Source organism: Rhizobium sp. L9, from assembly GCF_002531885.1.
Classification (GTDB): domain Bacteria; phylum Pseudomonadota; class Alphaproteobacteria; order Rhizobiales; family Rhizobiaceae; genus Rhizobium.
In genome coordinates this window covers 1-112,665 of sequence record NZ_NWSZ01000008.1, presented here as the reverse complement: position 1 = coordinate 112,665, position 112,665 = coordinate 1, and the positions used below count along the sequence as shown (strand labels likewise).

The following is a 112,665-nucleotide window of genomic DNA, read 5'->3' as shown; positions in this document are numbered from 1 at the left end:
TGACGCTGTCGAAAAATCGCAGCGCGCGGATGGGCCCCATCCACGCGCCGAAGTAGCCTGACTTTTGCGCGCCGCGTGGCGGGTTTTGCTCCGCCGTTGGCACGATTGCTGCGGCGATCGGACGACCGCCGCAACGGGTATTGTTACAGGAGAAAATCGCCTGCTCCCAGCTGGACGTGGCCCTGCAGCTGAATCTCGAAGTCATGAACACCGTCGCCGTTCAAATCGGCCTGGATAACGGTATGGTCGTCCTCGTAGTGCCACGCGAGCGCGCCAGCCTTCTTGTCGAACAAGGCATTCTCCTGCGCCTGGAAATGGAAGGCTGCATCGCCCTGCGCAGAGCCATTCGCATCGATCGCCGAGAGGTCGATCTTATCCACGCCGTGCTGGAAGTCGCTGATGACGTCACGGTTCGAGCCGGACCCAGTTTCCGTCGCAGTCTTGAAGACAAATGTATCCGAGCTGGTGCCACCGGTCATGATGTCCTTTCCGGCACCGCCAATGATGACGTCCGCGCCGGCGCCGCCGTCAAGCTTGTCCGCGCCGGCCCCGCCATTGAGAACGTTGCCGCCGTTATTGCCGCCGGCCAGCACGTCGTCATAGCTGGAGCCGGTCACGTTTTCGATGCTGACGAGCTTGTCACCGGTGGCGTGCCCGCCCGATGCGGTCCAAGTCGCCAAGCTGACATGGACCCCCGCGTCGGAACCCGCATAGCTGGCCGTGTCGTTGCCATTACCGCCATCGAGCACGTCCGCGCCGGCACCGCCCTTCAACACGTCATTGCCGGCGAGACCCTTGAAGATTTCGTTGCCGCCGTTGGACTGACCGGTATGTGGCATGATGTCGTTGCCATTGGTGCCGGTATATTCCTTCGTGGTGGTCGGCGAAGTCGGTTGCGTCGGCGAAGTCGGTTGCGTCGGCGAAGTCGGTGAGGTTGGCGACGTCGGCGCGGTCGGCGCGGTCGGCGCGGTCGGCGCTGTCGGCGCTGTCGGCGAAGTTGGCGCTGTTGGCGAAGTCGGCGTGGTTGGCGTTCCCGATGTCGGGCTGGAGCCGGATTCATAGGCACCCATGTCGACAGTTCCAACGACGCGATGGTCGCCGTCCAGATCGACGGAGCTGACGCCGTACTTGCTGGTCCCGTGGTCGATCGCCGTCGAGCTGGAGCTGAGGTGGAAGTTGTCGCTCGATGCCCCTAAGAATTTAGGGTCAACGCCGAGCTGGTTGCCGTTCGCCGTGCTCGGCATCGCGTTGCCGCCGTCCGTCTTGACCGAGGCCTGGCCGGCCGTGCCGTTATAGGTGATGTTGTTGGCCCAGACGACATTGTTGTTGGTGCCGCCGCTTGACGTGTTATCGATCGCAGTGTTGTTCTGGTTCACCGACGGGTCGGCTACGCCAATGTTATTGACCCAGGTGTTGTTGCTCGATGCCGAGTTGCTGAGCTCGCCCCGCCAAGTGCCGGAGTTCAGCGGGTCCTGATTGTTGTGGTATGCGGTGTTGTTCGACACAGTGACGGAGTCGCTCCAGGTAACCTGAATGCCTTTGCCGCCGTTCCCGTAGACGAGGTTGTTGTCGACCAGGGTCTTGAAAGTGTAGTTCGGGTTACCGCTCGCCTGGGTGCTCTGGAAATCGTCGATGATGATGCCGTTGCCGTCGGTGTGCTCACCAGACTTTGTGACGTTGTCGTGCGAAATGTTGTTGCGCACGATGTTCCGGTATCCGTCCGTCGAGGTATCACCGGTGATGTTCCGGTTCTGGTAGATGGAGATGCCCGAGAACCAGCCTGTCGAAGCGTTATTGTAAGTCTCGTTGCCTTCGATGTGGACGAAGTCCGACTGGTTGAACTGGATGCCCGACTCCCCGCTGCCGTGGACCTTGTTGTTGAGGATCTGGACGTGGTGGACGTTGTTCGCTTCGATGCCGTCGCCTTGGGCGCCGCCGATATCAAAGCCGTCGATTACCACGTGGTTGGCGTTGACACTGATCGCGTTCCACGAGCCCGCGGGCGGCCGGATCAGCGCCCCGCCGGGCACTTCCGAGCGGAGCGTGATGTCGCCTGCCGCCGAGCCGTCCTTATCGATGTTGATGCTCTCGTTGTATGTCCCCGGTTTCACCACGACCTCGTCGCCAGGCTTAAGGTCCGAAGCCATCGCCTCACTGATCGTGCGAAAAGGGGAGGTGGCACTGCCGTTACCGCCGCTGCTGCTCGAAGCTACGTAGTATGTTGTCATGGTTTTGTTCCTCAACTTCAGCGTTGTCTAATATTTTGTGGTTAATCATCTGTTGCGGCGGGGGTTATAGGACGACGTTTTGAAGGGCGCAACAGCTTAGAAACAGTAAGTACTTGAGAAACATAGCCATATTGCTGCCACAATATCCAGATCACTCCCAAGTTTCATTTTGAAATATTTGCGGAAATCCGATTCGCCCAAATTGGGACAAACTATATATCTCGCAGACCGCGAATTATTCTTTCTACAACCATGGCGACACCCACCCATTGAAAAGATTAGGAAAACCTGATGGACGTGACTGGAATCCTGCCGCCAAGGCGGGATCAACATTTTTTGTGAATTTTTCAATTTTTGGCAGCTTCGCCTTCACGATTGGGGCTAATTGAGATTGGCCGTGGCAAGGCCAACACCCTCTCCGGGGTGCTCGATTCGATCATGAGTCGCTTTCAAGACTGATTAGAGAATGGGCACACCGCTCCTCCGCCGACACATGCTGGCACGTGAAATTCGCCTTCGAAGCGCAGGCTGTGGCGGAAGCCTATAACTCAGCGCCACGGCATCGAATGCGTATGATCGCGCCGAAAGACACTCCTCAGCTAGTGGCATATCCTGAACAATCCTGAACTCGAACCCCGCCAATTTAGAGAGCGTGGGCAGGGCGATTCCTCCATAGTTCGGGGTCCAATCGCCAGATTATAAGGGAAATTTGTTCGGACCCCTCATCTGGCTTGGAGGCGGCTGATCCCATTTGGGCGCGGTTCCTTCGGCTGCACATCGAGCGCCATGGCGAATGTTCAGACGCTCTCGGCGTCGCAGTTGTTCTATAGGGAGAGAAATATTGCTCTTCTTCGTGGCTGGTCTTTCCGATACCGGAGCCATGACGATTTCGGCTGGCTGACATGTCGTCACGCAGGCGGCAAGCAGTTCCATGGAGATCATCTTTGATACATCGCGGACGCGAATAATATTACCCAAGACTGTCCAGTAATCGTCGCAACAGGTCTATTTCATGTAGTGTGACGCAGCCGAGACAAAGACAGAAATTCTGCGGATGTCGCCGAAAAGTTGAAATGTCGCAGAATTATATATGTTTCAACCTGCGCCAATCTCTTCCTAGCACAATAGGTGGGATGCTGCCGCCGAAAACGGCGTGTACCCTCCCTGCCAATTCTTGGGGGGCGAGTATGAGAACGATTTGTTTGAGCATCGGCGCCGCTGCATTTCTATATGCAATGAATTGCCTACGCCGTTGATCTTCCTGCGGGGGCCAAAAAGGCTACTGGACGAGTTCAAAGCTTTTGCAGACGGCAAGCCGGTGAAAGTAGAAATTCTCGATCTGGAAAAGCCTGTGTCCGCCGAACTCGTTTGGAGTTGGAAGAAGGGCACCATTACCGGTAAAGCCGATGTCGGCGGCAAAACGATCGACGTGAAAACGAAACTCACTTTCAAGGGCGATAAGGCCTGTTCTGCCGGCAAAGGCGAAAAGCCAAGCTGCCACTTTATCTTATATTGACGGCGACAAATTCTACGAAGTTCGAGATGACATGAAACTGCACGCAGTTTCGACGGTCGATTGAGGTTCGCAGTCTATCCCGTAGCTCCCGACCTCCGCACTTGTGGAGCTCGATCGATCCCGCTGCTCCCGTTGCCCTGAAAGCCGCGTTGCAGCTTCCATCATCCCTGTGGTAATTGCCGCACGGCAAGGGCCGGCCATCCGACAGCGGCCAAAGCTGATATGCGGTCGCCGTCGACAAGCCACGCCGATGCAGCCGGCCTGTGTTCCTGACTTTTGAAGTCCTATGGGAGACTAGAACCGTTCGGTTCTTCTCAGCGGTCCAGGAAATGCTCGAAGTAAACTTCTGGAATGGGGTAGGCGTAGACGCCTCGGTCGACGAAGCCGCGTCGATAGAGGCAATTTCTGAGCGCCGCGTTATAATCGAGGCTTCTCTGGTCCGGCGAGCCGCGTCGCCACGAACCTGCTTCCGGCACGCACCGCTGGAGCGCCTTGTCATACCGGGAGAGGAGGACCGGGTCGGTATCGACCCGAATGCCGCTGTAGGATTGATAGTTAGAAGGAGATTCTGCGGCTGATATACAGCCGAAGCTAAGCACAAGACCAACAACTGCCATCAATCGCATTGGATTAAGCGCTCCCCAGATCGATTTTCGAAGTCATCTGCCGGAACGTTATTGATTCCAGCGCCTGTGGGCAAGGGGTTTGGAAGGTGCCGGGATGGCTGCCGCCGCTGAATGGCGGCAGCTTTTGTCAGCAACCGAGATCAATCGAGGAGATCGGCCGGCACCTTGCCGCCATTTTCTGAAAGCCGCTTCATCAGCGCCTTGTGCAGCCACATGTTCATTTTCGCGGAATCGTTTGTATCGCCGGTATAACCGAGTTCGGCGGCGAGTTCCTTGCGCTCAGTCAAACTGGCATCCATCCCGACTGACTTCATCAGGTCGACGATCGAATGGCGCCAATCGAGTTTCTGGCCGCTCTTCTTCACAGCCGCGTCGAGGATCGGAACAATATCGACTGTCGCTGTCGCCGGGGCCGAGGCCGGCTTAGTTTGCGCAGGAGAGGACGCAGGCGTCGGACTGGGGGCTGACGGGGGTGAGACGGGAGCCTGGGCTGGCGCTGTCTTTGCTGCGCCGCTGGCGACAGGTTCGGCTGCTTTTGCTTCTCCAAAGATTGCATGTTTGATCTTGTCGAAAATGCCCATTCTTGAACCTCCGGCTTCGTAAAATAGGAACATGCTGAACATGGAGGCCGGGCCGGGCATATCCAGACGAACGAAGATCTTTTTTGCTCCTGCACTAGAGGAGCGAGAAACCGGAGCAGGCGCTGCGAGGGCGATCGAGTTGGCCGGCCGCCGTGTCGACAGCTGCAACTAAGCAGCCACTTAATTACTGCGTACTCCTTCGGAATTTAGATACAGCGGCTAAATTGGGGAGAAATTCTCGCTCATGCCTGTTTTTGGCACAGTAGCTTTCGTAACGCTTACTCAGTGATAACTACGCGCCGTCATTCTCAGCCGCCGCGCAGGTTCATGACGGGCTGGAATGAAACCTTGGCAAGTCCTTCTCGTTGGTTGGCATGGATGTCGGGGTACTCGGCGTCCAATCGATCGAAGGCACGCGCGTTCCTCGATTTTCGCAGGTCGGACGAACCGTCCGGCATATGAAAACGGAGGAAGATGATGACTCAAATGCACAGTAGACTGCCAATTGCCCTGTTCGCATCCGCCTGCGCCGTTCTTGCCATGCCGGCAGACCATGCACACGCGACTGACATTGGCGTGTCGGTAAATGCAGGCAATGCCACCAGCGCCGACGTCGGAGCTTCGCTTGGCCGCGGAAACGGGGTTGATGCGACGGCCGACGCATCCATTGGCGGCTCGAGCGGCGCTGACGCAAATGCGTCGGCCAGTGCTCGCGGCCGCGGCGGTATCGATGCCAATGTCAATGCCATTGTCGGGGGCAGTGATGGTCTCGCGACTGGCGCTAATGCCAGGCTCGGCGGCGATCGCGGCGTCAACGCCCGGACTGCCGGCTCCCGGGAGGTCGATGACAAGGCCACGGCTTCCATTGGCGGTAGTAGCGGAGCAGGCACAAAGCTTGCCATTGGTGACGCGAACGACAGGGGCGGGATGACAGCTGCTCGTAACGGCACCCTCAGCGCATCGCAGGCTCGCACGATTGCGGCGTTTCGAGAGAGACCCGTGGACGAGCAACGCAAGATGCTTGTTCGTTGCGCCGATATCTCCGCCGCCGGCAGCGGCGATGCCGGGCTTTCCGGTCTCTGCAGTCTGTTGCAGGCGTCGGTCTCCCACTGAACGTGAAAGACCCGCCGGTGCGGAAGGCACGGCGGGTCTTTTCACGAACTAAGCTTCTCGGACTTAGTGCAGGATCTGGCTGAGGAACAGTTTGGTGCGCTCGTGTTGCGGGTTGTCGAAGAACTCGGCCGGTGAGTTCTGCTCGACGATCTGGCCCTGATCCATGAAGATGACGCGGTTGGCGACCTGGCGGGCAAAGCCCATTTCGTGGGTGACGCAGAGCATGGTCATGCCTTCCTCGGCGAGACCCACCATCGTGTCGAGCACTTCCTTGATCATTTCAGGATCGAGTGCCGAAGTCGGCTCGTCGAACAGCATGATCTTCGGGTTCATGCAGAGCGATCGGGCGATCGCCACGCGCTGCTGCTGGCCGCCGGAAAGCTGACCCGGATATTTGTTGGCCTGTTCCGGGATCTTGACCCGCTTCAGGAAGTGCATGGCGATTTCTTCAGCTTGCTTCTTCGGCATCTTGCGCACCCAGATCGGCGCCAGCGTGCAGTTTTCTAGGATCGTCAGATGCGGAAAGAGGTTGAAATGCTGGAATACCATGCCCACCTCGCGGCGCACCTCGTCGATCTTCTTCAGATCGTTGGTGAGCTCGGTGCCGTCGACGATGATCTGGCCCTTCTGGTGCTCTTCAAGACGGTTGATGCAGCGGATCATCGTCGATTTGCCCGAACCGGACGGGCCGGCGATGACGATGCGTTCGCCGCGCATGACCTTCAGATTGATGTCGCGCAGCACGTGGAAATCGCCGTACCACTTGTTCATGTTGACGATTTCGATCGCCACTTCCGTTGCGGAAACGGTGAGCTTCTTAGCTGGAGCTTCAGCCATATTGTTTTCCCTCATTTTTATCGTTTGTGGCCGGTGTCGAGGTGACGTTCGATGAATGCTGAATAGCGCGACATGCCGAAGCAGAAAAGCCAAAAGGCGAAGCCTGCGAATATCAACCCCGTTAGCGGCGTTACTGCGGTCGCCCAGTTCGGATCGACGAAGTTGAGGCGAACGATGCCGAGCAGGTCGAACATGCTGATGATCGACACCAGCGAGGTGTCCTTGAACATGCCGATGAAGGTGTTGACGATGCCAGGGATCACCAGCTTGATTGCCTGCGGCATGATCACCAATCGCATCTTCTGCCAGTACCCGAGGCCGAGAGAATCCGCCCCTTCGAACTGGCCTTTGGGAATAGCCTGAAGGCCGCCACGAATGACTTCCGCCATATAGGCGGAAGCGAAGATCGATACGCCGATGATCGCGCGCAAGAGCTTGTCCACCGTCCAGCCGGCCGGCAGGAAAAGCGGCAGCATGACGCTCGCCATGAACAGGACCGTAATCAGCGGCACGCCGCGGACCACTTCGATGAAAACGACGCTGAACGTACGGATGACCGGCATCCGCGAGCGCCTTCCAAGCGCCAGGATGATGCCGAGCGGGAAGGAGACCGCGATGCCGACAAAAGAGAGCACCAGCGTCACCAGCAGCCCGCCCCAGAGTGGCGTCTCGACGATTTCCAGGCCAAATCCGCCGTAAAGCAGAAAGAAGGAAATGATCGGCAGCACGCCGAACAGCAGCAGGGCGTTGACCCCCTTGCGCGGTGCCGAAGGAATGAGCATCGGCACCAACAGGAGTACGAAAAGAATGCCGACCAGGGTCGGGCGCCAGCGCTCGTCGAGCGGATAACGCCCAAAGATGAACTGGTCGAATTTGGCGTTGACGAAGGCCCAGCATGCACCGCTCCAGCCATCCGGCTGAATGCCGCCTTGCACGGCAGTGGCGCAGAAGGTGCGGTCAGGGCCGCTCCAAACCGCCTGCACGAAGAGCCAGTCGAGCGCGTGCAGGAGGGCCCAAACGACACAGACCAGCGCTAGGATGGTAAGGACGATGTCCTTCGGCGTCGCAAGGAGGTTGCGGCGAATCCAAGCGACAGGGCCCTTCTCTGCTGAGGGCGGCGGCTCCGGCGCCAGTATGGCGGTTCTGACGAAAGCGTTGCTCATCTTACCTCTCCACCAGCGCCATTTTGGCATTGAACCAGTTCATCAACAGCGAGGTCACCACACTGAGGCTGAGGTAAATGACCATCCAGATGAGGATCACCTCGACAGCCTGACCGGTCTGGTTCAGCGTTGTGCTGCCGACGGCGACGAGATCGGCAAAACCGATTGCGATCGCCAGCGATGAGTTCTTGGTGAGATTGAGGTACTGACTGCTCAGCGGCGGAATGATGATGCGGAAGGCCTGCGGAATGACGACCAGCCGGGTGATCGACGAGGGGTGAAGCCCGAGTGCGCCTGCAGCTTCCGTCTGTCCCTTCGGCACACCGCGAATGCCTGCGCGCACGATCTCGGCTATGAAGGCAGCGGTGTAGAAGGAAAGTGCCAGGAAGAGCGACATGAACTCCGGCCCGACAACGGAACCCCCGGTGAGGTTGAACTTGCCTGCGATCGGATAATCGAAGGAAAGTGGCGCGCCTGCGACTAGGAAGGCGATAAGCGGCAGGCCGATCAGCAGGCCGATCGAAGCCCAGATCGTATGGAACTGCTGACCCGTCGCCGCCTGCCGGCGATGCGCCCATCGGGCCGTGGCGATGACGGCGATGATCGCGACGACGAAGGCGACGCCGACGAGCCAGAAAGTCTCGCCGAAAATCGGCTTGGGAAAGGAAAGGCCACGGTTGTTCAGATAGGCGCCGAGCGGCAGATGCAGTGACTCGCGCGCATTCGGCAGAACTGCCAGAACGCCCGAATACCAGAAGAAGATGACAAGCAGCGGCGGGATGTTGCGGAAGACCTCGACATAAACCGTGCACAGCTTGGCTATCAGCCAGTTCCTCGACAGGCGGCCGATGCCGATAATGAAGCCGATGATCGTGGCGGTGATGATGCCCGTAACGGCGATCAGGATCGTATTCAGAAGGCCGACGACCAGCGCGCGGCCATAGGTCGAATCGCTTGAATAGGCGATCAGCGACTGACCGACCTCGAAGCCGGCGCGGCCGTTCAGAAAGCCGAAGCCGGACGCGATGTTGGCGCGCGCCAGATTGACGGCAGTATTGTGCGCAACCCACCAGACGAAGACGACCAGCAGGACGATGGTGAGAACCTGGAAGAAGATACCCCGAACTGTCGGGTCGTAGAGGGCGGACTGAAAACTCCAGCCGCTTCTGGATAGACGTGTTGATTCCAAAGCCTGATGCGTCATGCTTGGCCAATTCCCCATTATGCTCCTTTTCGGAGCTTTTTATTGGAGGGGGAAAGGCGGTCGCCCGCCTTTCCGGCTTCATGCGTGATGCCGCTCAGCGAACCGGCGGAGCGTACTGAATGCCGCCCTTGCTCCACAGCGCGTTAAGGCCGCGCGCGATCTTGAGCGGGCTGCCCTGGCCGATGTTGCGCTCGAAGACTTCGCCGTAATTGCCGACGTTCTTGACGATGTTGTAAGCCCAGTCGTTGGTCAGGCCGAGATCGGTGCCGATCTTGGTATCCGCCTCGACGCCGAGGAAGCGCTTGATATCGGGATTCGGCGAGTTCTTCATCTCGTCGACATTGGCCTGAGTGATGCCGAATTCTTCGGCATTGATCATCGCATAGCCGACCCAGCTGACGATATCGAACCACTGGTCGTCACCCTGACGTACGGCCGGGGCGAGCGGTTCCTTGGAGATGATTTCCGGCAGAATCGTATGTTCGTCCGGATTCTTCAGCGTCAGGCGCAGCGAATAGAGGCCGGACTGGTCGGTGGTGTAGACGTCGCAACGGCCGGCGTCATAGGCCGCATTGACCTCGTCCAGCTTTTCAAAGACCACCGGATTGTACTGGAGATTGTTCGCCTTGAAATAATCGGCGAGATTGAGCTCGGTGGTCGTGCCCGACTGGACGCAGACAGACGCGCCGGAAAGTTCCAGCGCCGACTTCACGTTGAGGCTCTTGCGGACCATGAAGCCCTGGCCGTCATAATAGTTGACGAAACGGAAGTTCAGGCCAAGCGCCGTATCGCGGTTGATCGACCAGGTCGTATTGCGGGCGAGGACATCGATTTCGCCGGACTGAAGCGCCGGGAAGCGGTTGGCGGCGCTGAGGGGGGTGAATTTCACCTTCGTCGGATCGCCGAAGACGGCCGACGCGACGGCCTTGCAGAAGTCGACGTCGAAGCCTGCCCAATTGCCGGAAGCGTCAGGCGCGGCAAAGCCAGCGAGCCCGGTGTTGACGCCGCACTGAATGAAACCCTTTGCCTTTACATCACCGAGAGTCGTGGCCGAAGCAGCCGAGGCGCCAAGAGCGAAAACTGCTGCGCCAATCGCGGCGGACAGAAGCTTGTTCTTCATTTTTTTCCCAACCTTTTCCGTTGTATTATCTTTTCTTGTGGGGCGTTCCGGCGGAAAACTCTGCCACCCCCATCGTCTCGACACCCTCCCGGCGCGAGTACCCTATCACAGTCGCAAATGTCACTATGGTCAAGTGTCGCCATGCATAATTGCGGCAAAATTCAGAATTTTGCCGCATTGCGCTGCATTCGAAGGCGGTTGGCTAGGAAATGAGCGCCCGCTTGCGGAAAAATAACGCTAATTTGAAAAACCGAGACGACAGGGTGTCCCCCTGGTCAAGGGGTTGACCGGATCGGGCGAGGCGTCCAAAAGTCTGGCTTTGCGCCCCTCGCCAAAGGCTATTTCCGACATGAAAGACAAAGACAGCTTGCTGCAGACCGCCGGCATCAATACCCGCCTGACCCATATCGGCAACGACCCCTTCGATTATCACGGCTTCGTCAATCCGCCGGTCGTGCATGCCTCGACGGTGCTGTTTCCGAACGCGGCGACGATGGACACGCGCTCGCAGAAATATACCTATGGTACGCGCGGCACACCGACGACGGATGCGCTCTGCGAGGCGATCGATGCGCTCGAAGGTTCGGCCGGCACGATCCTCGTCCCCTCGGGGCTGGCAGCCGTCACCATTCCGTTCCTCGGGTTCGTCGCCGCCGGCGATCACGCACTTGTCGTCGACTCGGTTTATGGCCCGACGCGCCATTTCTGCGATACGATGCTGAAACGCCTCGGTGTCGAGGTGGAATATTACGATCCGGCGATCGGCGCCGGCATCGAGACGCTGTTCCGGCCGAACACCAGGCTCGTCCATACCGAGGCTCCCGGATCCAACACCTTCGAAATGCAGGATATTCCAGCGATCTCGGCGGTCGCCCATCGCCACGGCGCCGTCGTCATGATGGACAATACCTGGGCGACGCCGCTTTATTTCAGGCCGCTCGATCACGGCGTCGACATCTCCATTCATGCGGCGACGAAATATCCGTCCGGCCATTCCGATATCCTGCTCGGAACGGTATCGGCCAATGCGGAGCACTGGGAGCGGCTGAAGGAGGCCAACGGCGCCCTTGGCATCTGTGGCGCACCCGACGATGCCTATCAGATCCTGCGCGGATTGCGCAGCATGGGCCTGCGCCTCGAGCGGCATTATGAAAGCGCACTCGATATCGCGGAATGGCTGGAGGGGAGGGAGGATGTCGCCCGCGTGCTGCATCCGGCGCTGCCGAGTTTCCCCTCCCACAATATCTGGAAGCGCGATTTTAAGGGCGCCAGCGGCATCTTTTCCTTTGTGCTTGCCGCTGAGAGCCCCGAGAAATTCAAACCGAAGGCGCATGCCTTCCTCGATGCGCTGAGGATTTTCGGTCTCGGATATTCCTGGGGCGGCTTTGAAAGCCTCGCGCTGCACGCCTATCTCAATGACCGCAAGGTCGCCAAGGCGCCGAAGGAGGGTCCTGTCATCCGCCTGCAGATCGGCCTTGAAGACGTGGCCGACCTCAAGGCCGATATTGAACGGGGTTTTGCGGCGGCAAGTGCAGTCTGAGCCGTTGCGGCTAACACATGTCGCGCAAAAGGATGCAGCGGTTTTGTGGCAACGACATGCGTAAAACAAACACCTAAAGCGCAAGGAGCGAATCTGAAAGATCGTGACGCGCTTTAGGTGCTGCGGCCGCTTGCCGAGCCTAACAGCGTGCCCTCAGCCCGGTAGCCGTAGATCCAGTCGAGATCGGCCGCCAGGCTTTGCGGCGGCTTCAGGCCGAGCACCAGATCGCGGCCTACCCGGATCGGGCCCTTCGCATGATAGGCAAATTTGTTGAAGGCGCCGCGCTGGCGAAGCTTTGCAATGCGCGGCGCGCGATGCCTTTCAAAGAGCGTCAGCGCTTCCGCCACGGGACGATTGGCGAGAAACGCGGCAAGTTCGTAGGCGTCTTCGACCGCCATGGCCGCTCCCTGGGCGGCAAAGGGCATCATAGCATGCGCGGCGTCGCCGATCAGAACCGTCCTGCGGCCGTCCTGCCACGCGCCCGGGGTGGTTTCGAAGAGCGGCCAAAACGTCAGCTTCGGCTGTTTTTCCAGCAGCGACGTAATCGCGCTGTTCCAGCCGGAAAGCTGCGCCCGGAGCCGCGCGCGCTGCTCTGCGGTCGGCTCGTTTCGCCAGGCCTGCGGCGAGACATTGCCGGCGGTGATCGCCACCATGTTGATGCTGCCGATCTCTTTCAGCGGATAGCAGACAAGATGGGCCGATCCGCCGAGGAAAGCCGAAACGCTTGTCCGGTCGAGAAAACCTGGCGCCTGGTCTTCGGGAATGGTGAAGCGGTAGGCGATATTGCCGGAAAAACGCGGCGAGGGGCTGCCGGGAACGGATTGCCGGAGCTTCGACCAAACGCCGTCCGCCCCGATGACGACATCGGCAGCGCGCTCGACAGGCGGCGAATTCGATTCCACTCGCACACCAAGATGAAGCCGGCAGAGCGGATCAGCTTCGACCGCCGTGAGAAGCGCATTCTGCAATGTGGCGCGGTGCAGGACCCCGTAGGGTGCGCCCCAGCGCTGTCGCGCGAATTTGCCGGCCGGCACGGCCGCGAGCTGGCGCAGCGAACCGCCTGACATCAGCCGGATCGCTTCCGGTTCGAGCCAGACTTTTGAAAGTCCCTCGACGAAGCTGAGTTCTGCCAGGATGCGGGAGGCGTTCGGCGAAACCTGCAAGCCGGCGCCAACTGCGACGAGTTCATCCGCCTGCTCGAAAATCTCCGAGCTGATGCCCCAACGCGAAAGCGCAAGCGCAGCTGTCAGCCCGGCAATGCCGGCGCCGATGATGGCGGCATGTTCGACCGGCATTGTCAGTCCGATCCGGATTCTGGACGGTTTACGCCGCCTTCACGTGGAAAACGCAGCCGGCCGGATTGGTCTGGCTCGGCTTGAGAGATGCATTATAACGGTAAAGCGTCGAGCAATAGGAGCAGACCTTCTCGTTGTCGTCGCCCATGTCGATGAAGATATGCGGATGGTCGAAAGGAACCGAAGCGCCGGTGCACATGAATTCCTTGACGCCGACTTCGATGACGCGATGACCGCCGTCGTTCTGGAAATGGGGAATGTTGTGGCCGGCCATGTCGCTCTCCGAATGCTTTGAAAGTGCGCGAACCTTATAAGCCTTCGTCTCAAATGTGTAGAGCCAAAGCGCCGCGCCGGGCACAGTTTTTACCCACAATTTTGGCTTCCCGCCGAGAGGCGGCTCGACTATGGTCGCGCCAAAAGGAAGGCCCGATGAACCTGAATACACCCGCATTTTCAAGCTTCACTCATGATGGATTGAAGATCGCCTTTTTCGACGAGGGCGACCCCTCCGGCGTGCCTGTCCTGTTGATCCATGGCTTTGCTTCGACGGCAAGCGTCAACTGGGTGCATCCGGGCTGGCTGAAGACGCTGGGCGATGCGGGCTACCGGGTGATCGCCATCGACAATCGCGGCCATGGCGCAAGCGACAAGCCGCACGATGCCGAAGCCTATCGCCCCTGGGTCATGGCCGGCGATGCAATCGCCTTGCTCGATCATCTCGGCATCCCTGAGGCGAATCTCATGGGCTATTCGATGGGGGCGCGCATTTCTGTATTTGCTGCACTTGCCAATCCGCATCGCGTCCGCTCGCTGGTGCTCGGCGGCCTCGGCATCGGCATGACCGATGGGGTCGGCGACTGGGATCCGATCGCCGATGCGCTGCTGGCTCCGTCGCTGGAGGTCGTGACGCATGACCGCGGCCGCATGTTCCGCGCCTTCGCCGAACAGACGAAAAGCGACCGCACTGCGCTAGCCGCCTGCATCCGCGGCTCGCGCGACCTTGTCGCTCGCTCCGATATGGGCAAGCTCGACATGCCGACCCTGATCGGCGTCGGCACCAAGGACGATATCGCCGGCTCGCCGCAGGAGTTGGCTGCCCTGATGCCCGAGGCCGAAGCGCTCGATATTCCCGGCCGCGATCACATGCTCGCCGTCGGCGATAAGGTTTTCAAGCAGGCGGTGCTGGCCTTCTACGCAAGGGTTGCCGAGGGGTGACATAATCGTGATGCCGAAAAACCATGCTAAAAAACCATGGTGACGGCACCCATTTATGTTATTGGCGTTTTCCACTATATATGGGCATTCCGAAACGGCATTCCGGCTGGCAACGAGGAGAGCGGCGATGGTCGCCAAGACAGATATCCGTGCTTTTGAGACTGGCCATCCGCTGAAGGTGATGGATCCCATCTGGGACAGCCTGCGCGAGGAAGCACGGATCGCGGCCGAAAAGGATCCTGTTCTCGCGGCCTTCCTCTATTCGACGGTGATCAATTATCATTCGCTTGAGGAATGCGTCATCCACCGCATCTGCGAACGTCTCGACCATCCGGATATGCAGGCGAACCTGCTGCGTCAGACCTTCGAGGAAATGCTGCTCGACTGGCCGGAGTGGAGCTCCATTCTTCGCGTCGACATCCAGGCCATCTACGACCGCGATCCCGCCTGCCTGCGCTTCATGGAAGCGGTGCTCTACTTCAAGGGCTTTCATGCGCTGCAGACGCACCGACTCGCGCACTGGCTTTTGAATCGTGGCCGGCGTGATTTCGCGCTCTATCTGCAGAGCCGATCCTCCAGCGTCTTCCAGACCGACATCAATCCGGCTGCGCGTATTGGCAAGGGCATCTTCCTCGATCATGCCACCGGCCTCGTCGTCGGCGAGACGGCCGTCATCGGCGACAATGTCTCGATCCTGCACGGCGTGACGCTCGGCGGCACCGGCAAGGAGGGCGCCGATCGCCACCCGAAGATCGGCAGCGGCGTCATGATCGGCGCCGGTGCGAAGATCCTCGGCAATATCGAGATCGGCTATTGCTCGCGCGTCGCCGCCGGCTCTGTGGTGCTGAAGGCGGTGCCCCCCAAGAAGACGGTTGCAGGCGTGCCGGCCAAGGTTGTGGGCGAGGCCGGTTGTTCCGAGCCGTCGCGCAATATGGATCAGGTAATCGGCGCCGATATCTGAGTGTCGGCGCTGGAAAGACAGAATAAGCGACGGAACCTGAGCGGGGACAGTCATCGCCAAGCGGCGCCCCCGCCTTTACACCGCTCCTTTTCCTGTGCAAGAAGCGGCCAATCAAGGCCGCTTACGGAGATGACAGAGTGAAGCCAGAAGAAATCAAGAAGCTCGACGCCTACTTCAAACGTACGCTCAACCCGCAGATCGTCGTCAAGGCGCGTCCGCGCAAGAATGATTCTGCGGAAGTCTATCTCGGCGAAGAATTTCTGGGCGTCGTCTATGTCGATGACGAGGACGGCGACCGCTCCTACAACTTTTCGATGGCGATCCTCGACGTCGATCTTTGATCGCGCATGAGAGCTTGAAGTGGACCGGGCGGCGACATCCGCCCGGTTTTTTTGTTTTTTTCGCTGCCGAATCAATTTTTTTTTAAAACGTCTGGTTGTGACGATATGACATATATTAGCAAAAACCGTTAAAGAGGTACGTTCACCGGCGCGCTCGCTTTGTCTTATTGCTGTAACGCAACCTTGAGATGTTTTGCGTCGCACAAGACTACTTGACTATTTGTGCGTTGCGGCTACCCTGCCGCCATCCAACAGCCCAACGGAGGATGGCCATGTTCAACTTTGACGAAGCCAACAAAAAGAGCAAGGAAGCCGTCGACACGGCGCTGAGAACCTATTCCGAGACGACCAGGGGCTTTCAGGCGATCGCCGCGGAAGCCGCTGAATATTCGAAAAAGTCCTTTCAGGATGCCGTAACGCATTTTGAAACCTTGGCAGGCGTCAGGAGCTTCGAGGCCGCTTTCGAACTGCAGACCGGCTACGTCAAATCGGCTTATGAGAGCTTCGTCTCCGAAACGACCAAGCTCGGCGAAATGTATGCCGATCTCGCCAAATCCGCCTACAAGCCCTATGAGGCGCCGATCGCTGCTGCTGCCGCTGGCGTAGTCAAGTCGCCGAAATCGCCGCAGCCGGCGACCCCCGCTGCCGCCTGAAGCAACGTCAAAAGCGCAACCTGCGCTACATATTGAAAAATAAAGACTGGCTACGCACCTGTAGCCGGTCTTTTTTGTTTCCACTTTCATTGCTGCGTCGGACCGTCCGGGGACATTTTGGGTCTTTCCCGTGCATGCCGGCATTTCTTGATTGCAGTGTCTGACAGGGGGCTTAAAATCGGCCCATTATGAACTAAGTTAGTGTTTCAGATATTCGGCGGGAAAAGCACCCTCCCATGCTCCGCCGGATTGATCGAGGAATGAATGACAATGATCGCAAAGCCGATCCGGATGCAGAACGACAGCGAAAGGAACGGGGACAACGGAAATCGCGGAACCTCGGTCATCACGCGCACCAAGCCGAAGACCAAGAAGCCCAACCTCTATCGCGTGCTGCTTTTGAATGACGATTATACGCCCATGGAATTCGTCATTCATATTCTGGAGCGTTTTTTTCAGAAGGATCGTGAAAGTGCCACCCGCATCATGCTCCACGTCCACAATCACGGCGTCGGCGAGTGCGGAATATTCACATACGAGGTAGCGGAAACGAAGGTCAGCCAGGTGATGGACTTCGCCCGGCAGCACCAGCATCCGCTGCAATGCGTCATGGAAAAGAAGTGAGGATCTGAACGTGCCAACATTTTCGCCTAGTTTAGAGAAGGCGCTCCATCAGGCACTGACCTTTGCCAACGAGCGGCATCATGAATATGCGACGCTCGAGCATCTGCTGCTCGCCCTGATCGACGATGCCGATGCGGCCGCGGTTATGGGCGCCTGCAATGTCGATCTCGACGCGCTGCGCAAGACGCTCGTCGAATATGTCGATAACGAACTTTCCAATCTGATCACCGGTTACGACGAGGATTCCAAGCCGACCTCCGGCTTCCAGCGCGTCATCCAGCGTGCCGTTATCCACGTGCAGTCATCCGGCCGCGAAGAAGTGACCGGCGCAAACGTGCTCGTCGCGATCTTCGCCGAGCGTGAAAGCCATGCCGCCTATTTCCTGCAGGAGCAGGAGATGACCCGCTACGATGCCGTCAACTACATCTCCCACGGCATCGGCAAGCGGCCGGGCGCGTCGGAGACCCGTACTCCGCGCGGCGCCGAAGAGGAGGCCGAGAGCAAGCCGACGGCGCGCGGCGGGGAGGAAGAGGGCGGCCCCAAGAAGCAGCAGGATGCGCTCAAAGCCTATTGTGTCAATCTCAACGAGAAGGCCAAGGGCGGTAAGATCGACCCGCTGATCGGCCGTCATGCCGAGGTCAGCCGCACCATTCAGATCCTGTGCCGCCGTTCGAAGAATAATCCGCTCTATGTCGGTGATCCCGGCGTCGGCAAGACGGCGATCGCCGAAGGGCTGGCCAAGCGCATCGTCGAAGGCAAGGTGCCCGAGGCGCTCGCCGATGCGACGATCTTCTCGCTCGACATGGGCACGCTGCTTGCCGGCACGCGCTACCGCGGCGACTTCGAGGAACGGCTGAAGCAGGTCGTCAAGGAGCTGGAAGAATATCCGGGCGCCGTCCTCTTCATCGACGAAATCCATACGGTGATCGGTGCCGGCGCCACCTCGGGCGGGGCGATGGATGCATCGAACCTGCTGAAGCCAGCCCTGTCATCGGGCGCGATCCGCTGCATCGGTTCGACCACATATAAGGAATACCGCCAGTTCTTCGAGAAGGACCGGGCGCTGGTCCGTCGTTTCCAGAAGATCGACGTCAGCGAACCGTCGATCAATGATGCGATCGAGATCATGAAGGGGCTGAAGCCCTATTTCGAAGAATATCATCATCTGCGTTATTCGAACGACGCCATCAAGTCGGCCGTCGAGCTGTCGGCCCGCTACATCTCCGACCGCAAGCTGCCGGACAAGGCGATCGACGTGATCGACGAAACGGGTGCGGCCCAGATGCTGCTGCCGCCGTCGAAGCGCCGCAAGCTGATCACCGAGAAGGAGATCGAGGCGACGATCGCCACGATGGCCCGCATTCCGCCGAAGACCGTCTCCAAGGACGACGAGGCCGTGCTTGCCAATCTCGAGCAGGAGCTGCGTTCGGTGGTCTACGGACAGGACATCGCGATCGAAGCGCTTTCGACATCGATCAAGCTGGCGCGTGCCGGCCTTCGCGAGCCGAACAAGCCGATCGGCGCCTATGTCTTCTCCGGTCCGACCGGCGTCGGCAAGACCGAGGTGGCAAAGCAACTGGCAGCGTCGCTCGGCGTCGAACTCCTGCGCTTCGACATGTCGGAATATATGGAGCGGCATACGGTCTCGCGTCTGCTCGGCGCACCTCCCGGCTATGTCGGCTTCGACCAGGGTGGCCTTTTGACCGATGGCGTCGACCAGCATCCGCACTGCGTGGTCCTGCTCGACGAAATCGAGAAGGCGCATCCGGATATCTACAATATCCTGCTGCAGGTCATGGACCATGGCACCCTGACCGACCACAACGGCAAGAAGATCGACTTCCGCAACGTCATCCTGATCATGACGACGAATGCGGGCGCCTCCGAAATGGCCAAGGCGGCCATCGGCTTCGGCTCGTCCAAGCGCACCGGCGAGGACGAGGAGGCGCTGACCCGTCTCTTCACGCCGGAGTTCCGCAACCGTCTCGACGCAATCATCCCGTTCGCGGCGCTGCCGACGGCGGTCATTCACAAGGTCGTTCAGAAGTTCATCATGCAGCTGGAGGCCCAGCTTTCCGAAAGGAACGTCACCTTCGACCTGCATGAGGATGCGATCGCCTGGCTTGCAGAGAAGGGTTACGACGAGAAGATGGGCGCCCGCCCGCTGGCCCGGGTAATCCAGGACACGATCAAGAAGCCGCTCGCCAACGAAATCCTCTTCGGCAAGCTGAAGAAGGGCGGCGTCGTCAACGTCACCGTCGGCCCGAAGGAAGACGGCAAGCCCGGTATCCTGCTGGAAGCCATTCCGGATACGGCGCCGATCAAGCCGAAGCCGGAGGCCGAGGTCGTCCATCCCGAAACCGACGACGAGGATGATGGCGAGCTGAAGACGAAGACGGCCCGCAAGACCCGCGCCAAGACGGTCCCGCAGGCCGAGCCCGAGGTCCGCGACGCCCCCAAGAAGGGAAGCACGGTTCCCAAGGTTCCGCGCAAGAAGTGAGAGCTCGTCACCGAATTGGAAAAGGCCGCGGTATCCGCGGCCTTTTTCTGTTTCCGTCGTTGCCAGGAATTCGCGTTATGCCAGGGCCGCCCGGATCTTTTCGGCATGGGCGGCAAGCACGGCGCCATCTTCCATCTTGCCCGAATGCGGCTTGAGCGCCACACCCTCATGGCGGGGGATGATGTGGAAATGCAGATGGAACACCGTTTGTCCGGCCGCCGGTTCGTTGAACTGGGCGATGAACACGCCATCGGCGTCGAAAACTTGCTGGACCGCCTGGGCGACCTTTTGAACGACGGTAATGGCATGGACGAGGGTGGCGGGATCGGCATCGAGGATATTGCGCGAAGGCGCCTTCGGAACGACGAGCACGTGGCCCGGCGCCTGCGGCATCACATCCATGAAGGCGACCGTATGCTGGTCCTCGTAGATTCGGTGCGAGGGAATTTCGCCGCGCAGGATCTTGGCGAAAATATTGTTGTCGTCATAGGCGCTGGTCATCGCGAAATCTCCTCACGTTCCATTTGATCGGGTAGCGCGCTCGCCGGGGCGGCGTCAATCCTCCTGCTGACGCTCACCCTTGCGGAAGGGGCTGTGCTCGCTCAGCAGCTCACTCATCTGCTCGACATCGGCGCGCTCGCGCGCGAGATAATCACCGATCGCACGGCGCAGTCCGGCATGGGCGACATAATGAGCGGAGTGCGTCGTCACCGGCAGGTAGCCGCGAGCGAGCTTATGTTCGCCCTGCGCTCCGGCCTCGACCCGTTTCAACCCCTTCGCCAAGGCGAAGTCGATCGCCTGGTGATAGCAGACCTCGAAATGCAGGAAGGGGTGGTCCTCGATGCAGCCCCAGTGACGGCCGTAGAGCGTATCGCCGCCGATGAAATTGATTGCGCCGGCAATATAGCGTCCGTCGCGCTTGGCCATGACGAGCAGGATATCGTCGGCCATGCGCTCGCCGATCAGCGAGTAGAATTTGCGGGTGAGATAGGGCCGGCCCCATTTGCGGCCGCCGGTATCCATGTAAAATTTGAAGAACTGGTCCCAGATCCGCTCCGTCAGATCACGGCCGGTCAGCCAGTCGATGCTGATGCCGGTTTCGAGCGCGGCGCGGCGCTCCTTGCGCAATGCCTTGCGTTTGCGCGAAGCGAGCGTTTCAAGGAAGTCGTCGTGATTGGCATAGCCGTCATTGATGAAATGAAACTGCTGGTCGGTGCGGTGTAGATAGCCGTCCATCTCGAAGACGCCGATCTCCTCGTCCGGTACGAAGGTAATATGCGCCGAGGAGATGTCGAGCCGGCGCACGACCTCCTTCAGGCTTTCGGCGATCGCGCTCTGGATCGGCAGACGCTGCAACCCTTCGGCGACGAGAAGACGCGGCCCGGTCGCGGGTGTAAATGGAATCGAGCACTGCAGCTTGGGATAATAACGCCCGCCGGCCCGCTCGAAAGCGTCGGCCCAGCCGTGGTCGAAGACATATTCGCCCTGGCTGTGGTTTTTGAGGTAGCCGGGCAGGGCGCCGATCAACTCGCCGCGATCGGTTTCGAGTAACAGGTGGTGGCCGAGCCAACCGGTTTCGGCTGTGGCCGAGCCGGACTCTTCCAGCGACGACAAAAAGGCGTGCGAAACGAAAGGATTGTAGGCAAGCGTGTTGCCACCCTTCGACGCCCCGGAAAGCCTGGACCAGCTCTCCGGGGAAATCGCGGTGAAGGAGCGTTCTACGCGAATGGACAGTTCATCGGTCATGCGGCGGATGCGAAGCCTGTGGGAGGAGGGTCTCGGCTCTGTTTCAGTCTGCGCATGATCTTGGCCAAAAAGCGAGCGTCAAACCGCACGCGGGTCGAAACCTTCGAAGGTCATCTGGTCTGCATTGGCGAAAGTGCGCCGGCGCGCCTCTTCGTCTCGCACCGTCCAGGTAATCACCGGAATGCCCTTTTCGCGTTCGCCCGTGATGAAGGCATTCGGCAGGTCGTCATAATAATAGGAGATGAAATCGAGACCGATCTGCATCGCCTTGGCATGGGTCTCAAACTCCTCCGGCGTGTTGCCGTTGGCGGTCAGCCCGAGCGGGTAGGGCGAGCCAAGCGCCTTTAGATCGCGCAGCAGCCAATGGTCGAAGCTCATCAGCGCGACCTTGCCCTCATAGCCCTCAAGCACTTCGAGCACGGATTCAGCGAAGCCTTCGTCGTCGGCCTCACGGCCCTTCAGCTCCAGCACCAGGGGCACCTTGCCCTGGACGAGATCGAGGAGTTGGCTGAGCGTCGGCACCTTGTCTCCCGTGCCGCCGACGGCGATCAGCCCGAGTTCCCTGGAGGTGCGCTCGCGGACGTCGCCGTTCAGATTGCACAGACGCTGAAGATCCTCGTCATGAAAGATGATCGGTACGCCGTCGGAGGCGTAATGCAGGTCGCATTCGATCGCGAAGCCGGCTTCGACAGCGCGCGAGAAGGCCGAGAGCGTATTTTCCCAGACAAGCTTATTCAGGTCGTGATAGCCGCGATGGGCGACCGGCACGTCCTTGATCCAGTCCGCATTGGTCATTCTGCGATTTCCATGATAGCGTCGATCTCGACGGCGGCGTTGAGCGGCAGAGCGGCCATGCCGACGGCGGCGCGCGCATGTTTTCCGGCCTCGCCAAGCACACCGGCGATCAGGTTCGAAGCACCGTTGATGACGAGATGCTGCTCGATGAAGTCGGGCGCCGAGGCGACGAAACCGTTCAGCTTGATGACGCGCCGGATGCGGCCGAGGTCGCCGCCGAGCGCAGCTTTGGCCTGGGCGAGGATGTTGATGGCGCAGAGTTCGGCGGCGCGCTGGCCGCTCGCAACGTCGATGGTCTTGCCGAGATGGCCCGATACGGCGACTTTGCCGCCCTCGAGCGGCAGCTGGCCGGAGATGTAGAGAAGATTGCCGCTGATGACATAGGGAACGTAATTTGCGGCGGGTGCTGCGGCTTCGGGCAGGGTTATCCCCATCTCGCTCAAGCGTCCAGCAATTTCATTGGACATTTTCGTCTCCGCTTTTGTTGTCAATGTTTCCAAAATTATGCATCAAGACTAGAATCTTTAATATGACAGCTTCGAGCCTCGATTTGGCCGAAAGAGTTCATATAACATCGCGGCCGAGTCCAATAGGAGTGAATGAATGTTCCGATCGAGTCTAGCCGCTCTGCTTCTCGCCGGCCTTTCCGCCCACGCATGGGCGGCTGCGCCTGCGGCAAGTGCTGCGATCGCGACCGGCCTCGTCGCCCATCGCGCGGTCTACGATTTGGAATTGAAAGATGCGTCGGACCGCTCCGGCATCGCCTCCATGTACGGGCGCATGGTCTATGAATTCGACGGCAACTATTGCCAGGGCTTCACCACAAATTTCCGCTTCGTGACGCAGATCGACACTGGCGACAGCGTACGCGTCAGCGATCAGCAGACAAAGACCTTCGAGAACCTGAAGGACCGCAAGTTTACCTTCGACACCAAATCCTTCACCGACGACCAGCTCGACAAGGAGGTTAACGGCGCGGCCGAGAATCAGGCCAATGGCGTCAAAGTCGATCTCAAGCAGCCGGCGAGCCGCGAGCTGCAGCTTGGCGAAAGCCGCTTTCCGACAGAACACATGCTCGATGTGATCCAGAACGCCAAAGAAGGAAAACGCTTCTTCGAAGCCCGCGTTTTCGATGGTTCCGATGACGGCGACAAGTCGCTGGTGACGACAACGATCGTCGGCAAGCAGGAAACGCCTGCTGCCGAGGAGGCCGATGCCGGCAATGCCGGTGCCTTCTCGAAGACGGCCTTCTGGCCGGTGACCATCGCCTATTTCAACGAGAATGCAAAATCGGATTCGCTGCCGGTCTATCGCATGTCGTTCAAGCTCTACGAGAACGGCATCACCCGGGACCTGACGATGGATTATGGCGATTTCGTTCTGACCGGGAAGCTAGCCAAGCTCGAGCTGCTCGATCACAAGGCTGAGGTCTGCAAGTAGGCCGCCGTTTCTCCACTGTCATAAAACTGTATCACAAAGTTCATTATTGTGTCGGCGACCAGCGATGATTGAGTCGCCTTCTGTCGTCCTGCTCTTGTGATCGGAGCGATTCCAGCGGCCAGTCCATTGCGACGGGGCCTGCAGTTGCGCAATAGGCCTCCAGACCAATGTGCGCCGCAAGCCTGGAAAGCCTCACTATGGCGGAAACGCCGACAGCGCGATCACCAGCCTGCTGCCCGCGGAGATCGACGCCGTCCTGCCGATGCCCGATGCCGGCGTCGTGCTGGCGCTGCTGCCGACACTCGCAAGCTGAGCGGCGGCATTTTCAGGGCAGGGCAGTCGGCCGGAAATCCGGCATGATCCTTGTTTTTATGCCGAATGGAATGTTTCCCTTGCTTTTATGCCCGACGGAATGTATGGGCACCGGCATTCCACACGTAAGGCATGGGATCGTCCGGGAGAAATCCGGGCTGTTCCGCCGGTGGCATCCTCGACGAGGGTGCTGTTCGTCTTGCGGAGGTTCAACCGGAAAAGGAGTAACAAGGCATGGCATTGCCTGATTTTTCTATGCGTCAGCTTCTTGAAGCAGGCGTCCACTTCGGCCACCAGACCCATCGGTGGAACCCGAAGATGAAGCCGTATATCTTCGGCGATCGCAACAACATTCACATCATCGATCTGGCTCAGACCGTTCCGATGCTGTCGCGCGCCCTTCAGGTTGTCAGCGACACCGTTGCCCGTGGCGGCCGCGTTCTCTTCGTTGGCACCAAGCGCCAGGCTTCCGAAATCATCGCCGACAGCGCCAAGCGCTCGGCCCAGTACTACGTCAACTCGCGCTGGCTCGGCGGCATGATGACGAACTGGAAGACGATCTCCAACTCGATCCAGCGCCTGCGCAAGCTCGACGAGATCCTCAACGGCGAAGCGCAGGGCTTCACCAAGAAGGAACGCCTGAACCTCGAGCGCGAACGCGAAAAGCTCGACAAGGCTCTCGGCGGTATCCGCGATATGGGCGGCACGCCCGACCTGATGTTCATCATCGACACCAACAAGGAAAAGATCGCGATCGACGAAGCCAAGCGCCTCGGCATCCCGGTCGTTGCCATCATCGATTCGAACTGCGATCCGGACCTGATCGACTATCCGATCCCGGGCAACGACGACGCATCGCGCGCCATCGCTCTGTACTGCGAGCTGATCTCTCGCGCTGCCATCGACGGCATTGCGCGCCAGCAGAGCTCTTCCGGCCGTGATCTCGGCGCATCCTCCGAGGTTCCGGTCGAGCCGGCTCTCGAGGAAGCAGCCGAAGGCTGATGAAGGCGGGCGGAGACAAAACTCCGTCGAAGCTTGCATAGACTGGGAAGGCCGCTCGCGACTCATCGAAGTTCGGCGGCCTTACCTGTTTCAAGGCGGATGCGTCAGGCGTTCCGCCAATAAAGTTTCGTTATGGCGCGTCTTCATCACGCTGTCATACATACAGGTACATTTCGTGCCTCAATCCGGTGCCGCGCCGCTTTGCGGTCCACCGTTTGAACCGACAAGAGGAAGATAATGAGCGAGATTACGGCTGCAATGGTGAAGGAACTGCGCGAAAAGACCGGCGCAGGCATGATGGATTGCAAGAAGGCTCTTGCAGAAACCAATGGCGACATGGAAGCGGCGATCGACTGGCTGCGCGCCAAGGGCATCGCCAAGGCCGACAAAAAGTCCGGCCGCACCGCCGCCGAAGGCCTCGTCGGCGTTTCGAGCCAAGGCACGAAGGCCGTCGTCGTCGAAGTCAACTCCGAAACCGACTTCGTCGCCCGTAACGATGCCTTCCAGGATCTCGTTCGCGGCATCGCCAAGGTCGCCGTTTCGACGGATGGCACTGTCGACGCGGTGGCTGCCGCAACCTATCCGGCATCCGGCAAGTCCGTTTCCGACACGATCAAGGATGCGATCGCAACGATCGGCGAGAACATGAACCTGCGGCGTTCGATCGCTCTGTCCGTCGAGGACGGCATCGTCGCCACCTATATTCACAACGCGGTTTCCGACGGGCTCGGCAAGCTCGGCGTTCTCGTCGCGCTGAAGTCGACCGGTGACAAGGAAGCCCTGAACGCAATCGGCCGCCAGGTCGCCATGCACATTGCCGCGACCGCGCCGCTGGCGATCCGCCCGGAAGAAGTCGATGCCGCCGTCGCCGAGCGCGAGCGCAACGTTTTCATCGAGCAGTCGCGCGCGTCGGGCAAGCCCGACAACATCATCGAAAAGATGGTCGAAGGCCGCATGCGCAAGTTCTTCGAAGAAGTTGCTCTTCTCTCGCAGTCTTTCGTCATCAATCCGGATCTCACCGTCGCAGCCGCCATCAAGGAAGCTGAAAAGGCCGTCGGCGCTCCGATCGAAGTTGCCGGCATGGCCCGTCTTCTGCTCGGCGAAGGCGTCGAGAAGGAAGAGACCGATTTCGCAGCCGAAGTTGCGGCTGCCGTCAAGGGTTGATCTTTCAGCCATAATTGGGAAAACGCCAGGGCATCGCGTGACAACGCGGTGCCCTTCGTGTATCGGGCATTCACGGCAATTTACGAGGGGCCAAGATGTCTTTAGAGCCTGTCTATAAACGCGTTCTACTCAAGGCTTCCGGCGAAGCGCTCATGGGTGCCCAGGGTTTCGGGATCGATGTCACGGTGGCGGACCGCATTGCATCCGATATTGCCGAGGCAAGGCACATGGGCGTGGAAGTCGGCGTCGTCGTCGGTGGCGGCAATATCTTCCGGGGTGTCGCAGTCGCATCCAAAGGCGGCGACCGGGTGACCGGCGACCATATGGGCATGCTCGGCACCATCATCAACGCGCTGGCGCTGGCAACCTCGCTGCGCAAGCTGAACATCGATACGGTGGTGCTTTCGGCCATCTCCATGCCGGAGATCTGCGAGAGCTTCTCGCAACGAGCGACCCTTTATCATCTGTCGATGGGACGCGTGGTGATCTTTGCCGGCGGCACCGGCAATCCCTTCTTCACCACCGATTCCGCCGCCGCACTGCGTGCTGCCGAAATGGGCGCTCAAGCGATCTTCAAGGGCACGCAGGTGGACGGCATCTACACCGCCGACCCAAAAAAATACCCCGATGCGACCCGCTTCGACCGCCTGACGCACCAGGAAGTGCTGGACAGGGGGCTTGCGGTGATGGACGTTGCTGCGGTGGCGCTCGCCAGGGAAAATTCCATTCCGATCATCGTCTTCTCGATCCACGAGAAGGGTGGTTTTGCTGAAATCTTGACGGGCGGTGGCCTCAAGACCATCGTCTCCGACAACTGATACAAGCCGCGCCGCGGTTTCGGCGTAGCCCTCGCTAGAACATGATCGAGCTTTAGGTCCGGTTGGCCTGAAATCTGAAACATGTTCTACATTAAAGAATTAGAGCATGAGATGTCCGAAAGCCGCTGACTTATCGGCATCGCTCTAAACGGGAGCATCGACATGAGTGAAGGTATCGATATCAAGGAACTGAAGCGCCGGATGGACGGCGCGGTCTCCGCATTCAAGAGCGACATTGCATCGCTGCGCACCGGCCGTGCTTCGGCCAACATCCTCGATCCGGTAACGATCGAGGCCTATGGTTCGCGCGTGCCCTTGAACCAGGTGGCCAACATCACCGTGCCCGAGCCGCGCATGCTGACGGTTTCCGTCTGGGACAAGTCGATGGTCAGCGCCGTCGAACGCGGCATCCGCGAATCCAATCTCGGCCTTAACCCGATCGTCGACGGTCAGAGCCTGCGTATTCCGCTGCCGGAATTGAACGAGGAGCGCCGCAAGTCGCTCGTCAAGGTGGCGCACGACTATGCCGAAAAGGGCAAGGTCGCGATTCGCCATGTCCGCCGTGACGGCATGGACGGCCTCAAGAAAGCCGAAAAGGACGGTGTAATCGGCCAGGACGAGAGCCGTGCGCAATCCGAACGCGTACAGAAGATGACGGACGAGACGATTTCCGAAATCGACCGCTTGCTTGGCGAGAAGGAAAAGGAAATCATGCAGGTCTAGTGGACCTGTGCCTTTGCCTGGAAAGACCGGACGGGAAATGTCGGAATCTGTATTTGTGACTGTGCCAGAGCATGTTGCCATCATCATGGACGGCAATGGCCGTTGGGCCAAGCAGCGCGGCTTGCCGCGCACGATGGGCCATCGCAAGGGCGTAGAGGCGGTACGCGAGACAGTCCGCGCCGCCGGCGCGGCCGGCATAAAATATCTCACCCTCTTCGCCTTCTCCTCGGAGAACTGGCGCCGGCCCGAGGCCGAGGTTTCCGATCTGCTCGGTCTGCTCAAGGCTTTCATTCGTCGCGACCTGGCCGAGCTTCATCGCCAGAATGTGCGCATCAAGGTTATCGGCGACCGCCACAGCCTGCGCAGCGACATTCTCAGCCTGCTGCTTGAGGCGGAGGAGACCACCAGGGACAACACGGCGCTGACGCTGGTCATCGCCTTTAATTACGGCTCGCGCGATGAAATTTCTCGCGCCGTCGTGAGTCTGGCGAGGGACGTCGAGTCCGGCCACCTGCGGGCACAGGACATCACTCCCGCACTGATCAACGGACGCCTCGACACGGCCGGCATCCCGGATCCGGATCTCATCATCCGCACCAGCGGCGAGGAACGGCTTTCCAACTTTCTGCTTTGGCAGGCCGCCTATTCCGAATTCATCTTCGTCCCGGAATATTGGCCCGATTTCAGCCCGGAGATTTTCCGCTCGGCGCTGGAAAAATTCGCCTCCCGTGACCGGCGCTTCGGCGGCCTGTCATCGCAGGCAGCCGCGGTCGGCACCTGATGCAGAGGGAATTGAAGCTCCGCATCGTTTCAGGATTGATTCTGGCGGTCAGCGTTCTTGTCGCCACCTGGTATGGCGGCGCTGCCTTTCGCACCCTGGCTGTGGTGATCGGCCTGCTGATCTACTATGAATGGTCTAAGATAACCGGCATTGCGCGTGATTGGGTCGCCAATGTGGTCGGCTGGATCGGCGAAGCGGCGGTCGCCTTCCTCGTGCTTGTCGGAAATTTCGAATTCGCCGCCGGCATGCTGGCCGGCGTCACGGCCGTCGGCATCGCCCTGATCATCCTGCACGGCACGAGCCGGTGGCTCCCGGTCGGCCTCTTCTATGCCGGCGCCACCGGCCTGGCGCTCGCCGCAATCAGAAGCAACGACCAGCCCGGTCTTTACGCCATGCTTTTCGTCTTTGCCGTCGTCTGGGCGACCGATATCCTCGCCTATTTCGTCGGCAGGGCGCTCCGCGGACCGAAGCTTGCCCCGTCGATCTCGCCGGGAAAGACATGGTCTGGTGCAATCGGCGGCGCCGTTTCTGCGGTCGCAGCCGGCGTTCTTCTCTCCCATTTCCTCGTTCCGGGCGCCGAAGTCGCCGCCGCCGGCGTGGCGCTCGTCCTGTCGATTTGCAGCCAGTCGGGCGATCTTTTCGAATCCTTCATTAAGCGCAAATTCGGCGTCAAGGATTCGAGCCATCTCATCCCGGGCCATGGCGGCGTCATGGACCGCGTCGACGGACTGATTTTCGCCTGTTTTGCGGCGTTCTTGCTTGCTGTATCATTTTCACAGATAAAGGGAGCTGGCATGGCGTCGCTCGGAGCGGCATTGTTCGGCCTCTGATGACGCGGCAGCCCGACGGAAGGAACCATGGACGTGATGACCGGCATATACGCATTTGTGATGGGGAACATCGTCACCTTCATCCTGGTGCTCTCGCTGCTCGTCTTCGTGCATGAGATGGGCCATTACCTTGTCGGGCGCTGGAGCGGCATTCGTATTCTTGCCTTTTCGGTCGGCTTTGGTCCCGAACTATTCGGCTTCACCGACCGCCATGGAACCCGCTGGAAGATCTCCGTAATCCCGCTTGGCGGTTACGTCCGCTTCTTCGGCGACGAGGATGCGTCGAGCAAACCGGACAGCGACAAGCTTGCCGCCATGTCCGAAGAGGAGAGGGCGCGCTCCTTCGCCGGAGCCAAGCTGTGGAAACGTGCCGCGACCGTCGCAGCCGGTCCGATCGCCAATTTTCTGCTGGCGATCGCCATCTTTGCTGTTCTCTTCACCGTCTATGGCCGCATGATCGCCGACCCGGTCGTTGCCGAGGTCAAGCCGGAGAGCTCGGCGGCCGCCGCCGGTATCCTTCCCGGCGACCTCCTGGTTGCCATCGATGGCGGCAAGGTCGAGACGTTTGAAGATGTGCGCCGCTATGTCGGCATGCGCCCCGGCCAAAGGATTGTCGTCACAGTCGAGCGCGGCGGCCAGAAGCTCGATGTGCCGATGGTGCCGCAGCGCGTCGAACAGACCGATCAGTTCGGCAACAAGATGGAAGTCGGTCAGATCGGCATCGCCACCGACAAGAGCTCCGGCAATTTCCGGCTGCAGACCTACACGCCGCTCCAGGCGCTGCGTGAGGGCGTAATCGCCAGCGGGCAAATTGTCACGGACACCTTCAAATATATCGGCAACATCTTCAGCGGATCGATGCGGGCCGATCAACTGGGCGGGCCGATCCGTGTGGCGCAGGCTACCGGCCAGATGGCGAAGCTTGGCGTAGGGGCAGTGTTGCAGCTTGCTGCGGTGCTGTCGGTTTCGATAGGATTGCTTAACCTGATGCCGGTTCCGGTACTTGATGGGGGCCACCTGATGTTCTATGCGGTGGAGGCGGTCAGAGGAAAACCGCTGGGTGCCAAGGCCCAGGAAATTGCATTTCGTATAGGCCTGGCAATGATATTGACATTGATGGTTTTCACGACCTGGAACGACATCACCCTGAGCTGAGGGTAAACGCGTAAGGCAAGGGAATTACTATTTATTTACGATGTTTCAAGGCTGTAGTGGCGAATGGGTCACGCTTGGAAATGAAGTAAACAGAAATTAACGCCCTCCCTTGCTTGTATGTCAAAAGCGGGTAAAACGACACACGTGACCGGAATCGGGTTCTCCCGGGGACGGGGACGAGGGAAAAAAGGTAATAGGTGAAATGAAGGCTGGTTCAAAGTTTTTGAACGCAGTATCGGCGGTTGCGCTGTCTGCTAGTGTTGTTGCTTCGGGCGCAGGTGCTTTGACGTTCGTTTCCGCTACGGCCGCCGAGGCCGCGGTCATCCAGCGCATCGATGTGCGTGGCGCAAGCCGCGTCGGCGCGGAAGCCGTCAGGTCGAACCTCACCATCACGCCCGGCAAGAGTTTCTCGAACACTGATATCGATAACTCAGTCAAACAGCTTTACGGCACGGGCTACTTCTCCGATGTGAAGATTTCGGTTTCCGGCAGCACGCTCGTCGTCAATGTCCAGGAAGCTCAGCTCGTCAATCAGGTCGTCTTCAACGGCAACCGCAAGATCAAGGACGACAAGCTCGCGACGATCGTCCAGACGCATGCTGCCGGTCCTTACAGCGACACGCAGATTCAGTCCGACATCCAGGCGATCAAGGATGCCTATGCCGCCACCGGCCGCAGCGAAGTCGAGGTGACGACGCAAGTGGTGCCGCTGGGCGAAGGCCGCGTCAACCTTGCTTTCGTCATCAACGAAGGTGACCGCACCAAGATCGATGCGATCAATTTCGTCGGCAACAACGCCTATAGCGCCGGCCGCCTTGCTGCCGTCATCCAGACCAAGCGTTCGAACTTCCTTTCGTTCCTGACCCGCAAGGACGTGTACAACGAAGACAAGCTCCACGCCGACGAAGAAGCGCTGCGCCAGTTCTATTACAATCGCGGCTATGCCGACATGCGCATCGTCTCTTCTGATGCCAGCTTTGACGAGGCAACCAACAAATACACGCTCACCTTCAACATCGAAGAAGGCCAGCGCTACAATTTTGGTCCGGTGACCGTGCAGTCGACCGTTGAAGGCGTCGGCTCGGATCAGCTGCTGCCGTTGGTGCGCACGAAAGAAGGCCACCTCTACAGCGCCAAGGAAGTTCAGAAGTCGATCGAAGCGATTTCCGATCAGGTGGCCTCCGCCGGTTACCCCTTTGCGCGCGTCACGCCGCGCGGTAACCGCGACCTCAACAACAATACGATCGGCGTCGAGTATCTCGTCGACCAGGGCGAGCGCGCCTATGTCGAGCGCATCGAGATCCGCGGCAACAGCCGTACGCGCGACTATGTCATCCGCCGCGAATTCGACATGAGCGAAGGCGACGCCTTCAATCAGCAGATGATCACCAAGGCCAAGCGTCGTCTGGAGGCGCTCGGTTACTTCTCTTCCGTCAATATCTCCACGCAGCCGGGCAGCTCCCCGGACCGTGTCGTGGTGGTGGTCGACGTGCAGGATCAGTCGACCGGTTCGTTTGGTGTCGGCGCGGGTTATGCCGCCGGCGGTGACGGTCTGCTGCTCGAAGCATCGATCGAAGAAAAGAACTTCCTTGGCCGCGGTCAGTACATCCGCATCTCGGCCGGTGGTGGCCAGGAAGGCTCGCGCGCCTACGGCGTCAGCTTCACCGAACCCTATTTCCTCGGCTACCGCCTGGCGGCGGGCTTCGACGTCAACCACAGCGAAACGTCGAGCAACGACAATTACGACTACGAGGAAACCAGCGTCGTTCTGCGCGTCACGGCGCCGATCACCGAAGATCTGGCGACCACCTTCCGCTATAACTACAAGCAGATGAAGTACGACGCTGACAACAGCGATCTTTCCGATCTGTCCGCTCCGTATCAGCACCTGGTTGAGGACAGCCCGTGGACACGTTCTTCCGTCTCGCAGACGCTGACCTACAACACGCTCGATGACACGGTTCTGCCGCGCGAAGGCATCTACGCTACGGCGACCCAGGAAATTGCCGGCCTCGGGGGCGACTCGCAGTTCTACAAGATCTACGGCAAGGCCCGTTACTACCACCTGCTCGCCGACGATGCCGATATCATCGGTTCGGTTTCGGCTTCGGCGGGTTATGTCGTCGGCTTCGGTGAGCACCTGAACGTCTTCGACCAGTTCACGCTGACAAATGGCGACATTCGCGGTTTCGAGAACAAGGGTATCGGCCCTCGCGTTGCCGGCAACAACGACGATCCGCTGGGCGGTACAACATACTTCACCGCATCGGCTGAAGCGACTTTCCCCATGCCGGGCTTCCCGCGCGACTTCAACCTGCGCGGCGCGGTCTTCGCCGACGCCGGCACCTTGTTCGGCAACGACGTCGACCTGAGGGGCGACGGCATTGAGGGCGAAGACGCCTCGCTGCGCGCTTCCGTCGGTGTCGGTGTCGTTTGGCAGTCTCCTTTCGGTGCATTGCGTCTGGATTACGCAATCCCGGTCCTCAAGGAAGACTTCGACAAGACGCAAAACTTCAAGTTTGGCATTAACAACCAATTCTGATATCGGCAGTCCGGAACTGTAACACTCAATTCCGTTCTGGAGCATTGCCGATGGAGCAAAACGTTTTTTTTCTGCCCCATGAAGGTCTGAGGCTCGCTGAGCTGGCAGAGTTTCTTGGGGCGGAACTTGCCAATTCCGATCATGCCAATGTTATCGTCAAGTCCGTCGCGCCCATCAGCCGGGCGCGGGCGGGCGATGTCTGCTATATCCTGTCGCGCCGCAATCGCGAGGAGTTTGCGACATGCGAGGCCTCGGCGGTAATCTGCGACAAGGCGCTTGCCGATCTCGTTCCTCCGCATCTCCCGGTTATCTTCTCGTCCAATCCGCATGCTGCCTTCGCAATGGCGGGAGGCTTGTTCTATCCCGCAGCATTGCGTCCTGTCGCTCTTTCGGGTGAAAGCGAGATTGCGCCGAGCGCGGTGATTGATCCGAGCGCCAAACTTGAAAAGGGCGTGATCGTCGAACCGCTGGCCGTTATCGGTCCGCATGCCGAGATCGGGGCGGGAACGCGCATCGGCGCGAATAGCGTCATCGGTCCGAATGTCAAGATCGGGCGGGATTGTTCGATTGCGGCTGGAGCGAGCATTCTCTGTGCGCTGATCGGCAATGGCGTCATCATCCACAACGGCGTTCGGATCGGCCAGGACGGTTTTGGTTATGCACCGGGTCCGCGCGGCATGATCAAGATCGTTCAGATCGGCCGGGTGATCATCCAGGACAATGTCGAGATCGGCGCCAACACGACCATCGACCGCGGTGCCATGGACGACACGGTGATCGGCGAGGGAACCAAGATCGACAATCAGGTCCAGATCGGCCACAACGTCCAGATCGGCCGCCATTGCGCCATCGTTTCGCAGGTCGGCATCGCCGGCAGCACGAAAATCGGCAATGGCGTGCAGATCGGCGGCCAAGCGGGAATCAAAGGACATGTGACGATCGGCGATGGCGTGCAGATCGCTGCCAAAAGCGGTATCATGACCGACCTTGCCGCGGGCGGACAATATGGCGGTGTACCTGCACGTCCGCTAAAAGACTATCTGAGAGAGGCAGCGCAACAGGTATCGAAATCCAAGTTGCGCGGGAGGAACCCTGGAGGCAAGCAAAATGACTGAGGAAGCCACGACGACGCTTTCTTCGGCTGATATTACCGAGATCATGAAGCTGCTGCCGCATCGCTATCCCTTTCTCATGGTCGACAAGATCATCGAGATCGACGGCGACAACACGGCGATCGGCATTAAGAACGTCACTGTGAACGAACCACATTTCACCGGCCATTTTCCGGAAGCGCCGATTATGCCCGGGGTTTTGCTGATCGAGGGCATGGCGCAGACGGCGGGTGCCATCTGCGCCAAGAAAGAAGGTCAGACCGGCAACCTCGTCTACTTCATGACCATCGAGAATGCGCGCTTCCGCAAGCCGGTCGTGCCCGGCGACCGCGTCGAATTCCATGTCAAGAAGAACAAGCAACGCGGCAATATCTGGAAATTCCATTGCGACGCCAAGGTCGACGGCGCACTTGTCGCCGAAGCTGACATCGGCGCGATGATCGTTCGTAAGGATCAGGCATGAGCAATATCGCCGAAAGCGCCCGTATTCATCCGATGGCTGTCGTCGAAGACGGGGCTACGATCGGTGAGGGCGTCAAAATCGGTCCTTTCTGCCATGTCGGACCGCATGTCGTCCTGCATGCGAATGTCGAGCTCTTGGCGCATGCGATCGTCACCGGCCGCACCGTTATCGGCAAGGGCACACGCATCTTCCCAATGGCCGTCGTCGGCGGTGATCCGCAGAGCGTGCACCACGGCGGCGAGGAAACGACGCTGACGGTCGGTGCAAATTGCACAATCCGCGAAGGTGTCACGATGAACACCGGCACGGCCGATTTCGGCGGTGAGACGATCGTTGGTGACAACAACCTTTTCCTTGCCAACTCCCACGTCGCGCATGACTGCCGGGTCGGCAACCATGTGATCATGTCGAACAACGTCATGCTCGCCGGACATGTCGTTATCGAGGATCGCGTTATCCTGGGCGGCGGCTCGGCGGTTCACCAGTTCACCCGCGTCGGCCGCCACGCCTTCGTCGGCGGCCTGTCGGCGGTGAGTTACGATGTCATTCCCTATGGCATGCTGAACGGTAATCCCGGTCTGCTGGGCGGCCTCAACGTCGTCGGCATGACACGGGCCGGCATCGACCGCGCCGTCATCCACCGGGTGCGCCGGGCCTACAAGGCGATTTTCGAAGGAACGGGCTCCGTGCGCGAAAACGCCGCCGCGATCCGCGAGGAATATGCCGATTGCGAACAGGTTGTGCAGATCCTCGACTTCATTGCTGCCGAGAGCGACCGCGCCCTGTCCTCCCCGACGCGGGGGCAGAAGGGCTAGTCCGTGGCTTTAACAGGCGACACCGCTGCGGGCCGGCTGGCGATCATTGCCGGCGGTGGCCTTCTGCCTTCCTATGTCGCCGAAGCCGCGCGCGCGGCAGGCGAAGATCCCGTAATCATCGCGCTGAAGGACGAGAGCGAGCCACGCTGGGAAGGCTATGATCACGCCGTTGTCGGCATCGGCGATTTCGCCGCCCTTGAGGGTCTCTTCATCCGATACGGCATCGGACGTGTTGTGATGTCGGGGAGCGTGCGCCGCCGGCCGGAATGGCGCGAGGTCCGCCCGACGTTCCGCATTCTGATGAAGGTCCCGGCCGCCATTCGCACACTGCTCTCCGGCGGCGACGATACAGTTCTGCAGATGGTGATCCGGTTGATCGAGGGGAACGGCCGGCGTGTCGTCGGCGCCCACGAGATCGCCCCCGACCTGCTCGTTTCCGTTGGCCCGCTTGGCGCCGCCGCGCCCGGCAAGGAAGACTGGCACGATATCAGCCAGGCCGCCGATGCCGCCGAGACGCTTGGCCGGCTGGATGTCGGGCAGGGCGCAGTCAGCATCGGCGGGCGCGTCGTCGCGCTGGAAGGACTTGAGGGCACAGATGAGATGCTGGACCGTGTCGCCGGCCTCAGGGCCGCCGGACGGATCTCGCCGCGCCGCCGCGGCGTGCTCGTCAAGCTCTGCAAGCCGCAACAGGATATTCGCGCCGACCTGCCGGCGATCGGCGTTGCGACAATCCTGAACGCTGCGAAAGCCGGTCTTGCCGGCATCGCAATCGAAGCCGGTCGCTCACTGGTGCTTGATCGGGCCGCGGTCATCAGCGCCGCCGACGAGGCTGGGTTGTTCGTCTGCGGCATCGATCGCGGTCTGCCGTCATGGGGAGTCGAATGAACTGGGCGCCGCTGAAGATCGCCGTCATTGCCGGTGAAGTGTCGGGCGATCTGCTCGGGGCCGATCTCATCGCGGCGCTCAAGCGGATTCACAGCGGACCGGTGGAGCTTGTCGGCGTTGGCGGCGAGGGGCTGCAGGCGGAAGGTTTGAAATCCCTGTTCGATTTTTCCGAGCTGTCGATCATGGGCATCACCCAGGTGCTGAGCCGGCTGCCTAGGCTGTTTGCCCTGATCCGTCGCACCACGGCTGAGATCGTCGCTGCAAAGCCGGATATCCTTCTCATTATCGACAGTCCCGATTTCACCCATCGCGTCGCCAAGCGCGTGCGCACCGCGTTACCCGATCTGCCTGTTGTCAATTATGTCTGTCCGAGCGTCTGGGCCTGGAAGGAATATCGCGCCACGCGCATGCTCCGCTATGTCGATCACGTGCTTGCCGTCCTGCCCTTTGAACCGGCAGCCATGCAGCGCCTCAATGGGCCGGCGACGACATATGTCGGGCATCGTCTGGTCGCCGACCCAGCGCTGCTGGAGACACGTCGCCTGCGCGTGGGAAGGCAGCCAGGCAACGGCCCGATCCTGCTCCTTCCCGGCTCGCGCTCCTCCGAGATCCAGAAGCTTCTGCCTTATTTCGAGGTCGCCACGAATGAAATCGTCGCCCGTAATGGGCCGACACGCTTCATTCTGCCGACCATAATGCACAGGCAAGCGCTCGTCCGCGAAATGACGGCGGGCTGGGCGGTAAAGCCGGAGATCGTCGTCGGCGCGCAAGCAAAGTGGAAAGCCTTTGCCGAGGCCGATGCAGCCATGGCGGCGTCTGGAACCGTTATTCTCGAACTCGCACTTGCCGACGTTCCCGTCGTCTCCGCCTATAAGGTCGACTGGATCATGCGCATGCTGACATCGGGCATCAAGACCTGGACCGGCGCGCTGCCGAATCTGATCGCCGATTACCCGGTCGTGCCGGAATATCTGAACGATGTCGTCCGCGGCGCAAGCCTTGCACGCTGGATGGAAAGGCTGTCGGCCGATACCTATCAGCTGAAGGCCATGAAGGAAGGCTACGAGCTCATCTGGCAGCGCATGCAGACGGAAAAGCCGCCCGGCGAACAGGCCGCCGAAATCCTTCTCGACGTTTTGGAAAAGAAAAAACCCGGCCATTCCTGACCGGGTTTCTTTTTGAGCTCTGAAGCGATCAGCGCTTCGAAACCGGGATGTAGTCGCGCTTGGGTTCGCCGACATAGAGCTGGCGCGGACGGCCGATGCGCTGTTCTGGATCCTCGATCATCTCGTTCCACTGCGCGATCCAGCCGACGGTGCGGGCAAGGGCGAAGAGCACTGTGAACATGGTGGTGGGGAAGCCCAGCGCCTTCAGCGTGATGCCGGAGTAGAAGTCGATGTTTGGATAGAGCTTCTTCTCGATGAAATATTCGTCGGTGAGCGCGATGCGCTCCAGCTCCATCGCCACTTCCAGCAACGGATCGTCCTTGATACCGAGTTCGCCGAGCACTTCATGCGTCGTCTTCTGCATGATCTTGGCACGCGGATCGTAGTTCTTGTAGACGCGGTGACCGAAGCCCATCAGGCGGAACGGATCGTTCTTGTCCTTGGCGCGGGCGATATATTCCGGAATGTGGTCGACCGTGCCGATTTCCGTCAGCATATTGAGCGCTGCTTCGTTGGCGCCGCCGTGCGCGGGGCCCCATAGGCAGGCGATGCCGGCGGCGATGCAGGCGAACGGGTTGGCGCCCGATGAACCGGCGAGACGGACGGTCGAGGTCGAGGCGTTCTGTTCGTGATCGGCATGCAGGATGAAGATGCGGTCCATCGCGCGGGCAAGCACCGGATTGACCACATATTCCTCGCAGGGGACGGCAAAGCACATGCGCAGGAAGTTCGACGCATAGTCGAGGTCGTTCTTCGGGTAAACGAAGGGCTGACCGATATGGTATTTATATGCCATGGCGGCAAGCGTCGGCATCTTGGCGATCATGCGCAGGCTGGCGACCATGCGCTGGTGCGGATCGGTGATGTCTGTGGAGTCGTGATAGAAGGCCGACAGTGCGCCGACGCAGCCGCACATGACGGCCATCGGATGTGCATCGCGGCGGAAGCCGGTGAAGAAGCGGCTCATCTGCTCATGCACCATCGTGTGGTGCGTGACGCGATAGTCGAAGTCCTTCTTCTGCGCGGCCGTCGGCAGTTCGCCGTAGAGCAGGAGGTAGCAGACCTCGAGGAAGTCGCCGTGCTCGGCCAGCTGCTCGATCGGATAGCCGCGGTGCAGCAGCACACCTTCGTCACCGTCGATATAGGTGATTTTCGATTCACAGGATGCGGTCGAGGTGAAGCCCGGATCGTAAGTGAAGGAAGCGGTGTTCTTGTAGAGGGCACCGATGTCGATGACGCTCGGGCCGATCGTGCCGCTTTTAACGGCGAGGTCAACCGATTTGTCACCGATTTTTATTGTAGCGCTTTGATCCGTCATGCTGTCCTCCGAAATGTCGGTGGCGCCACAAAAGCGCCATAGGGGTTAAGCGTCCTTTCCGATAGCTATATGATCGTGACGCTAATGCCAAGTTACCGTGATGGCATTTTGTGCATTGCGGCATCACCTTTTAGGCACTGCAGCGATGAGCCGCACGCATAGCGGAAGCCGATGATTCGACTGGCCTTTTGCCGCTTACGATTTTCCCTCGTATTTCAATCGATTATCCTTGCCGGATTTGCTTGAAGGTTGCATTCTTGGGGCCTGGCGGGGTGATCTTGGGCGGGGCATGCAGGAAACGATGACAGCCGAATTGCGGCCGCAAGCGGGCGTCGGTCTTGCCGATCCGCCAGATTTTCCTGCGCCTGCGGTGGTGACTCAATCGGCAAGGACGCAGTCGCAGACCCCATTGCATCGTCGGCTGCTGGCCACCGCCGGGCAATCGCTCCGTGCCGGGGCCTGCATGCTTGGCGAAGAGGCCGATCATGGACGCCTGCTGCTGTTCTCGCCGGTCTTCCTCGGAGCCGGCTCGGCCTTCTGGTTTCTTGCGGCATCGGATTTTCCCCTCGTTGCATCGCTGCTCTGCCTGCTGGTGTCGGCGGCCGCGGTTTTCCTCACCGATCCCAGCCGGCCGGCCTTGCGCGCAAGTTTCATGACGCTGGCACTTTTCGCCGGCGGCATGCTCTCAGCTCAGTTCGAGAGCTGGCGGGCTTCAACGGTGATCCTCGATTCATCCGTGACGACGACGGTGACTGGCCGCGTCGAACGGCGGGAAGGCGACGGGCGCGGGCGCTGGCGCTACATTCTTGCCGTCGCCGGCACCGAGGCGCCGGAGCTGAAACGGCCGCCGAGACGCATCACCGCGATCGTCCGGGGCGCCGATGCGCCTTTCGAGATCGGCGACGTCATCACCGGCAAGGCACGTCTGACGCCGCCGGCAGGCCCCGCACTTCCCGCGCTCAACGACTTTTCCTTCGGTGCCTATTTCGACGGCATCGGCGCCAACGGTTTCTTCTATGGTGCGCCGGAGAAACTCGACTTGGAGGCAGGCCCGCAGGCGGCCAGGTCGACGGCGGACGCCCTGCTCGAATGGCTCTACCAGCTGCGCAGCAGCATCGGCGACCGCATAAGATCGATCCTGCCCGGTGATACCGGCGCCTTTGCCGCTGCCCTGGTGACGGATGAACGGCGCGCCATATCGCACGTGACGACAGAGGCGCTGCGCCAGTCCGGCCTTGCCCATATCGTCGCGATCTCGGGCCTCAACATGGCGCTGTCGGCTGGCATCTTCTTCGTCGGCTTCCGGATGCTGCTCAGCCTCTTTCCCGGCATCGCCCAAGCCTATCCGACAAAGAAGATCGCCGCTGCCGGCGCGCTCATCGCCGTCACCGCCTATTACCTGATCTCCGGTTTCGGGGTTTCGGCCGAGCGCGCCTTTATCATGATGGCCATCATGCTGATTGCCGTCTTCTTCGACCGGCCGTCGATTAGCCTGCGCAATGTCGTTCTCTCCGCGCTCATCATCATCGCCATTTCACCTTCGGAAGTATTGGGCCCGAGCTTTCAAATGTCCTTTGCCGCCACATTGGCCTTGGTATCGGGCTATCAGTTGTGGAAGGACAGGCGTGTCCGCGAAAACGCTTTTCTGAAACTGCCGATCATCAGGCCGGTGGTTGCCGTCGCCGGTTTCTTCGGCGGCGTCTTCCTGACCTCGCTGATCGGCGGCTTTTCCACCGCATTGTTTTCGATCGAGCATTTTCATCGCCTGACGGCTTACGGCCTGCCGGCAAACCTTGCGACGATGCCGATTATCTCCTTCATCGTCATGCCGGCCGGATTGTTGGCGATGTTGCTCATGCCTTTCGGTCTGGACGCTCCGCTCTGGAAGGTCGTCGGATTCGGCCTCGATCTGGTGATTGCGGTTGCCAAGACGGTGTCCGGCTGGGGCGGTGATATCGGCATCGGCCGCTTGCCCGGCTGGTATTTCGCAGTGGCGGTGGCAGGCTTTCTGCTGCTGACGCTGCTGCGCACTCGGCTGCGCCATGTCGGCACATCGATCATCGCCATCTCGACGCTCATCGTGCTGCTTCTGCCGGTTCCCCGGCCGCCGGATCTGGTGATTTCGGAGGATGGCAGTCTGGTTGCGGTCGTCGCGGCTGAGGCAATAGCTTCCAACCGTGAAAACCCGCCGGATTTCATATTCGACCAGTGGCAGAGAGCGCTGGTGCTGCCGACACATGATCCGCCGAAGATGCTGGATGGTCCGGCCATCCCGCCGGAAGGAGAAGGCCGCCGTGTCAGGCTTTCCCGCGATCAGCAGAACGAAGCGAGTGCGGCGATGCGGGCAGCCGCAGCAGGCGGTGAAGCAAACCGTTTTTCCTGCGTCAAGAAGGCTTGGTGCACATCAAGACTTGGCAATGGCCATATCGTCACCGTTATCGACAATGCCGCCTATCTCGGCCCGGCCTGCGATACGGCCGATATCGTCGTGACCTCGGTCCGTCTGCGTTTCAACAGCTGCCGTTCAGGTGGCACGCTTTTCACCGGCGAGACGCTGCGTAGGACCGGCTCGCTCGAATTGCGTTTCGCCGATGCCGGCCTGGAGGTCACCACCGCCTTCGATGCCTTGTCGCGACCATGGATGCGCCATCGCGCCTATGATTGGCGCAATGATCGTTTTACCGATTCCAGCCCATCCGGCGTCAGTGATAGCGACGGATGAGGCCGACGAGCTTGCCCTGCACCTTGACGCGGTCGGGCCCGAAGATGCGGGTCTCATAAGCCGGGTTGGCGGCCTCGAGCGCGATCGAGGCGCCCTTGCGGCGGAAACGCTTCAGCGTTGCTTCCTCGTCATCGACGAGGGCAACGACGATATCGCCGGGACTGGCGGTACTGCCGTTGCGAATGATCACGGTGTCGCCGTCGAAGATGCCGGCGTCGATCATCGAATCGCCTTTAACCTCCAGCGCATAGTGCTCACCGGAGCCGAGCATATCTGAAGGAACGACTATATCGTGGGTGTTGTTCTGGATCGCCGAGATCGGAACGCCGGCGGCGATACGTCCCATGACCGGCACGGAGACGGAGTTGCCATTGTCGGCGACCGGCTTTGGCGCAGCGGGGGCGGCGACCGGCTGGGGCTTACCGAGGCTGCCCTCGATGACGCTCGGCGAAAAACCGCGACGCTGAAGACTGGGGTTATAGGCCTCCGGAAGCTTGATCACCTCGAGCGCCCGGGCGCGGTTCGGTAGGCGGCGAATGAAGCCGCGTTCCTCAAGCGCCGTGATCAGGCGGTGAATGCCGGATTTCGAGGCGAGATCCAGGGCATCCTTCATTTCGTCGAAAGAGGGAGGAACGCCGGATTCCTTCATGCGCTCATGGATGAAAAGGAGAAGCTCCTGTTGTTTGCGCGTGAGCATCGACGTTAGACCCCGTGATTGAAACAAATCCAGAACGGACACTATATGTTCCATATGTGTTCCGCAAGTAGCTAAATTTCCGTAAAAGTTCACGTCAACTCGCTGAGATTTTTATTTTCATTTGCCGGATTGGCGCACATGTCTTGCATTGAGGGAGGTGCTGTCGCACATCTCTTTCCGGTTTCAGGAGGGATATTCATGAACGCGCATTCCGCCAGGTCGCACCCGCTGGATCATGTCGTGCTGCCCGTGGTCAATATCGATCTGGCGCGTGAGAGGCTCGGCAAGCTCGGTTTCACCGTCGCCGCCGATGCGCGCCATCCCTTCGGAACGGAGAATGCCTGCGTCTTTTTCGCCGACAAGACCTATCTGGAGCCGCTTGGCGTGGCGAGTGTCGACGAGAGCGAAGCAGCGGCCCGCCAGGGCAACGTCTTCATCGCCCGCAATCGCGCCTTCCGTTTCCGCTGCGGCGAGGAGGGACTTTCTGCGCTGGCCTTCCTCAGCGAGGATGCCGACCTCGATCATAAGCGCTTCGTCAGCAACGGCGCGAGCGCCGGTGAGATGTTGCAGTTCAGCCGGCCGATGCGGATGCCGGACGGTTCGGAGAGCGTCGGCAGCTTTAAGCTGGCCTTTGCAGCTGATTTGCGCGCCCCCGATTTCTTTCTCTTTACTTGCCAGCGCATCACTTCGTTCCCTACAGATCGCGCCGCGCTGGAGAGACACGCCAATGGCGTGATCGGCATTGCCGAGATCGCACTTTGTGCACCGGACCCGGCGGCATTCGCCGCCTTCGTCGGGCTCGCGATTGGGCAGGCGGCGGTGGAGAAAACCGGTTTCGGCATGAATATCGCGGCATCAAATGCAAAGATCAGCTTGATGACGGCCGGAAGGGCTGGAGGCCTATTTCGAGACCGCTGTCTCATCAGCCGATCGCGGCCTGCGGGGGCGGGCAATCCTCTTCACCGTCATCGATCTTGCCGTGACAGAAGCGCATTTGGGTGCTAACGGGATCACATTCACACGCGCAAGAACAATCGCATTCTGGTGAAGCCCACGCCCGGGCAGGGTGCGCTCTTCGCCTTCGAGGAAACACGATGAGCACCGACACGAATTCCGAAGTCAGGATCGGCGAAGGCGAAGGCCAGGTCACTTTTTCCAATACTGGCCGCTTGTCGCTGATCGCCGGTCCATGCCAAATGGAGAGCCGGGATCACGCCTTCATGGTCGCCGGCACGCTGAAGGAGCTTTGCGGCAAGCTCGGCATTGGCCTCGTCTACAAGAGCTCCTTCGACAAGGCGAACCGTACCTCGCTCTCGGCTGAACGCGGCATCGGCCTGGAAAAGGGCATGGAGGTCTTTGCCGACCTCAAGAAGGAATTCGGCTTTCCCGTCATAACCGACGTCCATACGGCCGAGCAATGCGCCGAGGTGGCCAAGGTGGTCGATGTTCTGCAGATCCCGGCCTTCCTCTGCCGTCAGACGGACCTTCTGATCGCCGCCGCCAGAACCGGCCGCGCCGTCAATGTCAAGAAGGGCCAGTTCCTCGCCCCTTGGGATATGAAGAACGTTCTGAAGAAGCTCAACGCCAGCGGCAATCTGAATGTGCTCTTGTGCGAGCGCGGTGCCTCCTTCGGCTACAATACGCTGGTTTCCGACATGCGTTCGCTGCCGATCATGGCGGCGATGGGAGCTCCCGTCATTTTTGACGCCACCCATTCCGTGGCGCAGCCGGGCGGGCAGGGCGATTCCTCCGGCGGCCAGCGCGAGTTCGTGGAAACGCTGGCGCGCGCGGCAGTGGCGACGGGAATTGCCGGCGTCTTCGTCGAAACCCATCAGGATCCCGACAACGCACCGTCCGACGGGCCGAACATGGTCTATCTCAAGGACATGCCGCGACTGCTTGAGAAGCTGCTTGCCTTCGATGCGATCGCCAAGGCCTAACGTTCAACAGGCTGACATGATCGTGGTTTAGGCCACGATGCGATACCCGCTCGAAGGCGGGAAATTGCGCCATTGTAATTTGCACGCCTTCGATTATGACAGGCTTCGAACGACTTATCACCCACCGAGCAGGAAGAACCCATGACTGCAATCACCGATATCATCGCCCGCGAGATCCTCGATAGCCGTGGCAACCCCACCGTCGAAGTCGACGTCTATCTCGAAGACGGCAGCATGGGCCGCGCGGCCGTTCCCTCGGGCGCCTCGACGGGCGCACATGAGGCGGTCGAGCTGCGCGACGGCGGCAAGCGCTATCTCGGCAAGGGCGTCGAAAAGGCGGTCGAGGCCGCCAACACCGAGATCTTCGACGCGATCGGCGGCATCGACGCCGAAAATCAGATCCAGATCGACAACATCATGATCGAGCTCGATGGCACGCCGAACAAGTCGCGCCTCGGCGCCAACGCCATCCTCGGCGTCTCGCTCGCCGTCGCCAAGGCTGCGGCCCAGGCATCCGGCCTGCCGCTTTACCGTTACGTCGGCGGCGCTTCCGCCAGCCTCCTGCCGGTGCCTATGATGAACATCATCAACGGCGGCGCTCATGCCGACAACCCGATCGACTTCCAGGAATTCATGATCCTGCCGGTCGGCGCCGATTCGATCGCCGACGCCGTGCGCATGGGTTCGGAAGTCTTCCATACGCTCCGCAAGGAGCTTGCCGCGCAGGGCCACAACACCAATGTCGGTGACGAAGGCGGCTTCGCTCCCGGCCTGAAGAGTGCGCCCGAAGCCCTCGACTTCATCATGAAGTCGATCGAGAAAGCCGGCTACAAGCCGGGCGACGACATGTGCCTCGGCCTCGACTGCGCCTCGACGGAATTCTTCAAGGACGGCAAGTATGTTCTGGAGGGCGAAGGCCGCACGCTCGAGTCGGGCGCCATGGCCGAATATCTGGCCGAGCTCGCCGGCAAATACCCGATCATCTCGATCGAAGACGGCATGGCCGAAGACGACTGGGAGGGCTGGAAGGCGCTGACCGATCTGATCGGCAAGAAGACTCAGCTCGTCGGCGACGATCTCTTCGTCACCAACTCGGCCCGCCTTCGCGACGGCATCCGCATGGGCGTCGCCAACTCGATCCTCGTCAAGGTCAACCAGATCGGCTCTCTGACGGAAACGCTTGATGCCGTTAACACGGCGCATAAGGCAGCCTATACCGCCGTCATGTCGCACCGCTCCGGAGAAACGGAAGATTCGACCATTGCCGATCTCGCAGTTGCCACCAACTGCGGCCAGATCAAGACCGGCTCACTGTCGCGTTCTGACCGTCTCGCCAAGTACAATCAGCTGATCCGCATCGAGGAGGGCCTAGGCCCCCAGGCCCAATATGCCGGCCGCTCGATCATCAAAGGCTGATCCGATCTGATTTGCAATGCTCGACCCGCGCCTCACCGGCGCGGGTTTTTTCTTGCCGGCGGTTACGGTCAATGAACGGTTAATCTCTGCGCGTTATGCTGAACGAATTGGTAATGCGTTCAAGAGCATGCGTGTATGTGGACAAAGCATCATAAGAAGAGAAAGCTCGGCCGCTTCGTCATCCCGGCTATGACGGTCGCCTTCCTTTCCTATTTCGGTTATCATTGCATCCATGGCGATTATGGCCTGCGGGCGACGGAGACGTTCGAGCGTCAGCGCGTCGCGCGCGAAAGAGAGCTTGCCGTCCTGAAGGCGAAGCGCGAACATCTGGAAAGCCAGGTGGCGCTGCTGAGTGACGGCTCGCTCGACAAGGACATGCTGGACGAAAAGGCGCGATATCAGCTGAATATGTCGCGTGCGGACGAGATCGTCATATTCAAACATTATTCCAATTAACCGGAATTAGGTTAATTGGAATTTCTGATTTATTTGCAATAACTTAGCGTCGAATACGAGCCATGCAATTATGGCATTGCTGTGGTCATATTTCTTCCCTATGGTACGCGCCACCGAGAAACGACAAACCCATAGGGAGGGTTGAATGGCGCCGCGAAAGACCGCGACCGTTTCCAGCCGCAAAACTGCAGCAAAACCAGCAGCCAAAGCATCGAATGGAGGCCCAGTAGCCGACTTCGATCGGGATGAGGAACTCAAGGCCTATCGCGAGATGCTACTGATCCGCCGCTTCGAGGAGAAGGCCGGTCAGCTTTACGGCATGGGCTTCATCGGCGGCTTTTGCCATCTCTATATCGGTCAGGAAGCTGTCGTGGTCGGCATGCAGATGGCGCAGAAGGAAGGCGATCAGGTCATCACCGCCTATCGCGACCACGGCCACATGCTGGCAACCGGCATGGAGGCGCGCGGGGTCATGGCGGAACTGACCGGGCGCCGTAGCGGCTATTCCCATGGGAAGGGCGGCTCGATGCACATGTTCTCGAAAGAGAAGCATTTCTACGGCGGTCACGGCATCGTCGGCGCCCAGGTTTCGCTCGGAACCGGCCTTGCCTTTGCAAACCACTACCGCGGCAACGGCAATGTCGCCATCGCCTATTTCGGCGACGGCGCTGCCAACCAGGGCCAGGTCTACGAGAGCTTCAACATGGCGGCTCTCTGGAAGCTGCCGATCGTCTATATCGTCGAAAATAACCGCTACGCCATGGGCACCTCGACCGCCCGTGCCACCGCTCAGTCGAATTACTCGCTACGCGGCTCCGGCTTCGGCATTCCCGGCATTCAGGTCGACGGCATGGACGTCCGCGCCGTCAAGGCGGCGGCCGACGAGGCGCTCGAACATTGCCGCTCCGGCAAGGGCCCGATCATTCTCGAAATGCTGACCTATCGTTATCGCGGCCACTCCATGTCCGATCCGGCGAAATATCGCACAAAGGAAGAAGTGCAGAAGATGCGCTCCGAACAGGACCCGATCGAGCAGGTAAAGGCACGCCTCATCGAAAAGGGCTGGGCTTCCGAAGACGATCTGAAGGCGATCGACAAGGATGTTCGCGACATCGTCGCCGACAGCGCCGACTTCGCACAGGCCGATCCGGAGCCGGATGCATCCGAGCTCTACACCGACATTCTGCTCTAATCGGGGAGGGAACCCATGCCTATCGATATCCTCATGCCCGCCCTCTCTCCGACGATGGAAGAAGGCACGCTGTCCAAATGGCTGAAGCAGGAAGGTGACAAGGTCACTTCTGGCGACGTCATCGCCGAAATCGAAACCGACAAGGCGACGATGGAAGTCGAAGCGGTCGACGAAGGCGTCATCGGCAAGCTGCTGGTCGACGCCGGCACCGAAGGCGTCAAGGTCAATACCAAGATCGCCGTGCTGCTGCAAGATGGCGAATCCGCTTCGGATATATCAGCTGCCAAGCCGGCCGCAGCCGCTCCGCAGGTGGCTCAGGAAGAGAAGCCGACCAACACCGGTTCTGCTTCCGCGCCGCTTCCGGCCGAGCCGAAAGCCGTCGTTCCGAACGATCCGGAAATCCCCGCCGGCACCGAAATGGTGTCGATGACCGTGCGCGAAGCGCTGCGCGACGCCATGGCCGAAGAAATGCGCGCCAGCGACGACGTCTTCGTCATGGGTGAGGAAGTCGCCGAATATCAGGGCGCCTACAAGGTCACGCAGGGCCTGCTGCAGGAATTCGGCCCCCGCCGCGTCATCGATACGCCGATCACCGAGCACGGCTTTGCCGGCGTCGGCGTCGGTGCCGCCATGGCCGGCCTCCGCCCGATCGTCGAATTCATGACCTTCAATTTCGCCATGCAGGCGATCGACCACATCATCAACTCGGCCGCCAAGACGCTATATATGTCCGGCGGCCAGATGGGCGCTCCGATCGTCTTCCGCGGCCCGAACGGTGCCGCCGCCCGCGTCGGCGCCCAGCACAGCCAGGACTATGCCGCCTGGTACAGCGCCATCCCCGGCCTGAAGGTCGTCATGCCGTACACGGCATCCGACGCAAAGGGTCTGCTGAAGGCGGCGATTCGCGATCCCAACCCGATCATCTTCCTCGAAAACGAAATTCTCTACGGCCAGCACTTCGACGTGCCGAAGCTCGATAATTTCGTCCTGCCGATCGGCAAGGCGCGGATCCATCGCCAGGGCAAAGACGTCACCGTCGTCTCCTTCGGCATCGGCATGACCTATGCGACGAAGGCGGCCGCCGAACTCGAACAGCTCGGCATTGACGTTGAACTGATCGACCTTCGCACCATCCGCCCGATGGATCTGCCGACGGTTATCGAATCTGTGAAGAAAACCGGCCGCCTCGTCACCGTCGAGGAAGGTTATCCGCAATCCTCCGTCGGCACCGAAATCGCCACCCGCGTCATGCAGCAGGCCTTCGACTATCTCGATGCGCCGATCCTGACGATCGCAGGCAAGGACGTTCCGATGCCTTACGCCGCCAATCTCGAAAAGCTGGCGCTTCCGAACGTCGGCGAAGTCGTCGATGCGGTGAAGGCTGTTTGCTACAAATAAGGGGAGGGTATTTCGATGCCGATCAATATCACGATGCCCGCCCTCTCTCCGACCATGGAAGAAGGCAATCTTTCCAAGTGGCTGGTCAAGGAAGGCGACACGGTCAAATCTGGCGATGTGATCGCCGAGATCGAGACCGACAAGGCGACGATGGAAGTCGAAGCCGTCGATGAAGGCACGGTCGCCAAGCTGGTCGTCCCGGCCGGCACCGAAGGCGTTAAGGTCAATGCGCTGATCGCCGTTCTCGCCGCCGATGGCGAAGATGTCGCCGCTGCCGCAAGTGGTGCAGGTTCCGCCGCTCCGGCCAAGGCTGAGGCCGCACCTGCGCCGAAGGCCGACGCTGCGCCGGCGAAGGCTGAGGCAGCTCCGGCCACGGCACCGGCGCCTGCCGCAGCACCCGCGGCCGCTTTATCAGGTGGCAACCGCACCTTCTCTTCGCCGCTCGCCCGCCGTCTCGCTAAGGAAGCCGGGATCGATCTTTCCAATGTCGCAGGCTCCGGCCCGCATGGTCGCGTCATCAAGAGCGATGTCGAAGCTGCCGTTGCCGGTGGTGGCGCCAAGGCTGCTGCCGCTCCCGCCGCTGCTGCTTCCGTTCCGCAGGCTGCCGCCGCTCCGGCCCCAGCCGCTGCAGCGCCGAAGGGCGCTTCCGAGGAGGCCGTCCTCAAGCTGTTCGAGCCGGGTTCCTACGAACTCGTGCCGCATGACGGCATGCGCAAGACGATCGCCCGGCGGCTGGTCGAATCCAAGCAGACGATCCCGCATTTCTACGTCAGCGTCGATTGCGAGCTCGACGCCCTGATGGCGCTGCGCGCCCAGCTGAACGATGCGGCGCCGCGCAAGGACAACGCTCCGGCCTACAAGCTCTCGGTCAACGACATGGTCATCAAGGCCATGTCGCTGGCGCTGCGCGACGTTCCGGACGCCAATGTGTCGTGGACCGACAATAACATGATCAAGCACAAGCACGCCGACCTCGGCGTCGCCGTGTCGATCCCGGGCGGCCTGATCACGCCGATCATTCGCAAGGCCGAGCAGAAGACGCTGTCTGTCATCTCCAACGAGATGCGCGATCTCGGCAAGCGGGCCAAGGACCGCAAGCTGAAGCCCGAGGAATATCAGGGCGGCACCAGTTCGGTGTCGAACATGGGCATGATGGGCGTGAAGAACTTCGCCGCCGTCGTCAACCCGCCGCATGCGACGATCCTCGCGGTCGGCGCCGGCGAGCAGCGGGTTGTCGTCAAGAACGGCGAAATGGCGATCGCCACCGTGATGTCGGTGACGCTGTCGACCGACCATCGCTGCGTCGACGGCGCGCTCGGCGCCGAGCTGCTCCAGGCCTTCAAGGGCTATATCGAAAACCCGATGGGCTTGCTTGTCTGATAGCGAAGCGGAGGCGGAAATGACCAAGACCGTTCTTTGCTATGGTGACTCGCTGACCTGGGGTCATGACCCTGAGACAATCGGCCGTCATGAGTACAAGAACCGTTGGCCGAGCGTGCTTCAGGCGGCGCTCGGCAGCGAGGCGCGTGTTATCGCCGAAGGGCTGAACGGTCGCACCACCGCTTTCGACGACCACCTCGCCGATTGCGACCGCAACGGTGCGCGCGTCCTGCCGACGATCCTGCAGACGCATGCGCCGCTCGACCTCGTCATCCTGCTGCTCGGCACCAACGACATGAAGCCCGTTGTGGCTGGCTCCGCCTTTGCCGCCTGCCAGGGCATCAGCCGGCTTGTGCGACTGATCCGCAATCACGCCTGGCCCTTTGAATTCGACGGGCCGGAGATCCTGATCGTAGCGCCGCCGGCGATCTGCGCGACCGGCAATGTGCCCTTCGCCGCATCCTTTCCCGGCGGCATCGAGGAATCGGCGAAGCTCGCAACGCTCTATCGCGACCTTGCCGACGAGCTTGGTTGTGGCTTTTTCGATGGCAATTCCGTCGCCAAGACCACGCCGATCGACGGAATTCACCTCGATGCGGAAAACACGCGGGCGCTCGGGCGCGGGCTGGAATCGATCGTGCGGATGATGCTGGGGATCTGAAAAACTGGTTCACCGGCAGTCTCGGCGCGTTTATCGCCATATGCGCGGCATCGGCCTCGGACGCAGGCTGCTGGACATCCGAAGGGCTGGTCGCCGCAAGCGATAATGAGGCGGCTTTGTCGCTTATGTAAGAAACGGATTCTCGGAGGGCTGCCCGCGCTGATGCCGTGCCGCTCTTCGAAAACAGCAATAGGCACGCGTGGGTGCTCATGACCCGCAGCGCAGCATAGCAAAGGCAGGAAACACATGGCTGAATCCTACGACGTCATCATCATCGGCTCCGGTCCCGGCGGCTATGTCGCCGCCATTCGCGCGGCCCAGCTCGGGCTTAAGACGGCGATAGTCGAGCGCGAACATATGGGCGGCATCTGCCTGAACTGGGGCTGCATACCGACGAAGGCGCTGTTGCGTTCGGCCGAGGTGCTCGATCACGCCAATCACTTCAAGGATTTCGGCCTGGTTCTTGAAGGCACGGTCAAGCCGGATGCCAAGGCCGTCGTCGGCCGCTCGCGCGCTGTTTCCGCCCGTCTCAACGCCGGCGTCGGTTTCCTGATGAAGAAGAACAAGATCGACATCATCTGGGGCGAGGCGAAGCTTTCGAAGCCTGGTGAAATCGTCGTCGGCAAGTCGTCGAAGCCGGTAGTCGAGCCGCAGCACCCGCTGCCAAAGAATGTCAAGGGCGAAGGCACCTATACCGCCAAGCACATCATCATCGCGACCGGCGCCCGTCCGCGCGCGCTGCCCGGCATCGAGCCCGACGGCAAGCTGATCTGGACCTATTTCGAGGCGCTGAAGCCGGATGTGCTGCCGAAGTCGCTGATCGTCATGGGCTCGGGTGCGATCGGCATCGAATTCGCAAGCTTCTATCGCTCGATGGGCGTCGACGTCACGGTGGTGGAAGTGATGCCGACCATCATGCCGGTCGAGGATGCCGAAATCACCGCCATCGCCCGCAAGCAGCTGGAAAAGCGCGGCCTCAAGATCTTCACCAGCGCCAAGGTGACCAAGGTCGAGAAGGCGGCAAACAGCATCACCGCCCATGTCGAGACTGCAGACGGCAAGGTCCAGCAGATCACCGCCGACCGGATGATTTCGGCTGTCGGCGTTCAGGGCAATATTGAAAACCTCGGCCTGGAGGCGCTCGGCATCAAGACCGACCGCGGCTGCGTCGTCGCCGACGGTTACGGCCAGACCAATGTGGCGGGTATCTATGCGATCGGTGATGTCGCCGGCCCGCCGATGCTGGCCCACAAGGCCGAGCATGAGGGCGTCGTCTGCGTCGAAAAAATCGCCGGCCTGCCGAATGTTCATCCCACCGACAAGGGCAAGGTGCCGGGCTGCACCTATTGCAATCCGCAGGTCGCCTCCGTCGGATTTACGGAAGCCAAGGCCAAGGAGCTGGGCCGCGATATCCGCGTCGGTCGCTTCTCCTTCGCGGCGAACGGCAAGGCGATCGCTCTCGGCGAAGACCAGGGCATGGTCAAGGTGATCTTCGACAAGAAGACCGGCGAACTGCTCGGCGCCCACATGGTTGGCGCCGAAGTCACCGAGCTCATCCAGGGCTTCGTCGTCGCGATGAACCTCGAAACGACCGAGGAAGAACTGATGCATACCATCTTCCCTCATCCGACCGTATCCGAGACGATGAAGGAAGCGGTGCTCGATGCTTACGGTCGTGTACTGAACGCTTGAGAATTTTTGGGCGCTGCCCCTTTTCCGGAGTGGAAAGCCACTCCGGTCGGGTGGAAAAGGCGAAAGGAAATCATCATGTCTATGGAGACGCAGGCGTTGCTGGTGTTTTTGCTGATCGGCCTGGTTGCGGGCTTCCTGGCAAGTCTGGTCGTCGGTGGCGGCGGTTTGATCAGATGCCTGCTGAGCGGCATCATCGGCGCCTTCGTCGGCGGCTATCTGTTCAGCGCGCTCGGCATTTCGCTGGGCATTGAAAATGCGCTGGTCGTGCAGATCATCCACGCCACCGTCGGCGCCATCATCGTGGTGCTGGTCGCCAGAGCGGTCGCTTAGCGCAGATTGAGGGCAGGACAGGCATGGAAAGCGTGGGCTGGATTTCGGCAATCATCATCGGCGGACTTGCGGGCTGGCTGGCCGGCAAGCTGATGGATGCACGATATGGAATTTTCCTGAACATCGTGCTCGGCATTGTCGGCTCGGTTGTCGCCACCGCCATCCTCGCCCAGTTTCACGTTCAACTGGCCGGTGGACGGCTCGGCTATTTCGTGACGGGTTTCCTCGGCGCCTGCCTGCTGATATTCGTTGCGCGACTGGTGCGGCGCTAAATTGCGACGCGTCGTAGGGACTGTGCCGCTTAGGGCGGCGGAAAGCTGAGACTGCAATGGTGACCATTCTCGACACGATCAATCCCGACGCCAAGCGCGTGCGCCATCCTGAGAAGGCGCATCGGCCGGATACGGATGTCATGCGCAAGCCGGATTGGATTCGCGTCAAGGCGCCGACTTCCAAGGGCTATGCCGAGACACGCGCCATCGTGAAGGAGCACAAGCTCGTCACCGTCTGCGAGGAGGCCGGCTGCCCGAATATCGGCGAGTGCTGGGACAAGAAGCACGCGACCTTCATGATCATGGGTGAGATCTGTACCCGCGCCTGCGCCTTTTGCAACGTCGCGACCGGCAAGCCGAATGCGCTCGACATGGCCGAGCCCGAAAACGTCGCCAAGGCGGTCAAGGAGATGGGCCTCAGCCACGTCGTCATCACCTCGGTCGACCGCGACGATCTCGAGGACGGCGGTGCCGAGCACTTCGAAAAGGTGATTTGGGCGATCCGTGCCGCCTCGCCGGGAACGACGATCGAGATCCTGACGCCTGATTTCCTGAAGAAGCCGGGCGCCCTGGAGCGCGTGGTCGCCGCCAAACCCGACGTCTTCAACCACAATATGGAAACGGTGGCCGGCAACTATCTGACGGTTCGCCCCGGCGCCCGTTATTTCCATTCCATCCGCCTGCTGCAGCGGGTGAAGGAACTCGATCCCACCATGTTCACCAAGTCAGGCATCATGGTCGGCCTTGGCGAGGAGCGCAATGAAGTGCTGCAGCTGATGGACGACCTGCGCACAGCCGATGTCGACTTCCTGACGATCGGCCAATACCTGCAGCCGACCCGCAAGCACCACAAGGTCGAAAGCTTCGTCACGCCCGACGAGTTCAAGTCTTACGAGACGGTCGCCTACAGCAAGGGCTTCCTGATGGTGGCCTCGAGCCCGCTCACGCGCTCCTCGCACCATGCCGGTGATGATTTTGCCCGGCTGAAGGCGGCGCGTGAGAAGAAGCTGCTGATCGCGGCCGAATAGGGCTGGGTGCTGCGACAGGAGAATATCTCCGGCCTCTAGATCGCCGCCTGCCCCTCATCCGCCTTCCGGCCCCTTCTCCCCGCTTGCGGGGAGAAGGGGACATGCCGCACCCGCTTCCTCAATCTCAACGCTGCGTTTAGCATGTCCCCTCTACCCGTTTACGGGGAGAGGGTTAGGGTGAGGGGCAGCCTTTGGCGCAGATGGACCGAGGATAGCACGATGCACCAGAGAGCGGAGCTGCCACTTCGTCAGGAGATCACCGACATCACCGACCTTGAACGGGCGGCCAAGGGCATTCGCACAGCCCGACGCATTCTCGTGGTGGGCTGCTCGGGCGGCGGGAAATCAACTCTTTCGCTGAAGATCGCCAAGCGGTTCGGACTTCCGTATATTTCGCTCGACCGGGACGTTTTCTGGCTTCCCGGCTGGGTGGCGCGCGACAGGGCGGAGCAGCGAAGAATCATCGCCAGCCGGATCCTCGAAGAACGCTGGATCATGGACGGCACCAACCCGTCCTCACTGGACATCAGGCTGCCGCGGACCGATTTCGTAATCTGGGTCCGCATGCCGAGGCTTCTCTGCATTTGGGGTGCGGTCAGCCGATGGGCGAAATGGATTGGCCGCACACGCCCGGAAATGGCACCGGGTTGCATCGAAAAGGTCGATTTAGAATTCCTGCGGTTCATCTGGACCTTCGAGGAGAAATTTGCGCCGCGTATTGCCGCCGGCCTCGCCGAATATGGCCCCGATGTGCCGGTTCTTCAGCTAAAATCCCGCAGCCGGATGGGCGAACTCCTTGATCTTCTGGACGCGCCCGCTTAAGTGCCGCCTATGCCGCAATTCGAAACGCACCGTTCCGTCCCGCACACGCCCGACCAGATGTTCGATCTCGTTGCCGATGTCGAGCGTTATCCCGAATTCCTGCCGCTCTGCGAAGCGCTTTTCGTCAGGAGCCGCAAGGAGCGCGACGGCAAGATCCTGCTCGTGGCCGACATGACCGTCGGTTATAAGGCAATCCGCGAGACCTTCACGACCCAGGTACTGTTGAACCGGGCCGAGCGCGTCATCGAGGTCAAATATATCGACGGCCCATTCAAATATCTGGAAAACCGGTGGCATTTCGCCGAAACTCCCGCCGGTGGCTGCACGATCAATTTTTTCATCGACTACGAGTTCAAGAGCCGCATTCTGGGCGCGCTGATGGGTTCGATGTTCGATCGCGCCTTCCGCATGTTCACCGAAGCCTTCGAAACAAGGGCGAACAGAATCTACACCAAAGTGTGACGGCGATCGCAGCCGGCGTCAGTCGGGCAGCAGCGAATGCACCATCTCCAGCGCCGTCCGTACCGTTGCCAGCCGCACAGCGCTGCGGCCGATATCGCCGTACAGCATCTTTCGGTGGACGGATGCGCCGGTGCGCGACCTGGCGGCAAGATGCACGAGCCCAACCGATTTTTCCGCGGACCCGCCACCGGGGCCCGCAATGCCGGTGACGGCGACGGCGATCGCAGCGCGCGAGCGGAAGAGGGCGCCCTGCGCCATCTGCCGTGCTGTCTCTTCGGAAACCGCCCCGAAGCCGAGCAGCGTTTGCTCCTGCACTCCGAGCAGCTCCATCTTCGCCGTGTTCGTATAGGTGACGAAGCCGCGGTCAACGACTGCGGACGAGCCCGATATTTCGGTCAGCGCTCCGGCGATCAGCCCGCCGGTGCAGGATTCGGCCGTCGAGATCATCAGCCCGGCAGCGGTGAAGTCGCGGATGATAGCCTCTGCCGCCGCATGGATATCCTCGGGAAAAAGGCTCATCGCTTCATTCCCCGATAGACGACGGTCGCCGTGGCGATCGCCGCAATACCTTCGCGCCGGCCGACGAAGCCGATCTTCTCATTGGTCGTCGCCTTGACCGAGCATCGTTCGAGATCGATGCCGAGATATTCGGACAGTCTTGCCCGCATGGCGTCGCGATGCGGCCCCACCTTCGGCGCCTCGGCGATCAGCGAGACGTCGGCATTCATGATCGTGCCGCCGCGTTCGCGTACAATCCGGGCGGCATGCTCGATGAAGATCTTCGAAGCCGCTCCTTTCCATTGCGGATCGGAGGGCGGGAAATGATCGCCGATATCGCCGGCGCCGCAGGTGGCAAGCAGCGCGTCTGTCAGCGCATGCAGTGCGACGTCGGCATCGGAATGGCCCTTGAGCTTCTGATCATGCGGAATGAACACGCCGCAGAGGGTCACGCCGTCGCCCGCTTCGAGCTGGTGCACGTCATAGCCGTTGCCGGTGCGCACGTCGGGAAGCAGCGGGGCCGACAGCTTGTCGTCGGCCATGGCGATATCGCGCTTGACCGTCAGCTTGACGTTGTCGGGCGTGCCCTCGACGATGGTCACCGGAATGCCAGCCCATTCGGCGATCGAGGCGTCGTCGGTGAAATCGCTTCGTCCGCTCGCCGCCGCCTTCTCATGCGCGTCGAGGATCGCTGCGAAGGCGAAGGATTGCGGCGTCTGCGCTGCATAAAGGTGCTCGCGCGAGACCGTCGTCAGCACGGTGCCGGCGCCGTCGGTGCGTTTCAGCGTATCGGTGACCGGCATGGCCGGCAGCACTGCGTGTGCGCCGTCGCCAAGGCTTTCGGCAATGCGGTCGAGAAGCCCGTGGTCGAAGAAGGGTCGCACCGCATCGTGGATCAGCACATGGCCGACATGCTTGTCCTTGAGGTATCTCAGGCCAGCAAGCACGGACTGTTGCCTGGTCGCGCCGCCATGTACCGTTTCGATCGGCGTTGCCGAGACGATATGGCGAGACGCCTTGGCAAACAGCGCCGCGTCGTCGGGATGAATGACGACGACGATCTGTTTGGCAGCTTCCCATGTCATGAAGTTATCAAGCGTATGGACGATAACCGGCTTGCCGCCGATCATGCGATATTGCTTGGGGCCTTCCGTGGAGGATCCGGCGCGCTCGCCACGGCCGGCGGCAACGATGACAATCCCAGCCGATATTGGTTGCTTGGACGGCATTTGCAGCATAAATCCCCTAAATTATGCGGAATTGACCGGAGTGCTCTAACCTCTTGCTGGAACCTTTTCCAGCATCTGCCCTGAAAAATATCGATTTCGATCCGAGCCCCCTTGGCAAAGGCAATGATCTGTGGCTAAAAATAATGCAGTTCTATGGTGTGCCTGAAAGATAATCATTTGATTTGCAAGGATCTCGCAGCGCCTTTCCGAATCGGACCCGTGTCCGTGCGGAACCGCGTTGTGCTGGCGCCGATGTCCGGCGTCACGGACATGCCCTTCCGCGAGCTTGCCTGGCGCTTCGGCGCCGGCCTCGTCGTTACCGAGATGGTGGCGAGCCGCGAGCTGGTCAATGACACCGCCGAATCCTGGTCGCGCCTGAAGGCTGCCGGCTTCCGGCCGCATATGGTGCAACTCGCCGGGCGCGAAGCGCACTGGATGGCGGAAGCGGCGAAGATCGCGGCCGACCATGGCGCCGACATCATCGACATCAACATGGGCTGTCCGGCAAAGAAGGTGATCGGGGGTTATTCTGGCTCGGCGCTGATGCGCGATCCCGATCACGCGCTCAGCCTGATCGAGGCGACGGTCCAGGCCGTGGACATTCCGGTGACGCTAAAGATGCGTCTCGGCTGGGACGAGAATTCCATCAATGCGCCTGAGATTGCCCGCCGGGCCGAGGCGGCCGGCATCCAGCTGGTTACCATCCACGGCCGCACCCGCATGCAATTTTATGAAGGTCGCGCCAATTGGGATGCGATCCGCGCCGTCCGCGAGGTGATCTCCGTTCCGCTGGTCGCCAATGGCGATGTCGAGACTGCTGATGACGCGCAGGAAATCCTGCGCCGCTCCGGCGCCGATGCCGTCATGATCGGCCGAGGCTGCCAGGGCAGGCCGTGGCATGCCGGCGTGCTCGCCGGAGCAGCAGAACCGCGAGGCGAAGAGATTGCCGATATCGCCGTCGAACATTACCGGATGATGCTCGATTTCTATGGTGAAGCGGTGGCGATCCGTCATGCCCGCAAGCATCTCGGCTGGTATCTTGAGCGGTTTGCTCCCGCGCTTGCCGGTGGCGAGAAGGCAGACATCATGACCTCGCGTGACCCGCGTGAGGTGGCCGCGCGCCTTTATGACGCATTGGCCGCAGGTGCGCTCGACAGCCGGGAGGCGGCATGACGAAGGATACGACATCTCCGCTCGACTACGCCGGCGGAACCGTTGCCATGGCCGTGCTGAACGCCATCCAGAACCCCGTTGTCATGGTCGATGAATCCGGTTTCGTCGCCTTCGCCAATTGGGAGGCGGAAGCATTCTTTGGCGCGAGCGCCTCGCATCTGGCGCGTTATCGGATTTCGACCTTCATTCCCTTCGGCAGTCCGCTGCTCGCCCTGATCGACCAGGTGCGTGAGCGCAAGGCGCCTGTCAACGAATACCGTGTCGACCTGAGTTCCCCGCGCCTCGGCCAGGACAAGCTCGTCGATCTCTATGTCGCTCCGGTCCTGAGCGAACCCGGCGCCGTTGTTATCGTCTTCCAGGAACGCTCGATGGCCGACAAGATCGATCGGCAGCTGACGCATCGCGCCGCCGCCCGCTCGGTCACCGGTCTCGCTTCCATGCTGGCGCATGAGATCAAGAACCCGCTCTCCGGCATCCGGGGTGCTGCCCAGTTGCTCGAACAATCGGTGATCGACGACGACCGGGCGCTGACCCGGCTGATCTGCGATGAGACCGACCGCATCGTCTCGCTGGTCGACCGCATGGAGGTCTTTTCCGACGAACGCCCGGTCGACCGCATGCCGGTCAATATCCATTCGGTGCTCGATCACGTGAAGGCGGTCGCCAAGGCGGGCTTTGCGCGCAATATCCGCATTACCGAGAGTTACGACCCATCGCTGCCGGCCGTCTATGCCAATCGCGACCAGCTCGTCCAGGTCTTCCTCAACCTGGTGAAGAACGCCGCCGAAGCCGTCGGCGACCGGCCGGACGGCGAGATCATGCTGACGACCGCCTATCGCCCCGGCATCCGTCTGTCGGTCGCCGGCACGCGCGAAAAAATCTCGCTGCCGCTGGAGTTCTGCGTCCACGACAACGGCCCCGGCGTCCCCGCCGATCTGCTGCCGCATCTCTTCGATCCCTTCATCACCACCAAGACGAACGGCAGCGGCCTCGGCCTTGCGCTAGTCGCCAAGATCATCGGCGATCACGGCGGCATCATCGAATGCGACAGCCAGAACAGCCGCACGACTTTCCGCGTTCTCATGCCGGCGTCGAAGGACGCCTCGCTCGAGGATGCCTCTTCCGTAAGCTCGACAGGACCTTCTCGATGACAGCCACGATCCTCGTTGCAGATGATGATGCCGCCATACGCACCGTGCTCAACCAGGCTTTGAGCCGCGCCGGTTATGACGTTCGCATCACCTCCAACGCCGCAACGCTGTGGCGCTGGATTTCGGCGGGCGAGGGCGATCTTGTCGTCACCGACGTGGTGATGCCCGACGAGAACGCATTCGACCTTTTGCCGCGTATCAAGAAGGCCCGTCCGGATCTGCCGGTCCTCGTCATGAGCGCCCAGAACACCTTCATGACCGCCATCAAGGCGTCCGAGAAGGGCGCCTATGATTATCTGCCGAAGCCCTTCGACCTGACAGAACTCATCGGCATTATCGGCCGGGCTCTGGCCGAGCCGAAGCGCAAGCCCGCCAAGCTCGAGGAGGACATGCAGGACGGCATGCCGCTGGTCGGCCGCTCGGCGGCGATGCAGGAAATCTATCGCGTGCTCGCTCGGCTGATGCAGACCGATCTGACGCTGATGATCACCGGCGAATCCGGCACCGGCAAGGAGCTCGTCGCCCGCGCCCTGCACGATTACGGCAAGCGCCGCAACGGCCCCTTCGTGGCGATCAACATGGCGGCGATCCCGCGCGACCTGATCGAATCGGAACTCTTCGGTCACGAGAAGGGCGCCTTCACCGGCGCCCAGACCCGCTCGACCGGCCGATTCGAGCAGGCCGAAGGCGGCACGCTCTTCCTCGATGAAATCGGCGACATGCCGATGGACGCCCAGACTCGGCTTCTGCGCGTGTTGCAGCAGGGCGAATACACCACCGTCGGCGGCCGCACGCCGATCCGTACCGACGTGCGCATCGTTGCCGCCACCAACAAGGATCTGAAGCAGGCGATCAACCAGGGCCTGTTCCGTGAGGATCTCTACTACCGCCTCAACGTCGTGCCGCTGCGCCTGCCGCCGCTACGCGACCGCGCCGAGGACATTCCCGATCTCGTGCGCCATTTCATTCAGCAGGCGGAAAAGGAGGGCCTCGGCTCCAAACGCTTCGATCAGGAAGCGTTGGAACTGATGAAGGCATACGCCTGGCCGGGCAACGTCCGCGAGCTGGAAAATCTGATCCGCCGCCTGATGGCGCTCTATCCGCAGGATGTCATCACCCGCGAGATCATCGATGCCGAGCTGCGCTCTGACGTGCCCGACAGCCCGATCGACAAGGGGCCGATCCGCAATGGTTCGATGACGATCGCTCAGGCGGTCGAGGAGAACATGCGCACCTATTTCGCCAGCTTCGGCGACAACCTGCCGCCGCCCGGCCTCTATGACCGTGTGCTGACCGAAATGGAATATCCGCTGATCCTCGCCGCGCTCACGGCAACCCGCGGCAATCAGATCAAGGCGGCCGATCTTCTCGGCCTCAACCGCAACACCCTGCGCAAGAAAATCAGAGAACTCGGCGTCTCTGTCTACAGAAGCTCCCGCACCGCCTGAAGAAAAGGCGGTGGGCTCCTCGTCTGCCCACCGCCACTCCTCCCCAGTATCCGCCGCCACGGTCGGGAACAAAACTTAATCTATCCAAGCTCGGTCGCGATTTGTATCTGCACCGGCAAACAAAAGCGCAGTGTCATCCGGCGGTCACATAGTATTTGCGAGCTATTATTTGCCATCATGCAATGTCATTGAAGTTGCTACGGTCATCGGCGCAGCGCCTGTGGATAAGCTGTGGATAACTGGTGGACGACACGGCTCGATCAGCGGGCGGCAGCATTCCAGAATCCGCTCGCATGTTGCCTATCCGTTCCGAATCTCGTCATCTGCCGGCGCTGCTGTTCGACTTCCGCCGCAACTGTCGTCGCCAGCATGCCATGGGCGCTCCGGCTGATGTCGTGGAGCGCCCTTTTCTTTGCGGCCGAAGCTGCGGCATCCGTGTTGGCGACTAATTTGGCGGCTGCGGCTCGTATATGCTTGCGGACGCCATAGATTATGCGGATCGGTCGCCGATCGATCGTGTGATGCCGACCTCGGTTAACGGTCGGCGCATGTTCTAACCCGCGGGAGCTGCGTGATGGAATATCGTCGTTTGGGAAAATCGGGCTTGAAGGTGAGCGAGTTCTCCTTCGGCTCATGGGTCACTTTCGGCAAGCAGGTGAATGGCGGCGACGCCGTCGACCTCATGCGGCTTGCCTACGACAATGGGGTGAACTTCTTCGACAATGCCGAAGGCTATGAAAGCGGCAAGTCGGAGATCGTCATGGGCGAGGCGCTCAAGTCGCTTGGCTGGAGCCGGGACAGCTTTATCGTCTCGAGCAAGGTCTTCTGGGGAGGCGAGAAGCCGACGCAGCGCGGCCTGTCGCGCAAGCATGTGACCGATGCCTGCCATGCGGCACTCAAGCGGCTTCAGGTCGATTACCTCGACCTCTATTTCTGCCACCGTCCTGATATCGACACGCCGATCGAGGAAACCGTCCGGGCCATGCACGACCTCGTCGCCCAGGGCAAGGTGCTCTATTGGGGGACGTCCGAATGGTCCGCCCAGCAGTTGACCGAAGCCTACGCCGTTGCCCGGGACCTGCGCATCACGCCGCCCACCATGGAGCAGCCGCAATACAACATCTTCGAACGCCAGAAGGTCGAGGCGGACTATCTCCCGCTCTACGACCTGATCGGCCTCGGCACCACCATCTGGTCGCCGCTCGCCTCCGGCGTCCTCACCGGCAAATACAATAACGGCGTGCCGGCCGACAGCCGCATGAATCTGCCCGGCTATGAGTGGCTGAAGGAGAAATGGTCGAGCGATGCCGGCCGCGCTCAGCTCCGACAGGTCGGCGAACTCGCAAAACTCGCCGACGAGATCGGCTTGTCGATCACCCATCTCGCGCTTTTGTGGTGCCTCGCCAATCCCCACGTTTCGACCGTTATTCTCGGGGCCTCGCGGGCCAGCCAGCTGCAGGATAATCTCGCGGCGCTTTCGCACAGGCACAAGCTCACGGCCGATGTGTTGGAGCGCATCGATGCGATTGCCGGAAACAAACCCGAGGGGCCGCGTCGCTTCTAGGTGAGTCCCCAAAACTGTGACGCTACGGGTGCCTTGCCTTGACAACGTGACAAGCCGCGTTGCATTTTCGCCACAATGCGTTGCTTAAAGGTCACGCAAGGGTTTTGGACATTTCGCTCCCGATCGAGTCGTTCCGACGCTGGCTCTGCCGAGCCGGCGTTCTTTGGTTTCGATCGGGTGGCGGGACGGCGGGGTGCCGTCTGAAGAGAGGCCGAATGACGCAGGATGGGGTAGCGCCGGCGGCGGCGGGCGAGACGGTGACGACGGTGACCGATCGCCGCGCCCTTTTCGCCGTGCCTGGCCTCGTGCTCGCCGGCGGCGCGCTGCTCTGCGCCACGATTACACTCTTCATACTGCTCGGCCTGACGCCCATCGCGCCGACCTCTCATGTCGTCGTCACTTCGGTGATCGTCAATTCCTTCTTCGTCCTGACGCTGCTGGCGCTGATCGCCCGCGAGGTGGCAAGGCTGCTCAAGGCGCGCACACGGGGCCGGGCGGCCGCGCGCCTGCATATCCGTATCGTCGTGCTCTTCTCGATCGTCGCGATCACGCCGGCGATTCTCGTCGCCATCTTCGCCAGCATCACGCTGAATGCCGGCCTCGATCGCTGGTTTGCGCTGCGCACCCAGTCGATCGTCAGCTCGTCGCGCAATATCGGCCAGGCCTATATGATGGAGAACGCCAGCTACCTGCAGGGGCAGACGGTCTCCATGGCCAACGACCTGGAGCGCAACCGCGCTCTCTACAGTCTCGACAGGACGGGATTCGCCGAACTGATGACGCGCCAGGCAAGGGGCCGCGGCCTGCTCGGCGCCTTCCTTGTCGAAAGCGACGGTTCGGTGGTCGTCCAGGCCGATATCGCCACGGAAAAGCCGTTACCGGCCATTCCGCAGGACGCGTTGCAAAAGGCGGCGGCCGGCCAGCCGACCCTGATCCCGCCCGGCGTCACCAACCTCGTCGGCGCCATCATCAAGCTTGACGCCATCCAGGGCACGTTTCTCTATACGGTGCGCGCGGTCGATCCCAAGGTCATGGGCGCCATGCGCATGATGGAAGAGAACGCCACCGAATATCGCTCGATGGAAGCCAACCGCTTCTCGCTGCAGATCGCCTTCGCCGTGCTCTATATCGGCTTCGCGCTGATCGTGTTGCTTGCGGCGATCTGGACGGCAATTGCCGTCGCCGACCGCATCGTCCGGCCGATCCGCCTGCTGATCACCGCGGCCGACAGCGTTGCATCGGGCAATATGGATATCGTCGTGCCGGTGCATGCCGTCGATGGCGACGTCGCCAATCTGTCGCGCACCTTCAACAAGATGATCTCGGAAATCCGCACCCAGCGCGACGAGATCCTCGAGGCCAAGGACGAGGTCGACGACCGCCGGCGCTTCATCGAAGCGGTTTTGTCCGGCGTTACCGCCGCCGTCATCGGCGTCGAACAGGATCGCCGCATCGCCATCGTCAACAGTTCGGCCGAGACGCTGATGTCGCTGTCGGCCGACGAGATGCTCGGCAAACAGCTGACCGACATCGCGCCCGAGGTCGACCAGGTGCTGACCGAGGCGGCGGTGCGCCATCGCGGCGATTTCCGCAAGCAGATCGCCCTGGTGCGCGGCGGCACGGTGAGAACGCTGAGCGTGCAGGTCACCCGCGAAGAAGTGCGCGATATGAGCGAATCCTACGTGATCACGCTCGACGATATCACCGATCTCGTCATCGCCCAGCGCTCGACGGCCTGGGGCGACGTGGCGAGGCGCATTGCCCACGAGATCAAGAATCCGCTGACGCCGATCCAGCTGTCCGCCGAGCGCATCCAGCGCCGCTACGGCAAGCAGATCAACCAGGACGACCGCACCGTCTTCGATCAGTGCACCGATACGATCATCCGCCAGGTCGGCGATATCGGCCGTATGGTCGACGAATTCTCCGCTTTCGCCCGCATGCCGAAGCCAACCAAGGAGCCGAGCGACCTGCGCGACATCCTGCGCGACGCGATCTTCCTGCGCGAGATGGGCAATCATCACGTCACCTTCCTCTCGGAGTTCGGCGATAAGCCGCTGGAGGGCCTGTTCGACAGTCGCATGCTCGGCCAGGCTTTCGGAAACCTCATCAAGAATGCCGTGGAATCGCTGGAAGCCGTTCCGAGCGACGAGCGCGACGAGCGCAAGGTCCTCGTGCGCGCCGCGCTCGATGCGGCCCGCGACCGTTTCACCGTAGACGTCATCGACAATGGCCGCGGCCTGCCGGTGGAAAACCGTCACAGCATCCTGGAGCCCTATATGACGATGCGCGAGAAGGGCACCGGGCTCGGCCTCGCCATCGTCAAGAAGATCATCGAGGAACATGGCGGGCAGCTCGAGCTGCACGATGCGCCCGCCGATTTTGACCGGGGAAGAGGGGCCATGATCCGCGTGCATCTGCCACGCCTGGAGCCAGCGCCCTCCGCTCCCGCAGCCAATGACAAGGAAAGCGCTTATGGCCTCTGATATTCTCGTCGTCGATGACGAGCACGATATTCGCGAGATCGTTTCCGGCATTCTCTCCGACGAGGGCCATGAGACACGCACGGCCCATGACAGCGACAGCGCACTGGCGGCGATATCAGATCGCGTGCCGCGGCTGATCTTCCTCGATATCTGGATGCAGGGCAGCAAGCTGGACGGCCTATCGCTGCTCGACGAGATCAAGACCCGTCATCCCGATCTCCCCGTCGTGATGATCTCAGGCCACGGCAACATCGAAACCGCGGTCTCGGCAATCAAGCGCGGTGCTTTCGATTTCATCGAAAAGCCCTTCAAGGCCGACCGGCTGATCCTGATCGCCGAACGCGCTCTGGAAAATTCAAAGCTCAAGCGCGAGGTTTCCGAGCTGAAGCGGCGCACCGGCGACGCCCTGGAGCTGATCGGCACCTCGGTCGCCGTCTCGCAGCTGCGCCAGACGATCGAGAAAGTGTCGCCGACCAACAGCCGCATCATGATCCTCGGCGCGTCCGGTTCCGGCAAGGAGCTGGTAGCGCGAATGATCCACAAAAAGTCGGCCCGCGCCAACGGGCCGTTTGTCGCGCTCAACGCCGCCAACATCACGCCCGATCGCATGGAAGTGGCGCTCTTCGGCACCGAAGGCACGCCCGGCCAGGCGCGCAAGATCGGCGCACTCGAGGAGGCCCATCGCGGCATCCTCTATCTCGACGAGGTCGGCGAGATGCCGCGCGAGACCCAGAACAAGATCCTGCGTGTGCTTGTCGATCAGCAGTTCGAGCGGGTCGGCGGATCGAAGCGCGTCAAGGTCGACGTCCGCATCATTTCCTCGACCGCCTATAATCTCGAAAGCCGCATTGCTGAAGGCTGGTTCCGCGAGGATCTCTATCATCGCCTGGCCGTCGTGCCGGTGCGCGTACCACAGCTTGCCGAGCGGCGCGAGGACATTCCCTTCCTCGTCGATCAGCTGATGCGCCAGATTTCCGAGCAGGCCGGCATTCGTCCGCGCCGCATCGGCGACGATGCCATGGCGGTGCTGCAGGCGCATGACTGGCCGGGCAACATCCGCCAGTTGCGCAACAATATCGAGCGGCTGATGATCCTTGCCCGCACCGACGGCCCCGATACGCCGATCACCGCCGACATGCTGCCGACCGACCTCGGCGACATGCTGCCCAAGGTTTCGGCCAAGAACGATTATCACATCATGACGCTGCCGCTGCGCGAAGCCCGCGAGATGTTCGAGAAGGATTATCTGATCGCCCAGATCAACCGCTTCGGCGGCAATATCTCGCGCACCGCCGAGTTCGTCGGCATGGAGCGCTCCGCGCTGCACCGCAAGCTGAAATCGCTTGGTGTCTAGAGCACGATGCCGAAAAGTGTCAGCGGTTTTCGGGCAACATCATGCTCGACTATTTGATCTAGCAGGCGCGGCAGAGGCCGCGCCGTATCCCCCTATCGCTTCCCAGAAGATCAGTTTCCCATGCCGAGAATCGCTTATGTGAATGGCCGTTACGTCAAGCATTCCGATGCGAGCGTGCATATCGAGGACCGCGGCTATCAATTCGCCGACGGCGTCTATGAGGTCTGCGAGATCCGCCACGGCTATATCGTCGACCTTACCCGCCATCTGAACCGTCTCGACCGTTCGCTCGGGGAACTCAGCATCGCCTGGCCGATGAGCCGGGCCGCACTGACGCAGGTTATTCGCGAGACGCTGCGCCGCAACCATGTACGCAACGGGCTCTTCTACCTGCAGGTGACGCGCGGTGTCGCCCGCCGCGACCATGTCTTCCCGGCCGATGGCACGCCGCCCTCGCTCGTCATCACCGCCAAGAGCACCGATCCGAAGATCATCGCTGCCAAGAATGCCAACGGCATCAAGGCGATCACTGTCACCGACAACCGCTGGGACCGCGTTGACATCAAATCCGTCGGCCTGCTGCCGAATGCCATGGCCCGCCAGCAGGCCAAGGAAGCCGGCGCTCAGGAGGCGATCTATGTCGACGGCGACGGCATGGTAAAAGAAGGGGCGGCGACCAATGTCTGGATGGTCGATTCGGATGGAACGCTGATAACTCGGCCGGCCGAACACGGCATCCTGCGCGGCATCACCCGCACCACTTTGATCGATGTCGCGGCCAAGCTCGGATTGCCGATCGCAGAGCGGAATTTCTCTGTTTCCGAAATGCTCGCGGCCCGCGAGGTCTTCCTCACTGCAGCCACAAGCATCTGTTTTCCGGTCGTTTCCGTCGATGGCCTGCCTATTGCCAACGGCCATCCGGGCAGTGTCTCGCAGAAAATCCGCGAAGCCTTTTTCGACGTTGCGGAAAAGATTGCGATTTGATACCAAGATTTGCTGGACTGGCGGAACGAGGGTGCTGCCGGTCTTGCATGGAGAGGTTGATTGATATTCTACCGGCCAACTCGGGTCGGCAATAAAGAAAGAAGCGGCGCGATGGCGGAACGTTCTCAGAATCTGCAGGACTTATTTCTCAATACTGTTCGCAAGCAAAAGATTTCCCTGACAATCTTTCTGATCAACGGCGTGAAACTCACCGGCGTTGTTACTTCCTTCGATAATTTCTGTGTTCTGCTTCGCCGTGACGGCCACTCGCAGCTCGTGTATAAACATGCGATCTCGACGATCATGCCCGGTCAGCCGATGCAGATGTTCGAGAGTGAAGAAGCCGCGTCCTAACAGGATCAGCCGTCATTTCGACACGCGATACCAAGAACGATTCGATCATCCCTGAGGCCGCCAAGCACAGGGACGATATGCGCGCGACCGTCGTCGTGCCGGTTCTGAAATCGCGCAATCGCGGCGGCCAGACCGAATCGGCCTCGACCCGCACCCCGGAAAGCCGGCTGGAAGAGGCGACGGGCCTTGCCCAGGCGATCGACCTCGACGTCGTCAACGGATCTATCGTTCCGGTCAACGATCCGAGACCGGCGACGCTGCTCGGCACCGGCAAGATCGAGGAGATCAAGGCGCTGCTCGACGAGCGCGATTCCGGTCTCGTCATCGTCGACCATCCGCTGACGCCGGTGCAGCAGCGCAATCTCGAAAAGGAATGGAACGTCAAGGTTATCGACCGGACGGGCCTGATCCTGGAAATCTTCGGGCGCCGCGCCTCCACCAAGGAAGGCACGCTGCAGGTCGATCTGGCCCATCTGAATTATCAGAAGGGCCGGCTGGTCCGCAGCTGGACCCACCTCGAACGCCAGCGCGGCGGTGGCGGTTTCATGGGTGGCCCCGGCGAAACCCAGATCGAAGCCGACCGGCGGCTGCTGCAGGACCGCATCATCAAGCTCGAACGCGAGCTGGAGCAGGTCGTGCGCACCCGCCAGCTGCACAGGGCGAAGCGACGCAAGGTGCCGCATCCGATCGTGGCGCTCGTCGGTTACACCAATGCCGGCAAATCGACTCTCTTCAACCGCATTACCGGCGCCGGCGTGCTGGCCGAAGACATGCTCTTTGCCACGCTCGACCCGACGCTGCGCCGCATGAAGCTGCCGCATGGCCGCACCGTCATTCTGTCCGACACAGTCGGCTTCATCTCGGACCTGCCGACCCATCTCGTCGCCGCCTTCCGTGCCACCCTGGAAGAGGTGCTGGAAGCCGACCTCATCCTGCACGTCCGCGACATGTCCGATCCCGACAACCAGGCGCAGAGCTCCGATGTGATGCGCATTCTCGGCGACCTCGGCATTGACGAGGCCGAAGCGGAGAAGCGGCTGATCGAGGTGTGGAACAAGATCGACCGGCTGGAGCCTGAGGTTCACGACGCCATGGTGCAGAGGGCGGCCGGCGCCAGCAACGTCATCGCAGTGTCGGCCGTCAGCGGCGAGGGCGTCGACACGCTGATGGAAGAGATCAGCCGTAGGCTCTCCGGCGTGATGACCGAAACCACGATCCGCCTTCCCGTCGACAAGCTGGCGCTGCTGCCCTGGCTTTACGACCACGCGATCGTCGATGGCCGCGAGGACAATGAGGACGGCTCGATCACGCTTGATCTGCGCCTGTCGGAAACCGAGGCAGCGGAGCTCGAGCGACGCATCGGCAACGGCCCGAAGCCTGCTAAAGAGGATTGGGAGCGGTAAGGCGGGCTTTTTCCCTTTTCCTCAGCGGGGCGCGAAGGACGGGTCGAGACCCGCGGCTCGACCCCAGGCGGTGGCCCGAAGGGTCGGATGAGGGGGCCACACGGCAGAACATCCATTGTTGCCCTTCGCTTGCGCTCGGTGCCTCGCTCCTATCGTCGCTCGCCCTCATCTGCCTGCCGGCATCTTCTCCCCGCTGTGGAGAAGGGACTCGTGGCAATGCGTTGCTCCTCAGTCCGCCTCTAGTTTAGCGAGAAGCAACCTCAGTCTCCGTCATCCTCGGCCTTGAGCCGAGGATCCATGCCACTGGCGCTGATGGATGCGGTGTGGATGCTCGGCTCAAGGCCGAGCATGACGGAGGGTGGGGCTGCCGTCACAGCCCGCTCGATCGCCTTGGCCGCCTGCCAGATTTCCTCCATCCGCTCCAGCGTCGCATCCTCCAGCGTCTCGCCTTCTGCTTCAAGAACATTCTCTATATGACTGAAGCGACGACGGAATTTTGTGTTCGTGCCGCGCAGCGCCTGTTCCGGGTCAGCCTTGACATGCCGGCCGATATTGACGACCGCGAAGATAAGGTCGCCGAGTTCGTCGCTAACCTTGGCGCGGTCGCCGTCGCGAAGTGCCGCCCTTAATTCTCCGATCTCTTCCTCGATCTTGTCGAGGATCGGCTCGGGGGCCGACCAGTCGAAGCCGACTTTGGCGGCGCGTTCCTGCAGCTTCAGCGCCTCGGTCAGAGCCGGAAAACTGCGCTGCACCGAGCCAAGGAAGCCACCCTTGAAATCCTCGGTGATGCCGCGCCTGGCCCGGCGCTCGGCGCGCTCGCGTTTTTCGGCCTGTTTGATTTCGTCCCATTGGATCTTCACTGCATCAGGTGTATCGGCGGCCGAGCGGGCAAAGACGTGCGGGTGGCGGCGGATCATTTTGGTGGTGATGGCGTTGACCACGTCGCCGAAGGAAAATTCGGCGGCTTCCTCGGCCATGCGGGCGTGGAAGACCACCTGCAGCAACAGGTCGCCGAGTTCGTCGCAAAGATCGTCCATATCGCCGCGCTCGATCGCGTCGGAGACCTCATAGGCTTCCTCGATCGTATAGGGCTTGATCGTTTCGAAGGTCTGCTCGATGTCCCAGGGGCAACCGGTCTCGGGATGGCGTAGCGCTGCCATGATATCGATCAGTCGCGAAATATCTTTCGAAGGTTCCATGTTGCCTCGGTTGGCGGCCTCAGTTCAGGGGAATGTCGTTGTCGTTCTTCGACGATTGATAGGTGGAAGACAGCGTGTCGTAGCGCGCCTTGATGCGGGCGGTCTGCGCCTTCAGCGCCGTTTTCCGAGAAACCTCCTCGGTCTCGACCAGATCGGCGATGGCAAAACTGTTCCAGAAGGCGTTCTGCCTGCGATAGCCGCCGGGTTCAAGCCCGAAGACCTCTTTCAGGATCTTCAGGTCGTGCGGAATGGCGAAGGCATCGCGCGAGTCCTCGTGGCTGAAGAAATAGTAGAAATTGTCGAACCCCGCCCAGGTGATCGCCGACATGCACATGGTGCAGGGTTCGTGCGTCGACAGGAAGATCAGCTCCTTGGACGCCGGCTTGTCGCCAAGCTCGTAGAAGCGCTTCAGCGTATGCACCTCGCCATGCCAGAGCGGATTGTCGAGCTCGTTATTGGTCTCGGCGACGACGAGCGATAGATCGGATTTGCGCAGGATCGCCGCGCCGAACACCTTGTTGCCCAAGGAGACGCCGCGTTCAGTCAGCGGCAGGATATCGTCCTCGATGACCGAAAGCAGGCGGGCGGCGATGGTCTTGTCAGCCATTGATGTCTCCGGTTTTTCTTTCAGTCTATCGTCTTGGCGGCACGAGCGAAATGCGGCAAACGCCGGTGGACGTTGTTTGTCACAGGCTTTACACTGCACCGCAACAAAGAGAGTGGGAACAGGTGGTTGTCGTCAGCACGGTTGACTTTTCTCAAATCGCCGATGAGGCGAGCAAAAGAATACGCGCTTGCCGGGGCTTTCGGATTTCTGTTCCTTCAATCGCTTGTCGATCACGGGCATATTCTGGCAACTTCGAAGTGGATTGGTAATGTCTCCCAAGACTGAGCAGCTTTCGGTATTTCCAGCCTTCTTTCGCGTGGAAGGCCAGAAGACGGCTGTCTTCGGCAATGGCGACGAGGCTTTCGCCAAGGTGCGGCTGCTCTTGAACACAAGGGCAAGGATCGTCGCCTATACCGACCGGCCGCAAGCCGATTATCATGCCTTCCTGATCGCCAATCGCATCGAGACGGTGCGCGCCGGCTTTTCCGCCGGCCAGGTCGAGGGTGCGGCCCTGGTCTTTGCCGCCACCGGCGATGAGGCCGAAGATCGCCGCATCGTCGACGCCGCGCGTGCCGCGAAGATCCCGGCCAATGCCGTCGATCAGCCCGATTACTGCGATTTCTTCACGCCGGCGCTCGTCAATCGCGCTCCGGTCGCCGTTGCGATCGGCACTGAAGGGGCAGGGCCGGTGCTGGCGCAGATGATCCGCGCCCAGATCGACCAACTTCTCTCTCCTTCGCTCGGGCGCCTGGCCGCGCTGGCGACGAGCTATCGCAAATCGGTCGAACAGATCGTTCCGCGTGGCGTCTCCCGCCGGGTGTTCTGGCGCCGGTTCTTCTCCGGCCCTGTTGCCGACGCAGTCACCAACGGCAACCTGCCGCAGGCCCGCCACGCTGCCGACCGGCTGCTGGGTTCAGTGGACAAGGTCGCCGGCCATGTATGGCTTGTCGGCGCCGGTCCGGGGGCGGAGGACCTGCTGACGCTGCGCGCCCAGCGCGTGATGATGGAAGCCGATGTTATCGTCTACGATGCGCTCGTGCCGCAGACAATCGTCGATATGGGCCGCCGCGATGCCGAGCGGCTTTCCGTCGGCAAGCGCAAGGGCTGCCATTCGAAGTCGCAGGAAGAGATCAATGAACTGCTGGTCGAACTCGGCCGCCAGGGCAAGCGCGTTGTGCGCCTGAAGTCGGGCGATCCGCTGGTCTATGGCCGGGCAGGCGAAGAGATGGCCGCGTTGCGCGCCGCCGGCGTCACCTATGAGGTCGTGCCCGGCATCACCTCGGCCTTCGCTGCCGCTGCCGATTTCGAGCTGCCGCTGACGCTGCGCGGTGTCGCCTCCTCGCTCGTCTTCACGACAGGCCATGATCTCACCGGCGACGTGCTGCCCGATTGGGCAAGCCTTGCCGTCTCGGGCGCGACGATCGCCGTTTACATGGGCCGCACGGTTGCCGCCTCGGTCGCCGAGCGGCTGATGCAGGCCGGCATTCCCGCGGAGACCACGGTTGCCGTCATCGAGAATGCCAGCCGCACCGAGCGCCGGCTGCTGCATGGCACGCTCGCCGATCTGCCCGATCTGCAGCACCGCGACGAGCTGACTGGCCCTGTGATGGTCATTATCGGCGATGCGGTCGCCGGCGCCAATTTCGAACTGTCCGAGCCGCTGATGCGCGAGAACGCCCGGCTTGAGGAACTTGCAAGGAGCTGAATATGGGTGACAAGGTCCTGACCGCCAACCGGCTGACGGACGGCATTGCCGTCTGGCTGGATGCCAACGGCAAATGGTCGACCTCGCTGCAGGAGGCGCTTGTCGCCCGTCACAACGAAGCCGTCGAAGCATTGGAAGCCATTGGCAAAAAGTCCTATGCCGATAATGAGGTCGTTGACGTGGCCGTCGTCGACGTTCAGGAAACCAATGGCATTCTGTGGCCGCTTCGCCTTCGCGAGCGCATCCGCGCGCAAGGGCCGACCATGGAATACGCACCGGGCTACGCTCCTGCCGATCCCGAATTCATTGCAGTCTGAGGAAGACGATGTACCGTTACGACGAATTTGATCATGCCTTTGTCAGCGAGCGCGTCGAGCAGTTCCGCGACCAGGTTCAGCGCCGCCTTTCCGGCGAGCTGGCCGAGGATGCGTTCAAGCCGCTGCGCCTGATGAACGGCGTCTATCTGCAGCTTCATGCCTATATGCTGCGAATCGCCATTCCCTACGGCACGCTGAGCGCGCGCCAGCTGCGCATGCTCGCCCATATCGCCCGCAGCTATGACCGTGGCTATGGCCACTTCACCACGCGCCAGAACCTGCAGTTCAACTGGCCGAAGCTGTCTGACATTCCCGATGCGCTGGCCGATCTGGCAAGCGTCGAGATGCATGCGCTGCAGACCTCGGGCAACTGCATCAGAAACGTTACCGCCGACCACTTCGCCGGGGCTGCCGCCGACGAGATCGCAGATCCCAGGCCCTATGCGGAAATCCTGCGTCAGTGGTCGTCCGTTCATCCGGAATTCTCCTTCCTGCCGCGCAAGTTCAAGATCGCCGTGACCGGCGCCGAGCGCGACCGCGCCGCCATTCAAGTCCATGATATCGGCCTGCACCTGAAGAAGAACGACAAGGGCGAGATCGGCTTTGCCGTCTATGTCGGCGGTGGCCAGGGCCGCACGCCGATGATCGCCAAGCTGATCCGCGACTTCCTGCCCGAGGAAGACCTGCTCTCCTACACCACGGCGATCGTACGCGTTTACAATCTGCACGGAAGGCGCGACAACAAGTACAAGGCTCGCATCAAGATCCTCGTGCATGAGACCGGTGCGGAGGAACTAACGCGCCAGGTGGAGGCCGAATTCGCGGCCTTGAAGGATACGGAACTCAAGCTGCCGGAAAGGGACGTCCAGGCGATCGCCGCCTATTTCGCGCCGCCTGATCTACCCGCCCGCGCCGAGGGCTGGGAAAACCTCGCCCGCTGGAAGAAGGCCGATCCGGCTTTCGCCCGCTGGGTCCAGCAGAATGTGCAGCCGCACAAGAACCCCGATTACGGCATGGTGACGATCTCGCTGAAGCCGATCGGCGGCATCCCGGGCGATGCCACCGACGCTCAGATGGATGCGGTCGCCGATCTTGCCGAGGAATATGCCTTCGACGAAATCCGCGTCAGCCATGAGCAGAACCTGATCCTGCCGCATGTGGCGTTGGCCGATCTCGAAGCGGTCTATCGCGGTCTTGTCGCCATCAATCTGGCCGAAGCCAATGCCGGCCTGATCACTGACATTATTGCCTGTCCGGGGCTGGACTATTGCGCACTTGCCAATGCGCGCTCCATTCCGGTCGCGCAGGAAATCTCCCGCCGTTTCGGCAATCCCGAACGCCAGGCTGAGATCGGCGAACTGAAGATCAAGATCTCCGGCTGCATCAATGCCTGCGGCCATCACCATGTCGGCCATATCGGCCTGCTCGGTGTCGAGAAGAAGGGCGCGGAACTCTACCAGATCACGCTTGGCGGTTCGGGCGACGAAAATACCTCGATCGGCGAAATCATCGGCCGCGGCTTCGAGCCGGACCGGGTGACTGATGCGATCGAGACGATCGTCGACACCTATCTCGGCCTGCGGCTTGATCCGTCCGAAACCTTCCTCGCCGCCTATCGCCGCGTCGGGCCGCAGCCTTTCAAGGATGCGCTCTACGGCTCGGCCGCCGAAGCGGCATAAGGAGGGGATGATGACGAAGATCTGGAGAGAAACCGGTTTTGTCGACAACGATCCCTGGGTGATCGAAACCGATGAGGTGAAGGCAACAGGCGAGCAGAAGCCGCTGCTCGGCCTCGACGAGCTGATCGCCAGGGCCGACGAGAGCAATGATGTCGGCCTCGGCGTGCTGATAAAGCCGGCAGACGACGTGCGCCGCCTTGAGCCCTACCTCGACCGCCTTGCAATCGTGGCGGTCGCCTTTCCCGCCTTCAACGACGGCCGCGCCTTCAGCCATGCCTCGCTGCTGCGCCAGCGGCTCGGTTACGGCAACGAGCTGCGCGCCGTCGGCGACGTGCTGATCGATCAGGTGCCGCTGATGCTGCGCGTTGGCATCGACAGCTTTGCCGTGACCAACGCCACGGCGCTGAAGCGGCTCGCCGAAAATCGTCTGCCCGCCATTCCCCATCATTATCAGCCGGCGGTGCGTGACGCCGAAGCCGGCAAGGGCTATAGTTGGCGCCGTCAGGCGAAGCCGGCCGCATAAGCGACGGGTCCGCCGTTTTACGATGGCGGAATATAGCATGAAGACATTCGAAATCGCGGTGATCGGTGGCGGGCTCGCCGGCATGATCGCCGCCATTGCGCTTGGCCGCGGCGGCCGCAGCGTGGCTCTGGTGGCTCCTGTTGCTGCAAAGGAGGACCAGCGCACCACGGCGTTGATGGATCAGTCGATCCGCTTCCTCGATCGCCTGACGCTCTGGGAAAAACTGAGGTCGGCGGCAGCCCCGCTGACCAGCATGCGAATCATCGACGGCACCGACCGGCTGCTGCGCGCGCCAACCACCACCTTCCGCGCCGCCGAGGTCGGTCTTGATGCCTTCGGCTATAATTTCCCCAACAAGGTGCTGACCGATATCCTCGAAGCGGCCACGGCCGGCGAGGGCAATATCACCCGCTTCACCGATATGGCCGAGTCGATCGACATCTCCGCCGAGCGAGTGTCGCTCACGCTTGCCGGCGGCGAGGTGCTGACGGCCGATTTTGCCGTTGGCGCCGACGGCCGCGGCTCGAAGCTGCGCGAGGCGGCAGGTATTGGCGTGCGCAACTGGTCCTACCCGCAATCGGCGATGGTGCTGAACTTCGCCCATTCGCTGCCGCACCAAAATATCTCCAGTGAATTCCACACCAAACACGGCCCTTTCACCCAGGTGCCGCTGCCGGGTAGCCGCTCCAGCCTTGTCTGGGTGCAGGATCCCGCCGACGCGGCCGCCCGCATGGAGTTGTCGCTGGCCGAACTGGGCTCTCTCGTTGAGACCCAGATGCAGTCCATGCTGGGCAAGGTGAGCGTTGAGGAAGGTGTGCAGGTCTGGCCGCTCTCTGGCATGATGGCTCATCGTTTCGGCAAAGGGCGCATCGCGCTGATCGGCGAGGCCGCCCATGTTTTCCCGCCGATCGGGGCGCAGGGGCTGAACCTCAGCCTGCGCGATATCATCGCGCTCACCGATATCCTCTGCGACCGGGCGGAATTGCCGCTGCCGGCCGATGCCGGCGAAAGCTTCGACCGCCGTCGCCGCGCCGACATCATGACGCGCACGGCGAGCGTCGATCTGCTCAACCGCTCGCTGCTCTCGGATTTCCTCCCCGTTCAGATGCTGCGCGCTGCCGGCCTGCATATTCTCTCGGCCATTCCGCCGCTGCGCAACCTCCTGATGCGCGAGGGCATCGAGCCCGGCCGGGGATTCCGCGATATTCCCGATAGCTTAAAGGAAAAGCTGAAGCGGAAGAAGGCCTGAGCGGATCGCGATCAGCCAGAGCGAAACGCTGGCCACCGAAAGCACGGTCGTGATCAGGATCGTCGCCGAGGCGCGTTCCTGCCAGACGCCATATTGCTGGCCGATGACGAAGACATTGGTGGCCGTCGGCAGGCAGGCGAGCAGCACGGCCGCCTGGATCCAGACCGGCTCGAAACCGCCGACAGCGGTCAGCGCGACAAAAACAGCGATCGGGTGCAGGATCAGCTTCGCCGGCACGATATAGGAGATTTCTGCCGGAATCCGCTTCAGCGGCCTCAGAGCCAGCGTCACGCCCATGGCGAAGAGGGCGCAGGGTGCGGCAGCCTGGGCGAGATAGTCGACAAGCCGCTGGAACGCCAGCGGTTGATCGATGTGGAAGGCGGCGACCGCAAAGCCTGCCGCCGTCGACAGGATGAAGGGATGCAGCGCCACCTTGCGAGCAATGTCGGCGGCAAGCCGGCCAGCCGAACGCTTGTCGTCGCCTGCTGCCGCCATCACTGCCGGCGCCACGATGAAATGCAGCGCGTTCTCGAAGCAGATGATCAGCGCCACCGGCACTGCAGCGCCTTCGCCGAGCGCCAGCAGTGCCAGCCCCGGCCCCATATAACCGATATTGCCATAGGCGCCGGCAAAGGACTGGATGGTGCATTCATCAAGCGGATTGCCACGCACGAAACGACCGATAACAAAGAGCAGGATGAAGACCGCATAGGTCGCGGCGATATCGGTGACGATGAAATCGATCCGCGTCAGTTCTTCGATCGGCGTGCGCGAGACGAGCTTGAAGAACAAAGCGGGCAGGGCGGCATAAATGATGAAGGTGTTCAGCCAGCCGAGCGCTTCGGCCGGCTGCTTCGTCGCCTTGGCGGCGGCATAACCGATCAGGATCAGGCCGAAGAACGGCAGCAGCAGGCTGATGATGTCGGCCAAGGAAAAGTCCGGTTGCGCGGGATGGTTGGCGGGGAAGAATCTCTTCTAGCCGATTTGCATCAGGATCGGAAAGGTCTGCTGGAACCAGATCGCCACATCGCTGACCCAGCCGAGCAGGAAGGCGAGGCCGGTGAGGATCAGGAGGACGCCCATCACCTTCTCGACGGTACCGAGATGGCGGCGGAAACGTGACAGGAAGCGCATGAAGGCCCCGGAAAAGCCCGCTGCGATCCAGAAGGGGATCGCGAGACCCAGCGAATAGATGGCCAGCAGCCCGGCGCCGGAGCCGACCGTCTCGCGCGAGGCGGCGACGCCGAGGATGGCGCCGAGTACCGGTCCGATGCAGGGTGTCCAGCCGAAGGCGAAGGCAAGGCCCATGATATAGGCGCCCGTCAGCGTCGCCGGCTTGCCGCCGGCCTGGAAGCGCGCCTCGCGGGCGAGCAGACCGATTCGGAAGAGGCCGAGGAAATTCAGCCCCATGACGATGATAACAAGCCCGCCGAGCTTGGAGAGCAGGTCGAGATGCTGGCGAAGCGCCATGCCGATGCTCGAAGCGCCGGCGCCGAGCGCCACGAAGACGGTGGCAAAGCCGAGCGTGAAGAGCAGCGCCGAAAACAGCACGCCGCGCCTGATATCGGGCGAGACCGCCACCGCGCCGCCGCCGCGGAACTGCTCGACCGATATGCCGGCCATATAGCAGAGATAGGGCGGGACGAGGGGCAGCACGCAGGGCGAAAGAAAGGAAAGCGCCCCTGCCAACAACGCGCTCCACAGGGAAATATCGGCAATCGACACGCATTCTCTCCGGCTGCAATATGCGTCCCGTTCCTAGCGTCGCAGGCGCGGGATTGCCAATCACCTTTTTGCGTGGGCGAGAAATCTGCCTTTGCGCGCCAGAGAAATGTGACCTACCTTTGCAAAAGCCGAATTTTTCGGTTGACCGCAATCGGTCACCTGCCTATGTTCCGCCCACTTCCAGCCGGGGTGCCTCACACCCGCGGAGAGGGAGAGCGTAGCTCAGCCGGTAGAGCAACTGACTTTTAATCAGTAGGTCTCGGGTTCGAACCCCGACGCTCTCACCAAAAACTCCAAGAAACATAAGCGGATAGCTCCGGCGGCCGGAAAAACTGTCGGTCCAAAGGTCGAAGGCACCGTTACAAATTGGAACGCTGCGACCGCCGCCGACATCGGTTGCAATGACGCCCGCATACTCCGCCTTGCCGCCCACGGGGCCGTCAGCGCGTTTCATCGGCAAGGCCGGGAAGATGCTCCGTGCCGAACATCGCGCGTGTGGGGCCGCCCGGTAGGTCCCGCGCTGCTGCACCTCCAGTTGAAACGATCTTCGGCCCCGCGAAGTTTATTTGCATGACCAAAGAGGAATTCTGCGAACGGTTCTTTCAACGCATAAGGTTCCACTGCCGCTTGGGCCGCAGGCCGTTCGGGCTGGACCCCAAGACCTACTGCGACAAGATCGCTCCAATCTACTGGCGCGAGTTGGGGAATGAATTGAGCCCGGAGGAATGCGCCGATCAGGACGTTGCCTATTGGCCCTGACCAGCCGCTCAAATATGAAACGGGAGCTTCCTCGGCCGCCGATCGACTTAGATCGAGGCCGTCGCCAAGCGCCGCCTCGCGGATGAATCTGACGCGGCCCAGGAGCGGGCGAGATAGCAACGGACGAACGGCGCAAAACCGGTCCAGACGCAATCGGTATTCCCTTGAAGATCAACTGATAATTGGGATAGCGGCGCTATCGACCTCTGTTTCGATGCGCGATCTGGGGTATCGCCGCATCGATATGAACTTCGGCAGCCAGTTGACCATGGGCGTCTCGAATCTCGATCGCCTGCGGGAGTTCTTTCTGATTGGATAGGATGGCCCTGCCAACGAGCTCTCTGAGAGCTTCACCGGCCTCTTCTCTTGCTGCTTCCAAGTCCAGGAATGTCTCACCGTCTGGATCAGTCACGACGTGATCAGCGTGTTTGATATGAAAATAGTAGGTCGACAACGGCCTGCACTCCCCATCTCCAGTCGCTCCCACGTCTGGCAATCACCTGCACGTTGGCGACTGAGAACGAGGCATTTTACAGGCCAGGCTTACAGCTGGCATTCCCTGCATTTTGTCGCCGAACCAAGTTTTCACATGCAGGTTCCGCTGGGCGGAGCATATTAGCAATTTGGATTACAACCGTATCGATTTCCTCGCTCGTGCGTTTACGAGGGCGAACGGGACTGAATCGGCAAATGACTATGCCAACGCAGTCACACGGAGGCGACGCTGTGACAAAAATTGTGCAGAAAGATACCAGGAACAAGTTGCTGCGAATGCTTCCAGAGGAGGCCTTTGATTTTATCGCATCAGACCTGAAGCGTGTTGATCTTCCAGTCCGCCGCTCGTAAGTTGAACCTAATCAAGCCATTGAGCACGTTTGTTTTATCGAGAGCGGTCTGGCTTCAATGGTGGCCGCGGCTTCGAACGGAATAGGCATAGAGGTAGGTCAGATTGGATACGAGGGGATGAGCGGATATCCGGTGGTGCTCGGCGTCGATCGGATGCCAAACCGCGCTTTCATGCAGATTTCAGGGGTCGGGCTAGAACTGCCCACCAGCCGCTTCCTGCCCCTCCTGCGCGACGAAGCAACTCGTCTAATGTTTCTCCGCTATGTCCACACGCGGGAGCTGCAACTGGCTTACTCGGCATTGGCGGCGGGCCGATACAGCATGCACCAGCGTCTCGCGAGATGGCTGCTTATGTGCCATGACCGTCTTCTCGTGGACGATATGCCTGTTACCCACGAGTTTTTGGCGTTGATGCTTGGCGTCAGGCGATCCGGGGTCACCGACCATCTGCATATCCTGGAGGGCATGCGCGCCATCAAGTCGACGCGAGGAAACGTCAAGATTTTGGACCGCCAGATTCTTCTCGATGTTGCCGATGGTTGTTACGGCGCTCCGGAAGCCGAGTACGAACGGCTTCTTGGGTATCCGTCGCCAGACGATCAAAGACCGGCAAGATTGAAGGGGGTGTGGGGTCGGTGGTCCGGTTCTACGATCGAACATCGATAAGTAGGCTCAACAAACTGTCCTCATCCTTCACGCCGTGCTGATAGGACTGAATGATCCGAGAGGCTAGGTCCTGGCGCTGCGGGTCCGAGGTGATCTTCTTCACCGATACGACGTGATCGAAGACCCGCTGGCAAAGGGCCACTTCGGCGTGATTCAGCACGTTCTGCGCCTGTGCTATTGGCAATGGGATCATGACAGCCTCATTTCCCTGGCAAGCGAAGGGTAGGGCTGAAGCGCGCCTGATCAAGCAGGATCGCAAACACGAAGTATTTCGTGGATTAATCACACCAATCGTTTCGTTGAGCGGGGCTCCATGTCCGGGCGAATCCCTCCCGGAGCATCTTGGCTCCGATCTCTTTCCATTCGGTCGATAGATGTTGACGAGCGGTCGGTGCGATGGCGTCCGGTCCACCGCGCCGCTGAAGACGACGCGCAATCCCTTTTTAGCCTAAAGTTCTTTCAGCCTTCCCTTGGCAATCAACGCCAGCTTCCGTTCCTTGAGGCACTTTGCGTGGCTCCCGATCTCCGGCGTGTCGATGCCGCTGACGAATGGAACGCCTTCCCCCAGCAATCGCATGTTTTGCCCATCGCGCTTGGCGTGTCGCCGTCGATGGCCGTCAGCGTGGCGCAGGCGATGAGTTCAGCGAGGATCCAGCGTGACCCGACACAGCATCAACTTACCCTCGATCCCTATGCTAACGCGCATCGAACCGTACATAGCCTTTTGTTCCCGTCATGATAGTTCTTTATTATGAGCCTTTCGGCCAGTTGAAATTTTTTCGCAGTGCTCCTCTACCCTCTTGCATGCCTCCCGGGACTGCACTTCGACCACTGGTATACATAAAAAGGACGCCCCGATTGTCCTTTGAGCAATCTGCCAAAAGCGTATCGTCAGGACTAAGCTGTACGGGTTCGTGTTTGGAGCAGTGCCATGGTGCTGGTCGAATACTGCCTGCACAAGCTTGGAAGCTTTTTTTACAATACTTATTATCTTAATGGTAAGGCAATGGCGCTCAGTTTCGCCATTTCCATTGGCCTGGTTCTGACGGTTTTCGCGGTGGAACTCACTTATGTGGGGTTCGGCAATTCCGGGTTCCGTCGGGTTTTCTTCGAACGCAGCAAATCCACAATTACCGACATCGTCTATTTCGTCCTTCAGGCGACGGGAATGATTACGCTATTTGCAGCGCTCGCATCTTTTGGTCTGTCCTATGCCATTACCCGCGCGGCTCAGGATGCCCCCCACCTGGACCTTGGCCGGAGGTTGCCAGGCTGGGCACATATCCTCTTGTTCCTAGTGCTGACAGACTTCTTGAGCTATTGGCAGCATAGGTTGATGCACCGGCTGCCCGTGCTATGGCGGCTGCACGAATTTCACCACGCAGCGGAAGAGTTCAACGGGCTGACTTCGTCGCGGGAGCATCCGCTGGAGAAGGCCATAAACATGGCCATTATGGTCGTTCCGGCGCTGCTTATTGGCCTGCCAACGGCCGAGTTCGCCGTCGTGACCATCACCTTTAACGCCATTGGTCTGGTCAAGCACAGTGCCATTCCCTGGCATGGCTGGTTTGGCAAATACGTGATCCAGTCACCACGCGACCACTTCGTCCATCACTCCCGAGTGCGGGAACATCACGACAAGAATTTCGCCAATTATTTCCCGATCTGGGATCATTTGTTCGGCACCTATTACAAGGGCGATGCAGACGGTGCAAAGCTCGGTCTGGATCGCGACTACTTCAACCAAACCGATCCGTTCCGCGAAACCATCGCCACAGAAATCCGTTTCTTCCAACGCGCGTGGCAGGCTGCCAAGGCCAAGTGCGGCATAAGCCCCATAAGCGGAAAACCTGCCTCGCCGCAGGGGCTGTCTGGCTCGGAACAGCGCCGGTAGCGCGAAGCTGGCATCGCTCTGTTGTGCTAAGCGGCAGCTTTCTGGAATCCACGAACTAGCTCATCGACAGAAACGGGTCGATTCAAGCCGCCGCTTCCGCTCCAACAAAACCCGGTTTAATGCGTTGAGGAGCCGATCGCAAAGGGGAACTCCGACCGCTGCGCGATCCATCAATCCCCGATGGGCATGGCGCGTGAATCCTTATTTAGGTTACCCCAAGTGACGGTTGCGCCCCCGAGGTTGAAATCATGCAGGGGCGATTATCGCTCTGTAGCCCGGAGACTGCGATGGATATGACCACCCTCAGCGAACGGCTTTTTGGCCTGTCCTTCCTGATGCTCTGGGTGTTGCTGGTAATCCTGCTCTTTAGCGCTGTGCGTCATGCGTTGAATGCAGAACCGAAGGACGATGATCGGTTCCGCGCGCAGGATCGGTCACATGGACGCATAGTCCGGCATCTCCTCGAAGGCGACAGGCGGAATAGGGCCATGGCCCAGGCTGTCGAGGCCAAGGCCACGTCCTATTTCGCGCGCCGCATCGGCAAAATCCATCTGGCAGCGCTCGCTTTCTTCATCGTGGCGACCTTGTGTTTGGCGCTCTGGAATCGTCATGAGGTCAAAATGCAACGGGCATCCCAGATCCAAGTTACATCACCGCTGCAGCACGAGGATAACTGACCTCGGGCAGTCGCTATTCCTTCGGAATATAGCCCACCTGATGTTTCGTCGGCGTCAAAAAAATTCTCCAGATGAGCTGCCTGCCTTGGCGGGTTTATTCGCCCCCTTCAAAAGAAGGTGCCCTTCCGCAAATTTGGTCAGCCTTCAAGCCGTTGCGGACCGCAGGTCAATCGCTCACAGTTAGCCAGCCCTTTAGGGATCATGCATGTTCAATGTTCCGAAATACCTTGTCGCATTTTACATGAGCTTGGCGACGCAGACCGCCTCGACCCAAACAGTTGAGCCCGGCAGGTGCTACAATGAAATGGCAGGCGTCATCGCAGCGATCGACGCAGTGATGTCACGAGAGAAGGCAGATATTTCCGGCTACAGCAAGCGCTTGCAGCAAAAATTACCCAAGGGGCCCTGCGATATTGAGGCAATTCGCGCTGTGGCGACGAGTTCTCCTCATTTCCGATGGCATAAGATTGGTAAAATGTCTGACATGTTCAGGTTCTCGAATGAAGAATTGGTTTCTGATTTTTGGATTGCTTTGAATACGAAGGAAATACCTAGAGATTCTTTGTGGATACGCGTGAAAAAGACGGAGTACGACTATGAATAAAAACGATCTTACATGGTCGTGAGGTTGGAGGGCTAGCCACCTGTAGAGGTGAAGGACGGCGTGCTGCTAGTGACGAGCCGGTCGAAAGCCCCGACATCGAGTGCCTTGGCGACAGCATGGCGAACTTGGCGGCTCACACGCCTGGGACTCGGCCGACTAGTTCTCGATAACCTCACGGCTCAGCACGATGATAGCGTCGGCCTGTTGCGGGCAGCAGCGCATCGCCGTTCAGCGTCATGCTGTTCCTTCTCCATTTACGGCGCCGACGACTCCCTCGGAGAAGGCGCCGACACGGAAGCGAAGCGGCGCCAGTGCGACTGAGGGTAACGAGTTTTCCGACCGCCGCGGCTAACTGCTACACAGTCTAGCCCCATATGGCGCGCGTGAACCGTGACCTGGTTCGGAGTCACTGAAAAGCCCCGCCGAAACACGGCGAGGCTCTGATGCTAACGATCTGAGGGACTGTTTTTAGAACTTCACACCGATGCCGAATTTCAGTTCGTGCTGGTCGAGGTCGACATCAACACCCAGGACATCTTTTTCGCCGAAGTCGTTGAAGCGATATTCGCCGCGAACGAAGATGTTGTTGGTAAAGGCAAAGTCAACGCCGGCGCCGACGGTGTAGCCGTTGAAGGTTTCCGTTTCCTTGTCGAATCCCGGGACGTCGACGTAACCGCGTGTGGCAGTCCAACCAGCTGCGCCGTAGATGAGTGCCTTGTCGAAGGCGTAACCGACACGACCGCGAACAGCGCCCGCCCAATCGGTTCCAACGTCTGCCCCCAGTGCCTCCTCTTCATTCCAGTTGTATTCCAGGTTGCCCTCGATGCCGACGACAATGCTGTCGAACTGGAAGTTGTAGCCGGCAAATGCGCCGAAGACACCACCGTTAAAGTCCTCAGAAGCGCTGAGGCCGCCGGCGCTGAAATCACCGTCGAGCCATCCCGCGCCGCCATCGATACCGAAATACGGACCCGACCAAGTGAAGACGGGTGCCGCCGCAACAGGCGCGGTCGGAACGTCCTGAACGACATCGGCCGCGAACGCGGTCGTGGCGACAAGTGCGAGTAAGGCGGTGGCGATAGTAAACTTCATTTGTGTACCCCATGGCATTGATTGCAACCACAGGGTATAGCGACATCTCAACAAAAGGCTGTAGCAACAAGGACACACTCGCGAGATTGTACGCTATAGTACAGGTTGTGTTGTGGCCGGGAGTGAGACGAGCCTAAGCCCACGTCAGATGAAACAATTCGGGAAGGCTCCGTCACCGCTGGACGATCACGCGGGTCCCCGGCTGCACCATATCGTAAAGCTCCTCGACATCCTCGCGGTACATCCGAAAGCACCCGCTTGATGCATTGGTGCCGATGGAGGAGGGATCGTTGGTGCCGTGGATGCGGAGAAGTCCGTCGGCAAGGTAGATCGCGCGCGTTCCGAGCGGATTTGCAGGCCCGGGTTTGACCACCGCTGGGAGCCTTGGATTTTTCTGGCGCATGCTGGCAGTTGGCCGCCATTCGGGATGCAGTCGTTTCGACACGACCCGCGTTATCCCGTACCATTGTTTGCCTTCGCGGCCGACGGCGATAGGGTAGGCAAACTGCTCACCTGCTGACGTCGTGTAGATAAGGGTGTGCTCACGCGTGGCGATGACGATGGTTCCTCCAACGCGCGTCGATCGCTCTCGACGTTCTGGAAAGGGTTCCCGATAGCCAGGTTCTGGCTCGTAGTATGGAGGAGGGGGATAGGGGCTGTAAGGGTCATCATAGCCATAGCCGTCGTATTCATTGTATCCATCATACGGCGCGTAAACTTGGGCTTGGGCATGCACCGCCATCAGCAACAGGGCCGCAGCAAGGAGAACCAGCAATCTCATTCTTCGCATCCGCTTGTTATACGATCATGATTGGGCCGAATTCTATGGCGGCACTATGGCGGCGCGGGTCTCACTCGTTCTCCGCTGAGTTCGCGCATCGAGCCCACGAACGCCATCAAAAGGAGGCTGTGACGGGTGATTTGTTTTGCTGAGAGAATTCGTGAAGCTCAAGGACTGGCTGCGCATCGCTAACCGCTGCGATAGATGCGCCCACACCTTCTCCTCGGCCACCTGCATCGCAGCCGCCGTCATCTTCCAGCGCAAATCAATGAGCCCTGGGCCTAAACCTTGCCCAGATGCTTCGGCCAGAATTCCTGGTGGACTTCAGCGGCTTCGTCTTCGAGGTTCGTCGGGCCAACCACCGTGACGGAACGCGCTCCGGTCTGCAACACCGCCCGGCTGGGTACATTCAACCCGATCCCGGCAATCTCGCCGAGCCGCGTTTCCGAGCACGCAAACACCATGCGGCCGATGCCCGACCAGTAGATCGCCCCGGAGCACATCGCACAGGGCTCAGTGCTGGTATAGAGCGTGCAGTCGGCGAGATAAGCAGGGTCGTGGTGCCGCGCCGCCAGTTTAACCAGATTCATCTCGGCGTGGTTTGTCATATCGTGACCGGTGAAGACACTGTTTTCGGCGCGCAGGATGACTTCGCCGTCCAGGCGACTGAGACCATTCCGCAAAAGGCGACAGCTCCGCAGTGAGAGGCGCCACGACAGCTTTTTGATTGGTCGTCCTCCGGAACGAATGGTGAAAGATGGGCGCTCTGTCGGATCCGGCCCTACCCGGTCCGGTCGTGTTTCAACGCCCGCGCTCCACCGCGAAACAGCGCGCAAGCGGCAACCAACAGGGCTTTGGAAGCAAGGCAGAAATTCTGTCGCAAGTCCTTCCCACCATTAGAGAGCTTTTATTTATAGGGAGAACAACCTGCGACAGGGGAAATCGGCACCCGAACAGGGATCACGAAATCGGGGAAGGTCAACGCGCCGGGTTGGCCCGCTATGGCGGGTTTTGCGCTCGGAAGTGTGAACAGAGGAGTTCGCGGATGAAAGAACATGCGGTCGTGATATCGGGAGGAGGGCCGACGGGGCTGATGCTGGCGGGTGAACTGGCCCTGGCGGGTGTCGATGTCGCCGTCGTCGAGCGGCGCGAGAACCAGGAGATCGTCGGTTCGCGTGCCGGCGGTCTGAGTTCGCGCACGCTCGAGGTTCTCGACCAGCGCGGCATCGTCGATCGGTTCCTGGCGGAAGGCCAGATCGCCCAGGTCACTGGCTTTGCGGTCACGCGGCTCGATATCAGCGATTTCCCGACGCGGCACAATTATGGGCTGGCCCTGCGGCAGAAGCATATCGAGCGCATCCTCGCCGGCTGGGTCGGCGAACTGCCGGTGACGATCTATCGCGGCCGCGAACTGACTGATTTCGAGCAGGACGAGGCCGGCGTCACCCTCGAACTCTCCGATGGTACGTCGCTGCACGCAGGCTATCTCGTCGGCTGCGATGGCGGCCGCAGCCTGGTTCGCAAGCTGGCGGGCATTGCCTTTCCGGGATGGGACGCGACGACCAGCAATATTCTCGCCGAGGCCGAGATGGAGGAGGAGCCGCCGCTCGGCGTCCATCGCACGGCGCTCGGCATGCATGCCTTCGGCCGCGAGGAATATGAAATCCGCGACGGCAAGGTGGTCTTCGCCAGCGAAGGTCCGATCAATGTCATGGTCACGGAAAAGACTGCCGGGGGCACAGGCGAGCCGACGCTTGACGATCTCAAGCAAGCGCTGATCGCCGCCTGCGGAACCGATTATGGGATCCACGGCCTGAAGTGGATATCAAGGTTCACCGATATGTCGCGCCAGGCGGAGGTCTACCGCAAAGGCAGGGCGCTGCTGGCGGGTGATGCCGCGCATGTGCATTCGCCGGTCGGCGGGCAGGGCCTCAATACCGGTGTGCAGGATGCCGTCAATCTCGGCTGGAAGCTTGCCCAGGTGGTGAAGGGCATATCGCCCGAAGCCCTGCTCGACACCTATCACGCGGAGCGCCATCCGGTCGCCGCCCGCGTGCTGCGCACGACGATGGCCCAGGTCGCGCTGCAACGGACCGATGATCGCACCGAGGCTCTCAGAGAGGTCGTGCTGGAACTGCTTGGGCTGGAGGAGGCGCGCAAGAAGATCGCTGCCGAAATGTCCGGACTTGGCATCCGATACGACTTCGGCGAGGGGCATCCGCTGCTCGGCCGCCGCATGCCTGATCTCGATTTGGCCACGCCGGACGGCCCCTTGCGTCTCTTCACCCTGTTGAGAGAGGCGAGACCGGTGCTGTTGAACCTCGCCTCGCGCGGCAGCCTCGACACCGGGCCATGGTCAAGCCGCGTGCCTCTGGTCGAGGCCAGCTATGATGGGCCGTGGGAGCTGCCGGCGCTGGGGGCGGTTGCGGCGCCGACTGCGGTGCTGATCCGGCCTGACGGATACGTGGCATGGGTGGGCGAGGGATCCGGGAATGGCCTCGACGCAGCGATGAGCACCTGGTTCGGGCCGCCTCGCTAATAGGAGAAAGGCCGCTGCGCTAAGCGGCCAGCGAAATCGGCACGCCGTCTGGCATTGGCTCCGGCATCGGTTTGCCGCGGCGCTCCCAGGTGCGGCGGCTGATGCCGAAGGCCTCCCAGGGGCGGGCTGCGCTGAGGGAGTTGTCGAGATATTCGGCCCTGGAAACGGCGCCGGCGGCCCGCCGCTGCTCTTCCTTTCGGTTTCGTTCGCGCTGGCGCCGCTTTTCCTTCTGCAGTTTTGCTCTTTTCGCCTTCGGCACGTCGAAGGCGCCGATGGTGCGAATGTCGAGCGCGCTGCGTTCGGCGTAGCTCAGATGCAGGGCGTGACCGAGCGCATCGGCGGTGAGGGCAGCAAAGCGCACCTTCGTCCGCTCGTAGATGATTTCCTCTATGGCGGCTTTCCCGGCCCAGGGCAGCCATCGCGCCGCCCAGCCGAGAACCACCTCGACAAAGCCTTCCCCGAACTCGACGAAGGAGAGGCCGGCGATCACCTCGACATAGATCAAGGCGTCATCCGCCCCGGCACGATCTCGCCATGACGATGCCGGATCAATTTTTCGATCTCGCGCATTCGGCCGCGGAAATGGTTCCAGCGGCCGCCTCGCATGCGGCGCTGCACGGCCTTGTAACCCAGCAGACAGTCGCCGATCTTGATGGCGGTTACATCCCGCGCAAGACCCTCCGCACGACCGGCGTCGTCAACCCGATCTGCCGATCGAACTCCTTCATCCGCGCCGACGAGACGATCCATCGTTTCTCCTTTGCGACCAGGCCCGAGAGGCCGAAACGAGTGACTGTAGCGGAAGCGGGGGCGGTGAAGCTCGCTTTTTGTGCGCCGTTTCACCGATTTTCGCAGGTGGTGGCGCAACCGCAAAACGGACGATCGAGACATCCGGCCCCCGGTCGATTTCTATTGGAAACGTCCCGTGTTATCATCCCTGGACTGACGTCATCAGCCGTATTGTCAGCACAGAGACTTGTCCGATGAGCGAAATGGACGTGCTTTTTGCCAGCCTGCGACAGGCGGCTGACCCTGAGACGGTCGAGTGCATCGAAAATGTCATCAAGCATGGCGCCGATCGCGATCTCAATCGCATCAATGCGCTCGCCTTCGCCGCCAAGCATCATCTCGAGGCAGAAAAAACCATCGCGGCCTTTCTGCATGCAGCCCGGATCGGTGCATTCGAGATGACCTGGAATGTGCTTTGCCCGGGATGCGGCGGCGTCCTGGACAGCGGCGCAACCCTTAAAGGGGTCAATCAGGATACCTATCATTGCGCCCTCTGCGCAGCCGGATACGAACCGACCCTCGACGAGATGGTCGAGGTCACCTTCACGGTCAGTCCGCGCGTGCGCAGGATTGCCGCCCACGAGCCAGACCGGCTGCCGCCGCTCGAATATTACCGACAGATTTTCTTCAGCTCCGGCGTCGACCTGCCGCAGGACCTCGAAGCCAGGTTCGACCGCATCCTGCTGGAACTGATCGAGCTGGCCCCGGGCGAGAAGGCCTTCGTGTCGCTGCAACTGCCGGCGCAATTCGTCATCATCTTCGATGCGGTGACCCATTCGGCCCAGTTCATCGATGTGCAGGGGGAACCCGCCGACGAACGCCAGAACCTCTCGATGGTCATCAGCCGCGGGCATGCTCTGAACGAAACCGTGACGCTGCGTCCGGGCTTGCTGCGGCTCACTCTCGAGAACCACACGGATCGCCGGGTGGTGCCGAATGTCTGCATTGCCGGCGATGAGCTGCACGACCTCCTGGGCCGCAGGCGGCCGTTCCTGACGGCCAAGCGCCTGCTGACGAACCAGAGCTTCCGAGATATCTACAGGACCGATACGCTCGATGTCGACCAGCGCCTGAAGATCACCAGCCTGACGTTCCTCTTCACCGATCTCAGGGGCTCGACCGCGCTCTATGAGCGCGTCGGCGATCTTGCCGCGTTCGATCTGGTGCGGGCGCATTTCAGGGTCCTTCACGAGATCGTCGCGACCGAGGCCGGCGCGGTCGTCAAGACGATCGGCGATGCGGTGATGGCGACCTTTCCGAGCCCCGACCGGGCGGTGGCGGCGGCGCTCAGGATGCGCGAGGCGATGCGCCGGCTGAACACCGAACACGGCAGCGAAGACCTCCTGCTGAAAATCGGCATCCACGAGGGACCGTGCCTTGCCGTCAACCTGAACGACAGGCAGGACTATTTCGGCCAGACGGTCAATATCGCCTCCCGCGTCCAGGGCCTTGCCGACCCGAATGTGATCATGACGACTGAGGCGATCGTCGAAGACGCCAATGTCTCGGAGATCCTGCGCGACAGCGGCGTCACGTCGGCCTCACGAATGGCGGAGCTTCAGGGCATCGGCAGAGAGGTCAGGATCTTCGCCCTGTCGTGAGCACCGGAGGATCTTGGGGGCGCCTGCCGCAGGTTCCTCACGACTGGTGTCAGTCCTTTCCCGACCGACGCCAGAATTCGCCCGCCTTCAAGGTGATCACAGAAGCGCTCCGCCGTCCCGATGCGACGTTGCATTTAGCACGTTCCCTCTCCCCGTTGGAACGGGGAGAGGGCTAGGGTGAGGGGCAGCCATCGGCGCCAGCGGACAACTGAGGCACATGACGAAGGAGAAGGGCGGTTACGCCACCAGCCCCTTGGTGAGTTCCAGCGCCTGGCGTTCGAACAGCCGGCGATAGATGCCGCCGTTGAGCCGGATCAGCGCCTGGTGGTCGCCTTCTTCGACGATTCTGCCCTTGTCGAACACCAGCAGCCGGTCCAGCGCCCGCACCGTGGACAGCCGATGGGCGATGACAAGCGTCGTGCGGCCGTCCATCAGCCGTTCCATAGCCTGCTGGATCTGCACCTCGCTTTCGCTGTCGAGGCTCGACGTCGCCTCGTCGAGGATCAGGATCGGGGCATCAGCCAGGAAGGCGCGGGCGATGGCGACACGCTGTCGCTCGCCGCCCGACAGCTTGACGCCGCGTTCGCCGACCATCGTCTCATAGCCCTTGGGCAGGTTCATGATGAAGCCGTGTGCATTGGCCTGTTTCGCCGCCTGCTCGATCTCGCGCCGCGAGGCGTTCGGCCTGCCGTAGGCGATATTTTCCGCAAGCGTCCGGTGGAACAGGATTGGCTCCTGCTGCACGATGGCGAGCTGACCGCGCAGGCTCGATTGCCTGACCTCGGCGATTTCCTGGCCGTCGATGCGAATGGCGCCCGAATTCACGTCATAGAGGCGCTGGATGAGCTTGACGAAAGTCGTCTTGCCCGAGCCCGAATGCCCGACCAGGCCGACGCGCTCACCGGGTTTTATGGTGACCGAAAAATCCTCGTAAAGCGGGTCGGGATGAGCGCCATATTGGAAGGTGACGCGATCGAAGACGATCTCGCCCGCGCCGATCGCGATCGGCTTGGCGTGCGGCTTGTCTTCGATGCCGAGCGGCATCCTGTCGAGCAGCACCAGTTCCTCCATGTCGTTGACAGCACGCTGCAGATTGCGGATGTCCTGGCCGACATTGCGCAGATAACCTTGCAGAACGAAGAACATCGCCAGCACGAAGGTGATGTCGCCGGGGCTTGCCAGCCCTTGCCGCCACATGACCAGGCCCGTTCCCAGAATGCCGGCCTGCATGGAAACCATCATGAAGCCCTGGATCGTGCCGCTCAAGGTGCCGCGCTTCCATGTCCGCCGCGTGCGGCTGTCCCATTTGCCCAGCACGTGGCGCAAGCGGGCCTCTTCGCGGTTTTCAGCCCCGAAGGCCTTGACTACCGAATTGCAGCTGATGGCGTCAGCGAGCGCGCCGCCGAGCTTGGTGTCCCAGGCATTGGCAAGCCTTGCCGCCGGCGACACGAAGCCCATGGAAAGCGCTACAGTCACGCCGATATAGACCAGCGACCCTGCAGCCACGATCAGGCCCATGACCGGCCAGTAGCTGCCGAGCACCATACTGGCGCCGACCAGCATCACGATTGACGGCAGCAGCGCGACCAGCAGCACGTCGTTGAGCAAGTCGAGCGCCCACATCCCGCGAGTGATCTTACGCACCGTCGAACCGGCAAAGCTGTTGGCGTGCCAGTCGGTCGAGAAGCGCTGCACCTTGTGGAAACCGTTATTGGCCACATCGGCCATGATGCGCAGCGTCAGCCGGATGATGCCGTTGAATATGAACCAGCGCAGCACGACACTGGTGAGGCCGAGCACCACGACGACGACGAAGGCGCTGAGCGCACCGTCGGCGGCGTTACCGCCGGCAATGGCATCGACGATCCGGCCCGAAAACACCGGCACCATGACCTCGGCAAGCGTGCTGGCGGCAACCAACACAATGATAACGCCCACCAGAACAGCACGGTGGCGCCAATGATGAAAAACAAAGCCGAGCACGTGACGATAGGCATCGGCGCGGAAATCGAGCTTCTTGCGAGTCATTTTAACCAGCCCGGCCGGTATCGGAAACCGGTCCTGAAAATCGAGAGTTAAAAGGCAGCCACGCGGAAGACGAAGTGATCCCGTCAGATCAATCGGGCTGTGTAGGGAGAAAAAACCGCATATCGCGCGCGCTAGGGGCGAGCCGCGAATGGATATGACCTAGCGTCGGGACATACCGCACGGGAAGGCTTCGATGATTGCTGATGTCATTCAACGCCTCCCTTATGTTCGATCTGAAGCGGTAGCGTTTTGTAGCGAAGCAATTCGCCCTTGCCAAGAGGGAATTTACAACCCTACGGAAAGTGATTCGAAAACGACACAATTCAGAGACTGGGAAAATTCGTGCGCGCTGAGGGTCGAGAGCCGGATCACGTCGAGGCGCAACGCCCGATCGTCAAGATGTCGCCCTCCTGATGCGCCAAACCTCTGAATGGCGAACCGGTCTTTCAATAGCTGCACGAGCGAGCATTGCTGGGCCTGAAGCCACCCGCGCAGGCCGGGTTCCTCGAAGTATCCCGCTGATACTGAAAATCCTCCCGGTCCTGCCTCGCTGGCGAGGTGTTGCAGGAAGACATGAGCGTGGACAAACCGATCATCGCGCCGGTTGCGACCAATGTGAGGAATCGGGTCATCTAAGCTTCTCCTGAGGTTTGTCTCGGCAATCTATCATGCCGATACAACCAGATGCGAGGACCGGCGAGAGTGATCACGCTGATCTGATAGGAAATGGCTTCGATGATCGAGCGATCGTCCCTCGTGATCCTGCAATCCCGATAATCTGCTCGAGCTATTCTGCGATTATGGAAGGAAGTTCATAGTGTTCTCTAGCGAACTAATCGCGATTTCGCCTTGAACAAATCGGTGATTTTCAGTAATATTGTTCCATAAAAAAGTAATATAAATGGGAGGTTACTATGTCGGAAGCTCGGTTCGAGCCGGTTTTTCTTCATCGTCAGCATTTCGTCGCCGAGATCAAAAGTCTCGACGAAATCTTCGATTTTCTGGATGAGTGGCCGCAGGACAAGCGAGGTCTGGCATATGACACTCTGCTGAAGGCGTGCAGGGATACCGCCAAGGGGGCATTTCCTCTCAGCGCCGCGCGCGAGAATTTCCGCCGTTTTCTGAAGATGTCTGGCATGCTCGACAGCGGCCCCAAATTCGAGGGGATGGGCGATCGAAACGTCGGCAATGCTTGAAGAGCCACGTCTGTTCGCGACGATCTGAGCTGGCGTGCCGCCACGTCATAAGCGGCGCGTCCGGTTGCGAATCTCCGGTCATAACCGACCGCGGCGCCGCGGAATGCCGCAACAGTCTCAGCGGATTTCACCGGCTCTATGCGCGTCGCCCCCGTCGCGACGCGCTTTAGCCAAGGCTGGCACCCGCCCAATCGCAGCGGAAGACCAGCACGGGCTTCGAAAATCCCTTGATGCGCCGGCGCGTAGCGTGGGCAAAGAGGTCGCCGGCGCCAAATTCCCGGAATATATTCTCCGACACGAGGATCTGGTCACTGGCTGCGGCCGCGCAGAGGCGGGCTGCGAGCTGCACTGTGGAGCCGAAGAGGTCGTTGCTGTCCTCGACCGGCTCGCCGCAATCGAGCCCGATGCGAACATGGATCGGCTCGGCCTTGCTGCCGTTGTAATGCTGGAATTCCTGCTGGATCGCCATGGCGCATTCGACGGCTGCGGTCGTCTCCGCGAAGGCGGCCATGATGCCGTCGCCGGTGTGCTTCACTTCGCGGCCGGAATTTTTGCCGAGGCACCGGCGCACGATCGCGTCATGCGCCCTGACCAGCTCCGTCCCCATGCGGTCGCCGAGGCGCGCCGTCATCTCGGTCGAGCCGACAATATCGGTAAACAGGATCGCCCGGTGGCCAGGATCCATCCGCGGCGCGGATTGGCCTGGCGCCGGATCGGGGTCATTGATGCGACCGAGAAAGGCCTCGACAGCCGACAGAGCCACCTCGACGACCTCATTAGCGACGAAACCGTGCGCTTCGCGATGTACGCAGTGGACGGTTTCGACATCGGGCGCATCCACCAGACAGAAGGCCGTACCGCGCCGCTCGTCGAACCAATAAGTCAGAAACTTGACGCCGTATCGATCCTGAATGTCGATATCCATGCGATGCGCCTGGGCAACCTCGGCGGCTGACGTTCCTTCGAGGTAGTGCCGGTCCATGAAGATAGGCATCGCGCGTCCTCCCAGATCCGCCGCGTGCAAGAGATGGCATTGTACGATCTGGATTCATTCCCGTCCACCTTCGGGACAATCAATGCCTGATCGTTGCCAGGCGTTGCTTTCGAGAAGGCAAGGCGTTGCTGCACGTCCGATAGAATATGTATGGATATTGGCGATTTTAATGAGTGGGTGTAATGAGTTCAGTCTGGTATTTACCATAATCGGTCGTTTAATGCTGATAGCGAGAGTTCCGGAACCCCTCGAGAAGCTTCAGACGTTTCCCGTTTCAAGCGTCCGCCTGCCGGATCCCGCCGGGAGAGACGTGTCTTTCACGGTCATGGTGCCAAGGATCGAAGGCCGCTGCCAACGGCATGCTAATTGCAAAGTATCGGTTAGCTCGCCGAAATGAGGAAAAGCTGTAGCAAAGTGAGACAGACGGCAAATTTTCGACCGGTAGGCCTGGCCTCCATGGGGCTCGGCCATTATGCCGTTATCAACTCAGTGTGGGATGCCGCGCGAACGCTGCTCCGTGACTGGCCGGTGGATGACGGCGAAGAATATTTCGAAGCGGTCAAGGCCTGCCTGGATGCGATTACCGGCGATCTCTCGCCGGATCATGTGCGCGCCGTCTTCATCAGGGCTGCGCAGGAGGCGGGCATCGCCGTCATAGAAGCCGCCGACTGACCAGCGGCCGCATTCTGACCAGCGGCGCATCCTAGTTCCCGTTTCCAAGACACGCTCGTCGTCGCACTTGACTTCTTCAGCTAAAAGTCTAAATTAGAACAAAACAGGAACATTGGAGATGGTCATGACACATGCGGAACAGGTGATCGCCGACGCCCTTGCCCTCGTCGAAGCCTCTCGCGCCGCCCGCGAGCGGGATCAGCAGCGCCGCGCCGCTTGGCAGAAAAAGGTGGAACTCAGCCGTCCGCTGCCGCCTCTGCCGCGCCCGGTCCAATTGCCGCTGGCGCTGAACTGATGCGGCCGATTTTGAAATCCCGTCAGGCCAAGCCTGATCAGTTGGAACCCGATGATGCTTGGGAAGTGGAAGCCGTGCTCGCCTGGCATGACGATGATGCCAAGGCGGCGATCCGTTCGCTGCTCGACGACTGCAAGCATCTGCGCCGGCAACTGGCGCTGGCCGAACGAGTGATGAGCCGCGGCATGGCGCGCGGCTGGACGCCGCGTTACGAGCGCGACGCGCTTTAGGCAATCGGGCGCAGGCAACTGAAGCAGCGACTGACGGGGAGGCAGGCGTTCGGCTCGCTTCAGCAAAACACCTTGGCGGCCGTGACTTCGACTTCCACGAGGAATTCCGGGCGGGTGAAGCCGCCGACGATGATCAGCGTCGAGGCCGGCTTCGGATCGAGCGTGTAACGATCACGCACGGCCATGTAGGCTGGGAAATCCTCTCGCTTCGTCACGAAGGCGGAGATGCGGATAACGTCGGCAAAACTCATCTCGGCCTCGGCGAGAATTGCCTTGATGGCTTCGAAGCAGAGTTCCGCCTGTGCGCCGATATCCTCCGGTACCGCCTCGTTGGGGGCGATGCCGAGCTGGCCCGAGGTCACGAGCAGGGAGGCGCCCGGCGGCACCAGCAGCCCGTGATTGTAATGCCCGAATGGGCGGCGGACGGAGATCGGGTTAAAAACCTTCTTCATCGGAAATCCCTGCCTGAACCAGGTGTTTCGGCGGACAGTCCTTCCGCATGCTCAGAAACGCTCCATCGCGCTCTTCACCTTCTGCAGAAACCGTGTCCGCGTTTCCTCGGTACAATTATTCATGTCGTAATGGGCAAGAAAGGTGACCGGCCGCAGCGGGTTGATCTGTGCTCGCAGCACGCGCTTGACGATCTTCCTCGGCGGGTTGCCAGCCACGAAGGCGCGGAACGGCGTCGCGCCATAAGTCAGCACGGCGGCGAGCTTGCCGATATGGCGCAGCCGCGATTCCACCTTGCCGTCGATCAGTTCGAAGGAAACGCCTGGAAGCCAGACGCGATCGAAATAACCTTTCAATATCGCCGGGAAGCCGAAATTCCAAACCGGCGTGACCAGGACCAGCCCTTGCGCCCGTTTCAGCCGCTCGACATAGGGTTTCACCAGCGCGATATTGTCGGGGTAGTCGTGATAGGCGAGCCGGTCATGCCGGGAGAGAACGGGATCGAAATTCTCGGCGTAGAGATCGCATCCGTCCACTTCATGGCCGGCTTTGCGCAGGCTTTCCAGCGTCTGCTTATAGAGCGCTTTGCCGTAGCTTTCCTCCACCGGATGCGAATGCAGCACGAGCACCCTCATGAGGCCTCCATGAGGCCCGCAAGGCCGGGGAAGAGATAGTTCTTGCCGGCATTGAAATCGAAGTCCGGGTTCTCCCAGGCGATCATCTTGCCGGGATTCAGAAGACCTTTCGGATCGGTTTCGTGCTTGAAGGCAAGCTGTACCTTGTCGGTGCGCTTCATGCCGCCTTCCTCGAGCGTGTAGCGGTGCGGGTTGAAGATCGGGCAGCCGTGATCCTGGTGGATCCGGATGATTTCTTCAAGGCGCTCCTCCGTGGTATAGCGCACCAGCGGAAGGCCGGAGCACTGGATCTGCCCGTCGAATTTGATGAATTCGAGATGGCCGGGAACCTCGTCGCCGAAGATCTCCACCATCTTTGCAACCTTGGCCACGTGATCCGGCCCCGGGTACTGAACCTGCAGATAGGTGAATCCAGGATCGACCTTCAGCGCCCGCAACGTGGTGTGGTTCCAGGCAAGTTCATAGGCATGCGGAATGCCCTTCATGCTCTCGACCTTGTCGGAGCGGAAGATCACTTCGCCCTTGTGGGCCGAGGTGAAGGCGAGGAAGGCATCCATCGCATGCGGCGCGATCATCAGCACTACCACCGACTGCCCCTTGCGGATATAGGGCTTGTGGCGGGTGAAATAGTCGTACGGGATCGGCGCGGCGATCGGGGCGATCTCCTTGACGAGGATGCCGTTGCATTTGGCAAGCGCATCGGAGAAGCGCACGCAGGCCATGAAGTCGTCATAGCCGACGAGAACATCGACCCAATCATAGGCGGGCGCCAGCGGCATTTCGATCTCGGTGATGACGCCGTTGGTGCCGTAGGCATGGCTGACCTTTTGCAGATCCCAGCCGGTGAGATCGAGCACGCGCGGCTCGGCCTCCATGGTGACGACGCGCAGGCGCAGAATATTGCCGAGATCGCGCAAGCCGCCCCAGGTGATCGAGCCGACGCCGCCGGAGCCGCCGGCGATGAAGCCACCGACGGTCGCCATCTGCGCCGTCGAGGGATGGAACCGCAGTTCCTGGCCGGAATGAGCTTTGGTCTGCTTGTCGAGCTGGGCGATGATGATTCCCGGCTCGCAGATCACCCGGCCGGGATGAATTTCCTTGATCTTGTCCATGGCGGCAAGGTTCAGCACGATCCCGCCGGAAAGCGGCATCGCCTGGCCGTAATTGCCGGTGCCGCCGCCGCGCGGCGTGACCGGCACGCCATGCGCGAAGGCGACCTTCAGCGTCCGGATGACCTCTTCTTCGTTTTTCGGCGTGACGACGAGATCGGCCGTCACATTGTCGAGCTGCGCCTTCAGGATCGGCGAATACCAGTAGAAATCACGGCTCTTCTGGCGCACCAGCGCCGGATTGTCTTCTATGGCGATGCCTTCGAGTTCCTTTTTGATCGTCTGATAATCCGGCATGTCAGGCTCCAACGACGCTGTCGAGTTCACGATAGTCCGGCAGGCTGCGGTCGATCACCTTGCCGCGTCGAAGGACGACGCGGTCGGACTGCGGACGGGAAAGAAATTCGCTCCAGCGCCTGGCGCTGAAGAGCACGAGATCGGCTGCAGTGCCGACGGCGATGCGCCCCATATCCGGTCGGCCGAGAATATCGGCCGGCGAGGTGGTGACAACCCGTGCGGCCGTATCCAGCGGATGGTCGAGATGCAGGATGCGGACCGCCTCGCGGAACACTTCCACCGGGTCGAGATCGCCATAGGCATAAAAGGGGTCGCGGGTATTGTCGGAGGCGACTGCCGTTGCGACGCCGGCTGCCGCCAGTTCGTGGAAAAGTGTGACGCCGCGCCAGCGCGGTGTGCGGCCGGAATAGCGGTCCTGCAGATACGTGTTGCACATCGGCAGCGAGACGATGGCGAGACGGGCCTCTGCGACGAGATCGACCGTGCGTTTTGCCGTCTCCTCGTCCTGGCGGGCGAGCGAGCAGCAATGGCCGGCCGTCACCTTGCCGCCGAAGCGGTTGCGCAGCACGGCTTGCGCGATCGCCTTCAGGGTTTCCGCAGCCGGATCGTCGGTCTCGTCGACATGAAGGTCGACATCGAGGCCATTATCAGCCGCAGCCCTGAACAGCATGTCGAGCTGGTTGTCGAGATCGCCGCTCATCCGGGTGACGCCGCCGATCAGCCCGCCCTTTTCGTGGACCACAGTGACGAGATCGGCGAAATAGGCGGCGTCCGCCATGTTTTCCATCGGAAACAGCGCCACCGCCTGTAAGGCGATCCTGTCCTTCCAGACATCGCGCATTTCGGCAAAGACCTCGAATGAAATGCGGTGCTGCGGCGCAAGGGAATCGAGATGGGTTCGAATGAGGCTGGTGCCGTGTGCGTAGGCGCAGCGCAGGGAGAACTCCATGCGCTTCTTGACGTCGGCGGCCGACCAGTTTGCCTCGCGGTCTGCGCGCACGGCCTCCAATGCCCCCGGGAACGTGCCGTCCGGATTGGCGTTGCGCGGCCAGATGTGGCCCTTGTCGAGATGCGTATGCATGTCGGCGAAGCAGGGCCAGACCATGCCTTCCTTGAGGTCGGATTTCGCAATTTCGGCGGGCGCTCCGCCGGGCGGCAACAGGGCGGAAATCACACCGTCGGCGATGACGATATCGGCCCGCACGAGCCCCTCGACGGCAGATGCGTCATAACCGGTGACGGCAGCTGCAGGCAGAGTCGCATTGCTCAGCACGAAGCGGCCGGCATTGGGTGGTGAAATGAAGGAATAGGTCATCAGTTTTCCCGTTTCAGGCTGCTCTCGTGCCAGCGGTGCAGGGCAAGCCACGAAATGAAGGAGGTGACGGCGAAGATCGCCACGCCGAGCAGCGAGAGCATCAGCAGCGCCGCAAAGAGGCGCGGAATATTGAGCCGGTATTGCGCTTCGAGGAGCCGGAAGGCGAGGCCAGAGCCGGCGCCCGCCGAGCCCGCGGCAAACTCGGCGACGACGGCTGCAATCAACGCCAGGCCGCCGCCGATCCTGAGACCGGTCATGAAATAGGGTTGGGCGGCCGGCAGCTTGAGAAAGAACAGCGTCTGCCAGCGCGAGGCGCCGTAGAGCTCGAACAGGTTGATGAGATTATGGTCGACGCTTTTCAGCCCCTGCACCATATTCGAAAGGATCGGGAAAAAGGCAACGAGGAAGGCGCAGATGAGAAGCGCCACCTGCGTCGACGGCGCATAGATCAGGATCAGCGGTGAGATCGCCACGATCGGGGTGACTTGAAGAATGACCGCGAGCGGATAGAAGGCGAGTTCTATCCAGCGCGATTGCACGAGGAAGATCGCAAAGCCGACGCCGCCGACGAGCGCCAGCATCAGCGATACCAGCGTGATCTTGGTGGTGACCCAGAGGGCAGGGGCAAGCGTGCCCCAATCGGTCACGAAGGCACTTGCGACCGCGGCCGGGCCCGGCAGGATATAGGGCGGCACGCCGGACAGTCTGACATAGGCAGACCAGATCAGGATCAGCGCCGCGATCACCAGCAGGGGGATCAAGATGCGCAACGCCAGATCGCGGCTCCGGGCGCTTGCAGTGGTTTTGACAAGCAGCGGCGCTGCGGCCGGTTCGTCACTCATCGATGGTCCTCCACCGCGTTGATCGCGCCGATCAGCGAATGCGAGACCGTCTCGCAAGCTCTGCGGTATTCTTCCGAAGTGCGGTAATGGGCATCGCGTTCAAGGCTGGTCGTCAGCGGCAGATCGGCATGAACGCGCCCGGGCCTTGCCTTCATCACGACGATGCGGTTCGAGAGATAGGCGGATTCGAAGACTGAATGAGTGACGAAGATGACGGTGATGCCGGTCACCTTCCAGAGCCGCAGCACGTCGTCGTTCAGCCTCTGGCGGGTGATCTCATCAAGTGCTGCGAAGGGCTCATCCATCAACAGGAGCTTCGGCCTGGTCACGAGCGCCCGGGCGATCGACACACGCATCTTCATGCCGCCGGAGAGTTCGCGGGGATAGGCGGTGGCGAAATCTTGAAGCCCGACGGTGCTCAACGTCTCCAGGATCCGATCGTGCGCCGCAGCCTTCGAAACATGTTTCAGCTTCAGCGGCAGATGGACGTTATCGAAGACGGTCTTCCAGGGCATCAGCGTCGGCTCCTGAAAGACGAAGCTGATATCGCCCTCAGGGAGACCCTTGGAGTTGATGCGCGAACTCGGCCAGTCGATCGCGCCCGAGGTCACATTGCCGAGGCCGGCAATGATGCGCAGCGCGGTGGATTTGCCGCAGCCGGACGGACCGAGCAGACTGATGAACTCACCGCTTTCCACGGTCAGCGACATGTTCGAAAGGGCTACGGTTCCGCTGGAGAAGACTTTCGAAACCGATTGCATGACGACCAGCGGCCGCTTGCGCATCTCTTTCGGTGATAGGGCCTGAGCTTCTGCTGGGGGCATTGCCTGTCTCGTTCATGCAGGGGAGTGATCCGCCGTGTTGGCGGCGGATCGCAGGCGGCGTCTGCGGCTTACTTCTTCATCGCCATTCCGGTGCCTTTGCAGACGAATTTCGTCGTGAAGGCCTTGGTGTAATCCGTCTCCGGCTTGAACACCTTGATCGCTACCATTTCGTCGAAGAAGGCCTTGTAATGCGCCTCGGTCAGGCAGCCGATGCCCTTGTCGAGGCTGTCGCCGGATTCAATGATGCCGTATTCCTTCATCTTGGCGATGGAGTAGGCGATCTGACCATCCGTCATTTCGGGATTGTCTTTCTTGATCAGCTCATTGGCCTTCGCGTTGTCGCCATAGAGATAGTGGTACCAGCCTTCGATCGAGGCATCGACGAAGCGCTGGACGACATCCGGCTTACTGTCGATCATCGCTTGTGTGGTGGTGATCATCGTCGAATAGGGAGAGTAGCCGTTGTCTGCGAGCAGGAAGACTTTCGGTTCGAATCCGGCCTGCTTCTGGATCTCGTAGGGTTCCGAGGTAAGGTAGCCCTGCTGCGCCGAATCCTTGTCGGCAAGGAAGGGCGCCGGGCTGAAATTGTAGGGCTTGTACTGCTCGTCCCTGAAGCCTTTGAAGTTCGCCTTCATCCACTCGAAATAGGTGAGATAGCCGTCCTTGCCGAGGAACAGAGTCTTGAGCTTCGCGAGATCTTCAAACTTCTCGATGCCGGCATCGGGATGTGCAATCAGCACCTGCGGATCCTTCTGAAAGATTGCCGCGACATCGACGAGCGGAATACCCTGCTCGACGGCCGAGATCTCGCCCTGCGGCCCACCCATGTAGAAATCGATCTTGCCGGAGATCAGAAGCGCGCTGTTGGCGGCGTTCGGACCGCCCTGCACGATGGTGACGTCGAGGCCGTATTTGGCATAGGTGCCATCGGCCACGGCCTGGTAGAAGCCGCCATGCTCGGCCTGCGCCAGCCAGTTGGTGCCGTAGCTTACCTTGTCGGCGCCATGGGCCGAGACGGCGGCGGCGAACGTGCCGCCAAGGCCGATGAGTGCGGAAACCGTATTCTTCAGTACATTGGGCATGATCAGCGTTCCCCTTCGGAGTTCTCGGCGTCTGCGATGACGTCGGATTTTCTTCATAGGAGCGGTTGCTTTGCTCTTTGAAAAGCATCAAATTTCGTGCGCAACGATGCCTTTTCGGCATCTCACCCAAAGCCTGTGCCTAATTTACGCTGCGTGCTTAATTTTTGTGCAACGAGGTCCTGATGCTGCACTCCAGAAAGCTTCTCTATATCAACGAGATCGCGCGATCGGGCTCGATCCGCAAGGCAGCGGCACGGTTGAATGTGGCGTCTTCGGCGATCAACCGGCAAATTCTCGCACTGGAGGAGGAAATGGGCGCGCCGCTGTTCGAGCGCCTGCCGCGCGGGCTGCGCCTGACCGCCGCCGGCGAGCTCTGCATCGAACATATCCGCGAGGTGCTGAAGAATTACGAGCGGCTGGAGGGGCGCATTCGCAGCCTGAAGATGCAGCAGGCGGGCAAGGTGCGGCTGGTGACGACGGTCGGCCTTGCGGCCGGGCCGCTGCCTGAGATCATCGCGCGGTTCCAGTCGGAACATCCGCGCGTCTTCATGCAATTGCGCAACGACGCCGGCACGATGACGGTTAACCCGGTGCTTTCAGGTGAGGTGGATATTGGGCTCGGCTTCAATATTCCGGCAACGCCCGGCATCCGCACCCTCGGCAATTTCGACATACCGATCGGCGTGGTCCTGCCGCCCGGCCATCATCTGATCGGCCCCGGTCCGATCAACCTTGCCGATATCGTCCAGGAGCGCCTGGTGCTGGCGCAGCAGGGGACCAGCCTGCGCGACGTGATCAATCTGGCCCTGGCACGCCTCGACGTGCATGTCGAACCGGTGCTCGAAACCAATGCCTCGGAGATGCTGAAGAAACTGGTCAAATCGGGGGCGGGGCTGACGATCCTGAACCCGCTTGATGTCATCACCGAATGCCGGCAGGGCGAACTGGTCTTCCGGCCGATCGCTGAGCCGCATGCGCGCCATCAGCCGATGAAGCTTTTTGCCCGCGCCCGCGCGCCGCTTGATTCCGCCACCAGCCTGTTTGTTGAGTACCTCCTGGCCGAACTGGCCGGCCTGGTGCAGGAGCTGCAGGCCAAGGGTCACATCGCGGCCTATGCTTCCGCGGCGATGTGAGCCACCGCTCGCCTTACTTCGAGTAGAGATTGGAAAGCGGGTAACGCTTCAGGTCGTAGAGCAGCTCGATGAAGCCCCTGACCTGATGGCGGCAGATTGCTTCGCCCTTTTCTGACGTCCCGAGCGACGCGTCGCCGACGACGCCGTTGGGATTGAGGTCGTGCGCGATCCAGGCGAGCGAATGCGGCGGCAGCGGCTGAAGGTATTTCGATTGGTCGCGCATCCATTCCGCCTTGGAGGTGAAATTCTGCGCCTTCTCCATTCGCACCAGATCAGGTCGGAAATACAGCATCAGCGAGGTTTCCACCTCGCCGCCATGGATGCCGTATTTCAGCTCATGGTCGCCGATCATGCCGTCCGGATGGCCGAAGCGGCCCCATTGCGTGGAGACGACGGCCATCGCGTAGCGCACGCGCAGCTCACGCGCCACGATGCTCATGATATCGACATTGCCGCCATGCGAATTGACGATCACCATTTTGCGGATGCCTGCTTCGGCAACCTTTGCGCCGATCGCGGTCCAGACCGGAATGAGCAGTTCGGCGCCAAGCGACAAGGTTCCCGGCCCGTAAATATGTTCATTGGCCTTGCCGATTTCCTGCGTCGGAAGCACCAGGCAATCGAGATCGGCGGGCTTCTGCTTCCGCAACTCGGCAAGCATGCCGGTTGCGATCGCGACGTCGGTAGCAACAGGTAGATGCGGCCCGTGCTGCTCGGTCGAGGCGATCGGCAGGATGGCGATCGTGGTGTCCGCAGACAATCCCGCGAAGTCGTCGCTGACAAGTTCGTTCCAGTAAAATGGCACTGTCATACCGTTCGCCTCTCATTACCGCTCGAGACAGTGAGTAGGGAATAACGCTACCTGCGAAAAGCATCAATTTGCGGCCGCACCGATGCCTTTTTGCGGATGATGGAGCAGCTGCCCCATCGACGGCGCCTCTTGGCCGCAATGTCTCGGCGAATGTCATGCCGAAACCATTGCGCAAGCGCCTTTGCAATGGTTCTCTGGCGCCTCTATCAAAACGCTCTCCGGTGATTCCCGATGTTCGATATTTTATGGCGCGGTCTGGCGATCGGCGCCGGCGCAACCATCCTCATGGACCTCTGGGCAATTGTGCTTGCCAAGTTCTTCGGTCAGCCGCCCGCCAATTGGGCGCCGGTCGGCCGCTGGTTCTGGCATCTCGGCCGCGGCAAGGTCTTTCATGACAGCATTGCCGATGCTGCGCCTTACGCGAATGAACTCGCTCTCGGCTGGATCAGCCATTACGTCGTCGGCATCCTCTATGGGGTGATCTTTGCGCTCATTATGGGAGAGGGATGGTTCGCCGCACCGACATTTCTTCCCGCCTGGATCTTCGGCATCGTCACCGTCGGGGCAGGGTGGTTCCTGCTGCAGCCGGGCCTCGGCCTAGGCTGGGCTGCTTCGAAACATCCAAAGCCTATGAAGGTGCGGTGTTTCAATCTGCTGGCGCATACGGTTTTTGCATTAGGACTTTATGGTACGGCGTTGATTTTGCGCTGAGATCGCCGCTTGCCCTCACCCTAGCCTTCTCCCCGTTAACGGGGCGAGGGGACCTGCTTCGCAAGAGGTCGGAGAGGAATGGGGAGGTTGCGGCATGGTCCCTTCGCCCCGCAAGCGGGGAGAAGGTGGCGGCAGCCGGATGAGGGGCAGGCCAAACCCACGAACCGAACAGCCCTATCTCACCGCGCCGCCCAATTGGCGCCGCGGCGGAAGATGGTCTTCATCTCGGGCACGTCGAACTCCTTGGCCTGGTGGCCGAGCGAGGAATAGAACACGCGCCCCTTGCCGTATTTGCGCTTCCAGACGACCGGCATGACGACGCCGTCGATCCAGTAGGCGTGTTCGCCGCTAAACCTGGTCGTCGCCAGGACCTCGTTCGAGGGGTCGACATGCATGTAATATTGCTCTGACCTATAGGGGAAGTCGGCAATCCCCTCCATCAGTGGATCGTCGGGGCGGGTGATGTTGACGGTGTAGTCGATGATGTTGCCGGGATGGGCCACCCACTGGCCGCCGATGATGAACTGATAGTCGACGGAGTCGCGGAAGGCATCGCCGGCGCCGCCATGGTAACCGGCGATGCCGACGCCGCTTTCGATCGCGGCGGCGAGGTTCTTGACCTCCTCCTTTTCGATCTTCGACATCGTCATGATCGGCACGACGAGGCTGAGATCATGGACCGAAGGGTCGGCAAGCGCCTCGGTGCCGTGTTCGAGATAGACCTTGAAGCCGTCTTCCTCGAGCATGGTCTTGATGATTTCGGCGCATTCCTGCGGCTCGTGTCCGCTCCAGCCACCCCAGACGATCAGTGCTTCACGCATTCTCTTTCCTCCTGAAACTATTTCGCCAGCCGTCCGTCGACGATCGAATCGGACAAGGGGGCAGGGCGTTCGACCGCCGTTGATATCGTCACCGTCCGGCCGGTCTCGGACGCCGTATGGAAGGCTTCCATGACTTCAAGCACATGCAGCGCCAGATCACCATTGGCGCGGTGCGGCCGGTTCGAGCGGATCGCATGCGCCATGTCGGCGACGCCGAGAGAGCGATAATTTCCGTCGGCATAGGGCGCGGTCACCGGCTGGTCCTCGAAGGCGCCGCCCTTCTTCAGATATTCGACAGGGCCGGCAAACTTGTTCGGATCGGGGACAATAAGCGTGCCCTCGGTTCCGTAGACTTCGAGCGGCACATGCTTATGGCCGGCGACGTCGAAGCTCATGGCGATCTGGACGACCGCGCCGTTGGCAAAAGCCATCATGCCGGCGACATGAGTCGGCACATGCACCGGAATTCGCTCGCCATTGCGCGGTTCGCTTGTAATCAGCCGTTCGGCCCGCGGCGTCGTCGCAAAGCCGGCGACCTGCGATACCGGCCCGAGAAGATTGACGAGATCGGTAATGTAGTAGGGGCCCATATCGAGCATCGGCCCGCCGCCGACTTCGTAATAGAAGGCCGGGTTCGGATGCCAGCGCTCATGCCCCGGGCACATGAAGCTTGCCGAGCCGCCGACCGGCTGGCCGATGACACCCTGGTCGATCAGGGCGCGGGCTGTCTGGTGGCCGCCGCCGAGGAAGGTGTCGGGCGCCGCACCGATGCGCAGATTCCGCGCCTTGGCCGCCTCCGCCAATTTTTTCCCTTCCGCGAAATTAATCCCGAGCGGCTTTTCCGAATAGGTATGCTTGCCGGCATCGAGCGCCTGCAGCGCGACGGCGACATGGGCTTTCGGGATGGTCAGATTGACGATGATTTCGACCTTGGGATCGGCGAGGAGTTCCTCGACGGACTTGACGGGCACGTTGAATTCGGCAGCCTTCGCCTCTGCCAGTTCCCGGTTGAGATCGGCGACGCCGCGGATATCGAGAATGGGAAAGGATGCCATCGCCGTGAGATAGGCGCCTGAAATATTGCCGCATCCGATGATGCCGATACCGACTTTGTCCATGAATTCCTCCATTTGATCTTGAGTATGCGCTCCTCAGAGCGCCGGCCCGGTGGTGCTCCAGGGCGATTCGTAGAGTTCGTAGAGCGCCACGGCTGCGGCACCCTGCGCCCAGAAATCATCGCTTGAATCGTCGAAGACGAGTTCGCTTACCCCCTTGAGCGAGGGCGGAATGGCAAGCGCATAGGCGTCGCGCAGGCTGTTCAAGAAGGGGTCGCCGAGCGCCAGGCTGGAGCCAACGAGAATGACCCGCGGCGGCGCAAAAAGCGTGACGATATTGGCAATCGTCAAGCCGACAGCTTCGCCGGCGCGGATGGCAGAGGCGATCAGCCGGTCGTCGTCGGCCTTGATCAGCGCCTGGGCATGGGTCATGCCGCGCCCGAGGCGGATGGCTTCGGCAAAACGCCCGTCGGTCTGATGTTCGCTGAGGATGGCGCTTTCGCCGGCCTGACTGAAGAGCCGCACTACGCCGTTCGGTCCCATGCCGAGGACAAGATCGCCGAGGTTATGGCTGAGACCGCCGGCGCCGCGAAACAGGCGGTTGCCGTGCAGCACGCCGAGGCCGAGCGTCTGTTCCAGCGAAATCAGCACCATGTCCTCAAGATCGCGGGCCTTCCCGAACCAGTGGTGGCCGAGCGTGATGGCGTGGGCGTCGCTTTCGACGATGGTCGGCGTCGACAGCCGCGTCGACATCTCGGCGGCGAAATCGACATTGATGTCGCGAAAGATCGGGCTGCTTCTGATGTAACCGGTGCGGTGCTCGATAACGCCGGGAAAGCCGAGGCAGATGCTGTCGATATCTTCGAGCGACAGGCCGGCATCGACGACGCAGCGACGGACGCCGTCCTCGACGAGGTCGGCGATGACGCCGATCGGCTGCCGGTCGATGCGGATCGGCAAAGCCAGCTTCGACAGCACGTCGCCGCGGAAATTGGTGACGACGAACACCATGCGGCTGGCGGCGATCTTGCCGCCGACGACGCGGGCGGCGTCGGGATTGAGCTCCAGCGCCACGCGCGGCCTGCCGCGCACCGCCTCATTGCGGATATCGCCCTCATGCCGCGGCAGGATCAGCCCGTCATCGAGCAGCGAGGCGGTGATGGCCGAGACGGTTGTCGTCGACAGCTCCGTCCGCTCGCTGATTTCGATGCGCGAGATCGGGCCATGGCGCCGGATGGTATCGAGCACGTTCAAGCGATTGATCGCGCGCATCAATTCTGGATCTGCAGTCTTCATGAAAATGTGCCGGCAGTCGTTTGGTTGGCTGAAGCCAATATTTATAACGGGTTACGAATTAAATAGCAGGCAATTCCACGGAGCTGTCAAGCGAATTTGGCAAAAATTGACGCGTTGGGTTGACATCCGGCAAAAGGTCCGCTGAATTAATCCGCATTGGGGAAAAATTGTGAGGATAGGTCCCCTGGGAGGAAAATCATGAATTTTATGCTGAAGAACGCCGCTTTCGGCGGCAGGCGCATCGCATCCATGGCCGCGGCAGCCGGCATGTTGCTGGCCGGAGCCGGGTCCGCCTCGGCGGCGACGGTGGTCAAGTGGCTGCATCTTGAAACCGATCCGAAGAACGTCGCCGCCTGGGAAGACATCGTCAAGAAATACGAAGCCCAACATCCCGACGTCGACATCCAGATGCAGTTTCTCGAAAACGAGGCCTTCAAGGCCAAGCTTCCCACGCTGCTGCAGTCTGACGACGTGCCGGATTTCTTTTTCAGCTGGGGCGGCGGCGTCCTGAAGCAGCAGTCCGAGACCGGCGCGCTGCAGGATGTGACGGCAGCACTCGATGCCGATGGCGGCAAGCTGCGCAAGGCCTATACGCCCGCCTCGGTCGACGGGCTGACCTTCGACGGCAAGACCTGGGCGATCCCTTACAAGGTCGGCTTGGTGAGCTTCTTCTATAACAAGGCGCTGTTTGCCAAGGCAGGCGTCAAGGCCGAGGACATCAAGACCTGGACCGATTTTCTTGAGGCGGTGAAGAAGATCAAGGCGGCCGGTATCGTGCCGATCGCCGGCGGCGGCGGCGAGAAATGGCCGATCCACTTCTACTGGAGCTATCTCGTCATGCGCGAAGGCGGCCAGAAGGTCTTTGACGCGGCCAAGAAGGGCGAGGGCGAAGGCTTCCTCGATCCGGCCATCATCAAGGCCGGCGAAGATCTCGCCGAGCTCGGCAAGCTCGAACCTTTCCAGCCCGGCTATCTCGGCGCAACCTGGCCGCAGACGCTCGGCGTTTTCGGCGACGGCAAGGCGGCGATGATCCTCGGCTTCGAGGCGACCGAGGCCAACCAGCGCAAGAATGCCGGCGACGGCAAGGGGCTTTCGCCCGACAATATCGGCCGTTTCGTCTTCCCGACGGTTGAAGGCGGCGCCGGAAAGCCCACCGATACGCTTGGTGGCCTGAACGGCTGGGCGCTCACCAAGAAGGCCTCCAAGGAAGCGATCGATTTCCTCGCTTTCCTGACGAATGCGGACAACGAGCGGGCCATGGCCAAGGCCGGGATGCTCCTGCCTGTCGCCGTCGGCGCCGATGACGGTGTCGTCAACCCGCTGCTCGCCGAATCGGCCAAACAGCTTGCGGGTTCGACCTGGCATCAGAACTTCTTCGACCAGGATCTCGGTGCGGCCGTCGGCCGTGTCGTCAACGACGTCTCGGTGGAAATCGTCTCCGGACAGATGAATTCCAAGGACGGCGCCCAGATGATCCAGGATGCTTTCGAACTGGAACAATAACCAGCGCCAGCAGAACCTTCCGGCGCTCCTGCCAATCGGGAGCGCCGGCACCGCTGCCGACGAGATGCGAAAGCAGGAACCATGGCCAATATCTCAGTCCTATCGACACCGAGCGCCGCAAGGCCGGCAAGACGAGTCGCAAACCGGAAGAGCTCGGTCGCCCAAGACCGCCTGACCGTGCTGTTGCTGTTTCTGCCACCGGCGCTGCTGCTCTTCACGCTCTTCGTCATCATGCCGATGGGCGAGGCGGCCTGGTACAGCCTCTATAAGTGGAACGGTTACGGCACGCCGACAGAGTTCATCGCCCTCCGCAATTTCCAGGTCCTGTTCCGCAACGCGGCGTTTACCCAGGCGCTCGTCAATAACGGCCTGATCATCGTCATCTCGATCTGCATCCAGGTGCCGCTCGCCATCTGGCTGGCCACCATGCTGGCCCACCGCATTCCCGGCGTCGTCGCTTACCGCCTGATCTTCTTCCTGCCCTATGTGCTGGCCGACGTTGCCGCAGGCCTTATCTGGCGCTTTGTCTATGATGGCGACTACGGCCTGTTTGCCGCCATTTCCAACTTCTTCGGTTTCGCCAATCCTTACGTGCTCGCCGACAAGGAGCTGGCGATCTATGCCATCCTCGGGGTCATCGTCTGGAAATATTTCGGCTTCCACATGATGCTGTTCATCGCCGGCCTGCAATCGGTCGACAAGAGCGTGCTGGAGGCGGCCGAGATCGACGGCGCCACCGGCTGGCAGAAATTCCGCTACGTCACGCTGCCGCTCCTCGGCTCCACCCTGCGCCTTTCAATCTTCTTCGCCGTCGTCGGCTCGCTGCAGCTCTTCGACATGATCATGCCGCTGACCGGCGGCGGGCCGTCCAACTCGACGCAGACGATGGTCACCTTCCTCTATACCTACGGTGTCATGCGCATGCAGGTGGGTCTGGGCAGCGCCGTCGGCGTGGTGCTCTTCATCATCTGCGTGACACTCGCCTTCGGTTACAAAAGGATCTTCATGCGCCATGACTGATATGAGCTCTTCCATCCGCATGAGGACATCCACCCGCATCTATCTCTACGTATCGCTGAGTCTGATCGCGGCGATCGTGCTGGTGCCGCTGCTGACGACGGCGCTCGGCGGCTTCAAGACCCTGGGGGATCTCCGCACCAATCCCTTCGGCCTGCCGACGGAATGGCAATGGGCGAATTACACTGACATTCTCTTCGGTGAGCGCTACTGGCTGCAGATCGGCAATTCGCTTGTCATCGCAGCACTGACCGTGCTCTTGACGCTGATCGTCTCGTCGATGGCGGCCTTCGCCTTTGCCCATGTGCGCTTCTTCGGATCGTCCTTCCTGCTCAACTATTTCCTGCTCGGGCTGATGTTTCCGGCCGCGACCGCGATCCTGCCGCTGTTCATCCGCATCCGCGATCTCGGCCTGCTGAACACCTACTGGGGCGTGGTGCTGCCGCAGGTCGCCTTCGGCCTCGGCATGAGCATCCTTCTGTTCAGGAACTATTTCCGCAACCTTCCGGAGGAGTTGTTCCAGGCGGCCTTTGTCGACGGCTGCGGTTATATGAGGTTCTTCTGGCATATCTCGCTGCCGCTCTCCCGTCCGATCGTCGCCACCGTCAGCATCATTTCCTTCGTCGGCAGCTGGAACAGCTACATCCTGCCGCTGATCATGCTGAACTCGGAATCCAAATATCCCTGGCCGCTCGGCATCATGGTCTATCGCGGTGAATTCGGCACGGAGTGGCAGCTGGTGCTGGCCTTCATCACCCTCACGATCCTTCCCACGATCATCGTTTTCTTTGTCGCCCAGAGACATATCATCGCCGGATTGACTGCCGGCGCCGTGAAGTCCTGAGCCGAACCGTTGGAGTTGCATCAATGGCATCCGTTGAACTGAAAGATGTAAACAAGGCCTACGGCGCCGTCGACGTCATCCACGGCATTTCGCTTCATATCGAGGATGGCGAATTCGTCGCGCTCGTCGGCCCGTCCGGCTGTGGGAAGTCGACGCTGCTGCGAATGATCGCCGGTCTCGAGGAAATCACCGACGGCGAGATTGCCATCGGCGGCAAGGTCGTCAACGCCATGACGCCGCGCGAGCGCAACATCGCCATGGTCTTCCAGTCCTATGCGCTTTATCCGCACATGACGGTCGCCGAAAACATGGGCTTCAATCTGAGGCTCGCCGGCGTTGCCAAGCCGGAGATCGAGGCCCGCGTCACTGAAGCGGCCCGCATGCTCGACCTCGCCAAACTGCTCGACCGCAAGCCGGCGCAGCTTTCCGGCGGCCAGCGCCAGCGCGTCGCTATGGGCCGCGCCATTGTGCGTAATCCAGCCGTCTTCCTGTTCGACGAGCCCTTGTCCAACCTCGATGCGAAACTGCGCGTGCAGATGCGCTCGGAGATCAAGACGCTGCACCAGAAGGTCCGGACGACCTCGATCTATGTCACCCACGACCAGATCGAGGCGATGACGCTCGCCGATCGAATCGTCGTGCTCAATCATGGCAGGGTGGAGCAGGCGGGTACACCGCTCGAACTTTACAAGAAGCCGGCCAATCTTTTCGTCGCCGCCTTCATCGGTTCGCCGGCGATGAATATGCTCGACGGCACGGTGGATGGCGAAAACGGTGAACCGGCTGCTCGTCTCGACGACGGCACTGCGATCCGCATCGCGCCCGACCGAAAGGTCAGGCGCGGCCAGGCCGTCACTATCGGCCTTCGGCCCGAGCATCTCGTTCCCGGCCTGTCGGCCGGCACGCCGCTCGCCGGCCGCACGATGCTGGTGGAACCCACAGGCGCCCAGACCCATGTGGTCTTCGATCTTGCCGGACAACAGGTGACGGCGATCGTCGACGGCGAATACCCCGCCCGCTACGGCGCCGTGTTCGAGGCGAGCATCGCCAGCGACCAGGTGCATATTTTCGACCGCGGCACTGGTGTGGCGCTGTAGCGAATCCTCAGCCCAGGAGATCGCCGAAACCGGCCCCTCATCCGGCTGCCGCCACCTTCTTGGATAAGAAAAATGTAGGATATTGATGCCTGCCGGGCGGGTGGCCGCCCGCCCGGCAGCTGGTTGTCGGATCGTCACCTTCTTAGCCGTTTTGGGCTGTGGGGAGCAGGATCGCAACCGGCTCTTCATCTGGCCCGTGTGGTTGCAGGAACCTTGGGGTTCGTATCCAAGACAGGGACGACGAAGATGACCGATAATAGCATGATTTGTGCCGGAATCGATGTCGGCAAAAGCCATCTCGACATTGCCCTCCATCCCGGTAAGGCAAGGCTGAGGGTCACGTACGACTCCGCTGGCCTGAAGGCGCTTGACGCCTTTCTTCGAGAGCATGACGTCAGCCGCATCGGCTTCGAAGCCTCCGGCGGCTATGAATGGCGGCTGCTGGCGCATCTGCGGGCCG

At 60.8% G+C, this 112,665-nt stretch carries 106 protein-coding genes, 1 tRNA gene and 8 pseudogenes; 74 read left to right on the top strand and 41 right to left on the bottom strand.

Translation table 11 applies throughout. The features are described from left to right. Nucleotides 1-143: 143 nt before the first annotated feature. Complete coding sequence (locus CO660_RS10355) at nt 144-2,228, bottom strand: choice-of-anchor Q domain-containing protein (RefSeq protein ID WP_097598608.1); 2,085 nt, start codon at nt 2,226-2,228, stop codon at nt 144-146. A gap of 1,198 nt (nt 2,229-3,426) precedes the next feature. Between CO660_RS10355 and CO660_RS10350 the strand changes: the two genes are divergently transcribed. Continuing rightward, nucleotides 3,427-3,744: a hypothetical protein gene (locus CO660_RS10350; protein ID WP_245421312.1), complete on the top strand. Its 318-nt coding sequence runs from the start codon at nt 3,427-3,429 to the stop codon at nt 3,742-3,744. A gap of 314 nt (nt 3,745-4,058) precedes the next feature. On the opposite strand, the gene CO660_RS10345 is transcribed toward CO660_RS10350, so the two are convergent. Both CO660_RS10345 and CO660_RS10340 read right to left on the bottom strand, forming a co-directional pair. Further along, complete coding sequence (locus CO660_RS10345) at nt 4,059-4,370, bottom strand: hypothetical protein (protein WP_097598607.1); 312 nt, start codon at nt 4,368-4,370, stop codon at nt 4,059-4,061. A gap of 140 nt (nt 4,371-4,510) precedes the next feature. Next, complete coding sequence (locus CO660_RS10340; protein ID WP_097598740.1) at nt 4,511-4,951, bottom strand: DUF3597 domain-containing protein; 441 nt, start codon at nt 4,949-4,951, stop codon at nt 4,511-4,513. A 477-nt stretch (nt 4,952-5,428) separates the two neighbouring features. On the opposite strand from CO660_RS10340, the gene CO660_RS10335 reads away from it, so the two are divergent. Next, the gene (locus CO660_RS10335) at nt 5,429-6,064 is read left to right on the top strand and encodes a hypothetical protein (RefSeq protein ID WP_097598739.1); all 636 of its coding nucleotides are present in this window, start codon (nt 5,429-5,431) and stop codon (nt 6,062-6,064) included. Between the two features lie 63 nt (nt 6,065-6,127). On the opposite strand, the gene CO660_RS10330 is transcribed toward CO660_RS10335, so the two are convergent. The 4 genes from CO660_RS10330 to CO660_RS10315 all read right to left on the bottom strand — a co-directional run bounded on the left by CO660_RS10330 (nt 6,128) and on the right by CO660_RS10315 (nt 10,388). Continuing rightward, complete coding sequence (locus tag CO660_RS10330) at nt 6,128-6,901, bottom strand: amino acid ABC transporter ATP-binding protein (protein WP_097598606.1); 774 nt, start codon at nt 6,899-6,901, stop codon at nt 6,128-6,130. A 17-nt stretch (nt 6,902-6,918) separates the two neighbouring features. Further along, a complete protein-coding gene (locus tag CO660_RS10325; protein WP_097598605.1) occupies nt 6,919-8,064 on the bottom strand; it encodes an amino acid ABC transporter permease in 1,146 nt (381 codons plus the stop codon). A 1-nt stretch (nt 8,065) separates the two neighbouring features. Continuing rightward, on the bottom strand, nt 8,066-9,268 hold the full coding sequence (locus tag CO660_RS10320) for an amino acid ABC transporter permease (protein WP_097598604.1): 1,203 nt from the start codon (nt 9,266-9,268) through the stop codon (nt 8,066-8,068). Nucleotides 9,269-9,362: 94 nt separating this feature from the next. Continuing rightward, a complete protein-coding gene (locus CO660_RS10315; protein WP_085778036.1) occupies nt 9,363-10,388 on the bottom strand; it encodes an amino acid ABC transporter substrate-binding protein in 1,026 nt (341 codons plus the stop codon). Between the two features lie 349 nt (nt 10,389-10,737). On the opposite strand from CO660_RS10315, the gene CO660_RS10310 reads away from it, so the two are divergent. After that, on the top strand, nt 10,738-11,928 hold the full coding sequence (locus tag CO660_RS10310) for a cystathionine beta-lyase (RefSeq protein WP_097598738.1): 1,191 nt from the start codon (nt 10,738-10,740) through the stop codon (nt 11,926-11,928). Between the two features lie 113 nt (nt 11,929-12,041). Here the strand turns inward: CO660_RS10310 and CO660_RS10305 are convergent, their stop codons facing one another. Both CO660_RS10305 and CO660_RS10300 read right to left on the bottom strand, forming a co-directional pair. Further along, on the bottom strand, nt 12,042-13,223 hold the full coding sequence (locus CO660_RS10305) for an FAD-dependent monooxygenase (RefSeq protein ID WP_097598603.1): 1,182 nt from the start codon (nt 13,221-13,223) through the stop codon (nt 12,042-12,044). A 28-nt stretch (nt 13,224-13,251) separates the two neighbouring features. Next, entirely contained in the window at nt 13,252-13,497 is a 246-nt protein-coding gene (locus CO660_RS10300; protein WP_011425183.1) for a zinc-finger domain-containing protein, read from the bottom strand. A 155-nt stretch (nt 13,498-13,652) separates the two neighbouring features. Between CO660_RS10300 and CO660_RS10295 the strand changes: the two genes are divergently transcribed. The 6 genes from CO660_RS10295 (at nt 13,653) to clpA (ending at nt 19,517) form a co-directional block, all read left to right on the top strand. Continuing rightward, nucleotides 13,653-14,438: an alpha/beta hydrolase gene (locus CO660_RS10295; RefSeq protein WP_085778038.1), complete on the top strand. Its 786-nt coding sequence runs from the start codon at nt 13,653-13,655 to the stop codon at nt 14,436-14,438. Between the two features lie 127 nt (nt 14,439-14,565). Continuing rightward, entirely contained in the window at nt 14,566-15,399 is an 834-nt protein-coding gene (cysE, locus tag CO660_RS10290; RefSeq protein WP_064709189.1) for a serine O-acetyltransferase, read from the top strand. A 137-nt stretch (nt 15,400-15,536) separates the two neighbouring features. Beyond that, a complete protein-coding gene (locus tag CO660_RS10285) occupies nt 15,537-15,740 on the top strand; it encodes a DUF3126 family protein (protein ID WP_008526943.1) in 204 nt (67 codons plus the stop codon). 272 nt (nt 15,741-16,012) lie between these two features. Continuing rightward, nucleotides 16,013-16,393 carry a phasin family protein gene (locus tag CO660_RS10280; protein WP_085778039.1) on the top strand — a complete coding sequence of 127 codons (381 nt, stop codon included), beginning with the start codon at nt 16,013-16,015 and terminating at the stop codon, nt 16,391-16,393. 270 nt (nt 16,394-16,663) lie between these two features. Then, nucleotides 16,664-17,017 (top strand): ATP-dependent Clp protease adapter ClpS, encoded by a 354-nt coding sequence (gene clpS / locus CO660_RS10275; RefSeq protein WP_008526939.1) that lies wholly within the window; start codon nt 16,664-16,666, stop codon nt 17,015-17,017. A gap of 10 nt (nt 17,018-17,027) precedes the next feature. Continuing rightward, on the top strand, nt 17,028-19,517 hold the full coding sequence (clpA, locus tag CO660_RS10270; protein WP_085778040.1) for an ATP-dependent Clp protease ATP-binding subunit ClpA: 2,490 nt from the start codon (nt 17,028-17,030) through the stop codon (nt 19,515-19,517). Between the two features lie 75 nt (nt 19,518-19,592). Here the strand turns inward: clpA and CO660_RS10265 are convergent, their stop codons facing one another. The 4 genes from CO660_RS10265 to CO660_RS10250 all read right to left on the bottom strand — a co-directional run bounded on the left by CO660_RS10265 (nt 19,593) and on the right by CO660_RS10250 (nt 22,525). Then, the gene (locus tag CO660_RS10265) at nt 19,593-20,018 is read right to left on the bottom strand and encodes an HIT family protein (RefSeq protein WP_085778041.1); all 426 of its coding nucleotides are present in this window, start codon (nt 20,016-20,018) and stop codon (nt 19,593-19,595) included. A gap of 54 nt (nt 20,019-20,072) precedes the next feature. Further along, nucleotides 20,073-21,263 carry a GNAT family N-acetyltransferase gene (locus CO660_RS10260; RefSeq protein WP_097598602.1) on the bottom strand — a complete coding sequence of 397 codons (1,191 nt, stop codon included), beginning with the start codon at nt 21,261-21,263 and terminating at the stop codon, nt 20,073-20,075. A 78-nt stretch (nt 21,264-21,341) separates the two neighbouring features. Then, nucleotides 21,342-22,058: a glycerophosphodiester phosphodiesterase gene (locus CO660_RS10255; RefSeq protein ID WP_097598601.1), complete on the bottom strand. Its 717-nt coding sequence runs from the start codon at nt 22,056-22,058 to the stop codon at nt 21,342-21,344. Then, a complete protein-coding gene (locus CO660_RS10250; RefSeq protein ID WP_097598600.1) occupies nt 22,055-22,525 on the bottom strand; it encodes a RidA family protein in 471 nt (156 codons plus the stop codon). Before CO660_RS10250 ends, CO660_RS10255 begins: the two co-directional genes overlap by 4 nt. A gap of 136 nt (nt 22,526-22,661) precedes the next feature. Between CO660_RS10250 and CO660_RS10245 the strand changes: the two genes are divergently transcribed. The 15 genes from CO660_RS10245 to lpxB all read left to right on the top strand — a co-directional run bounded on the left by CO660_RS10245 (nt 22,662) and on the right by lpxB (nt 37,266). Continuing rightward, on the top strand, nt 22,662-23,498 hold the full coding sequence (locus CO660_RS10245; protein ID WP_097598599.1) for a cell envelope integrity EipB family protein: 837 nt from the start codon (nt 22,662-22,664) through the stop codon (nt 23,496-23,498). A gap of 169 nt (nt 23,499-23,667) precedes the next feature. Continuing rightward, the gene (locus CO660_RS33250; protein ID WP_176536260.1) at nt 23,668-23,811 is read left to right on the top strand and encodes a hypothetical protein; all 144 of its coding nucleotides are present in this window, start codon (nt 23,668-23,670) and stop codon (nt 23,809-23,811) included. Between the two features lie 233 nt (nt 23,812-24,044). Then, entirely contained in the window at nt 24,045-24,812 is a 768-nt protein-coding gene (gene rpsB / locus CO660_RS10240; RefSeq protein ID WP_003573382.1) for a 30S ribosomal protein S2, read from the top strand. 237 nt (nt 24,813-25,049) lie between these two features. Beyond that, entirely contained in the window at nt 25,050-25,976 is a 927-nt protein-coding gene (gene tsf, locus CO660_RS10235) for a translation elongation factor Ts (RefSeq protein WP_085778047.1), read from the top strand. Nucleotides 25,977-26,071: 95 nt separating this feature from the next. Next, nucleotides 26,072-26,794 (top strand): UMP kinase, encoded by a 723-nt coding sequence (gene pyrH / locus CO660_RS10230; protein ID WP_011425194.1) that lies wholly within the window; start codon nt 26,072-26,074, stop codon nt 26,792-26,794. 162 nt (nt 26,795-26,956) lie between these two features. Further along, nucleotides 26,957-27,517: a ribosome recycling factor gene (gene frr, locus CO660_RS10225; RefSeq protein ID WP_097598598.1), complete on the top strand. Its 561-nt coding sequence runs from the start codon at nt 26,957-26,959 to the stop codon at nt 27,515-27,517. 37 nt (nt 27,518-27,554) lie between these two features. Then, nucleotides 27,555-28,298: an isoprenyl transferase gene (locus CO660_RS10220; protein WP_097598597.1), complete on the top strand. Its 744-nt coding sequence runs from the start codon at nt 27,555-27,557 to the stop codon at nt 28,296-28,298. Beyond that, nucleotides 28,298-29,128: a phosphatidate cytidylyltransferase gene (locus tag CO660_RS10215; protein ID WP_097598596.1), complete on the top strand. Its 831-nt coding sequence runs from the start codon at nt 28,298-28,300 to the stop codon at nt 29,126-29,128. Before CO660_RS10220 ends, CO660_RS10215 begins: the two co-directional genes overlap by 1 nt. Nucleotides 29,129-29,155: 27 nt before the next feature. Then, nucleotides 29,156-30,283: an RIP metalloprotease RseP gene (gene rseP / locus CO660_RS10210; protein WP_097598595.1), complete on the top strand. Its 1,128-nt coding sequence runs from the start codon at nt 29,156-29,158 to the stop codon at nt 30,281-30,283. A gap of 202 nt (nt 30,284-30,485) precedes the next feature. Then, nucleotides 30,486-32,825 carry an outer membrane protein assembly factor BamA gene (bamA, locus tag CO660_RS10205; RefSeq protein WP_085778051.1) on the top strand — a complete coding sequence of 780 codons (2,340 nt, stop codon included), beginning with the start codon at nt 30,486-30,488 and terminating at the stop codon, nt 32,823-32,825. A 50-nt stretch (nt 32,826-32,875) separates the two neighbouring features. Beyond that, nucleotides 32,876-33,940 (top strand): UDP-3-O-(3-hydroxymyristoyl)glucosamine N-acyltransferase, encoded by a 1,065-nt coding sequence (lpxD, locus tag CO660_RS10200; RefSeq protein WP_097598594.1) that lies wholly within the window; start codon nt 32,876-32,878, stop codon nt 33,938-33,940. After that, on the top strand, nt 33,933-34,400 hold the full coding sequence (gene fabZ, locus CO660_RS10195; RefSeq protein ID WP_011425200.1) for a 3-hydroxyacyl-ACP dehydratase FabZ: 468 nt from the start codon (nt 33,933-33,935) through the stop codon (nt 34,398-34,400). Before lpxD ends, fabZ begins: the two co-directional genes overlap by 8 nt. Then, nucleotides 34,397-35,215: an acyl-ACP--UDP-N-acetylglucosamine O-acyltransferase gene (lpxA, locus tag CO660_RS10190; protein WP_085778053.1), complete on the top strand. Its 819-nt coding sequence runs from the start codon at nt 34,397-34,399 to the stop codon at nt 35,213-35,215. The genes fabZ and lpxA overlap by 4 nt, the downstream gene beginning before the upstream one ends. Before the next feature lie 3 nt (nt 35,216-35,218). Next, the gene (locus CO660_RS10185; RefSeq protein WP_097598593.1) at nt 35,219-36,100 is read left to right on the top strand and encodes an LpxI family protein; all 882 of its coding nucleotides are present in this window, start codon (nt 35,219-35,221) and stop codon (nt 36,098-36,100) included. After that, on the top strand, nt 36,097-37,266 hold the full coding sequence (gene lpxB, locus CO660_RS10180) for a lipid-A-disaccharide synthase (protein ID WP_097598592.1): 1,170 nt from the start codon (nt 36,097-36,099) through the stop codon (nt 37,264-37,266). Before CO660_RS10185 ends, lpxB begins: the two co-directional genes overlap by 4 nt. A gap of 28 nt (nt 37,267-37,294) precedes the next feature. Here lpxB and gltA read toward each other — a convergent pair whose 3' ends face one another. Beyond that, entirely contained in the window at nt 37,295-38,584 is a 1,290-nt protein-coding gene (gene gltA, locus CO660_RS10175) for a citrate synthase (protein ID WP_004678636.1), read from the bottom strand. 289 nt (nt 38,585-38,873) lie between these two features. Between gltA and CO660_RS10170 the strand changes: the two genes are divergently transcribed. Then, complete coding sequence (locus CO660_RS10170; RefSeq protein ID WP_097598591.1) at nt 38,874-41,306, top strand: ComEC/Rec2 family competence protein; 2,433 nt, start codon at nt 38,874-38,876, stop codon at nt 41,304-41,306. Here the strand turns inward: CO660_RS10170 and lexA are convergent. Continuing rightward, the gene (gene lexA, locus CO660_RS10165; RefSeq protein WP_085780060.1) at nt 41,287-42,003 is read right to left on the bottom strand and encodes a transcriptional repressor LexA; all 717 of its coding nucleotides are present in this window, start codon (nt 42,001-42,003) and stop codon (nt 41,287-41,289) included. The two genes, CO660_RS10170 and lexA, sit on opposite strands and share 20 nt — an antisense overlap. A 198-nt stretch (nt 42,004-42,201) precedes the next feature. On the opposite strand from lexA, the pseudogene CO660_RS10160 reads away from it, so the two are divergent. The 15 genes and pseudogenes from CO660_RS10160 (at nt 42,202) to CO660_RS10090 (ending at nt 55,052) form a co-directional block, all read left to right on the top strand. Further along, nucleotides 42,202-43,101, top strand: a pseudogene (locus tag CO660_RS10160) (VOC family protein). After that, nucleotides 43,098-43,943: a 3-deoxy-8-phosphooctulonate synthase gene (gene kdsA / locus CO660_RS10155; protein ID WP_097598590.1), complete on the top strand. Its 846-nt coding sequence runs from the start codon at nt 43,098-43,100 to the stop codon at nt 43,941-43,943. Before CO660_RS10160 ends, kdsA begins: the two are co-directional and overlap by 4 nt. A 141-nt stretch (nt 43,944-44,084) precedes the next feature. Beyond that, nucleotides 44,085-45,359: a phosphopyruvate hydratase gene (eno, locus tag CO660_RS10150; RefSeq protein WP_097598589.1), complete on the top strand. Its 1,275-nt coding sequence runs from the start codon at nt 44,085-44,087 to the stop codon at nt 45,357-45,359. Nucleotides 45,360-45,494: 135 nt separating this feature from the next. After that, entirely contained in the window at nt 45,495-45,815 is a 321-nt protein-coding gene (locus CO660_RS10145; protein ID WP_085778060.1) for a septum formation initiator family protein, read from the top strand. A 145-nt stretch (nt 45,816-45,960) separates the two neighbouring features. Beyond that, nucleotides 45,961-47,007, top strand: a complete 1,047-nt coding sequence (gene pdhA, locus CO660_RS10140) for a pyruvate dehydrogenase (acetyl-transferring) E1 component subunit alpha (protein ID WP_011425209.1) — start codon at nt 45,961-45,963, stop codon at nt 47,005-47,007. A gap of 15 nt (nt 47,008-47,022) precedes the next feature. Further along, nucleotides 47,023-48,405: a pyruvate dehydrogenase complex E1 component subunit beta gene (locus tag CO660_RS10135; protein ID WP_097598588.1), complete on the top strand. Its 1,383-nt coding sequence runs from the start codon at nt 47,023-47,025 to the stop codon at nt 48,403-48,405. A gap of 15 nt (nt 48,406-48,420) precedes the next feature. Beyond that, complete coding sequence (locus CO660_RS10130) at nt 48,421-49,785, top strand: pyruvate dehydrogenase complex dihydrolipoamide acetyltransferase (protein ID WP_097598587.1); 1,365 nt, start codon at nt 48,421-48,423, stop codon at nt 49,783-49,785. Between the two features lie 19 nt (nt 49,786-49,804). After that, nucleotides 49,805-50,446 carry an SGNH/GDSL hydrolase family protein gene (locus CO660_RS10125; protein ID WP_064802314.1) on the top strand — a complete coding sequence of 214 codons (642 nt, stop codon included), beginning with the start codon at nt 49,805-49,807 and terminating at the stop codon, nt 50,444-50,446. Nucleotides 50,447-50,448: 2 nt separating this feature from the next. Further along, nucleotides 50,449-50,676 (top strand): annotated as a pseudogene (locus CO660_RS33775) (GNAT family N-acetyltransferase); the annotation flags it as partial. 16 nt (nt 50,677-50,692) lie between these two features. Then, on the top strand, nt 50,693-52,138 hold the full coding sequence (gene lpdA, locus CO660_RS10115) for a dihydrolipoyl dehydrogenase (protein ID WP_097598586.1): 1,446 nt from the start codon (nt 50,693-50,695) through the stop codon (nt 52,136-52,138). A 75-nt stretch (nt 52,139-52,213) separates the two neighbouring features. Beyond that, a complete protein-coding gene (locus CO660_RS10110) occupies nt 52,214-52,468 on the top strand; it encodes a GlsB/YeaQ/YmgE family stress response membrane protein (RefSeq protein WP_011425215.1) in 255 nt (84 codons plus the stop codon). 23 nt (nt 52,469-52,491) lie between these two features. Beyond that, nucleotides 52,492-52,740 carry a GlsB/YeaQ/YmgE family stress response membrane protein gene (locus CO660_RS10105; protein ID WP_085778064.1) on the top strand — a complete coding sequence of 83 codons (249 nt, stop codon included), beginning with the start codon at nt 52,492-52,494 and terminating at the stop codon, nt 52,738-52,740. Nucleotides 52,741-52,796: 56 nt separating this feature from the next. After that, nucleotides 52,797-53,768 carry a lipoyl synthase gene (gene lipA / locus CO660_RS10100; protein WP_097598585.1) on the top strand — a complete coding sequence of 324 codons (972 nt, stop codon included), beginning with the start codon at nt 52,797-52,799 and terminating at the stop codon, nt 53,766-53,768. A 219-nt stretch (nt 53,769-53,987) separates the two neighbouring features. Beyond that, on the top strand, nt 53,988-54,590 hold the full coding sequence (locus CO660_RS10095; RefSeq protein ID WP_097598584.1) for an AAA family ATPase: 603 nt from the start codon (nt 53,988-53,990) through the stop codon (nt 54,588-54,590). Between the two features lie 9 nt (nt 54,591-54,599). Then, nucleotides 54,600-55,052 (top strand): type II toxin-antitoxin system RatA family toxin, encoded by a 453-nt coding sequence (locus tag CO660_RS10090; RefSeq protein ID WP_097598737.1) that lies wholly within the window; start codon nt 54,600-54,602, stop codon nt 55,050-55,052. An 18-nt stretch (nt 55,053-55,070) separates the two neighbouring features. Here the strand turns inward: CO660_RS10090 and CO660_RS10085 are convergent, their stop codons facing one another. Further along, entirely contained in the window at nt 55,071-55,571 is a 501-nt protein-coding gene (locus tag CO660_RS10085; RefSeq protein ID WP_097598583.1) for a CinA family protein, read from the bottom strand. Then, nucleotides 55,568-56,788 carry a bifunctional 2-C-methyl-D-erythritol 4-phosphate cytidylyltransferase/2-C-methyl-D-erythritol 2,4-cyclodiphosphate synthase gene (locus CO660_RS10080; RefSeq protein WP_097598582.1) on the bottom strand — a complete coding sequence of 407 codons (1,221 nt, stop codon included), beginning with the start codon at nt 56,786-56,788 and terminating at the stop codon, nt 55,568-55,570. Before CO660_RS10080 ends, CO660_RS10085 begins: the two co-directional genes overlap by 4 nt. Nucleotides 56,789-56,932: 144 nt before the next feature. Between CO660_RS10080 and dusB the strand changes: the two genes are divergently transcribed. The 10 genes from dusB (at nt 56,933) to hflX (ending at nt 68,696) form a co-directional block, all read left to right on the top strand. Continuing rightward, entirely contained in the window at nt 56,933-57,952 is a 1,020-nt protein-coding gene (dusB, locus tag CO660_RS10075) for a tRNA dihydrouridine synthase DusB (RefSeq protein ID WP_097598581.1), read from the top strand. Next, entirely contained in the window at nt 57,949-59,103 is a 1,155-nt protein-coding gene (locus CO660_RS10070; protein WP_085778071.1) for a nitrogen regulation protein NR(II), read from the top strand. Before dusB ends, CO660_RS10070 begins: the two co-directional genes overlap by 4 nt. After that, nucleotides 59,100-60,551 (top strand): nitrogen regulation protein NR(I), encoded by a 1,452-nt coding sequence (gene ntrC, locus CO660_RS10065; RefSeq protein WP_085778072.1) that lies wholly within the window; start codon nt 59,100-59,102, stop codon nt 60,549-60,551. Before CO660_RS10070 ends, ntrC begins: the two co-directional genes overlap by 4 nt. A gap of 242 nt (nt 60,552-60,793) precedes the next feature. Then, entirely contained in the window at nt 60,794-61,000 is a 207-nt protein-coding gene (locus CO660_RS33245) for a hypothetical protein (RefSeq protein ID WP_176536261.1), read from the top strand. Between the two features lie 125 nt (nt 61,001-61,125). Beyond that, complete coding sequence (locus CO660_RS10055; protein WP_085778073.1) at nt 61,126-62,115, top strand: aldo/keto reductase; 990 nt, start codon at nt 61,126-61,128, stop codon at nt 62,113-62,115. A gap of 215 nt (nt 62,116-62,330) precedes the next feature. Further along, nucleotides 62,331-64,601 (top strand): PAS domain-containing sensor histidine kinase, encoded by a 2,271-nt coding sequence (locus CO660_RS10050; RefSeq protein ID WP_097598580.1) that lies wholly within the window; start codon nt 62,331-62,333, stop codon nt 64,599-64,601. Continuing rightward, nucleotides 64,591-65,955, top strand: coding sequence for a sigma-54 dependent transcriptional regulator (locus CO660_RS10045; RefSeq protein WP_011425228.1), 1,365 nt, complete (start codon nt 64,591-64,593; stop codon nt 65,953-65,955). The genes CO660_RS10050 and CO660_RS10045 overlap by 11 nt, the downstream gene beginning before the upstream one ends. A 120-nt stretch (nt 65,956-66,075) precedes the next feature. Further along, the gene (locus tag CO660_RS10040) at nt 66,076-66,939 is read left to right on the top strand and encodes a D-amino-acid transaminase (protein ID WP_097598579.1); all 864 of its coding nucleotides are present in this window, start codon (nt 66,076-66,078) and stop codon (nt 66,937-66,939) included. 111 nt (nt 66,940-67,050) lie between these two features. After that, the gene (gene hfq / locus CO660_RS10035; RefSeq protein WP_003539403.1) at nt 67,051-67,293 is read left to right on the top strand and encodes an RNA chaperone Hfq; all 243 of its coding nucleotides are present in this window, start codon (nt 67,051-67,053) and stop codon (nt 67,291-67,293) included. 77 nt (nt 67,294-67,370) lie between these two features. Then, nucleotides 67,371-68,696 (top strand): GTPase HflX, encoded by a 1,326-nt coding sequence (gene hflX, locus CO660_RS10030; protein WP_097598578.1) that lies wholly within the window; start codon nt 67,371-67,373, stop codon nt 68,694-68,696. Nucleotides 68,697-69,061: 365 nt separating this feature from the next. On the opposite strand, the pseudogene mazG reads toward hflX, so the two are convergent. Continuing rightward, nucleotides 69,062-69,895: pseudogene (gene mazG / locus CO660_RS10025) on the bottom strand (nucleoside triphosphate pyrophosphohydrolase); the annotation flags it as partial. 19 nt (nt 69,896-69,914) lie between these two features. Continuing rightward, a complete protein-coding gene (locus CO660_RS10020; RefSeq protein ID WP_097598577.1) occupies nt 69,915-70,502 on the bottom strand; it encodes a nucleoside deaminase in 588 nt (195 codons plus the stop codon). Between the two features lie 268 nt (nt 70,503-70,770). Here CO660_RS10020 and cysG point away from each other — a divergent pair, with 268 nt between their 5' ends. The 5 genes from cysG to CO660_RS09995 are packed head-to-tail and all read left to right on the top strand — an operon-like array spanning nt 70,771 to nt 75,975. After that, nucleotides 70,771-72,207 (top strand): siroheme synthase CysG, encoded by a 1,437-nt coding sequence (gene cysG / locus CO660_RS10015; RefSeq protein WP_097598576.1) that lies wholly within the window; start codon nt 70,771-70,773, stop codon nt 72,205-72,207. 2 nt (nt 72,208-72,209) lie between these two features. Further along, nucleotides 72,210-72,524 carry a DUF2849 domain-containing protein gene (locus tag CO660_RS10010; RefSeq protein ID WP_010014500.1) on the top strand — a complete coding sequence of 105 codons (315 nt, stop codon included), beginning with the start codon at nt 72,210-72,212 and terminating at the stop codon, nt 72,522-72,524. Nucleotides 72,525-72,532: 8 nt separating this feature from the next. Next, nucleotides 72,533-74,203 (top strand): nitrite/sulfite reductase, encoded by a 1,671-nt coding sequence (locus tag CO660_RS10005; RefSeq protein WP_097598575.1) that lies wholly within the window; start codon nt 72,533-72,535, stop codon nt 74,201-74,203. 10 nt (nt 74,204-74,213) lie between these two features. Then, a complete protein-coding gene (locus CO660_RS10000; protein ID WP_085778081.1) occupies nt 74,214-74,726 on the top strand; it encodes a DUF934 domain-containing protein in 513 nt (170 codons plus the stop codon). Between the two features lie 37 nt (nt 74,727-74,763). Further along, nucleotides 74,764-75,975 carry a UbiH/UbiF family hydroxylase gene (locus CO660_RS09995; RefSeq protein WP_097598574.1) on the top strand — a complete coding sequence of 404 codons (1,212 nt, stop codon included), beginning with the start codon at nt 74,764-74,766 and terminating at the stop codon, nt 75,973-75,975. Here the strand turns inward: CO660_RS09995 and CO660_RS09990 are convergent. Both CO660_RS09990 and CO660_RS09985 read right to left on the bottom strand, forming a co-directional pair. Beyond that, a complete protein-coding gene (locus tag CO660_RS09990) occupies nt 75,943-76,905 on the bottom strand; it encodes an AEC family transporter (protein ID WP_097598573.1) in 963 nt (320 codons plus the stop codon). The two genes, CO660_RS09995 and CO660_RS09990, sit on opposite strands and share 33 nt — an antisense overlap. Before the next feature lie 45 nt (nt 76,906-76,950). Further along, a complete protein-coding gene (locus tag CO660_RS09985; RefSeq protein WP_097598572.1) occupies nt 76,951-77,700 on the bottom strand; it encodes a cytochrome c biogenesis CcdA family protein in 750 nt (249 codons plus the stop codon). Between the two features lie 211 nt (nt 77,701-77,911). On the opposite strand from CO660_RS09985, the gene CO660_RS09980 reads away from it, so the two are divergent. Continuing rightward, nucleotides 77,912-77,987 (top strand) — tRNA-Lys (locus CO660_RS09980). Between the two features lie 668 nt (nt 77,988-78,655). On the opposite strand, the gene CO660_RS32745 is transcribed toward CO660_RS09980, so the two are convergent. Beyond that, the gene (locus tag CO660_RS32745) at nt 78,656-78,913 is read right to left on the bottom strand and encodes a hypothetical protein (protein ID WP_141504827.1); all 258 of its coding nucleotides are present in this window, start codon (nt 78,911-78,913) and stop codon (nt 78,656-78,658) included. A gap of 410 nt (nt 78,914-79,323) precedes the next feature. Between CO660_RS32745 and CO660_RS09970 the strand changes: the two genes are divergently transcribed. Beyond that, nucleotides 79,324-79,971: a Crp/Fnr family transcriptional regulator gene (locus CO660_RS09970; RefSeq protein ID WP_245421314.1), complete on the top strand. Its 648-nt coding sequence runs from the start codon at nt 79,324-79,326 to the stop codon at nt 79,969-79,971. Here CO660_RS09970 and CO660_RS09965 read toward each other — a convergent pair. Beyond that, nucleotides 79,952-80,164: a hypothetical protein gene (locus CO660_RS09965; protein WP_097598571.1), complete on the bottom strand. Its 213-nt coding sequence runs from the start codon at nt 80,162-80,164 to the stop codon at nt 79,952-79,954. The genes CO660_RS09970 and CO660_RS09965 overlap by 20 nt on opposite strands. Before the next feature lie 85 nt (nt 80,165-80,249). Then, nucleotides 80,250-80,622: pseudogene (locus CO660_RS33770) on the bottom strand (thermonuclease family protein). A gap of 280 nt (nt 80,623-80,902) precedes the next feature. Here CO660_RS33770 and CO660_RS09955 point away from each other — a divergent pair. The 3 genes from CO660_RS09955 to CO660_RS09945 all read left to right on the top strand — a co-directional run bounded on the left by CO660_RS09955 (nt 80,903) and on the right by CO660_RS09945 (nt 83,146). Continuing rightward, nucleotides 80,903-81,865 (top strand): sterol desaturase family protein, encoded by a 963-nt coding sequence (locus tag CO660_RS09955; RefSeq protein WP_097598570.1) that lies wholly within the window; start codon nt 80,903-80,905, stop codon nt 81,863-81,865. A gap of 287 nt (nt 81,866-82,152) precedes the next feature. After that, nucleotides 82,153-82,542 (top strand): hypothetical protein, encoded by a 390-nt coding sequence (locus CO660_RS09950; protein ID WP_097598569.1) that lies wholly within the window; start codon nt 82,153-82,155, stop codon nt 82,540-82,542. A 205-nt stretch (nt 82,543-82,747) separates the two neighbouring features. Then, complete coding sequence (locus CO660_RS09945; RefSeq protein WP_097598568.1) at nt 82,748-83,146, top strand: hypothetical protein; 399 nt, start codon at nt 82,748-82,750, stop codon at nt 83,144-83,146. A gap of 468 nt (nt 83,147-83,614) precedes the next feature. Here CO660_RS09945 and CO660_RS09935 read toward each other — a convergent pair whose 3' ends face one another. Together CO660_RS09935 and CO660_RS09930 are read right to left on the bottom strand one after the other, a co-directional pair. Continuing rightward, nucleotides 83,615-84,238 carry an outer membrane protein gene (locus CO660_RS09935; protein ID WP_097598567.1) on the bottom strand — a complete coding sequence of 208 codons (624 nt, stop codon included), beginning with the start codon at nt 84,236-84,238 and terminating at the stop codon, nt 83,615-83,617. Between the two features lie 172 nt (nt 84,239-84,410). Then, complete coding sequence (locus tag CO660_RS09930; RefSeq protein WP_097598566.1) at nt 84,411-85,019, bottom strand: L,D-transpeptidase; 609 nt, start codon at nt 85,017-85,019, stop codon at nt 84,411-84,413. Nucleotides 85,020-85,176: 157 nt separating this feature from the next. Here CO660_RS09930 and CO660_RS33765 point away from each other — a divergent pair. Continuing rightward, nucleotides 85,177-85,275: pseudogene (locus CO660_RS33765) on the top strand (IS5/IS1182 family transposase); the annotation flags it as partial. A 25-nt stretch (nt 85,276-85,300) separates the two neighbouring features. On the opposite strand, the pseudogene CO660_RS09925 reads toward CO660_RS33765, so the two are convergent. Beyond that, nucleotides 85,301-85,678, bottom strand: a pseudogene (locus tag CO660_RS09925) (nucleoside deaminase); the annotation flags it as partial. Between the two features lie 386 nt (nt 85,679-86,064). Between CO660_RS09925 and CO660_RS09920 the strand changes: the two are divergent. Then, nucleotides 86,065-87,558 carry an FAD-dependent monooxygenase gene (locus CO660_RS09920; RefSeq protein WP_097598565.1) on the top strand — a complete coding sequence of 498 codons (1,494 nt, stop codon included), beginning with the start codon at nt 86,065-86,067 and terminating at the stop codon, nt 87,556-87,558. 19 nt (nt 87,559-87,577) lie between these two features. Here CO660_RS09920 and CO660_RS09915 read toward each other — a convergent pair. Further along, nucleotides 87,578-88,308, bottom strand: a pseudogene (locus CO660_RS09915) (hypothetical protein). A 233-nt stretch (nt 88,309-88,541) separates the two neighbouring features. On the opposite strand from CO660_RS09915, the gene CO660_RS09910 reads away from it, so the two are divergent. Beyond that, complete coding sequence (locus CO660_RS09910) at nt 88,542-89,948, top strand: adenylate/guanylate cyclase domain-containing protein (protein ID WP_097598564.1); 1,407 nt, start codon at nt 88,542-88,544, stop codon at nt 89,946-89,948. Between the two features lie 237 nt (nt 89,949-90,185). Here the strand turns inward: CO660_RS09910 and CO660_RS09905 are convergent, their stop codons facing one another. Beyond that, nucleotides 90,186-91,976 (bottom strand): ABC transporter ATP-binding protein, encoded by a 1,791-nt coding sequence (locus CO660_RS09905; RefSeq protein WP_097598563.1) that lies wholly within the window; start codon nt 91,974-91,976, stop codon nt 90,186-90,188. Nucleotides 91,977-92,890: 914 nt separating this feature from the next. On the opposite strand from CO660_RS09905, the gene CO660_RS09895 reads away from it, so the two are divergent. Continuing rightward, complete coding sequence (locus CO660_RS09895) at nt 92,891-93,172, top strand: DUF982 domain-containing protein (protein WP_085778097.1); 282 nt, start codon at nt 92,891-92,893, stop codon at nt 93,170-93,172. A 166-nt stretch (nt 93,173-93,338) separates the two neighbouring features. Here the strand turns inward: CO660_RS09895 and CO660_RS09890 are convergent, their stop codons facing one another. Continuing rightward, nucleotides 93,339-94,166, bottom strand: coding sequence for a nickel-binding protein (locus tag CO660_RS09890; protein ID WP_085778098.1), 828 nt, complete (start codon nt 94,164-94,166; stop codon nt 93,339-93,341). 414 nt (nt 94,167-94,580) lie between these two features. On the opposite strand from CO660_RS09890, the gene CO660_RS09885 reads away from it, so the two are divergent. The 3 genes from CO660_RS09885 (at nt 94,581) to CO660_RS09875 (ending at nt 95,363) form a co-directional block, all read left to right on the top strand. Then, nucleotides 94,581-94,838 (top strand): DUF982 domain-containing protein, encoded by a 258-nt coding sequence (locus CO660_RS09885; RefSeq protein ID WP_085778099.1) that lies wholly within the window; start codon nt 94,581-94,583, stop codon nt 94,836-94,838. A 124-nt stretch (nt 94,839-94,962) separates the two neighbouring features. Beyond that, nucleotides 94,963-95,133, top strand: coding sequence for a hypothetical protein (locus CO660_RS09880; protein ID WP_176536259.1), 171 nt, complete (start codon nt 94,963-94,965; stop codon nt 95,131-95,133). Next, a complete protein-coding gene (locus tag CO660_RS09875; protein WP_097598560.1) occupies nt 95,133-95,363 on the top strand; it encodes a hypothetical protein in 231 nt (76 codons plus the stop codon). Before CO660_RS09880 ends, CO660_RS09875 begins: the two co-directional genes overlap by 1 nt. A gap of 59 nt (nt 95,364-95,422) precedes the next feature. Here CO660_RS09875 and CO660_RS09870 read toward each other — a convergent pair whose 3' ends face one another. The 7 genes from CO660_RS09870 to CO660_RS09840 form a co-directional block, all read right to left on the bottom strand. Then, complete coding sequence (locus CO660_RS09870; RefSeq protein ID WP_097598559.1) at nt 95,423-95,815, bottom strand: RidA family protein; 393 nt, start codon at nt 95,813-95,815, stop codon at nt 95,423-95,425. Between the two features lie 51 nt (nt 95,816-95,866). After that, nucleotides 95,867-96,448: an NAD(P)H-dependent oxidoreductase gene (locus CO660_RS09865; protein WP_097598558.1), complete on the bottom strand. Its 582-nt coding sequence runs from the start codon at nt 96,446-96,448 to the stop codon at nt 95,867-95,869. Next, nucleotides 96,445-97,854, bottom strand: a complete 1,410-nt coding sequence (locus CO660_RS09860) for an FAD-binding oxidoreductase (RefSeq protein ID WP_097598557.1) — start codon at nt 97,852-97,854, stop codon at nt 96,445-96,447. The genes CO660_RS09865 and CO660_RS09860 overlap by 4 nt, the downstream gene beginning before the upstream one ends. Nucleotide 97,855: 1 nt before the next feature. Then, nucleotides 97,856-99,169: a cytosine deaminase gene (locus CO660_RS09855; RefSeq protein ID WP_097598556.1), complete on the bottom strand. Its 1,314-nt coding sequence runs from the start codon at nt 99,167-99,169 to the stop codon at nt 97,856-97,858. After that, complete coding sequence (locus tag CO660_RS09850; RefSeq protein WP_097598555.1) at nt 99,169-100,011, bottom strand: ABC transporter permease; 843 nt, start codon at nt 100,009-100,011, stop codon at nt 99,169-99,171. The genes CO660_RS09855 and CO660_RS09850 overlap by 1 nt, the downstream gene beginning before the upstream one ends. Beyond that, nucleotides 100,008-100,835, bottom strand: coding sequence for an ABC transporter ATP-binding protein (locus CO660_RS09845; RefSeq protein ID WP_097598554.1), 828 nt, complete (start codon nt 100,833-100,835; stop codon nt 100,008-100,010). The genes CO660_RS09850 and CO660_RS09845 overlap by 4 nt, the downstream gene beginning before the upstream one ends. Before the next feature lie 68 nt (nt 100,836-100,903). After that, the gene (locus tag CO660_RS09840; protein ID WP_097598553.1) at nt 100,904-101,917 is read right to left on the bottom strand and encodes an ABC transporter substrate-binding protein; all 1,014 of its coding nucleotides are present in this window, start codon (nt 101,915-101,917) and stop codon (nt 100,904-100,906) included. 182 nt (nt 101,918-102,099) lie between these two features. Between CO660_RS09840 and CO660_RS09835 the strand changes: the two genes are divergently transcribed. Then, a complete protein-coding gene (locus CO660_RS09835; protein WP_085778110.1) occupies nt 102,100-103,050 on the top strand; it encodes a LysR family transcriptional regulator in 951 nt (316 codons plus the stop codon). A gap of 13 nt (nt 103,051-103,063) precedes the next feature. Here CO660_RS09835 and CO660_RS09830 read toward each other — a convergent pair whose 3' ends face one another. Next, the gene (locus tag CO660_RS09830; RefSeq protein WP_097598552.1) at nt 103,064-103,861 is read right to left on the bottom strand and encodes a creatininase family protein; all 798 of its coding nucleotides are present in this window, start codon (nt 103,859-103,861) and stop codon (nt 103,064-103,066) included. Nucleotides 103,862-104,092: 231 nt separating this feature from the next. On the opposite strand from CO660_RS09830, the gene CO660_RS09825 reads away from it, so the two are divergent. Further along, nucleotides 104,093-104,572: a DUF2938 domain-containing protein gene (locus tag CO660_RS09825; RefSeq protein ID WP_097598551.1), complete on the top strand. Its 480-nt coding sequence runs from the start codon at nt 104,093-104,095 to the stop codon at nt 104,570-104,572. A 179-nt stretch (nt 104,573-104,751) separates the two neighbouring features. Here CO660_RS09825 and CO660_RS09820 read toward each other — a convergent pair whose 3' ends face one another. From CO660_RS09820 to CO660_RS09810, 3 genes are read right to left on the bottom strand one after another with little or no spacing between them, the layout of a single operon-like run. Next, nucleotides 104,752-105,393, bottom strand: a complete 642-nt coding sequence (locus tag CO660_RS09820; protein ID WP_097598550.1) for a ThuA domain-containing protein — start codon at nt 105,391-105,393, stop codon at nt 104,752-104,754. A 17-nt stretch (nt 105,394-105,410) separates the two neighbouring features. After that, complete coding sequence (locus tag CO660_RS09815; protein WP_097598734.1) at nt 105,411-106,511, bottom strand: Gfo/Idh/MocA family oxidoreductase; 1,101 nt, start codon at nt 106,509-106,511, stop codon at nt 105,411-105,413. Nucleotides 106,512-106,544: 33 nt separating this feature from the next. Then, entirely contained in the window at nt 106,545-107,744 is a 1,200-nt protein-coding gene (locus tag CO660_RS09810) for an ROK family transcriptional regulator (RefSeq protein WP_097598549.1), read from the bottom strand. A 198-nt stretch (nt 107,745-107,942) separates the two neighbouring features. Here CO660_RS09810 and CO660_RS09805 point away from each other — a divergent pair, with 198 nt between their 5' ends. The 5 genes and pseudogenes from CO660_RS09805 to CO660_RS09785 form a co-directional block, all read left to right on the top strand. After that, on the top strand, nt 107,943-109,247 hold the full coding sequence (locus CO660_RS09805) for an extracellular solute-binding protein (protein ID WP_097598548.1): 1,305 nt from the start codon (nt 107,943-107,945) through the stop codon (nt 109,245-109,247). An 81-nt stretch (nt 109,248-109,328) separates the two neighbouring features. Then, on the top strand, nt 109,329-110,267 hold the full coding sequence (locus tag CO660_RS09800; RefSeq protein WP_097598547.1) for a sugar ABC transporter permease: 939 nt from the start codon (nt 109,329-109,331) through the stop codon (nt 110,265-110,267). Further along, nucleotides 110,260-111,108 (top strand): carbohydrate ABC transporter permease, encoded by an 849-nt coding sequence (locus CO660_RS09795; protein ID WP_097598546.1) that lies wholly within the window; start codon nt 110,260-110,262, stop codon nt 111,106-111,108. The genes CO660_RS09800 and CO660_RS09795 overlap by 8 nt, the downstream gene beginning before the upstream one ends. Nucleotides 111,109-111,131: 23 nt before the next feature. Then, entirely contained in the window at nt 111,132-112,205 is a 1,074-nt protein-coding gene (gene ugpC / locus CO660_RS09790) for a sn-glycerol-3-phosphate ABC transporter ATP-binding protein UgpC (protein WP_097598545.1), read from the top strand. A 246-nt stretch (nt 112,206-112,451) separates the two neighbouring features. After that, a pseudogene (locus CO660_RS09785) lies at nt 112,452-112,665 on the top strand (IS110 family transposase); the annotation flags it as partial.

Bases quoted from the DNA above. Each gene is read 5' to 3' on its own strand.
- CO660_RS09945 (WP_097598568.1), top strand. From the start codon at position 82,748: ATGTTCAATGTTCCGAAATACCTTGTCGCATTTTACATGAGCTTGGCG.
- CO660_RS10170 (WP_097598591.1), top strand. From the start codon at position 38,874: ATGCAGGAAACGATGACAGCCGAATTGCGGCCGCAAGCGGGCGTCGGT.
- fabZ (WP_011425200.1), top strand. From the start codon at position 33,933: ATGACTGAGGAAGCCACGACGACGCTTTCTTCGGCTGATATTACCGAG.
- CO660_RS10090 (WP_097598737.1), top strand. From the start codon at position 54,600: ATGCCGCAATTCGAAACGCACCGTTCCGTCCCGCACACGCCCGACCAG.
- CO660_RS10005 (WP_097598575.1), top strand. From the start codon at position 72,533: ATGTACCGTTACGACGAATTTGATCATGCCTTTGTCAGCGAGCGCGTC.
- CO660_RS09910 (WP_097598564.1), top strand. From the start codon at position 88,542: ATGAGCGAAATGGACGTGCTTTTTGCCAGCCTGCGACAGGCGGCTGAC.
- tsf (WP_085778047.1), top strand. From the start codon at position 25,050: ATGAGCGAGATTACGGCTGCAATGGTGAAGGAACTGCGCGAAAAGACC.
- CO660_RS10305 (WP_097598603.1), bottom strand. From the start codon at position 13,223: ATGCCGGTCGAACATGCCGCCATCATCGGCGCCGGCATTGCCGGGCTG.
- CO660_RS10130 (WP_097598587.1), top strand. From the start codon at position 48,421: ATGCCGATCAATATCACGATGCCCGCCCTCTCTCCGACCATGGAAGAA.
- CO660_RS09835 (WP_085778110.1), top strand. From the start codon at position 102,100: ATGCTGCACTCCAGAAAGCTTCTCTATATCAACGAGATCGCGCGATCG.
- CO660_RS09825 (WP_097598551.1), top strand. From the start codon at position 104,093: ATGTTCGATATTTTATGGCGCGGTCTGGCGATCGGCGCCGGCGCAACC.
- ntrC (WP_085778072.1), top strand. From the start codon at position 59,100: ATGACAGCCACGATCCTCGTTGCAGATGATGATGCCGCCATACGCACC.
- CO660_RS10070 (WP_085778071.1), top strand. From the start codon at position 57,949: ATGACGAAGGATACGACATCTCCGCTCGACTACGCCGGCGGAACCGTT.
- CO660_RS10320 (WP_097598604.1), bottom strand. From the start codon at position 9,268: ATGACGCATCAGGCTTTGGAATCAACACGTCTATCCAGAAGCGGCTGG.
- eno (WP_097598589.1), top strand. From the start codon at position 44,085: ATGACTGCAATCACCGATATCATCGCCCGCGAGATCCTCGATAGCCGT.
- CO660_RS09855 (WP_097598556.1), bottom strand. From the start codon at position 99,169: ATGACCTATTCCTTCATTTCACCACCCAATGCCGGCCGCTTCGTGCTG.
- clpS (WP_008526939.1), top strand. From the start codon at position 16,664: ATGATCGCAAAGCCGATCCGGATGCAGAACGACAGCGAAAGGAACGGG.
- hfq (WP_003539403.1), top strand. From the start codon at position 67,051: ATGGCGGAACGTTCTCAGAATCTGCAGGACTTATTTCTCAATACTGTT.
- CO660_RS10020 (WP_097598577.1), bottom strand. From the start codon at position 70,502: ATGGCTGACAAGACCATCGCCGCCCGCCTGCTTTCGGTCATCGAGGAC.
- CO660_RS09890 (WP_085778098.1), bottom strand. From the start codon at position 94,166: ATGCCTATCTTCATGGACCGGCACTACCTCGAAGGAACGTCAGCCGCC.
- CO660_RS09810 (WP_097598549.1), bottom strand. From the start codon at position 107,744: ATGAAGACTGCAGATCCAGAATTGATGCGCGCGATCAATCGCTTGAAC.
- CO660_RS10330 (WP_097598606.1), bottom strand. From the start codon at position 6,901: ATGGCTGAAGCTCCAGCTAAGAAGCTCACCGTTTCCGCAACGGAAGTG.
- CO660_RS10050 (WP_097598580.1), top strand. From the start codon at position 62,331: ATGACGCAGGATGGGGTAGCGCCGGCGGCGGCGGGCGAGACGGTGACG.
- CO660_RS10000 (WP_085778081.1), top strand. From the start codon at position 74,214: ATGACGAAGATCTGGAGAGAAACCGGTTTTGTCGACAACGATCCCTGG.
- CO660_RS10310 (WP_097598738.1), top strand. From the start codon at position 10,738: ATGAAAGACAAAGACAGCTTGCTGCAGACCGCCGGCATCAATACCCGC.
- CO660_RS10145 (WP_085778060.1), top strand. From the start codon at position 45,495: ATGTGGACAAAGCATCATAAGAAGAGAAAGCTCGGCCGCTTCGTCATC.
- pdhA (WP_011425209.1), top strand. From the start codon at position 45,961: ATGGCGCCGCGAAAGACCGCGACCGTTTCCAGCCGCAAAACTGCAGCA.
- CO660_RS10010 (WP_010014500.1), top strand. From the start codon at position 72,210: ATGGGTGACAAGGTCCTGACCGCCAACCGGCTGACGGACGGCATTGCC.
- CO660_RS10245 (WP_097598599.1), top strand. From the start codon at position 22,662: ATGTTCCGATCGAGTCTAGCCGCTCTGCTTCTCGCCGGCCTTTCCGCC.
- lpxD (WP_097598594.1), top strand. From the start codon at position 32,876: ATGGAGCAAAACGTTTTTTTTCTGCCCCATGAAGGTCTGAGGCTCGCT.
- CO660_RS10265 (WP_085778041.1), bottom strand. From the start codon at position 20,018: ATGACCAGCGCCTATGACGACAACAATATTTTCGCCAAGATCCTGCGC.
- pyrH (WP_011425194.1), top strand. From the start codon at position 26,072: ATGTCTTTAGAGCCTGTCTATAAACGCGTTCTACTCAAGGCTTCCGGC.
- CO660_RS09805 (WP_097598548.1), top strand. From the start codon at position 107,943: ATGAATTTTATGCTGAAGAACGCCGCTTTCGGCGGCAGGCGCATCGCA.
- CO660_RS10340 (WP_097598740.1), bottom strand. From the start codon at position 4,951: ATGGGCATTTTCGACAAGATCAAACATGCAATCTTTGGAGAAGCAAAA.
- CO660_RS09935 (WP_097598567.1), bottom strand. From the start codon at position 84,238: ATGAAGTTTACTATCGCCACCGCCTTACTCGCACTTGTCGCCACGACC.
- CO660_RS09815 (WP_097598734.1), bottom strand. From the start codon at position 106,511: ATGGACAAAGTCGGTATCGGCATCATCGGATGCGGCAATATTTCAGGC.
- CO660_RS10085 (WP_097598583.1), bottom strand. From the start codon at position 55,571: ATGAGCCTTTTTCCCGAGGATATCCATGCGGCGGCAGAGGCTATCATC.
- frr (WP_097598598.1), top strand. From the start codon at position 26,957: ATGAGTGAAGGTATCGATATCAAGGAACTGAAGCGCCGGATGGACGGC.
- CO660_RS10355 (WP_097598608.1), bottom strand. From the start codon at position 2,228: ATGACAACATACTACGTAGCTTCGAGCAGCAGCGGCGGTAACGGCAGT.
- rseP (WP_097598595.1), top strand. From the start codon at position 29,156: ATGGACGTGATGACCGGCATATACGCATTTGTGATGGGGAACATCGTC.
- kdsA (WP_097598590.1), top strand. From the start codon at position 43,098: ATGAGCACCGACACGAATTCCGAAGTCAGGATCGGCGAAGGCGAAGGC.
- CO660_RS10325 (WP_097598605.1), bottom strand. From the start codon at position 8,064: ATGAGCAACGCTTTCGTCAGAACCGCCATACTGGCGCCGGAGCCGCCG.
- CO660_RS09930 (WP_097598566.1), bottom strand. From the start codon at position 85,019: ATGAGATTGCTGGTTCTCCTTGCTGCGGCCCTGTTGCTGATGGCGGTG.
- CO660_RS09840 (WP_097598553.1), bottom strand. From the start codon at position 101,917: ATGCCCAATGTACTGAAGAATACGGTTTCCGCACTCATCGGCCTTGGC.
- gltA (WP_004678636.1), bottom strand. From the start codon at position 38,584: ATGACGGATCAAAGCGCTACAATAAAAATCGGTGACAAATCGGTTGAC.
- CO660_RS09850 (WP_097598555.1), bottom strand. From the start codon at position 100,011: ATGAGTGACGAACCGGCCGCAGCGCCGCTGCTTGTCAAAACCACTGCA.
- CO660_RS09965 (WP_097598571.1), bottom strand. From the start codon at position 80,164: ATGATCCCATTGCCAATAGCACAGGCGCAGAACGTGCTGAATCACGCC.
- CO660_RS10055 (WP_085778073.1), top strand. From the start codon at position 61,126: ATGGAATATCGTCGTTTGGGAAAATCGGGCTTGAAGGTGAGCGAGTTC.
- CO660_RS10315 (WP_085778036.1), bottom strand. From the start codon at position 10,388: ATGAAGAACAAGCTTCTGTCCGCCGCGATTGGCGCAGCAGTTTTCGCT.
- CO660_RS09995 (WP_097598574.1), top strand. From the start codon at position 74,764: ATGAAGACATTCGAAATCGCGGTGATCGGTGGCGGGCTCGCCGGCATG.
- lpdA (WP_097598586.1), top strand. From the start codon at position 50,693: ATGGCTGAATCCTACGACGTCATCATCATCGGCTCCGGTCCCGGCGGC.
- CO660_RS09920 (WP_097598565.1), top strand. From the start codon at position 86,065: ATGAAAGAACATGCGGTCGTGATATCGGGAGGAGGGCCGACGGGGCTG.
- CO660_RS09905 (WP_097598563.1), bottom strand. From the start codon at position 91,976: ATGACTCGCAAGAAGCTCGATTTCCGCGCCGATGCCTATCGTCACGTG.
- CO660_RS10045 (WP_011425228.1), top strand. From the start codon at position 64,591: ATGGCCTCTGATATTCTCGTCGTCGATGACGAGCACGATATTCGCGAG.
- CO660_RS10300 (WP_011425183.1), bottom strand. From the start codon at position 13,497: ATGGCCGGCCACAACATTCCCCATTTCCAGAACGACGGCGGTCATCGC.
- CO660_RS10215 (WP_097598596.1), top strand. From the start codon at position 28,298: ATGCAGAGGGAATTGAAGCTCCGCATCGTTTCAGGATTGATTCTGGCG.
- CO660_RS09830 (WP_097598552.1), bottom strand. From the start codon at position 103,861: ATGACAGTGCCATTTTACTGGAACGAACTTGTCAGCGACGACTTCGCG.
- cysE (WP_064709189.1), top strand. From the start codon at position 14,566: ATGGTCGCCAAGACAGATATCCGTGCTTTTGAGACTGGCCATCCGCTG.
- dusB (WP_097598581.1), top strand. From the start codon at position 56,933: ATGGTGTGCCTGAAAGATAATCATTTGATTTGCAAGGATCTCGCAGCG.
- CO660_RS10255 (WP_097598601.1), bottom strand. From the start codon at position 22,058: ATGACCAATGCGGACTGGATCAAGGACGTGCCGGTCGCCCATCGCGGC.
- CO660_RS10095 (WP_097598584.1), top strand. From the start codon at position 53,988: ATGCACCAGAGAGCGGAGCTGCCACTTCGTCAGGAGATCACCGACATC.
- CO660_RS10125 (WP_064802314.1), top strand. From the start codon at position 49,805: ATGACCAAGACCGTTCTTTGCTATGGTGACTCGCTGACCTGGGGTCAT.
- CO660_RS10280 (WP_085778039.1), top strand. From the start codon at position 16,013: ATGTTCAACTTTGACGAAGCCAACAAAAAGAGCAAGGAAGCCGTCGAC.
- CO660_RS10080 (WP_097598582.1), bottom strand. From the start codon at position 56,788: ATGCTGCAAATGCCGTCCAAGCAACCAATATCGGCTGGGATTGTCATC.
- CO660_RS10105 (WP_085778064.1), top strand. From the start codon at position 52,492: ATGGAAAGCGTGGGCTGGATTTCGGCAATCATCATCGGCGGACTTGCG.
- CO660_RS10110 (WP_011425215.1), top strand. From the start codon at position 52,214: ATGTCTATGGAGACGCAGGCGTTGCTGGTGTTTTTGCTGATCGGCCTG.
- rpsB (WP_003573382.1), top strand. From the start codon at position 24,045: ATGGCATTGCCTGATTTTTCTATGCGTCAGCTTCTTGAAGCAGGCGTC.
- CO660_RS10250 (WP_097598600.1), bottom strand. From the start codon at position 22,525: ATGTCCAATGAAATTGCTGGACGCTTGAGCGAGATGGGGATAACCCTG.
- CO660_RS10345 (WP_097598607.1), bottom strand. From the start codon at position 4,370: ATGCGATTGATGGCAGTTGTTGGTCTTGTGCTTAGCTTCGGCTGTATA.
- CO660_RS10335 (WP_097598739.1), top strand. From the start codon at position 5,429: ATGACTCAAATGCACAGTAGACTGCCAATTGCCCTGTTCGCATCCGCC.
- CO660_RS09800 (WP_097598547.1), top strand. From the start codon at position 109,329: ATGGCCAATATCTCAGTCCTATCGACACCGAGCGCCGCAAGGCCGGCA.
- CO660_RS10295 (WP_085778038.1), top strand. From the start codon at position 13,653: ATGAACCTGAATACACCCGCATTTTCAAGCTTCACTCATGATGGATTG.
- lpxA (WP_085778053.1), top strand. From the start codon at position 34,397: ATGAGCAATATCGCCGAAAGCGCCCGTATTCATCCGATGGCTGTCGTC.
- CO660_RS10135 (WP_097598588.1), top strand. From the start codon at position 47,023: ATGCCTATCGATATCCTCATGCCCGCCCTCTCTCCGACGATGGAAGAA.
- CO660_RS10220 (WP_097598597.1), top strand. From the start codon at position 27,555: ATGTCGGAATCTGTATTTGTGACTGTGCCAGAGCATGTTGCCATCATC.
- hflX (WP_097598578.1), top strand. From the start codon at position 67,371: ATGCGCGCGACCGTCGTCGTGCCGGTTCTGAAATCGCGCAATCGCGGC.
- CO660_RS09950 (WP_097598569.1), top strand. From the start codon at position 82,153: ATGGATATGACCACCCTCAGCGAACGGCTTTTTGGCCTGTCCTTCCTG.
- lexA (WP_085780060.1), bottom strand. From the start codon at position 42,003: ATGCTCACGCGCAAACAACAGGAGCTTCTCCTTTTCATCCATGAGCGC.
- CO660_RS09820 (WP_097598550.1), bottom strand. From the start codon at position 105,393: ATGCGTGAAGCACTGATCGTCTGGGGTGGCTGGAGCGGACACGAGCCG.
- CO660_RS09860 (WP_097598557.1), bottom strand. From the start codon at position 97,854: ATGCCGGATTATCAGACGATCAAAAAGGAACTCGAAGGCATCGCCATA.
- cysG (WP_097598576.1), top strand. From the start codon at position 70,771: ATGTCTCCCAAGACTGAGCAGCTTTCGGTATTTCCAGCCTTCTTTCGC.
- CO660_RS09865 (WP_097598558.1), bottom strand. From the start codon at position 96,448: ATGAGGGTGCTCGTGCTGCATTCGCATCCGGTGGAGGAAAGCTACGGC.
- CO660_RS09795 (WP_097598546.1), top strand. From the start codon at position 110,260: ATGACTGATATGAGCTCTTCCATCCGCATGAGGACATCCACCCGCATC.
- CO660_RS09880 (WP_176536259.1), top strand. From the start codon at position 94,963: ATGACACATGCGGAACAGGTGATCGCCGACGCCCTTGCCCTCGTCGAA.
- lpxB (WP_097598592.1), top strand. From the start codon at position 36,097: ATGAACTGGGCGCCGCTGAAGATCGCCGTCATTGCCGGTGAAGTGTCG.
- CO660_RS10040 (WP_097598579.1), top strand. From the start codon at position 66,076: ATGCCGAGAATCGCTTATGTGAATGGCCGTTACGTCAAGCATTCCGAT.
- CO660_RS10260 (WP_097598602.1), bottom strand. From the start codon at position 21,263: ATGACCGATGAACTGTCCATTCGCGTAGAACGCTCCTTCACCGCGATT.
- CO660_RS09955 (WP_097598570.1), top strand. From the start codon at position 80,903: ATGGTGCTGGTCGAATACTGCCTGCACAAGCTTGGAAGCTTTTTTTAC.
- CO660_RS09895 (WP_085778097.1), top strand. From the start codon at position 92,891: ATGTCGGAAGCTCGGTTCGAGCCGGTTTTTCTTCATCGTCAGCATTTC.
- CO660_RS09875 (WP_097598560.1), top strand. From the start codon at position 95,133: ATGCGGCCGATTTTGAAATCCCGTCAGGCCAAGCCTGATCAGTTGGAA.
- lipA (WP_097598585.1), top strand. From the start codon at position 52,797: ATGGTGACCATTCTCGACACGATCAATCCCGACGCCAAGCGCGTGCGC.
- ugpC (WP_097598545.1), top strand. From the start codon at position 111,132: ATGGCATCCGTTGAACTGAAAGATGTAAACAAGGCCTACGGCGCCGTC.
- bamA (WP_085778051.1), top strand. From the start codon at position 30,486: ATGAAGGCTGGTTCAAAGTTTTTGAACGCAGTATCGGCGGTTGCGCTG.
- CO660_RS09845 (WP_097598554.1), bottom strand. From the start codon at position 100,835: ATGCCCCCAGCAGAAGCTCAGGCCCTATCACCGAAAGAGATGCGCAAG.
- CO660_RS09870 (WP_097598559.1), bottom strand. From the start codon at position 95,815: ATGAAGAAGGTTTTTAACCCGATCTCCGTCCGCCGCCCATTCGGGCAT.